110 protein-coding genes and 1 riboswitch (2 of these 111 cut by a window edge) are annotated in these 111,142 nt (G+C 74.7%); of the genes, 48 read left to right on the top strand and 62 right to left on the bottom strand.

The window, feature by feature from the left end:
- The 4 genes from JOE63_RS20395 to JOE63_RS20380 form a co-directional block, all read right to left on the bottom strand.
- On the bottom strand, positions 1-1,189 hold the 5' portion of the coding sequence (locus tag JOE63_RS20395) for a DUF726 domain-containing protein (protein ID WP_087470149.1). Its footprint begins 512 nt before the window's first position; 1,189 of the gene's 1,701 nt are visible here — the first part of the coding sequence; the start codon lies at positions 1,187-1,189; the stop codon falls past the left edge of the window.
- 157 nt (positions 1,190-1,346) lie between these two features.
- Entirely contained in the window at positions 1,347-2,654 is a 1,308-nt protein-coding gene (locus tag JOE63_RS20390; RefSeq protein ID WP_204543272.1) for an FAD-dependent monooxygenase, read from the bottom strand.
- A 96-nt stretch (positions 2,655-2,750) separates the two neighbouring features.
- On the bottom strand, positions 2,751-3,395 hold the full coding sequence (locus JOE63_RS20385; RefSeq protein ID WP_204543271.1) for a response regulator transcription factor: 645 nt from the start codon (positions 3,393-3,395) through the stop codon (positions 2,751-2,753).
- A gap of 54 nt (positions 3,396-3,449) precedes the next feature.
- The gene (locus JOE63_RS20380) at positions 3,450-4,928 is read right to left on the bottom strand and encodes a sensor histidine kinase (RefSeq protein ID WP_204543270.1); all 1,479 of its coding nucleotides are present in this window, start codon (positions 4,926-4,928) and stop codon (positions 3,450-3,452) included.
- A gap of 191 nt (positions 4,929-5,119) precedes the next feature.
- Here JOE63_RS20380 and JOE63_RS20375 point away from each other — a divergent pair, with 191 nt between their 5' ends.
- Both JOE63_RS20375 and JOE63_RS20370 read left to right on the top strand, forming a co-directional pair.
- Entirely contained in the window at positions 5,120-5,950 is an 831-nt protein-coding gene (locus JOE63_RS20375) for a DUF4352 domain-containing protein (RefSeq protein ID WP_204543269.1), read from the top strand.
- A 319-nt stretch (positions 5,951-6,269) separates the two neighbouring features.
- Positions 6,270-8,450 carry a family 43 glycosylhydrolase gene (locus JOE63_RS20370; RefSeq protein ID WP_204543268.1) on the top strand — a complete coding sequence of 727 codons (2,181 nt, stop codon included), beginning with the start codon at positions 6,270-6,272 and terminating at the stop codon, positions 8,448-8,450.
- Between the two features lie 167 nt (positions 8,451-8,617).
- On the opposite strand, the gene JOE63_RS20365 is transcribed toward JOE63_RS20370, so the two are convergent.
- On the bottom strand, positions 8,618-9,400 hold the full coding sequence (locus tag JOE63_RS20365; protein WP_204543267.1) for a hypothetical protein: 783 nt from the start codon (positions 9,398-9,400) through the stop codon (positions 8,618-8,620).
- A gap of 132 nt (positions 9,401-9,532) precedes the next feature.
- Positions 9,533-10,018: a DUF6318 family protein gene (locus JOE63_RS20360; RefSeq protein ID WP_307840335.1), complete on the bottom strand. Its 486-nt coding sequence runs from the start codon at positions 10,016-10,018 to the stop codon at positions 9,533-9,535.
- Between the two features lie 473 nt (positions 10,019-10,491).
- Between JOE63_RS20360 and JOE63_RS20355 the strand changes: the two genes are divergently transcribed.
- From JOE63_RS20355 to JOE63_RS20340, 4 genes are all read left to right on the top strand, one after another.
- The gene (locus JOE63_RS20355; protein ID WP_374059060.1) at positions 10,492-11,484 is read left to right on the top strand and encodes a carbohydrate ABC transporter permease; all 993 of its coding nucleotides are present in this window, start codon (positions 10,492-10,494) and stop codon (positions 11,482-11,484) included.
- On the top strand, positions 11,481-12,389 hold the full coding sequence (locus JOE63_RS20350) for a carbohydrate ABC transporter permease (protein WP_204543264.1): 909 nt from the start codon (positions 11,481-11,483) through the stop codon (positions 12,387-12,389). Before JOE63_RS20355 ends, JOE63_RS20350 begins: the two co-directional genes overlap by 4 nt.
- A gap of 153 nt (positions 12,390-12,542) precedes the next feature.
- The gene (locus JOE63_RS20345) at positions 12,543-13,934 is read left to right on the top strand and encodes an ABC transporter substrate-binding protein (RefSeq protein ID WP_204543263.1); all 1,392 of its coding nucleotides are present in this window, start codon (positions 12,543-12,545) and stop codon (positions 13,932-13,934) included.
- A complete protein-coding gene (locus tag JOE63_RS20340) occupies positions 13,931-14,716 on the top strand; it encodes a glycerophosphodiester phosphodiesterase (RefSeq protein WP_204543262.1) in 786 nt (261 codons plus the stop codon). The genes JOE63_RS20345 and JOE63_RS20340 overlap by 4 nt, the downstream gene beginning before the upstream one ends.
- A 54-nt stretch (positions 14,717-14,770) precedes the next feature.
- Here JOE63_RS20340 and JOE63_RS20335 read toward each other — a convergent pair whose 3' ends face one another.
- Both JOE63_RS20335 and JOE63_RS20330 read right to left on the bottom strand, forming a co-directional pair.
- On the bottom strand, positions 14,771-15,340 hold the full coding sequence (locus JOE63_RS20335; RefSeq protein ID WP_204543261.1) for a dihydrofolate reductase family protein: 570 nt from the start codon (positions 15,338-15,340) through the stop codon (positions 14,771-14,773).
- A 110-nt stretch (positions 15,341-15,450) separates the two neighbouring features.
- On the bottom strand, positions 15,451-16,392 hold the full coding sequence (locus JOE63_RS20330; protein WP_204543260.1) for a ribonuclease Z: 942 nt from the start codon (positions 16,390-16,392) through the stop codon (positions 15,451-15,453).
- Between the two features lie 89 nt (positions 16,393-16,481).
- Between JOE63_RS20330 and JOE63_RS20325 the strand changes: the two genes are divergently transcribed.
- The 7 genes from JOE63_RS20325 to JOE63_RS20295 all read left to right on the top strand — a co-directional run bounded on the left by JOE63_RS20325 (position 16,482) and on the right by JOE63_RS20295 (position 23,995).
- Positions 16,482-17,171: a histidine phosphatase family protein gene (locus JOE63_RS20325; protein ID WP_204543259.1), complete on the top strand. Its 690-nt coding sequence runs from the start codon at positions 16,482-16,484 to the stop codon at positions 17,169-17,171.
- A gap of 59 nt (positions 17,172-17,230) precedes the next feature.
- On the top strand, positions 17,231-18,100 hold the full coding sequence (locus tag JOE63_RS20320; protein WP_204543257.1) for a tryptophan 2,3-dioxygenase: 870 nt from the start codon (positions 17,231-17,233) through the stop codon (positions 18,098-18,100).
- Entirely contained in the window at positions 18,097-19,242 is a 1,146-nt protein-coding gene (locus JOE63_RS20315) for a hypothetical protein (protein WP_204543256.1), read from the top strand. Before JOE63_RS20320 ends, JOE63_RS20315 begins: the two co-directional genes overlap by 4 nt.
- On the top strand, positions 19,239-20,483 hold the full coding sequence (locus JOE63_RS20310; protein WP_087470133.1) for a kynureninase: 1,245 nt from the start codon (positions 19,239-19,241) through the stop codon (positions 20,481-20,483). Before JOE63_RS20315 ends, JOE63_RS20310 begins: the two co-directional genes overlap by 4 nt.
- A complete protein-coding gene (locus JOE63_RS20305; protein ID WP_204543254.1) occupies positions 20,480-21,322 on the top strand; it encodes a PaaX family transcriptional regulator in 843 nt (280 codons plus the stop codon). Before JOE63_RS20310 ends, JOE63_RS20305 begins: the two co-directional genes overlap by 4 nt.
- Positions 21,323-21,341: 19 nt before the next feature.
- Entirely contained in the window at positions 21,342-21,677 is a 336-nt protein-coding gene (locus tag JOE63_RS20300) for a nuclear transport factor 2 family protein (protein ID WP_204543253.1), read from the top strand.
- A 170-nt stretch (positions 21,678-21,847) separates the two neighbouring features.
- The gene (locus JOE63_RS20295) at positions 21,848-23,995 is read left to right on the top strand and encodes a purple acid phosphatase family protein (RefSeq protein WP_204543252.1); all 2,148 of its coding nucleotides are present in this window, start codon (positions 21,848-21,850) and stop codon (positions 23,993-23,995) included.
- 70 nt (positions 23,996-24,065) lie between these two features.
- On the opposite strand, the gene JOE63_RS20290 is transcribed toward JOE63_RS20295, so the two are convergent.
- Positions 24,066-25,436, bottom strand: a complete 1,371-nt coding sequence (locus JOE63_RS20290; RefSeq protein WP_204543251.1) for an ADP-ribosylglycohydrolase family protein — start codon at positions 25,434-25,436, stop codon at positions 24,066-24,068.
- Positions 25,437-25,462: 26 nt separating this feature from the next.
- On the opposite strand from JOE63_RS20290, the gene JOE63_RS20285 reads away from it, so the two are divergent.
- Complete coding sequence (locus tag JOE63_RS20285; RefSeq protein ID WP_204543250.1) at positions 25,463-25,963, top strand: heme-degrading domain-containing protein; 501 nt, start codon at positions 25,463-25,465, stop codon at positions 25,961-25,963.
- 4 nt (positions 25,964-25,967) lie between these two features.
- Here the strand turns inward: JOE63_RS20285 and JOE63_RS21245 are convergent, their stop codons facing one another.
- From JOE63_RS21245 to JOE63_RS20250, 7 genes are all read right to left on the bottom strand, one after another.
- Positions 25,968-26,702 (bottom strand): excalibur calcium-binding domain-containing protein, encoded by a 735-nt coding sequence (locus tag JOE63_RS21245; RefSeq protein ID WP_239576785.1) that lies wholly within the window; start codon positions 26,700-26,702, stop codon positions 25,968-25,970.
- 124 nt (positions 26,703-26,826) lie between these two features.
- Positions 26,827-27,972: an OmpA family protein gene (locus tag JOE63_RS20275; RefSeq protein WP_204543249.1), complete on the bottom strand. Its 1,146-nt coding sequence runs from the start codon at positions 27,970-27,972 to the stop codon at positions 26,827-26,829.
- A gap of 5 nt (positions 27,973-27,977) precedes the next feature.
- On the bottom strand, positions 27,978-28,565 hold the full coding sequence (locus tag JOE63_RS20270; RefSeq protein ID WP_167551014.1) for a hypothetical protein: 588 nt from the start codon (positions 28,563-28,565) through the stop codon (positions 27,978-27,980).
- A 186-nt stretch (positions 28,566-28,751) separates the two neighbouring features.
- A complete protein-coding gene (locus JOE63_RS20265) occupies positions 28,752-29,273 on the bottom strand; it encodes an Hsp20/alpha crystallin family protein (RefSeq protein ID WP_087470127.1) in 522 nt (173 codons plus the stop codon).
- Positions 29,274-29,411: 138 nt separating this feature from the next.
- Positions 29,412-30,725, bottom strand: a complete 1,314-nt coding sequence (locus tag JOE63_RS20260) for a right-handed parallel beta-helix repeat-containing protein (protein WP_204543248.1) — start codon at positions 30,723-30,725, stop codon at positions 29,412-29,414.
- Between the two features lie 150 nt (positions 30,726-30,875).
- Entirely contained in the window at positions 30,876-31,886 is a 1,011-nt protein-coding gene (locus tag JOE63_RS20255) for a hypothetical protein (RefSeq protein WP_204543246.1), read from the bottom strand.
- On the bottom strand, positions 31,883-33,220 hold the full coding sequence (locus tag JOE63_RS20250; protein ID WP_204543245.1) for an exonuclease domain-containing protein: 1,338 nt from the start codon (positions 33,218-33,220) through the stop codon (positions 31,883-31,885). The genes JOE63_RS20255 and JOE63_RS20250 overlap by 4 nt, the downstream gene beginning before the upstream one ends.
- Before the next feature lie 208 nt (positions 33,221-33,428).
- Between JOE63_RS20250 and JOE63_RS20245 the strand changes: the two genes are divergently transcribed.
- On the top strand, positions 33,429-35,210 hold the full coding sequence (locus JOE63_RS20245) for a M20/M25/M40 family metallo-hydrolase (RefSeq protein WP_204543244.1): 1,782 nt from the start codon (positions 33,429-33,431) through the stop codon (positions 35,208-35,210).
- 172 nt (positions 35,211-35,382) lie between these two features.
- Positions 35,383-36,555, top strand: a complete 1,173-nt coding sequence (locus tag JOE63_RS20240) for a hypothetical protein (protein ID WP_204543243.1) — start codon at positions 35,383-35,385, stop codon at positions 36,553-36,555.
- A 3-nt stretch (positions 36,556-36,558) separates the two neighbouring features.
- Here JOE63_RS20240 and JOE63_RS20235 read toward each other — a convergent pair whose 3' ends face one another.
- The 13 genes from JOE63_RS20235 to JOE63_RS20175 form a co-directional block, all read right to left on the bottom strand.
- A complete protein-coding gene (locus tag JOE63_RS20235; RefSeq protein ID WP_204543242.1) occupies positions 36,559-37,242 on the bottom strand; it encodes an SDR family oxidoreductase in 684 nt (227 codons plus the stop codon).
- A gap of 164 nt (positions 37,243-37,406) precedes the next feature.
- Entirely contained in the window at positions 37,407-38,000 is a 594-nt protein-coding gene (locus JOE63_RS21535) for a PASTA domain-containing protein (protein ID WP_204543241.1), read from the bottom strand.
- A gap of 114 nt (positions 38,001-38,114) precedes the next feature.
- Positions 38,115-39,431 (bottom strand): NAD(P)/FAD-dependent oxidoreductase, encoded by a 1,317-nt coding sequence (locus JOE63_RS20225; protein ID WP_244286287.1) that lies wholly within the window; start codon positions 39,429-39,431, stop codon positions 38,115-38,117.
- A gap of 520 nt (positions 39,432-39,951) precedes the next feature.
- On the bottom strand, positions 39,952-41,745 hold the full coding sequence (locus tag JOE63_RS20220; RefSeq protein ID WP_307840266.1) for an AMP-binding protein: 1,794 nt from the start codon (positions 41,743-41,745) through the stop codon (positions 39,952-39,954).
- Positions 41,746-41,797: 52 nt separating this feature from the next.
- A complete protein-coding gene (locus JOE63_RS20215; RefSeq protein WP_204543239.1) occupies positions 41,798-42,865 on the bottom strand; it encodes a hypothetical protein in 1,068 nt (355 codons plus the stop codon).
- A complete protein-coding gene (locus tag JOE63_RS20210; protein ID WP_087470118.1) occupies positions 42,862-43,470 on the bottom strand; it encodes an ABC transporter ATP-binding protein in 609 nt (202 codons plus the stop codon). The genes JOE63_RS20215 and JOE63_RS20210 overlap by 4 nt, the downstream gene beginning before the upstream one ends.
- A complete protein-coding gene (locus JOE63_RS20205; protein ID WP_204543237.1) occupies positions 43,461-44,495 on the bottom strand; it encodes a peptidoglycan-binding domain-containing protein in 1,035 nt (344 codons plus the stop codon). Before JOE63_RS20205 ends, JOE63_RS20210 begins: the two co-directional genes overlap by 10 nt.
- Entirely contained in the window at positions 44,488-45,096 is a 609-nt protein-coding gene (locus JOE63_RS20200; RefSeq protein ID WP_204543235.1) for a hypothetical protein, read from the bottom strand. Before JOE63_RS20200 ends, JOE63_RS20205 begins: the two co-directional genes overlap by 8 nt.
- A gap of 79 nt (positions 45,097-45,175) precedes the next feature.
- A complete protein-coding gene (locus tag JOE63_RS20195; protein ID WP_157759484.1) occupies positions 45,176-45,460 on the bottom strand; it encodes a lactococcin 972 family bacteriocin in 285 nt (94 codons plus the stop codon).
- 126 nt (positions 45,461-45,586) lie between these two features.
- Positions 45,587-46,477: a phosphotransferase gene (locus tag JOE63_RS20190; protein WP_204543233.1), complete on the bottom strand. Its 891-nt coding sequence runs from the start codon at positions 46,475-46,477 to the stop codon at positions 45,587-45,589.
- 43 nt (positions 46,478-46,520) lie between these two features.
- The gene (locus tag JOE63_RS20185; RefSeq protein ID WP_087470113.1) at positions 46,521-48,017 is read right to left on the bottom strand and encodes an amino acid permease; all 1,497 of its coding nucleotides are present in this window, start codon (positions 48,015-48,017) and stop codon (positions 46,521-46,523) included.
- A gap of 103 nt (positions 48,018-48,120) precedes the next feature.
- Positions 48,121-48,408, bottom strand: coding sequence for a hypothetical protein (locus JOE63_RS20180; RefSeq protein WP_087470112.1), 288 nt, complete (start codon positions 48,406-48,408; stop codon positions 48,121-48,123).
- 3 nt (positions 48,409-48,411) lie between these two features.
- Complete coding sequence (locus JOE63_RS20175) at positions 48,412-48,957, bottom strand: hypothetical protein (protein ID WP_204543231.1); 546 nt, start codon at positions 48,955-48,957, stop codon at positions 48,412-48,414.
- 162 nt (positions 48,958-49,119) lie between these two features.
- Here JOE63_RS20175 and JOE63_RS20170 point away from each other — a divergent pair, with 162 nt between their 5' ends.
- Together JOE63_RS20170 and JOE63_RS20165 are read left to right on the top strand one after the other, a co-directional pair.
- A complete protein-coding gene (locus JOE63_RS20170; protein ID WP_204543229.1) occupies positions 49,120-50,196 on the top strand; it encodes a C2 family cysteine protease in 1,077 nt (358 codons plus the stop codon).
- Positions 50,197-50,199: 3 nt separating this feature from the next.
- Entirely contained in the window at positions 50,200-50,475 is a 276-nt protein-coding gene (locus tag JOE63_RS20165; protein ID WP_087470109.1) for a hypothetical protein, read from the top strand.
- A gap of 22 nt (positions 50,476-50,497) precedes the next feature.
- On the opposite strand, the gene JOE63_RS20160 is transcribed toward JOE63_RS20165, so the two are convergent.
- The gene (locus JOE63_RS20160) at positions 50,498-51,118 is read right to left on the bottom strand and encodes a class I SAM-dependent methyltransferase (protein ID WP_204543227.1); all 621 of its coding nucleotides are present in this window, start codon (positions 51,116-51,118) and stop codon (positions 50,498-50,500) included.
- An 89-nt stretch (positions 51,119-51,207) separates the two neighbouring features.
- Here JOE63_RS20160 and JOE63_RS20155 point away from each other — a divergent pair, with 89 nt between their 5' ends.
- Both JOE63_RS20155 and JOE63_RS20150 read left to right on the top strand, forming a co-directional pair.
- Positions 51,208-51,972 (top strand): MOSC domain-containing protein, encoded by a 765-nt coding sequence (locus tag JOE63_RS20155; protein WP_204543225.1) that lies wholly within the window; start codon positions 51,208-51,210, stop codon positions 51,970-51,972.
- Between the two features lie 144 nt (positions 51,973-52,116).
- Positions 52,117-52,419 (top strand): hypothetical protein, encoded by a 303-nt coding sequence (locus tag JOE63_RS20150; RefSeq protein WP_204543223.1) that lies wholly within the window; start codon positions 52,117-52,119, stop codon positions 52,417-52,419.
- Positions 52,420-52,483: 64 nt separating this feature from the next.
- Here the strand turns inward: JOE63_RS20150 and JOE63_RS20145 are convergent, their stop codons facing one another.
- Complete coding sequence (locus JOE63_RS20145) at positions 52,484-53,041, bottom strand: PH domain-containing protein (protein ID WP_204543222.1); 558 nt, start codon at positions 53,039-53,041, stop codon at positions 52,484-52,486.
- Between the two features lie 65 nt (positions 53,042-53,106).
- Complete coding sequence (locus JOE63_RS20140; protein WP_087470104.1) at positions 53,107-53,754, bottom strand: histidine phosphatase family protein; 648 nt, start codon at positions 53,752-53,754, stop codon at positions 53,107-53,109.
- Between the two features lie 305 nt (positions 53,755-54,059).
- Between JOE63_RS20140 and JOE63_RS20135 the strand changes: the two genes are divergently transcribed.
- From JOE63_RS20135 to JOE63_RS20125, 3 genes are all read left to right on the top strand, one after another.
- Positions 54,060-54,686, top strand: coding sequence for a DinB family protein (locus JOE63_RS20135; protein ID WP_087470103.1), 627 nt, complete (start codon positions 54,060-54,062; stop codon positions 54,684-54,686).
- Between the two features lie 50 nt (positions 54,687-54,736).
- Positions 54,737-55,435, top strand: a complete 699-nt coding sequence (locus JOE63_RS20130; RefSeq protein WP_087470102.1) for a DsbA family oxidoreductase — start codon at positions 54,737-54,739, stop codon at positions 55,433-55,435.
- 156 nt (positions 55,436-55,591) lie between these two features.
- Positions 55,592-55,771: a hypothetical protein gene (locus JOE63_RS20125; RefSeq protein WP_204543221.1), complete on the top strand. Its 180-nt coding sequence runs from the start codon at positions 55,592-55,594 to the stop codon at positions 55,769-55,771.
- Positions 55,772-55,848: 77 nt separating this feature from the next.
- Here the strand turns inward: JOE63_RS20125 and JOE63_RS20120 are convergent, their stop codons facing one another.
- Together JOE63_RS20120 and JOE63_RS20115 are read right to left on the bottom strand one after the other, a co-directional pair.
- Positions 55,849-56,859, bottom strand: a complete 1,011-nt coding sequence (locus JOE63_RS20120) for a DNA-3-methyladenine glycosylase family protein (RefSeq protein ID WP_307840264.1) — start codon at positions 56,857-56,859, stop codon at positions 55,849-55,851.
- Between the two features lie 120 nt (positions 56,860-56,979).
- Positions 56,980-57,576, bottom strand: a complete 597-nt coding sequence (locus tag JOE63_RS20115; RefSeq protein ID WP_204543220.1) for a ribonuclease H family protein — start codon at positions 57,574-57,576, stop codon at positions 56,980-56,982.
- Between the two features lie 193 nt (positions 57,577-57,769).
- Between JOE63_RS20115 and JOE63_RS20110 the strand changes: the two genes are divergently transcribed.
- Positions 57,770-58,495 (top strand): DedA family protein, encoded by a 726-nt coding sequence (locus JOE63_RS20110; protein ID WP_204543219.1) that lies wholly within the window; start codon positions 57,770-57,772, stop codon positions 58,493-58,495.
- Between the two features lie 90 nt (positions 58,496-58,585).
- On the opposite strand, the gene JOE63_RS20105 is transcribed toward JOE63_RS20110, so the two are convergent.
- Entirely contained in the window at positions 58,586-58,966 is a 381-nt protein-coding gene (locus tag JOE63_RS20105; RefSeq protein ID WP_087470098.1) for an FKBP-type peptidyl-prolyl cis-trans isomerase, read from the bottom strand.
- 137 nt (positions 58,967-59,103) lie between these two features.
- Here JOE63_RS20105 and JOE63_RS20100 point away from each other — a divergent pair, with 137 nt between their 5' ends.
- From JOE63_RS20100 to JOE63_RS20090, 3 genes are all read left to right on the top strand, one after another.
- Entirely contained in the window at positions 59,104-60,270 is a 1,167-nt protein-coding gene (locus JOE63_RS20100; RefSeq protein ID WP_087470097.1) for a VIT1/CCC1 transporter family protein, read from the top strand.
- A 106-nt stretch (positions 60,271-60,376) separates the two neighbouring features.
- Positions 60,377-61,510, top strand: a complete 1,134-nt coding sequence (locus JOE63_RS20095) for a hypothetical protein (RefSeq protein WP_204543218.1) — start codon at positions 60,377-60,379, stop codon at positions 61,508-61,510.
- A gap of 86 nt (positions 61,511-61,596) precedes the next feature.
- The gene (locus tag JOE63_RS20090; protein WP_204543217.1) at positions 61,597-63,132 is read left to right on the top strand and encodes a hypothetical protein; all 1,536 of its coding nucleotides are present in this window, start codon (positions 61,597-61,599) and stop codon (positions 63,130-63,132) included.
- A gap of 141 nt (positions 63,133-63,273) precedes the next feature.
- Here the strand turns inward: JOE63_RS20090 and JOE63_RS20085 are convergent, their stop codons facing one another.
- Together JOE63_RS20085 and JOE63_RS20080 are read right to left on the bottom strand one after the other, a co-directional pair.
- On the bottom strand, positions 63,274-64,704 hold the full coding sequence (locus tag JOE63_RS20085; protein ID WP_204543215.1) for a GntT/GntP/DsdX family permease: 1,431 nt from the start codon (positions 64,702-64,704) through the stop codon (positions 63,274-63,276).
- A complete protein-coding gene (locus tag JOE63_RS20080) occupies positions 64,701-65,336 on the bottom strand; it encodes a gluconokinase (RefSeq protein WP_204543213.1) in 636 nt (211 codons plus the stop codon). The genes JOE63_RS20085 and JOE63_RS20080 overlap by 4 nt, the downstream gene beginning before the upstream one ends.
- 168 nt (positions 65,337-65,504) lie before the next feature.
- Between JOE63_RS20080 and JOE63_RS20075 the strand changes: the two genes are divergently transcribed.
- A complete protein-coding gene (locus tag JOE63_RS20075) occupies positions 65,505-66,206 on the top strand; it encodes a FadR/GntR family transcriptional regulator (protein WP_204543211.1) in 702 nt (233 codons plus the stop codon).
- A 61-nt stretch (positions 66,207-66,267) separates the two neighbouring features.
- Here the strand turns inward: JOE63_RS20075 and JOE63_RS20070 are convergent, their stop codons facing one another.
- Positions 66,268-66,726, bottom strand: coding sequence for a MarR family winged helix-turn-helix transcriptional regulator (locus tag JOE63_RS20070; protein WP_204543209.1), 459 nt, complete (start codon positions 66,724-66,726; stop codon positions 66,268-66,270).
- A gap of 180 nt (positions 66,727-66,906) precedes the next feature.
- Here JOE63_RS20070 and JOE63_RS20065 point away from each other — a divergent pair, with 180 nt between their 5' ends.
- Entirely contained in the window at positions 66,907-67,725 is an 819-nt protein-coding gene (locus JOE63_RS20065; RefSeq protein WP_204543880.1) for an aldo/keto reductase, read from the top strand.
- A gap of 75 nt (positions 67,726-67,800) precedes the next feature.
- Positions 67,801-69,072: an MFS transporter gene (locus tag JOE63_RS20060; RefSeq protein WP_204543207.1), complete on the top strand. Its 1,272-nt coding sequence runs from the start codon at positions 67,801-67,803 to the stop codon at positions 69,070-69,072.
- Positions 69,073-69,142: 70 nt separating this feature from the next.
- Here the strand turns inward: JOE63_RS20060 and JOE63_RS21760 are convergent, their stop codons facing one another.
- The 3 genes from JOE63_RS21760 to JOE63_RS20045 are packed head-to-tail and all read right to left on the bottom strand — an operon-like array spanning position 69,143 to position 72,652.
- Positions 69,143-71,344: an ABC transporter permease gene (locus JOE63_RS21760; protein WP_204543205.1), complete on the bottom strand. Its 2,202-nt coding sequence runs from the start codon at positions 71,342-71,344 to the stop codon at positions 69,143-69,145.
- A 25-nt stretch (positions 71,345-71,369) separates the two neighbouring features.
- Complete coding sequence (modA, locus tag JOE63_RS20050) at positions 71,370-72,251, bottom strand: molybdate ABC transporter substrate-binding protein (RefSeq protein ID WP_204543203.1); 882 nt, start codon at positions 72,249-72,251, stop codon at positions 71,370-71,372.
- The gene (locus tag JOE63_RS20045; protein WP_087470087.1) at positions 72,248-72,652 is read right to left on the bottom strand and encodes a TOBE domain-containing protein; all 405 of its coding nucleotides are present in this window, start codon (positions 72,650-72,652) and stop codon (positions 72,248-72,250) included. The genes modA and JOE63_RS20045 overlap by 4 nt, the downstream gene beginning before the upstream one ends.
- Positions 72,653-72,835: 183 nt before the next feature.
- Between JOE63_RS20045 and JOE63_RS20040 the strand changes: the two genes are divergently transcribed.
- Positions 72,836-73,324 (top strand): GNAT family N-acetyltransferase, encoded by a 489-nt coding sequence (locus JOE63_RS20040; RefSeq protein WP_307840261.1) that lies wholly within the window; start codon positions 72,836-72,838, stop codon positions 73,322-73,324.
- Between the two features lie 185 nt (positions 73,325-73,509).
- Here the strand turns inward: JOE63_RS20040 and JOE63_RS20035 are convergent, their stop codons facing one another.
- The 5 genes from JOE63_RS20035 to JOE63_RS20015 form a co-directional block, all read right to left on the bottom strand.
- Positions 73,510-74,076, bottom strand: coding sequence for a DoxX family membrane protein (locus tag JOE63_RS20035; RefSeq protein ID WP_204543201.1), 567 nt, complete (start codon positions 74,074-74,076; stop codon positions 73,510-73,512).
- Between the two features lie 186 nt (positions 74,077-74,262).
- Entirely contained in the window at positions 74,263-75,021 is a 759-nt protein-coding gene (gene narI, locus JOE63_RS20030; RefSeq protein WP_204543199.1) for a respiratory nitrate reductase subunit gamma, read from the bottom strand.
- Positions 75,018-75,773, bottom strand: coding sequence for a nitrate reductase molybdenum cofactor assembly chaperone (gene narJ, locus JOE63_RS20025; RefSeq protein ID WP_204543197.1), 756 nt, complete (start codon positions 75,771-75,773; stop codon positions 75,018-75,020). Before narJ ends, narI begins: the two co-directional genes overlap by 4 nt.
- Complete coding sequence (gene narH / locus JOE63_RS20020; protein WP_307840260.1) at positions 75,770-77,614, bottom strand: nitrate reductase subunit beta; 1,845 nt, start codon at positions 77,612-77,614, stop codon at positions 75,770-75,772. The genes narJ and narH overlap by 4 nt, the downstream gene beginning before the upstream one ends.
- An 85-nt stretch (positions 77,615-77,699) precedes the next feature.
- Entirely contained in the window at positions 77,700-81,674 is a 3,975-nt protein-coding gene (locus tag JOE63_RS20015) for a nitrate reductase subunit alpha (protein ID WP_239576783.1), read from the bottom strand.
- Between the two features lie 249 nt (positions 81,675-81,923).
- On the opposite strand from JOE63_RS20015, the gene JOE63_RS20010 reads away from it, so the two are divergent.
- Entirely contained in the window at positions 81,924-82,433 is a 510-nt protein-coding gene (locus tag JOE63_RS20010; RefSeq protein WP_204543195.1) for a MogA/MoaB family molybdenum cofactor biosynthesis protein, read from the top strand.
- Positions 82,434-82,443: 10 nt separating this feature from the next.
- On the opposite strand, the gene JOE63_RS20005 is transcribed toward JOE63_RS20010, so the two are convergent.
- From JOE63_RS20005 to moaC, 4 genes are read right to left on the bottom strand one after another with little or no spacing between them, the layout of a single operon-like run.
- Complete coding sequence (locus JOE63_RS20005; RefSeq protein WP_204543193.1) at positions 82,444-82,680, bottom strand: MoaD/ThiS family protein; 237 nt, start codon at positions 82,678-82,680, stop codon at positions 82,444-82,446.
- A gap of 3 nt (positions 82,681-82,683) precedes the next feature.
- On the bottom strand, positions 82,684-82,977 hold the full coding sequence (locus JOE63_RS20000; protein WP_204543191.1) for a DUF6457 domain-containing protein: 294 nt from the start codon (positions 82,975-82,977) through the stop codon (positions 82,684-82,686).
- A complete protein-coding gene (mobA, locus tag JOE63_RS19995) occupies positions 82,974-83,630 on the bottom strand; it encodes a molybdenum cofactor guanylyltransferase (protein WP_307840258.1) in 657 nt (218 codons plus the stop codon). Before mobA ends, JOE63_RS20000 begins: the two co-directional genes overlap by 4 nt.
- Complete coding sequence (moaC, locus tag JOE63_RS19990) at positions 83,627-84,109, bottom strand: cyclic pyranopterin monophosphate synthase MoaC (RefSeq protein ID WP_204543189.1); 483 nt, start codon at positions 84,107-84,109, stop codon at positions 83,627-83,629. Before moaC ends, mobA begins: the two co-directional genes overlap by 4 nt.
- A gap of 89 nt (positions 84,110-84,198) precedes the next feature.
- Here moaC and JOE63_RS19985 point away from each other — a divergent pair, with 89 nt between their 5' ends.
- Positions 84,199-84,870: an AIM24 family protein gene (locus tag JOE63_RS19985; protein ID WP_204543187.1), complete on the top strand. Its 672-nt coding sequence runs from the start codon at positions 84,199-84,201 to the stop codon at positions 84,868-84,870.
- Between the two features lie 9 nt (positions 84,871-84,879).
- On the opposite strand, the gene JOE63_RS19980 is transcribed toward JOE63_RS19985, so the two are convergent.
- Positions 84,880-86,211, bottom strand: coding sequence for a molybdopterin molybdotransferase MoeA (locus JOE63_RS19980; protein ID WP_204543185.1), 1,332 nt, complete (start codon positions 86,209-86,211; stop codon positions 84,880-84,882).
- A gap of 107 nt (positions 86,212-86,318) precedes the next feature.
- Between JOE63_RS19980 and JOE63_RS19975 the strand changes: the two genes are divergently transcribed.
- The 3 genes from JOE63_RS19975 to JOE63_RS19965 all read left to right on the top strand — a co-directional run bounded on the left by JOE63_RS19975 (position 86,319) and on the right by JOE63_RS19965 (position 89,107).
- Positions 86,319-87,071, top strand: coding sequence for a PAS and ANTAR domain-containing protein (locus JOE63_RS19975; protein WP_204543183.1), 753 nt, complete (start codon positions 86,319-86,321; stop codon positions 87,069-87,071).
- Positions 87,072-87,108: 37 nt separating this feature from the next.
- On the top strand, positions 87,109-87,969 hold the full coding sequence (locus JOE63_RS19970; RefSeq protein ID WP_204543181.1) for an SDR family oxidoreductase: 861 nt from the start codon (positions 87,109-87,111) through the stop codon (positions 87,967-87,969).
- A gap of 322 nt (positions 87,970-88,291) precedes the next feature.
- The gene (locus tag JOE63_RS19965) at positions 88,292-89,107 is read left to right on the top strand and encodes a GAF and ANTAR domain-containing protein (RefSeq protein WP_239576781.1); all 816 of its coding nucleotides are present in this window, start codon (positions 88,292-88,294) and stop codon (positions 89,105-89,107) included.
- Between the two features lie 66 nt (positions 89,108-89,173).
- Here the strand turns inward: JOE63_RS19965 and JOE63_RS19960 are convergent, their stop codons facing one another.
- Entirely contained in the window at positions 89,174-89,908 is a 735-nt protein-coding gene (locus tag JOE63_RS19960) for a PAS and ANTAR domain-containing protein (protein WP_204543180.1), read from the bottom strand.
- A 92-nt stretch (positions 89,909-90,000) separates the two neighbouring features.
- On the opposite strand from JOE63_RS19960, the gene JOE63_RS19955 reads away from it, so the two are divergent.
- Entirely contained in the window at positions 90,001-90,486 is a 486-nt protein-coding gene (locus JOE63_RS19955; RefSeq protein WP_204543179.1) for a DUF6328 family protein, read from the top strand.
- A gap of 64 nt (positions 90,487-90,550) precedes the next feature.
- Here the strand turns inward: JOE63_RS19955 and JOE63_RS19950 are convergent, their stop codons facing one another.
- Positions 90,551-91,795 (bottom strand): MFS transporter, encoded by a 1,245-nt coding sequence (locus JOE63_RS19950; protein ID WP_239576779.1) that lies wholly within the window; start codon positions 91,793-91,795, stop codon positions 90,551-90,553.
- Positions 91,796-91,912: 117 nt separating this feature from the next.
- On the opposite strand from JOE63_RS19950, the gene JOE63_RS19945 reads away from it, so the two are divergent.
- Genes JOE63_RS19945 through JOE63_RS19930 form a run of 4 tightly spaced genes read left to right on the top strand, consistent with a single transcriptional unit; the run spans position 91,913 to position 94,616 of the window.
- Positions 91,913-92,617, top strand: coding sequence for a DUF1361 domain-containing protein (locus JOE63_RS19945; protein ID WP_157759483.1), 705 nt, complete (start codon positions 91,913-91,915; stop codon positions 92,615-92,617).
- A 33-nt stretch (positions 92,618-92,650) separates the two neighbouring features.
- Positions 92,651-93,349, top strand: a complete 699-nt coding sequence (locus tag JOE63_RS19940) for a hypothetical protein (protein ID WP_204543178.1) — start codon at positions 92,651-92,653, stop codon at positions 93,347-93,349.
- The gene (locus JOE63_RS19935; RefSeq protein ID WP_204543177.1) at positions 93,346-94,047 is read left to right on the top strand and encodes a hypothetical protein; all 702 of its coding nucleotides are present in this window, start codon (positions 93,346-93,348) and stop codon (positions 94,045-94,047) included. Before JOE63_RS19940 ends, JOE63_RS19935 begins: the two co-directional genes overlap by 4 nt.
- Positions 94,044-94,616: a hypothetical protein gene (locus JOE63_RS19930; protein ID WP_204543176.1), complete on the top strand. Its 573-nt coding sequence runs from the start codon at positions 94,044-94,046 to the stop codon at positions 94,614-94,616. Before JOE63_RS19935 ends, JOE63_RS19930 begins: the two co-directional genes overlap by 4 nt.
- Here the strand turns inward: JOE63_RS19930 and JOE63_RS19925 are convergent.
- Together JOE63_RS19925 and JOE63_RS19920 are read right to left on the bottom strand one after the other, a co-directional pair.
- Positions 94,592-95,911, bottom strand: coding sequence for a type II toxin-antitoxin system HipA family toxin (locus JOE63_RS19925; RefSeq protein ID WP_204543174.1), 1,320 nt, complete (start codon positions 95,909-95,911; stop codon positions 94,592-94,594). The two genes, JOE63_RS19930 and JOE63_RS19925, sit on opposite strands and share 25 nt — an antisense overlap.
- Entirely contained in the window at positions 95,908-96,171 is a 264-nt protein-coding gene (locus JOE63_RS19920) for a helix-turn-helix domain-containing protein (RefSeq protein WP_087472572.1), read from the bottom strand. The genes JOE63_RS19925 and JOE63_RS19920 overlap by 4 nt, the downstream gene beginning before the upstream one ends.
- A gap of 171 nt (positions 96,172-96,342) precedes the next feature.
- On the opposite strand from JOE63_RS19920, the gene JOE63_RS19915 reads away from it, so the two are divergent.
- Both JOE63_RS19915 and JOE63_RS19910 read left to right on the top strand, forming a co-directional pair.
- Entirely contained in the window at positions 96,343-97,302 is a 960-nt protein-coding gene (locus JOE63_RS19915) for a hypothetical protein (protein WP_204543172.1), read from the top strand.
- Positions 97,299-97,739: a GntR family transcriptional regulator gene (locus JOE63_RS19910; protein ID WP_087470069.1), complete on the top strand. Its 441-nt coding sequence runs from the start codon at positions 97,299-97,301 to the stop codon at positions 97,737-97,739. The genes JOE63_RS19915 and JOE63_RS19910 overlap by 4 nt, the downstream gene beginning before the upstream one ends.
- On the opposite strand, the gene JOE63_RS19905 is transcribed toward JOE63_RS19910, so the two are convergent.
- Together JOE63_RS19905 and JOE63_RS19900 are read right to left on the bottom strand one after the other, a co-directional pair.
- Positions 97,728-99,212, bottom strand: coding sequence for a hypothetical protein (locus tag JOE63_RS19905; protein ID WP_204543170.1), 1,485 nt, complete (start codon positions 99,210-99,212; stop codon positions 97,728-97,730). The two genes, JOE63_RS19910 and JOE63_RS19905, sit on opposite strands and share 12 nt — an antisense overlap.
- A 73-nt stretch (positions 99,213-99,285) precedes the next feature.
- Entirely contained in the window at positions 99,286-99,885 is a 600-nt protein-coding gene (locus JOE63_RS19900) for a TetR/AcrR family transcriptional regulator (protein ID WP_204543168.1), read from the bottom strand.
- An 85-nt stretch (positions 99,886-99,970) separates the two neighbouring features.
- Between JOE63_RS19900 and JOE63_RS19895 the strand changes: the two genes are divergently transcribed.
- A complete protein-coding gene (locus tag JOE63_RS19895) occupies positions 99,971-101,146 on the top strand; it encodes an FAD-dependent oxidoreductase (RefSeq protein ID WP_204543166.1) in 1,176 nt (391 codons plus the stop codon).
- Between the two features lie 97 nt (positions 101,147-101,243).
- On the opposite strand, the gene JOE63_RS19890 is transcribed toward JOE63_RS19895, so the two are convergent.
- From JOE63_RS19890 to JOE63_RS19880, 3 genes are all read right to left on the bottom strand, one after another.
- Positions 101,244-101,522, bottom strand: coding sequence for a DUF4235 domain-containing protein (locus tag JOE63_RS19890; protein WP_204543164.1), 279 nt, complete (start codon positions 101,520-101,522; stop codon positions 101,244-101,246).
- 200 nt (positions 101,523-101,722) lie between these two features.
- Positions 101,723-104,257: an ABC transporter permease gene (locus JOE63_RS19885; RefSeq protein ID WP_307840257.1), complete on the bottom strand. Its 2,535-nt coding sequence runs from the start codon at positions 104,255-104,257 to the stop codon at positions 101,723-101,725.
- Complete coding sequence (locus tag JOE63_RS19880) at positions 104,254-105,144, bottom strand: ABC transporter ATP-binding protein (protein WP_204543162.1); 891 nt, start codon at positions 105,142-105,144, stop codon at positions 104,254-104,256. Before JOE63_RS19880 ends, JOE63_RS19885 begins: the two co-directional genes overlap by 4 nt.
- A 178-nt stretch (positions 105,145-105,322) precedes the next feature.
- Positions 105,323-105,427: riboswitch (TPP riboswitch) on the top strand.
- Between the two features lie 82 nt (positions 105,428-105,509).
- On the opposite strand from JOE63_RS19880, the gene JOE63_RS19875 reads away from it, so the two are divergent.
- From JOE63_RS19875 to JOE63_RS19860, 4 genes are all read left to right on the top strand, one after another.
- Positions 105,510-106,610 (top strand): thiamine ABC transporter substrate-binding protein, encoded by a 1,101-nt coding sequence (locus JOE63_RS19875; protein WP_204543161.1) that lies wholly within the window; start codon positions 105,510-105,512, stop codon positions 106,608-106,610.
- A 109-nt stretch (positions 106,611-106,719) separates the two neighbouring features.
- On the top strand, positions 106,720-108,435 hold the full coding sequence (locus JOE63_RS19870) for an ABC transporter permease (protein ID WP_204543160.1): 1,716 nt from the start codon (positions 106,720-106,722) through the stop codon (positions 108,433-108,435).
- A complete protein-coding gene (locus tag JOE63_RS19865; protein WP_204543159.1) occupies positions 108,435-109,688 on the top strand; it encodes an ABC transporter ATP-binding protein in 1,254 nt (417 codons plus the stop codon). Before JOE63_RS19870 ends, JOE63_RS19865 begins: the two co-directional genes overlap by 1 nt.
- A gap of 68 nt (positions 109,689-109,756) precedes the next feature.
- On the top strand, positions 109,757-110,080 hold the full coding sequence (locus JOE63_RS19860) for a DUF4235 domain-containing protein (RefSeq protein ID WP_087470059.1): 324 nt from the start codon (positions 109,757-109,759) through the stop codon (positions 110,078-110,080).
- A 3-nt stretch (positions 110,081-110,083) separates the two neighbouring features.
- Here JOE63_RS19860 and JOE63_RS19855 read toward each other — a convergent pair whose 3' ends face one another.
- Both JOE63_RS19855 and JOE63_RS19850 read right to left on the bottom strand, forming a co-directional pair.
- Positions 110,084-110,809, bottom strand: coding sequence for a response regulator transcription factor (locus JOE63_RS19855; RefSeq protein WP_307840256.1), 726 nt, complete (start codon positions 110,807-110,809; stop codon positions 110,084-110,086).
- Positions 110,806-111,142: the final stretch of a sensor histidine kinase gene (locus JOE63_RS19850; RefSeq protein ID WP_204543158.1), read on the bottom strand. 914 nt of this gene lie beyond the right edge of the window; 337 of the gene's 1,251 nt are visible here — the last part of the coding sequence; its start codon lies beyond the right edge, outside the window; its stop codon occupies positions 110,806-110,808. Before JOE63_RS19850 ends, JOE63_RS19855 begins: the two co-directional genes overlap by 4 nt.

The raw sequence follows: 111,142 nt of genomic DNA, 5'->3' as shown, positions 1-111,142 counted from the left end.
CAGCACCCTTCACCGCGGCGGAGGCGCTGGTCCTGGCCGCGAGCGCTGCGCCCATCACACCGAAGTCCTTCAGCTCCTTGGCGCCCCAGCGCACCCGGTACACGGGAGAGTCCGGGTACCGCGCGTCGACGATCGTCCGCCAGCCGCCCCACTTCTCCTGATCGCCCTCGGTGAGGAACCCGTTGGCGACGACGACGGGAACGCCTCCCTTGCCGGGGCGCAGCAGCTCGATCCTGAACGACTTGTCCTCCCGTACGTAGGCGTTCGACACGGAAGCGCCGAGCGTGCCGCCCACGGCCGCGCCGACGACGGTGACGACGGCGGTCCCACCGGCCATGCCGAAGCCGCCCGCTGCGAGGGTCCCTCCGCCGAGCAGGGCGAGCCCGTGCGACGACGCCGCGGCGCCCGTGAGACCACCGAACATGCCGAGCGAGCCGATCGCGCCGCCGATCGCCGGCGCTGCGACGAAAGCGATCGGACCTGCCGCAGCAACACCGATGACACCGACTGCCGCGAGCTTCGACACCTTGCTCAGGTTGGGCTTCTCGTACGTGAGGAAGTCCTCGTAGTCGTGCAGCTCACCGAAGCTGCGCTGCGCCGCCTTCTCGAACCCGGGGATGTCGTGCCGGTGCTCGGCACAGTACTGGGGGACACGGAGCGCGCCGCGCTCCCGCACGGCCATGTTCTCGCAGCCGGGGGCGACGCACGGGAGGGTCGGACCTCCGCACCCCTGGCAGACGAACACGGGGAGCTGGCCGGAGGGCCGGTTCGACCTGCGGTGCTCCGTCTTGGCGAAGCACGACGAGCACCAGCCGTTCTTCGGCTCGTACGGGGACACGTCGTCTGCGACGTCGGCGATCCACTGCGCCATCTTCGCGTAGGCGTCGGCACGCTTCTGCGCGGACTTCTTGTTCTCCTCGGCCAGCTTGAGGGCGGCCTTCTGACTCTCCGGGTCGGACGCCCCGAGAGCATCGGTGTACGACGTCGTGCGGGCCTCGTACCAGGACTTGGCGAAGGCCCACATGTTGCTCAGCAGCGCGGGGTTGTCCGCGAGGACGTCGCCGCTCTCGACCGTCGGCTCCACGTCGGTGAGGTCGCCGACGAGCGAGAGCTTCGCGCCCTGGTCCGACACCACCTCGACCTTGAGACGGTTTCCCTCAGCGACGTGAGCGTGAATCGATCCAGGCATGGCCGGATGATGTCACGGTCGAGCCCGCTGTATGGGCCTCGATCGGGTGAAAAGTGCCGACCGTGGGGGCCTTGGGCTGGACGGACGTCCAGCCGGTCCGAAGAGCGCGATCGGAGAACTGGATCGCGTGCCGTTTCGGGTGCCCGGGCGAAGGTCATCATGCCTCGGGTGGCCGCCAGCCGAGCACACTGCGCAATGCCCACGCACCCAGCGCCGCGCTCCACGGTGCGGCGAGGCGAGCCCCGAGGTCGCGGGCCGTCGTCGCGACCGGGGAGACGACGCGCGACATCCCGGCCATCTGCGCCGACATCTGCATGACCTTCCGGACACGCGGCCGCCGCTCGTCGGACCACCGACGCAGCAGCTCCGGCACGGCAGTGACGTTCGCACGGCCGCCCATGCGCACCCCGAGCACGACCGCGTCCTCGAGCGCCTGGCACCCGCCCTGGCCGACGTTCGGCAGCATCGCGTGCGCCGCGTCCCCGACGAGCGCGACGCGTCCTGTCGCGAGCGACGCCGGGGGAGCCCGGAGCTGCCGCAGCTCGTGGCACAGCACGTGGTCGGGGTCGATGGTCGCGAGCAGGTCGGGGATCGGCGCGTGCCAGTCGGCGAGCCGTTCGCGCAGCTCGTGGAACGTCGCGGGCACGCCGGCGACGTCGGCGACGGACACGTAGGAGTACACGCGGCCGTCGGCGAGCGGCACGATCCCGACGACGATCCCGCGGCCCCAGGTCTCGCTCCCGACGGGACCGCCGGGCTCGCCGGGCGGCGCCTCCGCGACGAGCCTCCACGCGGTCGAACCGCCCGAGACGGGCGCGGGCGCGTCCGGCCACCAGCATCGCCGGGTGGTCGAGTCGATGCCGTCCGCCGCGACGACGAGCGCTGCCTCGATCTCCTCGTCGCGCCCGGACGCGCCGCCCGGCGCGCCCACTCCGGCGGGCGGACGGTCGCCGTCGGAGGTTTTCGCGGCGTCCGCTCCGGACCCGGGAACGGGCGCTCGGGCGCGCGACCCGCTGGCCGCCGGCCCGATGCCGGTGCGCATCCGCACGCGCGCGGGCCGCCCCGGGTCGCCGGGGTCCACGACGGCGGCGTCGACCCCGAGCCGGAGCGCGCCGTCGGGCAGGGCGTCGGCGAGCATGTCGACAAGCTCGGCCCGGTGGAGCACGAGCGTCTGGTCGCCGAACCGCTCGCTCGCGGCGTTCGCGTTCCCGCGGACGAGCCAGCGGCCGTCGGGGCGGCGCAGGCCGACCTCGCCCTGGAGCGCCGAGAGGTCGCGGAGCCGGTCGCCGAGGCCGAGCGCGCCGAGCGCGCGCACGGCGTTGGGGGCGACGGCGATCCCCGCGCCGACGGGTTCGAGCGACGGTGCACGCTCCAGCACCGTGACGTCCCATCCGGTCCGAGCGAGCGCGACGCCGGACGCGAGCCCTCCGATCCCGCCGCCTACGACGACGGCCCGCGCGCTCACCGGCTGTCCTTGTCACAGAGGTTCACGGTCGCGACGCTACTGGCAGCAGGTCCAGGAGCACGTCCCCCGGGCGGGGGAGGGCCGCCGCGGACCGCGCTACCCGGCGGCCTGGGCGACGACGATCGCGAGCTGGGTGCGGTTCGCGACGCGAGCCTTGGCGCAGGCGCTGGAGAGGTGCGTCTTGACCGTCGCCTCGCCGAGGTACAGGCGCCCCGCGATCTCGCCGTTGGACAAACCCTCGACGAGGAGACGCGCGACGTCCAGCTCGCGCTCGGTGAGGGAGGCGAGCCGCGCCGCGGCCTCGCGTCGGGTGGCTGCTCCGGGATCGGCGCCGACCTGGGCGATGAGGGTCTTGGCCGCGCGTGGCGAGAGCGCACCTGCTCCGGCGGCGACGTCGCGGACGGCGGAGACGATCTCGGTCGGCTCGGCGTCCTTGGCGAGAAACCCGGAGGCGCCTGCACGGAGGGCGTCGAGGATGACCTGCTCCGTGTCGAACGACGTCATGGCGATGACACCGGGTGGGTCGGGGAGCGTCGTGACGGCGCGGGTCGCGTCGATCCCGTCGAGTCGCGGCATCCGCAGGTCCATGAGCACGACGTCCGGGTGGTGCGCCTGGACGCCTGTGACGACCTCGTCGCCGTCGGTCGCCTCGGCGACGACGTCGACGCCGCCTGCCTGGAGGATGGTCCGCAGCAGTCGCCGGACCATCGCGTCGTCGTCGACGACCATCACCCTGATCACGCGGCGAGCCTAGCGGCGACCACCGACGCGGCTCGTGGGGTGCACCGGGACACGCTACGCCGTCGGGCGCGCCCAGGGCAGGTGGGCCCGCACGACGAACCGTCCGTCGTCGACGCCGGCGTCGAACGTGCCGCCGACGGCCGCGCACCGTTCGCGCATCCCGATGATCCCGGCTCCGCTGCCGGGAACCCCGCTCAGGCCGAGCGTGGCACCGAACGGGGGAGCGGTGTCGGTGGCGAGGTCGCGGGTGAGCGCGTTGCGCACCGTGACGTCGACGCCGTCGCCGGGGCGGGCCCGGACGTCGACCTCGGCGCGTGCGCCGGGCGCGTGCTTCATGACGTTCGTCAGCGACTCCTGCACCACCCGGTAGACGGCGCGCGTGAGTGCGGGCGGGGCGGTGTCGGCGTCGGCCACGAACACGGTCGCGGCGAGGTCGACGCCGGCGGCGCGTGCCTCGTCGAGCAGGCCGGCGAGGTCGCCGAGCGCGGGCGCGGACCCGGTGTACTGCTCGGCCCCGGACCGCAGGGAGGTGATGAGCGCGCGCATCTCGTCGAGCGCGCGGTGCGCGTTGGAGCGCATGCTGCGGGCGGCGTCGACCACCTCGGGGTCGCCCTGCGAGACCTCCAGCGCCGACGCGTGCAGGGACACCATGGAGAGGTTGTGCGCGACGGTGTCGTGCATCTCGCGGGCGATGAGCTCGCGCTCGTCCTGGCGCGACAGCTCGGTCCGGAGCTCGGCCGCCTGCGTGCTGAGGACCTGCGCCCGCCGGTTCTCGGCGGCGGCGACCTCCTGGGCGGCGTCGGCGCGCCCGATCGCGAGACGGAGAAGGCCTGCGCCGATCGACAGGCCGAGGCAGAGCATTCCGAGGACGACGTATCCGACGGGCAGGAGGTAGGAGATCTCGAGGGAGTCCGGGCTCCTGATCGAGAAGATCACAGCCTCTCCCTCGCGCGCGGCGTCCCGCCAGAACGACGCCCCGACGGCGAGCGTCGTCGCCGCGGTGCAGGCGGCGACGACCTTCCTGCGCCCGTCACGGGCGATGACGAACGGCAGGGCGAGGAGCGGCGCGAGGGCGCCCACCGGAGTGAGGATCCCCGCGGCCGCGGAGATCGCGCACACCACGACGGCGTGCCGGTCCCGCCACACGACGAGCGTCGCCAGCCCGGCCGCGAGCAGCCACCACAGCAACGTCAGGCCGACCTGCCATCCCGCCGGCTCCGACCCGATGCCGAGGTTGTCGTAGGTGGAGCTGACGATCCCGACGGCGAGGGTCGCGGCCGCCGCGGCGACGGTGCCCAGGATGGACCCGGCGCGGAACAGCGGGGAGGGCCCAGGGTCGGGCTTCGGGTGCGGGCCGGGGTGGTACGGCGGCGGGTAGGCGTGCGCCGTGGATCGCGGGCCTGGCGTCGCCCACGGACGCCCCGGGGCCGCCCCGCCGTGCGGCCCCGGCACCGGGCGACCCGGCGGCAGGCCGGGAGCACCGTACCGGCCCGCCGGGGGAGGCGGGCCGTACGGCGGCTGCGGGGGGTGCATGGCGCGAGCATACGGGCGGGTGCCGACGCCGTGCGTCCGCCGGACGGGCGCCCCCGGGTCCGCCGTTCGGTGGACCGGGTCGAGCCGTTCGGCGGGTCCGCCGACCCGTGCGCCCCCGGCACGCTCGACCCCGTCAGACCGCGCGCCGGGGGCCGATCCGGTGCCGCCGACCGAGCACCCAGGAGGCCACCATGTCCGCACCCACGCCGCACCCCCAGCAGCCCGGCGGTCCGTCGTCGTTCGGGCCGCCGCAGCAGGGCCACCCGGGCCACCCGGGTCACGCCGGGCAGCCCGCGCAGCCCGGCCCGCCGCCCTACGGTGCGCACGGGGCACCGCAGGTCTACCCGACTGCCGGGTACCCCGCGCCGAACGCGCAGCCGGGCGTGCCTCCGGCGCCCCGGAAGTCGTGGTTCGCCCGTCACAAGATCCTCACCGGGGTGGGCGTCGTCGTGCTGCTCGCGATCATCGGCTCGGTGCTGGGCGGCGGGGGTGAGGACGAGCCGACGCCGCCGGCCGCAGTGGCAGACGCGCCCGCGCAGGAGCCGGTGCCCGACGCGGTGGCCGAGGACCCGGCGGAGTCCGCCCCCGAGGAACCGGCCGCGGAGCCCGCCCCCGAGGCCCCGGCGGCCGCAGGGATCGGGGTCCCCGTGCGGGACGGCAAGTTCGAGTTCACCGTGACCTCGGTGGAGCCGGGCGTGCCGAGCGTCGGTGACCAGTACCTGAGCCAGGAGGCGCAGGGGCAGTACGTGCTCGTGCGGATGACCGTGAAGAACATCGGCGACGAGGCGCAGATGTTCACCGGCGGCAACCAGCAGCTCACCGACACCGAGGGCCGTACGCACGAGAGCGACACCACCGCCGCGATCTATCTCGGCGACGCGAACAGCTTCCTCACCGACATCAACCCGGGCAACGCCGTCGAGGGTGTCGTCGTGTTCGACATCCCCGCCGACGCCGTCCCCGCGACGCTCTCCCTGCACGACTCGATGTTCTCGGGCGGGGTCGAGGTCTCGCTCGGCTGAGACCGGCATGCCGTACGGGTGAGTCGGGGAGGGCTCCGGTCACGGGAGTGTCACAGGCCGTTCCGCGTGGCGCTCCCGACCGGGCTGCAGGGCGGCCCTGCCCTCGGGCCTGAACGGGGAGGAAGGACGAGCGGGCGGCGGCGTGCTGGGTCACCCACGGTCGCGCGCGACCTGGGGTGAGCCGCCCCCGCGGCTGCAGCACCCAGATGTTGAGTATTGCGGGAAGTTGTTGACTTGTGTGGACCGGCCCGGGAGACTGGGAACCCCGAGGTCGCCGCCGTCCCGGGTTCTTGCCCCCTCACCGTCGAGAGGACACCCCATGAAGCTCTCCTTGTCCCGCGCGCGCTCGCGTGCCACCGCTGTCACGAGTGCGCTGGTCGCGCTCGGGCTGGCGGTCTCGGGCGCGGCCGCCGCCACGGCGGCGCCGGCCCCGGCGACTGTGCCCACCGCGGCAGCGGCGGCCACCGCCGAGCCGACGATCTCCCCGGTCGTCGACGCGAACTTCGCCGACCCCGACATCCTGCTCGTCGACGGCGTCTACCACGCCTACGCGACCAACAACCAGGGTCAGAACGTGCAGCACCGCACGTCGACAGACCTGGTCACGTGGAGCGCGCCGTCCGACGTCGCGCCCGACCTCGGCGCGTGGGTCAGCGAGTCGTGCACGTTCTCTCCGGGAGGCGCGACCGACCGCTGCGTGTGGGCCCCGGAGGTGTCCGCGGTCGAGGGCGGCTACGCCCTGTACTACACGGCGCGCGACGCGACGTCGCCGCGCCAGTGCCTCGGCGTCGCGCTGTCCGACACCCCGGACGGTCCGTTCGTCCCCGTCGGCGACGACCCGATCGTCTGCCCCAACGGCGAGGCCGGCACGGAGGACCTGGGCGGCGCGATCGACGCGGCGACGTTCGTCGACGGCGACCAGCTCTACCTGCTGTGGAAGGCCGACGGGAACTGCTGCACGGGCAAGACGGCGATCATCTTCGCCCAGCCGCTGTCGCCCGACGGCGCGACGCTGACGGGCCCGCCCGTCGAGCTCATCCGCGTGGACAAGGCCTACGAGGGCCGCGTCGTCGAGGGCCCAACGCTCCTGGAGCGCGACGGCACGTACTACCTCTTCTACTCCGCGAACGACTTCTACGGCGGCGCGTACCGCACGTCGTACGCGACGGCGTCGAGCCTCGCCGGCCCATGGACCAAGGCCACGACCGAGCTCCTCACGAGCGACCGGTTCCAGGGCGACGTGCGCGGACCGGGCGGGCAGGACGTCGTCACCGCGCCCGACGGCTCGGACGCGCTCGTCTTCCACGGCTGGAACGAGGCGTTCACGTACCGCGCGATGTACGTCGCGGACCTCGAGTGGACGGCCGACGGCGTCCCGTTCGTCCCGCAGGCGTCCGACCGCTACCAGGCGGAGGACGGCGTGGTCATGAACGCGCGCGTCGTGGCCGACGGCGGGGCGTCGGGCGGGGCGAAGGTCGGCGGCCTGGACTTCGCGGACTCGTCCGTGACGGTCGAGGTGCACGCCGACGAGGCAGGCCCGGCCCTCCTGGGCATCCGGTTCGCCAACGGCTCCTTCGACGGCTCGACGCGCGTGCCGTCCACGAGCACGCTCGCCGTCAACGGCACGGTCGCGGAGACCGTCGTCTTCCCGCACACCACGTGGGGCAACTGGCAGACGTCCGAGCACCTCGTGGACCTCGTCGCGGGAACCAACACGATCACCCTGACCCGGACGACGTTCTTCACCGAGCTCGACGCGTTCGACGTCTTCCCGGCGACGCGTGACCCGCGCCCGTCCGCCCCGCCGGTCATCCCGTCCGACGCGACGCGGTACGAGTTCGAGGACGGCGTCATCACGCGCGGCTCGGTGGGGAGCGCGTCGGGGGCGTCGGGCGGGCGGAAGGTCGGCGGGCTCGACTTCCTCGACAGCTCCGTCGCGCTCCAGGTCCACGCCGACGAGGCCGGGGCGTACACGCTCGCAGTCCGGTTCGCGAACGGCTCCGAGCGGGGCGGCTACACGCTCGCCTCGTCGAGCGCCGTCACGGTGGACGGCACCGACGCGGGCGTCGTCACGTTCCCGCACACCACGTGGGGTAACTGGCAGTCGGTCACCCACGAGGTCGAGCTGCAGCAGGGCTGGAACACCGTCGCCCTGACCAAGCTCACCTGGTACACCGAGCTCGACGCGCTCGACGTCTTCCCGGCCGAGGCCCCGCCCGTGGACCCGCAGGTCACCGTCACCACGCAGCCCCGCTGCCTGGGCGGCACCCCGTACCTCGCCGTTCGCGCGACCAACGACGGCGACGAGACCGTCGCGATCACCCTGCGGACGGCGCACGGCGAGCGGTCCTTCGCCCAGGTCGACCCGGGCAAGAACGCCTACCAGTCGTTCAAGGCCAGCGGCGCGCTCGACGCGGGCGAGGCGCTCGTCGTCGTCACCGACGTCTCGGGGACGACGACGGAGGTGACGGCCGCGTACGACGCGCTCACCTGCGCGTAGCGCACCCACCGCCACGCCCGCGGTGCCGCTCGGCCGATGAGCGGCACCGCGGGCGTCGTCGTGCTCCCGAGATTGCCTGGTTGCTCGCGAGATCGACCCGCACGTCGCGAAGTCGACCTCCCGAGGGTCGATCTCGAACGCTGGGGTCGATCTCGCGGACGGTGCCCTCAGTCGGAGAGGTTGTCGGTGACGAGGCGGGAGCGGGCTTCGTAGACGCGCAGGGGGTCGGCCGTGCTGGTGGTGGTCGCGGTGCCGGTGACGTCGGTCCAGGTGGTGGTGCCGGTGATGCGGAACTGCCCGGACCAGGTCGTGGTGAGCGTGATCTGGACCTGCTCGGCCGGTTGGTCGTAGGTGTGCGCGACCGTGTGGTGCGGGTAGGGCGCTCCCGGGTCGGTCGTGGACAGCGGGGCGGTGCCGTCGCCGTAGTCCCACGCGTACGTCCGCGGCGTGGCGCGGATCTGCACGGGGATGCCGAGCAGGGTCGTGTCCAGGACCTGCTCGCCGGGCTGGGTGTAGGTGATGGTGGGGACGTTGACCAGGGTCCACCCGTCCGGGGGCTGCACGATCACCGGGGACGGCGCGATGGTCAGGGTGCGGAACGCGGCCTCGGCCTCGCCGGCCAGGTCGGCCGCGCCCACGCAGGACCCGTCGGCGACGAGCTCCCAGGCCGAGACCGCGGTGCGGGTGCCCTCGTCGGTGGTGGTCCAGGTCTGGCGGAACAACGGCTCCATCGCGACCTGGTCCGGGGTGCACCCGGGGTCGAACCCCGCCGGGCTCTGCCCGTCCGGGCACGCGGGCACGAGCCCGGGCAGCGTCGTGGCGTGGTCACCGTCGTAGCACCGGTACGCCGGCCCCCGCCGGAACGCCTCCGACGCCGGACCACCACCCGCCGCCGCCGCCGGTGCGTACTCCGCGCCGCCCGTCGGTGTTCTGTGCGCCTCGCCGACCACGGACGAGCCCTGAGCATGGCCGTCGAGATCGACCGAACCACTCTTGAGGCTCGGAGAGGCTGCGGCGACGGGTACCGATGGCATGAGCGCGAAAGTCAGGACCAGGAGAAGTGCCGTGCGACGCATCACGCATCAGTCCTTGAGCGTGAGCGCGACGGTCGCCCAGTCGTCTGCCGTGTGGATGACATCGATCTGGAGCTCGCCGCGTCCGCCGTCTCCCTGGTCGACGACGGCGCCCGACCCATCCACTCGTTCGTACGGAGCCTGCTCGTAGGACGCGAGGACCGGAAAGGCACCAGTGAAAGTGTCAAGGTCGGCCACCTCGATGTTCGAGACGAGAATCTCCGAGCCGGTGAACGCGTCACCGGACTCGGCGATCTCGACAGCGTCCGCTCTGACGCTCGCGCAGAACTCGCACGTCTCGACCCACGTCATCGCGTCCCACTCGGCGGTGTCACCCGTCGCGAGGACGTACCCGTACAACGACAGGAAGTACTCCGCCGCCGCTGCGGCACCCTCCGCGTCGTCACGGTCCATCGCCGCGGGACGTTCCGGCTTCGCCGGTCCGGTCTCGGTCGGCGACGGCTCGGACGGCTCCGACTCTGACGGCGACGGCACGACCGGCTCGTCGACCGACGGCGAGGGGCCGGGGCCGCCGCCCCCGGTGCACCCGGCGACCACCCACCCGACCGCGACGACGACGCCCACGGCGAGCGACCGCCGTCGGGCACGGGACAGCACACGAGAACGACGCACGAGACCCCCTGCAGATCGATGCGAACGACACCGCGCGTCACGACCGACGGGACGCACGGGCTGCCCAGCAACCTAGCGAAACTGGGCGTGGGGCGGAACCGCTCGTCCCGCCCTGTGGACGACGGCGCGGCAGGTGTCCACGACGTTGCCGCTCCACAGGCTCAGGTGGCACCCCGGGCACGGGCCGGTGAACGTTGCCCGAAGCCTCCTCCCGCACTCGGACATTCCAGGATCAAACGGGCGTGACGGCTTCCTATGCTCGCCGTGGCCGCCCACCTGTGGAACGGGTGCTGCGCCGGCCGTGACCACGTCCCTCGTCCGAGCGGATCCTTGCTGTGACCACCGTCCTCACCCCGGACTCCCCGGGTTCCTCCGTCATACCTCCCGGCCTCCCGCCGTCCGACCCCGCCGACCGCGAGGTCCAGGCGTTGCACCGCAGCCGCCTGGGCGCGCGCCGCCGTCGGCGGAACCTGCTCTGGGCGCTGCTGCTCGCCGGGCCGAACCTCGTGCTCCTGCTGGTGTTCGTGTACCGGCCGCTGCTGCAGAGCCTCTACCTCTCGACGCTGCAGTGGAACCTCGGGTCGCCGGTCGCGCGGCCGGTCGGGCTGGGCAACTACGTCGAGTGGTTCACCGCCCCGACGACAGGCCGCATCGTCACGACGACGCTCGTCTTCACCCTCGCGACGGTCGGCGGCGCGATGGTCCTCGGGCTGGGCCTGGCGCTGCTGCTGAACCGCCGCCTCCGCGGCCGCGGCGTCGCCCGGACGGTCGCGTTCGCGCCGTACGTGCTGTCGGGCTTCGCGGTCGGGATCCTGTGGCTGTTCATGTTCGACCCGCGCTACGGGCTGGTCCAGGAGCTGCTCGGGTGGGTCGGCGTCGCGTCGCCGCAGTGGTACACGCAGCGCCCGTGGCCGCTCGTGATGATCGTCGTGGTGTACCTGTGGAAGAACCTCGGGTACGTCGCCCTCATCTACCTGGCGGGGCTGCAGTCCGTCCCGCAGGACCTGAAGGACGCGGCCGCGCTCGACGGCGCGTCGCCGACGCGGACGCTGCGCTCGGTCGTGCTGCCGCTGCTCACCCCGACGACGTTCTTCCTCGTCGTGACGATGCTCCTCGCGTCGCTCCAGTCGTTCGACATCATCAAGGCGATGACGCAGGGCGGCCCGCTCGGCTCGACGACGACGCTCATGTACTCGATCTACGAGGAGAGCTTCGTCAACGGCCGGGCCGGGTACGCGTCGGCGGTCGCCACGGTCCTCTTCCTCGTGCTGCTCGCGGTGACCGCGGTGCAGATGCGGTTCGTCCAGCGGAAGGTCCACTACGCATGAGCGCCGTCGCGCCCGCCCGTCCCGAGACGGCGCCCGCCACGCCGGCCGCCCTCGCGCCCCGCTCGCCGGGCGCACCCCGTGCCCGACGCCGGGCGCTCCAGCCGGGCGGCTACCTCGCCCTGGTCCTCGCGACCGTCGTGCTCGGCGCGCCGCTGGTGTGGATGGTCCTCGCAAGCATGAAGACGCCCGCGGAGCTGTACACCGTCCCGCTGCAGTGGCTCCCGGGCAGCGTGAACCTCGACAACTACGCGCAGGCCGCGGACTCGATCCCGCTCGGGCGCCTGCTGGCCAACAGCGTCGGCATCACGGTCGTGGGTGCGGGCCTCAAGGTCGCGCTGGGCCTCATGTGCGCGTACGCGCTGGTGTTCCTCGACTTCCCGTTCAAGAAGGTCGTGTTCGGGCTCGTCATCGCGACGCTCATGATCCCGCCGCAGATCACGATCATCCCCAACTACACGCTCGTCGCGAGCCTCGGGTGGCTCAACACCTACCAGGGCATCCTCGTGCCGGGCCTGGCGAGCGCATTCGGGACGTTCCTGTTCCGCCAGCACTTCCTCACGCTGCCGCGCTCGATCCTCGAGGCCGCCGAGCTCGACGGCGCGGGGCACTGGCGCAGGCTCTGGCGGTTCGTCGTGCCGATGAGCACGCCGACGCTCGCCGCGGTCGCGCTCGTGTCCGTCGTGACGGAGTGGAACGACTACCTGTGGCCGTTCCTCGTCATCGACCGCCCGGACAAGATGACCCTCCCCGTCGGCCTCACGCTGCTGCAGAACACCGACGGCATGACGAACTGGGGCGTGCTGCTCGCCGCCACCGTCGTCGTGACGCTGCCGATCCTGCTCGTCTTCCTCGTCCTCCAGCGCCGCCTCGTCGCGGGCCTCACAGCCGGCGCGGTCACCGGCTGACCCGCCCCCGCGCCGTCGTGCCCGACGACGACGCCCACCCGGGGAGGCCGCGCATCCGCGTGCCCGCCCACCACCGAGCTCCCCGGTCCGCCTGCAGCGGCCCGGGTTCCCCGAAGCGCACCGAGACCCGGTGCACGACCTGAAGGAGCACCTGTGTCCCACCGCACCGCACCCGTCGGCCGGCCCGCGCGCCGCCGTCGGGCCCGCACCGCAGCCACCGCCCTCACGGCGGTCACCGCTCTCGCGCTGACCGCGTGCGCCGGCCCGAGCGTGGCCGGGGCCGACGGCGCCGGCACCGCGGGCGACGACGCGGCGGCCGAGGCCGTCGACTGGTCCGCCGTCGAGCCCGCGTCCGAGATCACGTGGTGGAGCAACCACCCCGGAACGTCGCAGGAGATCGAGCAGGAGCTCATCGACCGGTTCGAGGAGGAGTCCGGCATCATGGTCAACCTCGTGACCGCGGGCGCCAACTACGACGATGTGGCCCAGCGCTTCCAGGCCGCGTCGCAGACCGACGAGCTGCCCGACGTCGTCATCGCGTCCGACGTGTGGTGGTTCCGCTACCACCTCAACGACCAGATCCTGCCGCTCGACGACGTGCTCGAGTTCGTCGAGGCCGACGCGGCCGACTTCCAGCCCGCGCTCTACGCGGACTACGAGTACGACGACCAGCACTGGGCCGTGCCCTACGCGCGCTCGACGCCGCTGTTCTACTACAACAAGGACCTGTGGACGGCGGCGGGCCTGCCCGACCGCGGCCCCGAGACGTGGGCCGAGCTCGAGGAGTGGGACGCGTCGCTCAAGCCGCTCGTCCCGGCCGGCGGCTCGACGTTCGGCCTCTCCACCGGGCCGTCGTGGGGCGCGTGGTGGTTCGAGAACATGATCTGGGGCCAGGGCGGCGCGTACTCCGACGGGTTCGACCTCACGCTCGACTCGGAGGAGTCGGTCGCGGGCGGCCAGTTCCTGCACGAGCTGTTCCACGAGAAGGGCGTCGCGACGCTCTCCGCGGACGACGCGATGGTCGACTTCTCGTCCGGCCTCATCGCCTCGACGATCGGCTCGACGGGCTCGCTCAAGGGCGCGCTCGACGCGGCGTCGTTCGAGGTCGGCACGGCCTACCTGCCCGACGGCCCGGCCGGCGGCGGCACCCCGACGGGCGGGACCGGCCTCGCGATCCCGTCGTCGAGGTCGCCTGAGCAGCAGCTCGCCGCGGCGATGTTCCTCGCGTTCCTCACGGACACCGAGAACACGGCGTACTTCTCGCAGAACACGGGCTACATGCCGGTGCGCACGTCGGCCGTCGAGTCCGACACCATGAAGGCCATCTACGAGGCGACCCCGCAGTTCCGCACCGCCGTCGACCAGCTCGCCGACCGCGCCCGCATCCAGGACGACGTCCGCGTGTTCGTCCCCGGCGCCGACGCGCTGCTCAACGAGGCGATCGAGCAGATCGTCATCGAGGGCGTCGACCCGGCGACCGCGTTCGAGTCCGTGACGCCGCGCATCGAGACGGCGTACACCGAGAACGTGGAGCCCTACCTGTGACGGCGACCGCGCTCGCGCCGACCGGCACAGGGCCTGAGCGGGCCGCGCGCCCGCGAGTCATCGCGCACCGCGGCAACAGCTCCGTCGCCCCGCAGAACACGCTCGCCGCGTTCGAGGCGGCGTGGCGGGCCTGTGCGCACAGCATCGAGATCGACGTGCAGCTCACGGCCGACGGCGAGCCCGTCGTCATCCACGACGACACCGTGGACGCGACGACGTCGGGCAGCGGCACGGTGGCGCGGCTCGACCGTGCGGCGATCCGCGCGCTCGACGCGGGGTCGTGGTTCTCCCCGGCGTTCGGGGGCCAGCGCGTGCCGACGTTCGCCGAGGTGGTCGATCTACTCGTGCGCCGGCCGGGCACGGACCTGCTGCTCGAGCTCAAGGGCTCGTGGACGCCGGAGCAGGTGCGGCGCGTCACCGGGCCGATCCGGTTCGCGGGCATCGCGGACCGGGTCGTCGGGCAGAGCTTCTGGCCCGAGACCGTCGCGGCGCTGCGCGAGGCCGACCCCGGTCTGCGCCGCGGGCTGCTCGTCGCGTCGATCGACGACGACGTGCTCGCGCGGTGCGCCGAGCTCGACGTCGTCACGTGCAACCCGATGGGCCTGCTCCTCCTCGAGGACCCGGGGCTCGTGGAGCGCCTGCACGACGGCGGCCTCGAGGTCGCGGTGTGGACGCTCAACGAGCCGGAGCACTGGGCCGCCGCGGTCGAGCTCGGCGTGGACGCGATCATCACCGACCGTCCCGACCGCCTCGCGGGCTGGCTCGCGGCCCGGGTCGTCTAGGACCCGGCAGGAGGGACCCCGGGTGCGGGTGGGGCGGAGCCGGACGGCCCCGCCTCACCGCCCCGGGGTCGCGGGCCGGTAGCGCATCGCGACCGCCCCCGAGCGGAACTCGCGGCGGTCCACGAGCTCGAGCCGGATCCGCTCACGGAGTCCGGCGAGCAGCGTCGGCCCGTGCCCGGCGAGGACCGGCTGCACGACGAACTCGTACTCGTCGATCAGCCCCAGGTCGGCCAGCGCGAGGGGGAGCGTCACGCCCCCCACCCACAGGCCCTCGCCCGGCTCCTGCTTGAGCCGCTCGACAGCGGGCCCCAGGTCGCCCCGCACCAGCTCCGCGTTCCAGTCGACCCCGCTCAGCGTGCTCGACACGACGTGCTTGCGCGCCCCGTCGATGGCCTCGGCGAACGGGATCTCCCACTCGTCCATCCAGTCGGGCCACGCGCCCGTGGCCGGCCGCCGCCAGGCCGACTCCATCATCTCGTAGGTCACCCGGCCGAACAGGAGGGCGTCTGCGCGCTCCATCTCGGCGGTCCAGTGGCGCATCGACTCCTCGTCCGGCGGCAGCCCTGCCTCGTGGTGGCAGCAGCCGTCGAGCGTGACGTTGATCGAGTAGCGCAGCGGTCTCATCTCGGTCCTCTCCCGTGGTGCGCCCCGGGGCGCCCTGGCGTTCACCCGTCCGTAGTCAGACGCTCGCCCGCCCCGATTCTCATCGGCGACCGCTCCGGCGCCGACGACCGTCAGCCGGGTCGGCGGCGGTGGGGGACGCGCACGCGGTCGAGGTCCTGCGCGACGGTGAGCTCGCCGTCGAACACCTCGCGTGCCTCGCGCCAGAACTCCGTCGGGTCGGGGTAGCGCTGCGAGAAGTGCGTGAGCACGAGCGAGCGCACGCCCGCCTCGGCCGCGACGGTCGCCGCCTGCCGTGCGGTGAGGTGGCCCCAGCGCTCGGCCTGGTCGCGGTCGCGGTCGAGGAACGTCGACTCGATGACGAGCAGGTCGACGCCGTCCGCGAGCCGGTGCACGGCGTCGCACAGGCGCGTGTCCATGACGAACGCGAACGACTGCCCCGGCCGCGGGGCGCTCACCTCGTCGAGGGTGACGGTCCGGCCGTCGGGTGCGGTGACGACCCCGGTCCGTCGCAGCTCGCCGACCGCCGGGCCGGCCAGGCCGCGGTCCGCGAGCAGCGCGGGGTCGAGCGACCGGCCGTCGGGCTCGTCGAGGCGGTAGCCCATCGCCTCCAGGGTGTGGTCCAGCCGCTCGGCGCGCAGCGTGAACCCGGGCGCGGGGCGGCCAGGCACGGGCGGGACGACGCCGTCCGTCGTCAGCGGCTGCAGCTCCAGGTGGCCGCGGCGAAAGTGGGCGCTCGCGTCGAGCAGGTGGTCCACCCACCGCTGGCCCGACGCCGGGTAGGTCACCCCGATCGTGTGGCGCACGCCGTCGCCGCTGATGCGCTGGGAGACGCCCGCCAGACCGAGGCTGTGGTCGCCGTGCAGGTGCGTGATCGCGATGCGCGTGAGGTCGGTCGCGGACACGCCCGCGAACGACATCTGCCGCTGCGTCCCCTCGCCGGGGTCGAAGAGGATCGCCTCGTCGTCCCAGAACAGCACGTAGCCGTTGTGGTTGCGCGTGCGGGTCGGGACCATGCTGGCCGTCCCGAGGACGACGAGCTCACGGCGGGACATGGCCCCAGCCTGCCACGGCGCCTCCCCGCATCGGGTGGCTCGTAGGGTGGCAGGAGACCACGCCGAGAAACCGGAGAACCTGGAGAACCATGCGCCTGCTCCTCGTCCGTCACGGACAGACCTCGTCCAACGTCGCCGGCCTGCTCGACACCGCCCTGCCCGGCCCGGGCCTCACCGCGCTCGGCGTCCGGCAGGCCGCGGCGATCCCGGACGCGCTCGCGGACCGCGTCGTCGAGGGCGTCGCGGTCTCGACGCTCGTCCGGACGCACCTCACGGCCTCGCCGCTGGCCGAACGGCACGCCTACGACCTGCTCGAGCTCGACGGGTTCCGCGAGGTCGACGCGGGCGACCTGGAGATGTCGGCCGCGCACGACGACCACGCGACCTACCTCGAGACCGTGTTCGCCTGGGGCCGCGGCGAGCCCGGCCGGCGCATGCCCGGCGGTCCCGATGGCGCCGAGTTCCTCGGCCGCTACGACGACGCCGTCGCGAGCGTCGCGCGCACGGGGTGGCGCACCGCCGTCGTCGTGTCGCACGGGGCGGCGATCCGCGCGTGGGCGTGCGCGCGCGTCGACGGCGTCGACCTCGACCTGCTCGCCCGGACCCCGCTCGCGAACACCGGGCTCGTCGAGGTGGAGGGGGACCCGGCGTCGGGCTGGCGGCTCGTGGGGCTGAGCGACGGCCCGCTGGGCGGCGCCGCGCTGGCCGACCTCGCGGCGGAGGACCCGACGGGCGAGTCCGTCGCCGAGGAGGAGCGTCGCGCCGCGGCGGAGGACTGACCCCGGAGGTCTATGGCGAAACCCTGGCGCGCGTCACGCTCGCGACATACGCTCGACGGATGGTCGACGCACCGCTGCCCGCGCCGAACGAGCGCGCGCTCGAGTCCGACATCGTCACGGACCTGCGCGAGCAGATGACGTACGGGTCGTACCTGCACCTCGACACGCTGCTCGCGGCGCAGGAGCCGGTCAGCGACCCCGAGCACCACGACGAGATGCTGTTCATCGTCCAGCACCAGACGACGGAGCTCTGGCTCAAGCTCGTGCTGCACGAGCTGCTCTCCGCGCGCGACCTCCTGGCCGCCGACGAGCTCGGCGCCGCGCTCAAGCGCATCGCGCGCGTCAAGCACGTGCAGCGCACGCTCACCGAGCAGTGGTCCGTGCTCGCGACGCTCACCCCGAGCGAGTACGCGCAGTTCCGCGGGTTCCTCGGCCACGCGTCGGGCTTCCAGTCCTGGCAGTACCGCGCGGTCGAGTTCCTCCTCGGCAACAAGAACGCGCGCATGCTCGCGGTGTTCGACGCCGAGCCCGCCGCCCGCGCCGAGCTCGCCCGGCTGCTGGCCGAGCCGAGCGTCTACGACGAGTTCCTGCGCCACCTCGCCCGGCACGGCCACGACGTCCCGCCGCGGGTGCTCGACCGCGACGTCACCGTCGCGCACACGCTCGACGACGACCTCGTCGAGGTCTTCCGTCGCATCTACGACGACCCCGAGGCGCACTGGTCGGCGTACGAGACGTGCGAGGAGCTCGTCGACCTGGAGGACAACTTCCAGCTCTGGCGGTTCCGGCACATGAAGACGGTGCTGCGCATCATCGGGACCAAGCGCGGGACCGGCGGGTCGAGCGGCGTCGGGTTCCTCCAGAAGGCGCTCGACCTCACGTTCTTCCCCGAGCTGTTCGCGGTGCGCACGGAGATCGGACGGTCGTGAGCGGCGAGCGCCTCGGCCGGGCGGGCGACGGCGGCACCTGGCTCCCGCCGTTCGTCGACGCGCACGTGCACCTCGGCCTGGTCGACCCCGTCGCGGTGCGGCGCGGCGGGATCGCCGTCGTGCACGATCTGGGGTGGGTGCCCGACGTCGCGCGCACCTGGCCCGGCACGCCCGGCTTCCCCGAGGTCGCCTACGCGGGTGCGTTCCTCACCGCGCCGGGCGGCTACCCGTCGGACCGGACGTGGGCGCCGCGCGGTGCCGTCGAGGGGGTCGCGAGCCCCGACGAGGCCGTCGCCGCCGTCGACCGTCAGGTCGCCGCGGGCGCGTCGTTCGTCAAGGTCGCCCTGCACTCCGAGGCCGGTCCGGTGCCCGACGACGTCACGCTCGCCGCGCTCGTCGGCCACGCCCACGCGCGGGGCTGGGACGTCGTCGCGCACGTGGAGGGCCGGGGCATGGCGGCGCGCGCGTTCGAGGCGGGCGTCGACCGCTTCGCGCACGCCCCGTTCACGGAGCGCCTGCCCGACGACCTCCTCGCTGCGATGGTCCGCCCTCGCGACGGCCACCCTGGCCCCCACCGGTCGGCCGACGACAGGCTCGCCCCCGAGCACGACTCTGCTCGCGATCGAACACGTGGTTGGCGTCGGTATGAGCTCGATAACGACACCAACGTCGTGTTCGGCAGCTCGGGGATGTCGTGGGTGAGCACGCTCGACGTGCACGGGTGGGGGAGGGCGACCGCCCCGCAGGACGTCGCCATCGACAACGTGCGGCGCTTCGTCGCGCTCGGCGGGACGGTCGTCTACGGCACCGACCTGGGCAACGGGCCGCTGCCGCCCGGCGTCAACGCGCGCGAGCTGCGGGCGCTCGCGGCGGCAGGTCTCGACGCGCACGCGCTGGTCGCGGCCCTCACGCACGACGCCGCGGCCGAGCGCTGCGTTCCCGGCCGAGCGCTGCGTCCCGGGACGCAGCAGTCGAGCGCGAACGCAGCGCCCGCGACCTGGGTACCCGGCGACCCGCCCGACCTCGACGACCCTGACGCCGTCGCCGCGTGGCTCGCGTGCGCCGTCGTCGAGCGCGGCAACGGACGAGACCCGGCCGTCTGCGCGGACCGTGAGACCGCCCCACCGGAAGGACGACCATGACCGAGGACCACGCCGCGCGCTCCGCCGCGCTCGACGCCGCCGACCCGCTCGCGCCGTTCCGCGACGCGTTCGTCGACTCCGACGAGGTCACCGCCTACCTGGACGGGAACTCGCTCGGCCGGCCGACGCACGCGTCCGCCGAGCGGCTGGCACGGTTCGCGACCGAGCGGTGGGGTGCGCGGCTCATCCGCGGCTGGGACGAGGAGTGGTACGACCTGCCGCTCACGCTCGGCGACCGGATCGGCGCGGTCACGCTCGGTGCGGCGCCCGGGCAGACGTTCGTCGGCGACTCCACGACGGTGATCCTCTACAAGCTCGTCCGGGCCGCGCTCTCGGCGCCGCAGGTCGCGGGGCGCGACGAGATCGTGCTCGACGCCGGGAACTTCCCGACCGACCGCTACGTGCTGGAGGGCGTCGCGCGCGAGCACGGCGCGACGCTGCGGTGGATCACGCCCGAGCACGACGCCGGGGTCACGCCCGAGCAGGTCGCCGCGGTGCTCTCCGACCGGACCGCGCTCGTGCTGCTCAGCCACGTCGCGTACCGCTCGGGGTACGTGAGCGACGCCGCGGCCATCACCACGCTCGCGCACGACGCCGGGGCGCTCGTCCTGTGGGACCTGTGCCACTCGGTCGGGGCGCTGCCGGTCGAGCTCGACGCCTGGGGTGTCGACCTCGCGGCCGGCTGCACGTACAAGTACCTGAACGGCGGCCCGGGCGCGCCCGCGTTCGGCTACGTCCGCACCGACCTCCAGGGCGCCCTGACCCAGCCGATCCAGGGGTGGATGGGCAGCGCCGCGCCGTTCGAGATGGGCCCGGCGTACGCCCCGCACGACGGCGTCCGGCGGTTCCTCTCGGGGACGCCCGCGATCGTCGGGATGCTCGCGATGCAGGACATGCTCGACCTCCTGGACGCGGCGGGGATCGCGGCGGTGCGGGCGAAGTCGGTCGCGCTCACGGAGCACGCGACGGCCCTCGTCGACGACCTGCTGCTCCCGCTCGGCGCGCGCTACGCGTCGCCGCGCGACCCGGCCCGCCGCGGGAGCCACGTCACCGTCGACCACGACGCGTTCGAGGCGACGCTCCCGCTGCTGTGGGAGCGCGGCGTGATCCCCGACTTCCGTCGTCCGGACGGCCTGCGTCTCGGCCTGTCGCCGCTCTCGACGAGCTTCGACGAGGTGCGCGTCGGCGTCGAGGCCGTGCGCGACGCGCTGCGGGAAGTCGTCGCGGACGGGGCCGCGTGATCCTCGACGACCTCGACTCCCGCCCGGGGAGCACGACGTCGCTGCTGCGCACGGTCGTCGGGCTGTACCTGCGCGACCTCGGCGGCGTGGTCGCGGTGGCCGACCTCGTCGAGCTGCTGGGGGCGCTCGACGTCCCGTCCGTCGGGGCGCGCGGAGCGATCTCGCGCGTCAAGGCCAAGGGGCTGCTGGTCCCCGAGACGGTCGGCGGACGCGCCGCGTACCGGCTCGCCCCCGAGGCGGGGCGGATGCTCGAGCGCGGCGACCGGCGGATCTTCGCCTACCGGCAGCAGGGCGACGACGACGCGTGGTGCCTCGTGTCGTACTCGCTGCCGGAGGAGCAGCGCGCCGTGCGCCACCAGCTCCGGCGACACCTCGCGTGGATCGGTGCCGGCACCGTCGCGGACGGCCTGTGGATCGCGCCGGGTCACCTCGTGGACGAGGTCGAGGAGATCCTCGCCGGGCTGGGCGTGCGCGAGGCCGCGACGGTCTTCGCGGCCGGGCCGCCCCGCGTCGCCGGGTCGTTCGCCGACTCCGCCGCGCGGTGGTGGGACCTCGACCGGGTCGCCGCGCTGCACCGCCACTTCCTCACCCGGCACGGCGGCTCGCGGCACGACGACGTCCCGGCGGGCGGCGAGGACACCTCGCCCCGTGCCGCGTTCGCCCGGTGGGTGCGGGCGGTCGACGACTGGAGGCCGATCCCTTACGCCGACCCGGGGCTGCCGCTCTCGGCGCTGCCCGCGGGCTGGCCCGGCGCGGCGAGCGTCGCGCTGTTCGACGGCCTCCGCTCGGACCTCGCCGACGCGGCGGCGGACCACGTCCGGGTCGTCGTCGGGCGGTGACGGGGGCACAGTGGAGGGCATGAGCGACACGACGCCCGACCTCCCGCCCGCTCTGCGCACGCTCGTCGACGCGACCAACGCGGGCGACCCCGCGCGGTTCCTCACCGCGTTCACGGACGACGGCTTCCTCGACGACTGGGGACGCCAGTTCCGCGGGCACGACGAGCTCGCGGGCTGGGACCGCACCGACAACATCGGCAGGCGGTCGCACTTCGACGTGACCGGGCTGCGCGACGGCGCGACTCCCGACGAGGTCCTGCTCGACCTCACGGTCTCGGGAGACGGGTACAACGGGCCCGCGACGTTCACGATCCTCCTGCGCGACGGCCTGATCGCGAGCCTCGTCATCTCCTGAGGGGTCGCTCGCCCGCCGTGTTCGCCGGTCGGTCCTCGGGCGTTCACCGGGACGACGGGTGCGCGCCACCCCGGCTCCGTACGGTGACAGCGCTTCCCACCACGGGTCCGGCGCCGCCACGGTGGTCCGACGGTCGTCGCCGCGCGGACCCCTGACCTGCGAAGGAACCCATGAACCCGCACGCCTCCCGGCTGCCCGGCGCGCTGACGCGCGCGGCGGCGTCGGCGCTCGCCGTCTCCCTGGTGGGGACGGTGCTCGTCGCCGCGACCGCCACCTCGACGGTCGCCGCCGACGAGTCCCTGCTCTCGACGGCCGGCACGACCTGGCGCTACCTCGACGACAACACGAACCCGGCGGGGACCGCCGTGGACCAGCGCGTGTGGACCACGACCGCGTTCGACGACTCGGCGTGGAAGGCCGCGACCGGCGCGTTCGGCGCCAAGCGCGGCGCCGCGACGGGCATCGGGGACGCGTTCCCGATCACGACCCTGCTGACCCAGTACATCCCCGGAACGACGACGGACGTCCCCACGTTCTTCTTCCGCACCGACGTGGAGCTCACCGCGGCGGACCTCGACGGCGTCCCGGCGTTCGAGGGCGAGATCGTCTACGACGACGCCGTCATCGTCTACGTGAACGGCGAGGAGGTCGTGCGCCTGGGCGACGACGGCCGCGAGATCACGGAGAACCTGCAGTACCACGGCAACGGCCGCACGGACCCGGTGACGGGCACGTTCGTCGTCCCGTCGGACGCGTTCGAGCCCGGCGAGAACACGATCTCGGTCGCGCTCTACCAGGACGCGCCGACCAGCTCGGACATCTACCTCGACGTCCGCTCGCTCGTCCCGACGCACGGCGAGGTGCGCGACGTGACGCTGGGCGTCGGGGCGGACGAGTCGCAGGCGACCGTCGCGTGGTTCGCGAACCTGCCGGGCGACGGCGAGGTCCGGTGGGCCCGCGCCGAGGACGCGGTGGGCGGCGACCTGCCCGACGACGCGCGCTCGTCGGCGTCCGCGAGCGGTCCGTCCGCCGACGGCGCGACCTACCACCACGCGACGATGACGGGTCTCGAGCCGGACTCGGAGTACGTGTACCGGGTCGGCTCCGCGACGACGGGCTGGTCCGAGCCGGCCGTCTTCGACACCGGCACGTTCGGCGACGAGTACTCGTTCCTCTTCCTCGGCGACATCCAGATCGGCGCGAGCGGCAGCACCGCGCGCGACTCCGCGAGCTGGCTCCAGAACGCGGGCACGATCGACGAGCGCCACCCCGACGCGGCGTTCGTCGTCTCGGCCGGCGACCAGGTGGACTCGTCGGGCAACACCCAGCAGTACACCGGGCTGTTCGCCCCGCGCTCGATGCGCACGCTGCGCTTCGCCCCGGACGTCGGCAACCACGACGCGGGCAGCGCACTGTACGACCAGCACTACGCCCGGCCCAACGCGACCGAGGGTCAGCGCGACTACTGGTACACGTACGGCGGCGTGCTCTTCGTGTCCCTCGACTCCAACGAGTCCTCGCCCGCGGGCATCGCCGAGCGGGAGGCGTACCTGCGCCAGGTCGTCGCGGAGCAGGGCGACGACGCCGAGTGGGTCGTCGTCACGTTCCACCACTCGCTGTACAGCCAGGCGTTCCACACCCGCGACGCCGACGTGGTCCGGCTGCGCGAGGCGCTGTCGCCGGTGTTCTCCGAGCTCGGCGTCGACGTCGTCCTGGCCGGGCACGACCACATCTACACGCGGTCGTACCTCATGGAGGGCACGACGCCGGTCGTGCCCGCGACGGCTCCGGCGCCGGGCGACGTCCTGACGCCGGCCGACGGCCAGGTGCTGTACGTGACGGGCAACTCCTCGACGGGGTCGAAATACTACGCGTACGACGGCCAGAAGCCGTGGACGGCGGTCTGGGACCAGTCGCAGGTGCCCACGTACGCCGAGGTCGACGTCACGCCGACGTCGTTCACCGTCACCACCTACGTCACCGACACCGAGCGCGTGATCGACGAGGTCACGGTCGAGCACCCGGCCGCCACCGGCCCGGTGCTCGACGTCGAGACCAGCGCGCGCTGCCTCGCCGGCACGGCGTACGTCGCGGTCCGCGCGACGAACACGGGGGACGTTCCTGCCGACGTCACGCTCGCGACGCCGTTCGGCACGCGGACGTTCGCGGCGATCGCGCCGGGCAAGGCCGCGTACCAGTCGTTCTCGACGCGGTCCGTCGCGGCCGAGGCCGGCTCCGTCACGGTGTCGGGCGCTCTCTCCGACGGCGTCGGCTCCTCCGCGCAGGACGTCACCTACCCGGCGGTCTCCTGCGGCTGAGCCCGCCGCCGAACCCGGGGTCGTTCCCCAGCGCACGCTCGCGCTGGGGAACGACCCCGGGTTCGGCGCGTCAGGACGACGGCTCGTCCAGGGGCTCGACGACGATCCCGCCGAAGCGGGCGTCGCGCGCCTGGTGCTCGACGCCGCCGATCCAGACGCGCCCGCTCCGCACCGCGTCGGACGCGGGGGAGCGGTCGAGGTAGTGCGCCTGGTAGCCGCCGCCGAAGTCCACGTTGGTCAGCGACACCGCTCGACCCGCCTCGTCGGTGACGTCGGCCTGGCACCACGCGCACACGTGCCGCGGGTAGCGGGGGTTCCAGCCGACGAGCGTCCCGCACAGCGGGCAGAACTGCGTGCGCACCGGCTCGGCGTCGGCCGGCGCGAGCGCGCCCGCGCGGACGAGGCCGCCCTGCGCGGTGTGCCGGGCGAGCGCGGTGAGCTGGCGCCGCGCGATCCCGGGCCAGCCGTGGACGGCCCGCGCCCACTCGTACGGCACGGCCCGGGCTCCGTAGCACGCACCGAGCAGGGCGCCGGCGATGGCGGCGACCGTGTCGGTGTCGCCACCGATCGAGACGGCGGCCTGGAGCGCCGCCGCGAGGTGGTCGCGGTGGGCGAACGTCGAACCCTGCGGCGCCGAGGTCGTCGCGATGGCGTGCCACGCCGCCTGGAGCGCGGTGACGGTGAAGCCGTTCTGCCGCAGGTCGGCCGTGGGCCGCGCGAGCTCGGCGTCGGCGATCCACGCGGACCAGCGCGCCGCCGCGCTCGGGTCGAGGAGGTCGAGGCCCGCGCGCACGTCGAGCCGCTGCTCGGTCACCGCGACGCGCACCGCCTCCGACCAGAGCACGCACGACTCGGCGGCGAGCGGGTCGGTGTGCGTGATCTCCGCGACGGCCCGGGCCGCGCGGGCGGTCGCGTCCCGGTCGTCGAGGGCCACCAGCCCGACGACGCCCGTGCGCATGAGCGCGCCGTTCCCGGCCGTGCGACCGGTCGCCGCGTGCAGCGCGGCGGACGCCTCGCGCAGGCGTGTCGCCGCCGGTCCCCGGCGGGCGGCGGCGTCGCGCAGCACGGCGGCGGTCTGCGCCCCGACGTCGGTCGCGCCCCCGGTGCGCCACGCCTCGAACGCGGCCGCGACAGCGTCGAGCGGCGTCGCGCCGAACGCGTCCGGGACGGGGGAGAGCACGTCGTGGGCGGCCGTGACCCGCGCGACGCACACGGACATCTGCGTGTCGTCGCTCCATTCGCCCGGCGCGTACGGGCCGAGGCCGCCGCCACGCATGACCGCTGCCGCCTCCGGCTGCCCCGGGCCGGGCGGCTGCGCGAACTCGTACGGCACCCCGAGCGCGTCGCCCGCCGCCTGGGCGAGCAGCACGCCCGACGCGCGGTCGAGGAGGGAGAAGCCGAGCGGGTCGAGGGGTTCGCGGGCAGGGGGCGTCGTCGTCACGGCGTGATCGTGCCACGATGAGCGGCATGACGACGACGCCCGACGACCTCGCCGCCCTCATCGCCTCCGTCGAGGCGGACGAGCGTGACCTCGTGCTCCGCGCCTTCACGCACGACGACGCCTGGCGGCTCGGCTGCCTCCTCGTCGAGCTCGCCGACGAGCGCGACCTGCCCGTGACGATCGACGTCCGCAAGGGCCCGCAGCAGGTGTTCCACGCCGCGCGCGAGGGCACGACCCCGGACAACGACTCCTGGGTCGAGCGCAAGGTGCGGGTCGTCGAGCGGTTCGGGGCGTCGTCGTACCTCGTGGGCCTGCGCGCCCGTGCCAAGGGGACGACGTTCGCCGACCAGCACCAGCTCCCGCTGCAGGAGTTCGCCGCCCACGGCGGAGCCTTCCCGGTGCGCGTCGAGGGCGTCGGGATCGTCGGCGTCGTGACCGTGTCGGGGCTCGCCCAGGGCGACGACCACGCGCTGGTCACCGAGGCCCTGCGGTCCTTCCTGGGCCGTGCCGGCTCGGACGAGGGCTGAGGGTCTACTCGCAGGCGATCCCGTCGCCGTCGCGGTCGAGCTTGGGTGCGTACCCGGGATCTCCGCGGTGCAGCGGGGCCGCGCCCGCGGCGCGGACGGCGTCGCAGTTCTGGTAGTAGGTGGACGTGCTCGTCCCGGTGTCGGCGATCCCCGCGGGAGGGCTCGACTGGTTCTGCGACCGGCTCGCGGCTGCGTTGGATGCCTCTGCCTGCGCGACGGCGGTCTCACGGCCCTCCACGTCCGACAGGCGTGCGGCGAGGTCGGCCTCGAGCGTGGCGACGGCTCCTTCGCGAGTGGTGACGTCCGCCTCCGACGTCTGCAACGCGGTCGCCCTTTCGTCCAGCGCGGTCTGCGTCGCCTCGGCCGCGGCGAGCTGGTCCTCCAGCGCGGTGCGCTCCGTCTCGAGCTGCATGCGCTCGTCGTCGACCGCGTCGCGCTCGTCGGTGGCCTGCGCGACGAGCGTCCTCGCCTCGTCCAGCGTCCGGCCGGCGTTCCCCTGCCCGATCAGCAGCCCGACGACGAACAGCGCCACACCGGCGGCGGTGAGGAGCGCCGCTCGGCGTCCCCGCCGCGGCCCGGTCGTCGGTGCAGAGACCGGCAGCGCGACGGTCTCGTCGACCCAGAACGTCCAGCCCTCCGGAGCGGAGGGCCATGTCGGGTCCGGGGTCCAGCCGGTGTCGGGACGCCACTCCTCAGGTGCTGTCGGCCAGCCGGGCGGAGGGTTGAATCTCAGGGCCATGCGTCGTCCTCGTCTCGCGGCCGCCACGTCGACGTCGACGGATCGGGCCGGGCCCCTGCGGGCGTGGTGTGAACGGTAACCACCCCGAACCCGTTACGGGAGAGCCCTGACGGGTGAAAGGACCTCAGTCCCGGATGAGCGGGACGTCCTCGAACGTCGGCCACGTCGGCGCGACGTTCACGTAGAGCGACGTCAGCGAGTCGTCGAGCGGCCGCGGCAGGTACACCTCGTACCGCGCGGTCTGCCCGACCGCGGTCCGCACGAAGATCGGGTCGCTCTCCAGCTCGCGCGCGCCGCTGCCGCGCACGGGCTCGTAGGAGACGAGCGCGTACGGGTCGACGGCGGAGGGGTGCAGCTCGCCCCGGCCCGTGAGGTCGTACACGGAGATCCGGTCCGTCTCCCCGTCGACCGGGTCGAGCGGCGTGAGCTGGACGCGGAGCCGCATCACCGGGCCGCGCACGACGATCGGCTCGACCGCCACGCGCACGCGCTCCTCGCGGCCCTCGTCGTTCGGCACGACGACGGTCTTCTCCACGACCGTCTCACCGTCCTCGACGAGGTCGATCCGGGGCCCGTCGGCGGGGACGTGGTCGGCGTCGACGGGGGTGAGCTCGTGCTCCTCGATCTCGATCCCGCCCTCGCCGGGTGTGGTGCCCGAGTAGCGCAGCTCGACCCGCCGGTTCTGGGCGCGGTCGTCGGCCACGTCGTCGCCGCCCTCCTCGACCTTGAGCTGCGACTCCCCGTGGCCCACCGCGTCGAACGCGACGTCGGGGCGCACCGCTGCGGCGGCCGCGGCGACCGCCTGCGCCCGGCGCTGCGACAGGTCGAGGTTGTCCGCCTCCTCGCCGACGGAGTCGGTGTGGCCCGCGACGCTCGCGGTCACGCCGTCGGGCAGGTCGGCGGCGACCTCCTGGACGCGCTGCACCGCCGCGTCGGACAGCTCGGCGGAGCCGACGTCGAACAGCACGTCCGTCTCGAGCGTGACGACGACCTCGTCCTCCTCGACCTCGACGTACTCGAAGGACGTGACGGCGCCCGCGGTCTCGAAGGTCGTGGCGACGCCGGGGTCGAAGTGCCGGACGGCCTTGTCGAGCGACTCGCGGCTGGGAGGCCCGCCGAGGTCGTCGAGGGTGAGCGCGTCGATCCCGGGGACGTCGGGCGTCGGGTCGGTGCCGGGATCGTCCTCCGCGGACGCCGGGGTCGCGGCGGCCGCGAGCAGGGTCGTCGTCACGACGACCGCGGCGAGCGACGCGACGGCGGCGTGGCGCACGCGGCTCACTCCTCGACCTCGTACGTCACCGGGACGTCCTCGAACGGAGGCCACGACTCGTGGAGCCGCACGTCGACGGCGACCGGGTCCCCCGCGGGGCGCGGGAACCAGGCCTGGTACAGGAGCGGGCGCCCGTTCACGGTCTTCGCCGCGACCACGTCGGTCGCGAGGTCGGTCCCGCCGGTCGAGATGAGGTCGTACTCGGTGAGCGCGTCCACGTCGACGATCGTCGGGTTGTGGTCGTGCCCGAGCATGTCGTACGCCGAGTGCTCCTCGGGCTTCTCCGCGTCGGGGTCGGCGAAGCGCGGCGTCATGAGGACGCGCAGCTCGACCGTGGAACCCTCGGCGACGAGCGACACCAGCCCGAGCGAGACCTCGTCCTCGGCGGACCCGGGGACGGGGAGCCGCGCCTCGAGGACCGGCTGGTACTCCTCCGCCCCGACGGCGACCGGCGTCGGCCCGTCCCCACCCGTGTCGCCGGAGCACGCGGCGAGCGCGAGCGCGAGGGCCACCGCGGTGGCGGCGCTCCGGAGCGCACGGGGGCCGGGGGCGGGCGGGGGCACGGGCTGGCCCGGAGGCGTGATGCTCGGCATGGCGGGAAGGCTAGCCGACCGATACGCCCCTGATTCGGCCCATCCGTGGGGAGATGTCCCCATGGGCAGACGGACGGGGCCGGCACCGTCGGGCGCCGGCCCCGTCCGTGGTCCGGTCGCGCAGGGGCGGGCGCGACCGGGGTCAGGGCGCCGGCGCGACGTCGTGCTTCGCGCCGGCGGTGCGCGTCACGCCGCGCGCGTGACCTCGATGCGCTGCGGGGCGCGTCCGGCGAACACGCCGGCCACGGTCACGGTGAGCACGCCCGCGTCGTAGGACGCGCGGACGGCGTCGGCCTCCGCGGTCTTCGGCAGGGTGACGGTGCGGCGGAACTCGCCGAACCGCACCTCGCGGACGCGCCGCCCGGCCGGGGCAGCCTCGGCCGCCTCGTCGGTGCCCGCCTCGGGCTGTTCGCCCTCGGCAGCCTCGTCCGCGGCCTCGGCCGCGGGGGCCTCGACGACGCGCTGGTCGCGACGCTCGCCGCGGACGACGAGACGGCGACCTTCGAGCTCGACGGTCACGTCGCGCTCCGGGTCGACGCCCGGCAGGTCGAAGCGGGCGACGAGGTCGTCGTCCTCGCGGTAGACGTCCGCGGCGGGCGCGTACCCCGTCCGCGCGACGGGCGCACCCGCGGGCCGCGTCCAGAGCTGGCGCACGACGCGCTCGGTGGGCAGCGGGCGGAACGGTGCCACGGTGTAGGTGCTGATCATGGTGGTCCTCCAGGTCTTCGTGCCACGGTCGGCCCGTGGCGTCCTGAACTGTCCAACCTTGAGCGTGCCCGGCTCAGTCCCGCGTTCGCGCACGACGAACGGCGTGGTGCCCGACCCCCTCCGCCCGACCCGCGGTCGTCAGCAGAGCGCGACGTGCTGCCACGGCCCCCACGCGGCGGACGACGGCGCGTCGCCCCGCGTCCACCAGCGCGCCTGCCACAGGCTCCCGCCGTGCAGCACCCGGTCGCCGCCGACGTAGACCGTCGTCGCGGACCACGCGGCGAGCGCCGCGTCGTCGCACTCCGCGGGGTGCTCGGGCTCCGGCGTCGGGGTGTCCGTCGGCTCGGGGTCCGGCTCCGGATCGGGGTCCGGGTCGGGCGTCGGGGTGCCGCCCGCGGTCACCACGGGGACGCCGGGGTTCACGAGCCCGTCGCCGCCGACGACCGTGTTGTCGTCCGTCACCGTGACCGGGCAGGTCACGGGGTCGTGCACCGTCACCTCGATCGCGTACCGGCCGCTGCCCGCCGCGCCGGTGAGGTCGGCGTGGTTGCCGCGGAACACCGTCCCGCAGCCCCACCCGGGAGACTGCTGGTGCGTCTGGAAGCCGGACTTCGTCGTGGCCGACCCCACGTTGTGCTCGACGACGTAGTCGTTCCCCTTCACGTCGACCCACGAGTCGTCGTAGTTCGCACCCGTGAGCCCGTCGCCGACGAACGTGTTGCCGGCGATCCGGCCACCCGTGGTCCCCTCCTTGACGTCGACGTTCTCCCCGCGCACGAGCGGACCGATGGTGTTGTCGAGGATCTGCACGTGGTCCGACCGGTCGGAGTAGTCGTTCGCCGAGCCGACGTAGACCCCCTCGCCCATGCCGCGCAGGTTCTGGCCGGTGTCGTGGATCGTCGAGCCGCGCACGACCCCGTACGAGCTCGACGACCGGAAGTGGATGCCCTCCATGTCGAGGTCGTGCACCGTGACGGCGTCGATCGTCACGTGGTCGGACGAGTCGACCATGATGCCCTTCTGCGCGTGCTGGACGGTGATGCCCCGCACGGTCCAGTGGTCGGCGTCGGTGAGGTGCAGGACGTTCCCGCCGCCGCTCGACGTCCGCAGCACGGCCGCGGCGCTCCCGCGCAGCACGACGGGGGCGCTCGCCGTCCCGGCCCGTCCCGTGACCTTGAAGTTGCCGACGTACGTCCCGTCGGCCAGCTCGATCGTCTGGCCCGGCGCGGCGGCGGCCAGCGCCGTCCGCAGCTCGTTCGCGGTGGCGACGTGCACGACGGCGTCGCTCGCCGCCGCGCTCGCGGCGCCGGCGGACGTCCCCGCCAGCCCGGCGGCGGCCACGACGACCATCCCGACGAGCACCGCGAGGTGGCGGCGACGGGGCCGGGGCGAGGTCGAGGGCGGGGCCGGGACTGAGCGGGCGGCGTCGCTGCCGCGTGCGGTGGTGGGCATGGGCCGACGGTGCCGCCGCACCCGCCGCAGGTCAACGGTCAGCGGCCGATCGTGTGGTTCTCCCGCACCGGCGTACGGGGATTCCCTACCGCTCCCAGCGCGCCGGTCGGCGTGGCACGCACGCGGCGGACGCCGGGACGGCCGGGCGGCTCAACCGCGGCGTGCGGTGCGCCGGGCCTTGCGGGCGGCCGCGGCGCGTCCCTCCGCCTCGTCGAGCCGCGCGTCGGCGCCGTCGAGCGACTCCTGGGCCGCGGCCGCGGCGTCGCGCGCCTCGGCGAGCCGCGCGCGCAGGTCCTCGCGCTCGTCGGCGAGCCGGGCCAGCTCGTCCTCGACGCGCCCGAGCTCGTCCTCCACCTGCCCGACGACGTCGCTCGCCGCTCGCACGCGCGCGTCCGCCTCGTCGCGCTCGGCCTCGAGGCGGTCGACCTCGGCCGCCGTCTCCTCGACCTCCCGCTCGGCGGCCGCCGCGGCGTCCTCCTCGGGAGGCGCGTCGTCGTCCGGGCGGGAGGCCCGCGCGGACCGGGCGCCACGCCCGCCGCGCGTCGCGCCCGTCCCCGGGTCTGCGGCTCCTGGCCTGCCCGCGGTGCCGCCGGTCCGCGCCCGGAGCTCGACGACGTCGGCGGGCTCGCCGCCCTCGTCGACGATCCCGAACCCGACGTGCTGGAGGGCCTGCGAGAGCCGACCGGCGCGGACGAGCGCGCCCGCGTCCGGGTCCATGACCGCGGCGGTGAGCGTCTCGGCGAGCCGGTCGAGCGCCGTCGCGGACACCGCCCGGCCGGCGACCTCGCCCGCGTCGCGCAGCTCGCCCACGACGCGCTCCACGCGCTCGCGCCGCAGCCGGTCGAGGGTGCGGATGCGCGTGCGGTCGCGGTCCGTCGTCGCGTCGCGCAGCTCGTCGCCCAGGCTGACGAGCGCCGCGACGTCGTCGGGCCGCTCGCGCGCGACCTGGTTGACGACCCACGCCGCCACGGTCGGCTTCGCGAGCCGCGCCACGCGCTCCGCACCGACGGCGTCCCCCGACGCCTTGATCTCCTTCGCCGCCGCGGTGCGGGCGACGACGAACTGCTCGAGCGGCAGCGCGAAGAGCCCGTCGACGAGCGCGTCGACGTCGGTTCCGTCCCCGACCGGAGCATCGGCGCCGCGCGGGGCCTTCGGACTCATGACGCCCAGCGTCGCACCCCGGTGCCGGACGTGCGCCCGCTCGCCGGGTCCCGGGCGGCGAGCAGCGCCGCGAAGGCCGCCTCGGTGACGACGGGGATGCCGTACCGGCGGGCCGTGCGGGCCTTCGTCGAGAGCGAGTCCGGGTCGGCGGCGACGACGAGCCGGCTCCGGCGCGTCACGTAGGGCCAGGGGGAGAGGCCGGCGGCGCGCACGTCGCGCTCCCAGGCCTCGCGCGTGCGCGACATCGACCCGGTGAGCACGACCTCGTCGCCGTCCGCGAGCACGAACGCCGGGCGCGGTGCGACGGCCAGCTCCGCGGCGAGCCGAGCTCCGAGCGCCGCCTCGACGGCTCCGGCGACGTCGTCGGCGTCGAGGCCGAGCTGGCCCGCGACCTCGTGCAGGGCGGGGTCGTCGCGGACGGAGCTGCCGTCGTCGCGGTCGCCCGCGGAGGTCGCGCCGTCGAGGGCGTCGAGCTCCGCCCGGGCGAGGGCGGTCAGGTAGTCGCGGTGCACGCTCTCGACCGTGGCCCGGTCGAGCCCGGCCCGCCGCGCCTCGGCGAGGAGCGCCGCACGCTCCGAGTGCGAGACGTAGCGGTCGAGGAGCGCGGCGTCGAGCAGGCGCAGGTAGGTCCCGGTGTCGGCGTCCGGGCGCTCGGTCCGTGCGCGCGCGGCACCCGTGCGGGCGCCCGGCGCCGAGTCGAGCCCGGCGAGCCAGTGCCCGTGGGCGCGGCTCGCGCCCCGCAGGACCGGCTCCACGTCGGGGCTCGCGGCGGACAGCGACCACCGCACCCCGTCGGCCGCGGCGCGTGCCACGTCCCAGCACTCGTCGTCGGCCGCCACGTCGAGGTAGTGCCCGAGCAGCCCCGCGGTGGCGCGTGCGTCGCCCAGGGCCGAGTGGACGTCGTCGTGCACGACCCCCACCGCCGCGCAGCACGCGGCCAGTGCGCGCGAGCCCGTGAGGTAGCGGCTCGCGAGCTGCTGCGTGCACAGGCACGCGACGGGGTCGATCGCGGCCGCGATGCCCGCGCGCCCGATCTCCGCCCGCAGGAACCGCGTGTCGAAGGCCGCGTTGTGCGCCACGAGGACGCGACCGGAGAGCAGGCGCAGGAGCGCGGGGGCCACGCGGTCGAACGTCGGGGCGAGCGCGACGTCGGCCGCCGCGATGCCGTGCACGTGCTGAGGCCCGAGGTCGCGCTCGGGGTTGACCAGGGTGGACCACTCGTCCTCGACGCGGCCCGCGTCGTCGACCAGGACCACCGCGACCTCGGCCACCCGGTCGCCGAGGCGAGGGGAGAACCCCGTGGTCTCGAGGTCGACGACGGCGAATCCGGGCACGGGCACAGTCTGCCCGACGCCGCCCACGCCTCGTCACCACCGGGCGGACCGCGCGGCGACCCGTGCACGCGCAGGGGTTTCGCACCGGGCCCCGTGGGCCTACGCTCGCGAGCACACGAGCCTTCGCAGCGTCGCGTCTCGTGTGCGACTCGGCCGGACCCCGACACGACCGGGGTCGGTCGGCGGGGGCCACTGTCGAGGAGGATGCGTGAGACCACGAACGATCGTCCCGTCTGCCGCCGCCGCGAGCCTCGTGCTCGCGGCACTGACCGCTGTACCCGTCGGCGCCCAGCCGCTCGACGCCGCACCCGCAGGCGGCCTGCGTGCCGCCGACGGACCGCCCCCGCTCGAGGACCTCGTCACCGGCGACGCGGTCATGCAGCGGCTCCAGGACTTCCAGGACATCGCGGACGCCAACGGCGGCAACCGCGCGATGGAGACGCCCGGCTACGAGGCGAGCGCCGTCTACGTCGAGGACGCCCTGCGGGCCGCGGGCTACGAGCCCGAGCGCCAGTACTTCACGTTCGAGGACCTGGTCACCGACGACCTGTCCCTCACCGCGGCCGGCGTCGCGGTGACGTCGGACGTGTACCCCGCCGAGTTCGCTCCCGACACCCCGGACGACGGCGTCACGGGCCCGATCGTCCAGCCCGCCGACGCGCTGGTCCAGGGCTGCACCGCCGACACCTGGGACGGGGTCGCCGTGGAGGGCGCCGTCGCGCTGATCAGCCGCGGCTCGTGCCCGTTCGCGGACAAGGCGCTGCACGCCGCGCAGGCCGGCGCCGCCGCCGTGATCCTCTACAACAACACCGACGGGGCACTGAACCCGACCCTCGGCGCGGCGAGCGACGAGTGGGCCCCGACCGTCGGCATCACGCAGGCGGCCGGGCAGGAGATCCTCGCGGCGATCGCGGGCGGTGCCGAGCCGGTCGCGACCTACGACCTGCAGACGCACGTCGAGGAGTTCGAGACGTTCAACGTGCTCGCGCAGACCCCGGGCGGTCGTGACCACAACGTCGTCATGGTCGGCGCGCACCTCGACGGCGTCGAGGACGGGCCGGGCATCAACGACAACGGCTCCGGGTCGGCCGCGATCCTCGAGGTCGCGGTCCAGCTCGCCTCGGCGACCGACGGCGGCCAGGACCTCGAGAACGCGGTCCGGTTCGCGTGGTGGGGCGCGGAGGAGGTCGGGCTGCGCGGCTCGACGCACTACGTGAGCGACCTCGTCGAGAACGACCCCGCGGCGCTCGACGACATCGCGACGTACCTCAACTTCGACATGGTCGGCTCGCCGAACTACATCATCGGCGTGTACGACGCGAACGAGTCGACGTACCCCGCGCCCGTCGAGGTGCCGCCGGGCTCGGCCGAGACCGAGGCGGTGTTCACCGACTACTTCGACGGCATCGACCAGGCGTGGGTCGACACCGAGTTCTCGGGCCGCTCCGACTACCAGGCGTTCATCGAGAACGGGATCCCGGCATCGGGCCTGTTCACGGGGGCGGACGGCTCGAAGACGGCCGAGGAGGTCGCGCTGTTCGGCGGCACCGAGGGCATCTTCTACGACCCGAACTACCACTCGCCGGCGGACACGATCGACAACGTCGACGCGACCGCGCTCGACATCATGTCGCGCGCGATCGGGCACGCCGTCGCGGCGCTGTCCGAGGACACGTTCGCGATCAACGGCGTCGGCAACCCGCGCGTCGACGCGATCGAGGCGGAGGCGCGCTGCCTGAACGGCACCGCGTACGTCGCCGTCCGTGCGACCAACGGGGAGGAGGAGCCCGTGTCGCTGCGCCTCGTCACGCCGTTCGGCCAGCGGGCGTTCGGCCAGGTGGCTCCCGACGCGAACGCGTACCAGTCGTTCTCCACCCGGTCGGCGTCGGTCGACGCCGGCACCGTGAGCGTCGTCGCGCGTCTCGCGGGCGGCGGCGAGAACCACTCGCAGACGTACGACGTCGCGTACGACGCGATCGCCTGCGGCTGACGTAGCGCGCGTCGCACGACGGGCGGGGTCGTCCTCCACGGGAGGGCGGCCCCGTCCGCGTCCGCGTCCGCGGTCGCGCGGCGTGCGCCGCGACGGGTCGGCGCGGTGGGCCCCGCCAGGTCTACGCTGGCCCGCGGTGCGCCGTCGGGAGGCGCGACGGACAGGGGGTCACGTGGCGAAGGAACCGTTCCTCTCGACGACGGACGACGAGCCGGGCGACGGGCCCGACCTGCCGGGCATGACGTCGGGCGACGAGCGCAGCACGCTCGCGCGGCTGCTCGGCGAGAAGCGTCTCCTGCGCGTGCCCAGCCTCCCCGCGGTGCCGCGACCCACGCTCCCGCGGCCGTCGTTCTCGCTGCCCGTCTCGCTCCCCGGCCGTCGTGCGCGGCGCGGCGACGTCGACCCGGCGCCCGAGGCGGCTCCCGAACCTGACCTCGACACCGCGCTCGAGGACGCGCTCGTCGAGGCGCTCGCGGACGACGGTGCCGTGGTCGACGGCGCGGTCGACGGTCCGCTCGACGACGCCGCGGACGACGCAGCGGACGGCGGCGCGTTCGACGAGGTCGTCGCGGAGTGGGTGCGGCGTGCGATCGCCGCCTATCCCCGGCCGTCGTACCCCCTCGAGCGGGAGTGGGACGTGTCGGTCCAGGGGGTCGTGCGGCTCGTCCCGTACGTGCCGCGGTTCGCGACGGCGCCGCTCGCGCTGCTCGACCGGTTCGGCGCCGTGACGATCGGGCCCCGGCGGGTGGGCCTCGACGGCAAGGACGTGGACTGGGACCGGGTCGTCGAGGTCCGCACCGCGCCCGCGTGGACGTGCCTCTCGGCCGAGGCGCTGGAGGTGAACCTCGCGCAGTACGTCGTGGCGCTTCCCCCGCTGCCCGGCCGCGCGTGGGTGCTGCGCAAGATCAGCGAGCTGCTGCTCTCGCTCTACCTCGCCGTGCTGCCGCCGGACGCGGACGGCGACGACGTCGTCGTCGACGCGCACGCGCTCTTCGGCGTGACCGGCGCCGAGGGAGGTGACGCGGACCAGCCCGACGGCGACGCGGACGCGGCCGACGCGGACGCGCGGCCGGACCCGATGTTCGACCGGGTGGTGACGCAGGTCGTCTACCGGCGGCGGTTCGGGACGGGCGAGGCGCAGGCGAGCACGACGTCCGTCCTGCTCCAGCTCGCGCTGCGCGGCGCGACGGACACGATCGTCCGCACGGCCGCGGAGCGCGGGGTCGAGGTCGTGCACGTGCGGGCGGAGGACACGAGCGTCGGGTCGGTCGTGGCGCGCGCGGCGACGTGGCGCCGCACGGCGCTCGACCTGCGTGCGCGCGTGGACCGGCGCCTCGGGCGCTGACGGCTACCGGTCGAGCGCCTCGAGGATCGGCGTGTGGCCCGCGGTGAAGCGGACGAAGCGGCCGACCGTCGCGGGGGTGCGCACGGCCTGCGCGACGACCATCGCGACGTCCGCGCGCGAGACCTGCGAGGCCGCGCCGCTCGGGACGTCGTCGGCGCCGTCGAGCCCGTCGGCACCGTCCCCGACGACGCGGATCGCGCCGGTCGGGTCGTCGTCGGTGAGCGTGCCGGGCCCGAGGATGGTCCAGTCGAGGTCGGTGCCGCGCAGGTGGTCGTCGGCGGCGAGCTTGGCGTCCGCGTAGGCGAAGAAGCTCGAGTCGGGGTCGACGCCGTGGTCGGGCACGGACCCGATCCACGACACCATGACGTATCGACCCGCCCCGGCGGCCGCGGCGGCGTCCATCGAGCGGCCCGCGGCGTCGCGGTCGACGGCGTAGGTGCGCTCCGGGCTCCCGCCGCCCGCTCCGGCGGACCACACGACGGCGTCGAACCCGCCGAGCGCGGCGGTGAGCTCGTCGACGGAGGAGTGCTCGACGTCGAGCAGGAGCGGCTCGCCGCCCAGGCGGCGGACGAGCGGGAGCTGTTCCTCGGCGCGCACGATCCCGGTCACGTCGGCGCCGTGGTCGACGAGGATCGGGACGAGCAGCCGGCCCACCTTGCCGTGGGCACCGACGAGGGCGATCTTCATGCGGCGGACTCCTGTCTGCTGGCGTCGAGATCGGCCCGAGCGGGCGAGATCGACCCCCGGGAGGCCGACCTCGAGACGGTCAGGCCGATCTCGCGGTGAGGATCCCACCGTGCTCTCCCGAGGCCGACGCCGCCACCCGGGACGGCGTCAGGGCGCGGGAAGCGTCAGGGGCACTGCCGCGCGTGGGGCGCCGCGGCGAGCGTCACGGTCGCCGACCCCCGGAGGAGGTCTCCGCCCGCAGGATCCTGGGCGCACACCGTCCAGCCGTTCGACGCACCCGGCAGGGTGCCCGCGCCCGGGTCGCGCGCATCGACCACGACGACGCTCGCGGCGCCGCGCTTCTCGAGGTCCGCGCGTGCCTGCTTGAGCCTGGTCTCCACGAGGTTCGGCATCGGGAACGCGGGCTCGATCTCGACCGAGACCTCGACACCGTCGGACCCGCCGGGCGGGACCGGGGCTCCCGGCCCGGTGGTCGGGGAGCCGGTGGGCTCGTCGGTGGGCTCGGTCGTGGGGCCGGTGGTGGGCGTCGCGGTCGGGATCGCGGTGGGCGACGGCGTCGGCGTCCCGGGACCGCCGGGCAGGGCCTCGGCGCGGCACCCGGCCAGCGCCGCCACGGCCACGGCGGCGAGCACGACGGCGCGCGCGCGTCGCGGCACCGCCAGGCCCGAGCGAGCCTCGCGATGCGCTCCGCGCTGCTGCGAGATGTCCTTCTGCGTCCGGCCCGTCGTCGTCGACGGTGCCGTCGTTCGTCCTGCCACCACACGTGCCCCCGGTTGCCCCTGCGAACTTCCCTGCGTCTTCGAGGGTACGTGACGGTCGTGGAGGCTGCGGCCGGGGGAGGCGTCGAGGGCGGGTGATCCCTGGAGCGGGCCTCAGCCGCGACCCGGAGCGGTGCGCTTGGGCGGCCGGACGGTCGGGACGTCGCCGACGATGGGGATCGGGCGGCGGTGGAACGGGAACCCGTAGCGCGTGACCAGACCGGCGAGCGTCGTCAGCCGGTTGCGCGGCCCGATGAGCCCCATGATGTGGACGAACAGCCACGCGAGCCACGCGACGCCGCGCGTGAGCCGCAGCCTGCCCACGACCTCGGCGATGGCCGCACGCCGCCCGATGACCGCCATGGTGCCCTTGTCGAAGTACCGCAGGGACGTCGTCGGGCGCCCGGCGAGCAGCGCCTCGATGTTGCGCGCGACCTGCGCACCCGCCTGGATCGCGGGCTGCGCGAGCTGCGGCAGCCCGGCCGGGGAGACCGCGATGTCACCGGCCGCGAACACGCCCGGCAGGCCCTCGACCTGCAGGTCGTCGCCGACGACGACGCGCCCGCCCTCGCCGCGCGGCAGACCCCAGTCGTCGACCTCCTCGTGCGGGTGGACGCCCGCCGACCAGACCGTGAGGTCGGAGCGGATGCGCGTGCCGTCGGTGAGCACGACGGCGTCCGGCAGCACCTCGGCGACCCCGGCCCCCAGGTGCAGACCGACGCCGCGGCGGCGCAGCTCGTCGGCCGCGTACCGGCGCAGCTTCGGGTGGAAGGACTTGAGCACCTCGCCGCCGCGCTGGACGATCTTCACCTCGAACGCGTCGCCGTGGATCTCCGGGTAGGCGGGGCGCAGGCCCGCGGTGCGCAGCTCGGCGAGCGCCCCCGCGACCTCGACGCCCGTCGCGCCGCCGCCCACGACGACGACGCGCAGCCCCTCGTCGGTCCCGGGGTTCGCCGCCGCCTTCTCGAGCCGGATGAACAGGGTGTCGCGGATCTTCATCGCCTGGGACCGCGAGTACATGGGGAACGAGTTCTCCTTGGCGCCCGGGGTGCCGAAGAAGTTGGCCGTGACGCCGTTCGCGACGACGAGGTAGTCGTAGTCGACCCACTCGTCGTTGAGCAGGCGGATGCGCCGACCCTCGTGGTCGATGCCGACGAGGTGCTCGTGCACGACCCGCACGTTCTTCTGCTGGAGCCGCAGCCCGCGCAGGAAGTAGGTGACGTCGCCCGGGTTCAGGCCGCCCGTCGCGACCTGGTAGAGCAGCGGCTGGAACGTGTTGTAGACGCGCCGGTCCACGAGCGTCACACGCACGGGTGCTTTCGCGAGCCCCTTGACGACGGCGAGACCGGCGAACCCGGCGCCGACCACCACGACGTGCGGCAGCGGGTCGGGGTCCGCCGGACCAGGCGCAGCGGTGACGGGCTCGGGCACGGGGCCTCCTCGGGGCGACGGGGTGGGAGAGCGCCGGTGCCCGCCCGCCTGCGTCGCGGACGTCGCCGACGACGTCTGCCAGGTTACGGCGAACCCCGCCCCCGCGCCGAACGGCCGGCCGTGGTCCCCGAGGTAGAGCCGTGGTCTGCCGAGGTAGAGCCGTGGTTGCGCGAGGTAGAGCCGTGGTTGCGCGAGGTAGAGCCGTGGTTGCGCGAGGTAGAGCCGTGGTTGCGCGAGGTAGAGCCGTGGTTCCTGTGCCCGACGGCGTGTGGTCGCCCTGGGTGGTCGGGGTGGGTGGTGGTGCCGCGTCTTCCATCCGCCGCTCGTTCCTCGCGGCTCCCGCCAGGCCCGCCACGACGCGGCACCACCACCCACCCCGCCCGACGTCGTCTCACCCTGGTCCTTACTCACCCGGGCACCCGCAGGCCCCGCACGACCTGGGTTCTCCTTCGGCGGACCACGGCTCTACTCCGGCCGACCAGGGTTCTCCCTCGGCAGTTGCCGGGTCGGGGCGGGGGTGTCAGGCGCGGTGGTGCTCGACGTCGTCGCGGCCCAGGAGGTCCTCGCGGACGACGCGGCGCAGGACCTTGCCGATCTGGGAGCGCGGCAGCTCCGGCACGACGGCGAGCGTGCGGGGCAGGGCGTAGCGGGCCAGGCGCTTCTCGCCCCACTCGCGCACGGCGGCGAGGTCGACGCGCGGAGGCGAGGCCGCGTCCGCGTCGTCGAGCACGACGACGGCGGCGACGTGCTCGTCGGAGCCGTTGCCGGGGACGCCGACGACCGCGACGTCCCGGACGCCGGGCATCCCGCGCAGGTGGTCCTCCACCTGGGAGGGGTACACCTTGAACCCGCCGGTGACGATCATCTCCTTGATGCGGTCGACGAGCGTGACGAGGCCGGCGTCGGGGCCGTCGAGCGCGACCCGGACGACGTCGCCGGTGCGCAGCCAGCCGTCGTCGAGGAGCTGGTGCGCGGTCTCCTCGGGGCGGTTCCAGTAGCCGCGGAACACCTGCGGGCCGCGGACGAGCAGCTCGCCGCGCACGGTGCGCGGCGCGGCGGGGTCGTCGGTGGGCTCGGGGTCGGCGTCGCGCAGGTTCCCGGCGTCGAGCGCGTCGGCGTCGACCACGCGGATCTCGGTGCTGGGGAAGGGGAGGCCGAGCGTGCCGGGGCGGCGGTCGTCCGAGCAGGGGTTGCCGAGCGAGATCGGGGAGGTCTCGGTCATGCCGTAGCCCTCGATGAGCAGCCCGCCCGTCGCGTCCTCCCACCGCCGCGCGGTCTCGGCGGTGATCGGCATGGCGCCCGCGAACGCGAGGCGGATCGAGGTGAGGTCGCCGCCCGCGCCCGGCGCCGCGCCCGCCGCGATGACGATGCGGTCGAACATGGGCGCGACGCCCGGCAGGAACGTCGCGGGGCGGCGCGCCTGCGCGGCGACGAACGCCTGGGGGTCGAACTTGGGGAACGCGACGAGCGTCGCGCCGATGCGCGCGGGCAGGGTGAGGCAGAACGTCAGCCCGAACGCGTGGAAGAAGGGCAGCACGCCGTAGACGGTCTCGGCGCCCTCCTCGAACGTCGCCCACGCCTGGCCCTGCTCGACGTTCGCGACGAGGTTGCGGTGCGTGAGCACCGCGCCCTTGGGGGTGCCCGTGGTGCCGCCGGTGTACTGGAGGAGCGCGACGTCGTCGGCGCCCGGGTGGGGGAGCGCCGGCGGGAGAGCACGTGCCCGGCGCACGAGGTCGTGCCAGTCGGGGACGCCGGCGGGCACGGGGCCGCGCAGCGCGTCGCGCTGGGCCCGGGCGCGGGCGACGGGCAGGCGCAGCGCGAGGCGGCTCCCGCGGGGCAGGTCGCGCGCGATGTCGAGGCCGACGACCGTGCGCAGGCCCGGCGTGTGCGCGCGGGCCTCGAGCACGGCAGGGACGGTCTTGGTCCACACGACGGCGACGCTCGCCCCGGAGTCGGCGAGCTGGTGGGCGAGCTCGTCGGCGGTGTAGGTGGGGTTGTGCTCGACGACGACGGCACCGAGACGCTGGACGGCGTAGAACGCGACGACGTGCGACGTGCCGTTGGGCAGCACGAGCGCGACGCGGTCGCCGTGGCGCACCCCGAGGTCGTGCAGGGCGCTCGCGGCGCGCTCGACCTGCGCGACGAGCCGGGCGTAGGTCGTGGTCGCGCCGAAGAAGTCGACCGCGACGCGGTCGGGCCAGCGCTCGGCCGCGCGGTAGAGGGCGGCCGTGACCGGCTCGTCGGGGACCTCGACGTCCGTCGGGACGCCGGGGGCGTAGCGGTCGGTCCACGGCCTCGTCGCCAGAGTGTTCACTACGCCACCGTAACCTACGGTTGCGTAGGTTGTGTGTGCGGCCCGGGAGCGGTCATCGGTCCTTCGCGTAGGCGAACAGGTGCCTCTCGCGCGTCGTCGCCAGCGCGACGACAACGCCTGTCGCGCCACCGACCAGCACGGACAGGACCACGCGCGTGCCGAGTACCGCTCCGACCAGCAGGTCACCGTCGCGGCCGAACCAGGCGAGCGAGAGCGCCATCCCGACCGCCGTCGCCGGAGCCGTCCAGAACGTCGACTCCAGCGCCACGATCGTCCACAGGTCGCGTCGTCGCATCCCGTCGTGGAGCGCCGTGGCGAGCTCCACCCGCCGAGCACGGACGGCGACGAACGCGACCACGGCGGCGACCAGGCCGACGAGGAGCCCTCCGAACCGGGTGACGCGCTCTCGGTACAGGCCGGCACCGTCGAACTCGGCACCCAGGGTGGGGTTGAGCTGCTGCACCTGGGGGACGTCGTCGGCGTCACCGCCGGGCCGGAGCACCGTGAAGAGCAGGGGGTTCAGGTCCGTGGTCAGCGGCCACGCCTCGACCCAGCACTCGTCGAACGGTGCGTCGGTCCCGGTGACGCCGACGGCGAGGTACCCGTAGCCGTCGCGTCGTCCGTCGCGCGGGTAGACGTAGGTGCCCGCCAGGCGGGACGCCCCGGTCGTCGTCGCGAGGCGGTCGCCGACGGTGGTGCCGAGCGTCGTGGCGGCGTCGGCGGCCAGGATCAGCCCCGGTCCACCGTCGGTCGTGGCGCCGACCACGGACGCGAACCCCGGGCTCGCGTCCGCGACCGGCATGGGCGCACCCGGCAGCGCGACGGCGGCGACGGACTCGCCGGGCCGGAGGGTGAGCGCACCGGCAGCGTGCACGCCGGGCAGGTCGCGCAGCGACTCGCACCGCGCGCCGTCGACCCGGCCCGGCGCCGAGATGGTGAGGACCGAGGCGCCAGCGGCCCGGAAGGCCGCGGCCTGCCGCTCGAGCGCCGCCACGGTCGAGATCTCGGCGCTCGACGCGATCACCACCAGGCCGGTCAGCACCAGCGCCAGGGTGACGGACCTCGCCGTCCCGGTGGAGGTGTTGCGCCACGTCTCGCGGAGGATCGAGCGCAGCCTCATGCGGCGGCGTGGAGCGTCAGGTCGACGTGGTCCGAGCACGAGTCCCGGGTCGCGACGTCGTGGGTCGCGACGACGATGATCGTCCCGGGCGAGCGCAGGGCGCCGAGCGACTCGTTGACGGTGCGGGCGGTCGGCAGGTCGAGCTGCGCGGTCGGTTCGTCGACGAGCAGGAGCCCGGGTTCGGACGCGATGGCTCGTGCCAGCATCAGACGCTGTGCCTCGCCTCCCGAGAGGCGGCGGAACTGTTGCTGCGCGACGCCCTCCAGCCCGAACCTGCCCAGGAGCTCGACGGATCGACGCTCAGCCTCCTGCGGGCGCAGGCCGCGCACGAGCAGGGGGAGGACGACGTGATCGAGCGCCGTGCGCCGAGGCGTCCCGTGAGGGTTCTGGAACACCCAGCCGGTGCGCCCGACGCCGTCTCGGTGGACGGCACCCGCGCGGGGAGTCTCCCACCCGGCGAGCAGGCCGAGCAGGGTGCTCTTGCCCGACCCCGACGGGCCGGTGAGCGCGTACGTGCGACCTGGCCGCAGGTCGAGCTCGAGCCCGCGGAAGAGCCATGGTCGCCCGGGGAAGTGGTGCCCGAGGCCGGTCGCCGTCACGCGCACGGGGCGTCCCGTCGGGGCGAGGTGTCCACGGCGGGAGGCGGCGCGTCGTCGAACAGGACGAACGTCTGCCCGAGCTCGGACCCCACGACTCGCAGCGGGTGGGGCACGGCGTCCGTGGTCACGCACGTCGTGCCGTCCGGCGCCGTGAGCACCGCTGAGGGTGGGACGACCGACACGTCGACCGGTTGCGCCAACCGCAGCTGGCCGACGGGGGCCTCGTCCCCCGTGCCGACCTGTTGGAGCGAGGGTGCCGCGTCGAGCTGGGAGAGGAGTCCCGGGTCGGTGATCGGGCTCTGCGGCTCGATCGCGACGTCGATCCCGTCGACCCGGAGCGTGCGCGCGCCGGCGACGAGGTCGGACGGTGCGTCGTCACGGAGGGCGACGCTCGTGAGCGTGCCGGGCGTGGTGACGATCTCGGCACCCGCCTCGAGCGGACCGCCCGTCGAGACCGAGCATCCCGCCACGACGACCGAGGGCGCGGGGATCCAGAGGAAGCGCTCGCGCGAGACGGACGTGAGGGACGTGGGATCGCCGAGGCCGTCGAGGAGGTCCTCGACGGCCCGCAGCGTCTTCGTGCCGAGCGTGCCGGTCACCTCGACCGTGTGCCCCAGGCGCGTCAGCTCCTCCTGGAGCGCTCGCACGTCGTTGCCCTGCGCGCCCACGGGAAGGTCTCGCCACAGGGGAAGGGTGGTCGCGAGCACGACGACGGGCGCGTCGTCGAGCCAGAGGGGCGCGGTGCCGGACTCGAGCGTCGTACCGGGGCGGCAGTCGAAGCGGGTGACGAGGCCGGAACCGGGAGACGTCAGGGCGGACTCCTCGCCGCGGGAGACCTCGAGCCGGACGGAGCGCACGTCGTCGAAGGTCGCGCTCTGGACCGGGAAGCTCGTGACCGGGCTCGGCGACCGGAGCGGTACCGGGACGGCCGGGGACGTCCACGCGGCACCGAGAGCGGTCCCGACGGCGACGAGCGTCAGGGCGCCGACCGCCCACAGGCCTGCCTTGGCAGGGCTGGGGCGCTCACTCACCGGCCAGGCCGAGCGGGTCGCTCGAGCACGTCGTCAGTGCGTCCCGGACCTCGGTCGTCAGAGCAGCGAGGTCCGAGAACCGGCCCTCCATGTCGGCGAGGTAGTCGTCCGCCGAGTAGCCGGCGGGCGCGACCCCCTTGCCGACCAGGCACTCGGCCATGATCGTGGGGACGTCGAGGTTCTGCGGGTTCTGCGCCATGATGTCGTGCAGGGCTCCGACGGTGTCGGCGCCCGACTCCCGCTCGCAGGTCTTCACGACCTCGTACGGGTCGCCGCCACCGGGGAGGGGCGAGGCCTCGTACGAGCCGTCGGGCTCGAAGCCGGAGAACGTCACGCCCTCGCCCTCGAGGCACGTGCGGAACTTCTGCTCCATCTCCGCGTACTCCGCGTCCGTGATCTCTTCGTCGGCGATCGCCTGACGGGCGAACTCGGACTGGCTGTCGGCGTAGAACGCGGCGAACTCGGCCGCGTACGGCCCGTCGAACGGCGGGACGTCGACGGCGTCCCCCGACGACCCGGTCGGGCCGCAGCCCGCGACGAGGAGCGACGTCACGGCGACGAGGGCGGTGACCGAGAGACGGACGAACGGGTGCGGAGTCAAGGTTCTCCTCGGGCGTGGTGCGGTGAGCGGTGACGGGCCAGGGTGCCGTCGACGGCGGCCGACGGCACCCGGCCGGGTGCTACGCGACGTCGTAGTACGCCTTGTTCCCGAACAGTCGGACCTCGTCCCACTGGTAGGACGTGGTGTTCGCCCGGTGCCAGCCCGAGCTGCGCAGGCCGTTCTGCCCGTAGGTCGAGGACTTGTGGATCAGGCTGGGGTGGTAGTAGTGCGACCAGACGTCCTTGGTGTCCGCACCGTGGTCCCACCGGCCCCCGACGGACGGGTAGCTGATCGCCGCGCCCGCAGGGCCGGCTGCTCCGAGCGTGACGCCCAGGACGAGCGTCGCGGACAGGACCGTGGTCATGATCTTTCTCATCAAATCCCCCAAAACGGTTGGTTGGTCAGGAGGTGTCTAGCGTTCCGCCAAGGCGCTCGCCGACGTGTCCGTGATCCGAGACGCTGGGGTCCGCCGCCGGTCTGCTCGTGCTCGTCAGCCTGCCAGGGCGCGGTCGAGCGCCGCACGCCCCGCGGGCCCCCAGTGGGCCTTGCCGCCGGGCAGGCCGCGGTCCCCGTTCTGCCCCATGAGCAGGAGGAAGAGGGCCTTGAGCGCCGCCAGCCCGCGGGCGCGCAGGACCGTCGCCTCGTCCGCTCGCGCGTACGAGTCGAAGAACCGCGCGGCGGTGCCGGCGGGCAGCAGCACCCAGGCGGCGGCGAGGTCCCACGCCGGGTCGCCCGCGAACAGGTCGCCGAAGTCCACGACCCCCGCGAGCGTCCCGTCCGCGACGACGACGTTCGCGGGGTGCAGGTCCCCGTGCACCCACACGGGCGGTCCTGCCCACGCGGGGGCCGCGACGGCGTCGTCCCAGACGGACCGGACGGCGGCGGCGTCGTCGGGGGCGACGGCGCGCAGGAACCCCTCGAAGCCGTCCGTGGCGTCGCGGGGGTGGGCGCCCCGGTCCGTGGGCGTCGGCGCGTCGGCGGGCGCCGGGACGTGCAGGGCGCGGAGGAAGCCCGCCAGAGCGTCGGCGGCGTCCGCGCCCCGGGTGATCGTGCCGTGGTCCAGCGGCTCGCCGGGGACCCAGGTCATCACGGTCCAGTGCCGGGGGAGGCGCGCGGACGGCTCGCCGTGCCGCACCGGGACGGGCACGGGGAGCGGGAGGCGCGGGGCGAGGACGGGCAGCCACCGTCGTTCCTTGAGCTGGGGCTCCGGCGTCGGGTCCCTGCGCTGCACGCGCACGGCCAGGTCGTCGCCGAGCCGCCACATCTGGTTCCCCCAGCCGCCCGCGACCTCGCGGAGCGGCAGCCCGGCGAGGTCCGGGTGCTGCGCCGCCAGAGCCGCGCGGACGAGGTCGGCGGTGATCGCGGTCTCCGTGGCGCTCATGCGCGCCCACGGTACCTCGGGGGCGACACCGACGCGGCGGCACCTACGCGGCGACGTCGCCCTTCAGGGAGTCGCGCCCCGCGACGGAGTGCCGGTAGCCGTAGAACGCGTAGATCACCAGGCCCACGACGACCCAGCCGAGGAAGCGGAGCCACGTGAGCGTCGTGAGGTTGGCCATGAGCCACAGGCACGCGACGCCGGACACGATCGGCAGCACGGGCGACCACGGCACCTTGAACGAGCGCTGCAGGTCGGGGCGCGAGCGGCGCAGGATCGGGATGCCGAAGCTCACGAGGACGAACGCCGAGAGCGTCCCGATGTTGATCATCTCCTCGAGCAGCTCCACCTGGGACAGCCCGGCGATGAGCGCCACGACGATCCCCACGCCCACCTGCAGGCGGATCGGCGTGTGGTACCGGTGCGAGGTCCGGGAGATGCCGCGAGGGAGCAGGCCGTCGCGGCTCATCGCGAAGACGACGCGCGTGAGCCCGAGCAGCAGCACCATGATCACCGTCGTCAGCCCGATGAGGATGCCGACGGAGATGACCCGTCCGGCCCAGTCGGCGCCCACGAGGATGAACGCCGTCGTCAACGAGGGCGCGTCGGACTCCGCCAGCTCGGTGTACGACACCATGCCGGTCACGACGAGCGTCACGAGGATGTACAGGACCGTGACGATCGCGAGGCCGCCGAGGATGCCGCGCGGGAGCGTGCGCTGCGGGTCCTTGGCCTCCTCGGCCGTGGTCGCGACGACGTCGAACCCGATGAACGCGAAGAACACGAGCGCGGCGCCTGCGAGCAGGCCCATGACGCCGTACGTCGTGGGCTCGAGCCCCGTGAGGAAGCCGACGAGCGGCTGCTCGAGCGCCGACTGCTCCGGCGCGGGCTGGGCGGGCGGCACGAACGGCGAGTAGTTCGACGCGTCGACGAAGAAGAACCCGACGACGATGACGAACAGCGTGATGCCGACCTTGATGACCGTGAACACGCTGTTGACGCGCGTGCTGAGCTTGGTGCCGATCGCGAGCAGCGTGGTGAACACCGCGACGATGAACACCGGCCCCCACTCGAGGTCGACGGGGCCGATCGGGATCGTCAGCGGGAGGTCGATGCCGAACAGCCCGAACGCGTCGCCCAGGTACACGCCCCAGAACTTCGCGATCACCGCCGACGCGAGCAGCATCTCGAGGATGAGGTCCCACCCGATGATCCACGCGACGAGCTCGCCCATGGTCGCGTAGGAGAACGTGTACGCCGACCCGGCGACGGGGATCGCGGACGCGAACTCGGCGTAGCACATGACGGCGAGCGCGCACACGATCGACGCGATGACGAACGAGACGATGACGCTCGGTCCCGCGTAGTTCGCGGCGGCCGTCGCGCCGACGGAGAAGATCCCTGCGCCCACCGCGACCGCGACCCCCAGGACCGCGAGGTCCCAGGTCGTCAGGCTGCGCTTGAGCGACCGCTCCGGGTCGTCGATCGCCGCGAGCGAGTCCTCGACGGACTTGCGGCGGAACAGGCCGGTCCTCGTGGCCACGGGTGCGCCTCCCCGGCGTCGGTGACAGGTCCGTCCATTGAACCGGTCCCGCGCCCACGTCGCGCGGCGGGCGGCCCGGCCTCCCGCCCGGGTCCTGCGACCGTCAGGCCGGGTGCCAGCGTGCTCCCCACCGGCGGGTCAGGCGGCCGCCCGACGTCGCGGCGTGCGCGCGCACCCCGGCCTCGACCGCGTCGGCCACGTCGTGCGCGGCCGCGTCGGTGTCGGCGAGGAAGCGGACGGTCACGCGGGCCTCGCCGCGCACGACGCCGACGTCGTACGCCTCGACCGTGGTCAGGTCGCGCGCCGCGGCCGCGGCGGCGGGCAGCACGGCCTCGGGGTCGGCGCCCGGGCGCAGCAGGCCCACGGCGAGGGTCACGCGGTACGACGGCACGACTCAGCCGAGCTCCGGCAGCCCGGCCTCGTCGCACGGGTCGAGGTCGACCGGGCCGGACACGTCGAGGCGGACCAGGTCGCCGTCGGCGGTGACGCGGACCGACCATCCCGCCGGGTCCTCGGCCTCGACGGAGGCGGACCCGCCGTGCTCCGCCTCGACGACGTCGGACGGCTCGCCGAACCCGTGCTCGTCGAGCACCGGGGCGAGCGCGTCGGCGACGTCGGCGAGCCGGTCGTAGCCCTCGCCGCCCGCGCGCGTGGTGCTCGCGTCGGGGAGGAAGACGACGCAGCGGCCGTCGTCCTGCGCCGTCGCCGAGGCGCTGCCGTCGTCGGCCCAGCCGTCCGCGCCGTAGACGTCCTCGACGGCGGCGAGGACGTCCTGCCGGGTCTGTTCGTATCCCGTGACGGCGTCCGGGGCGGGCGGCGGCTCCGCCGGCTCGGCGTCGCCGCCGCACGCGGAGAGCACGGCGAGCGCGCCCAGCGCGAGCACCGCCCCCGCGGTCCGCGTCGTCGCGCCCCGGCGCCGTGTCGTGGCCTGCTCCATCATGCTCCCCCTCGGTCGTCGCGTGCGTCGTCCGCGGGGGACGCTACCAGCGCGCACCGACGCGAGGTCAGAGGTGCGGCCCGCGCGGGGATGGGGAGCGCGCACCATGGACCGGCGTGGGCGGACGGCGGTACCGTCTCGGCGACCTGCGGGCGAGGGGGAGACATGAGCGGGATGTACGGGGCGGACGTCGCACAGCTGCGACAGCTCGGACAGCGGTTGTCCGAGGCCGCCGACAGGTTGACGACGCTGCGCGGCGAGCTCGACGCGCTGGTGACGTCCAGCCCCTGGGAGGGGCCGGACGGCGACGCCCTGCGCGGCGAGTGGTCCACGTCGCACGCACCGGCCGTCGCGGCGGTCGGGGCGGTCCTCGGCGACGCCGCGACCGCCGTCGTGCGCCAGGCGGACCAGCAGGAGAGCGCCAGCACCGACGGCGCCGGCGGATCCGGCGCCGGCGGATCCGGTGGAGGCTCCGGCGGGTACGGCGGCGACCGTGGCACGCCGGGGGAGGACGGCGACCGGCCCGGCGACCCGGACCTCACCGACGACCTCGGCGACTACGAGGACGTCCCGCCGATCGACCTCGAGAACGAGGACTTCTCGATCGACGACATCAACCAGGGCCAGGTCGGGGACTGCTGGTTCCTCGCCGGCCTGGGCGCCGTCGCGACGACCGACCCGGAGTTCCTGCGCGAGCACATCAGGCTCAACGACGACGGCACGTACACCGTGACGATGTACAAGGACGGCGAGCCGGTCGAGATCGTCGTGGAGCCGACGGTGCCGGAGAACGGCGTCGGCGGTCAGAACGGCGAGCCGAACTGGGTGTCGATCTACGAGAAGGCGGCGGCAGAGTACTTCGGCGGCGACTACGAGGACATCGACGGCGGGCACTCCGACGACGCGTTCGAGGCCATCACGGGCCGTCCGGCCGAGCGGTCGGGCGAGCTCAGCCTGTCCGACATCCAGGACCGGCTGAAGGACGGACCGGTCGCGGTGGGCACCGAGGACGACGACGCGTTCTGGTGGTGGGAGGACGAGGTCGACGACAGCCGCATCGTCCCCAACCACGCGTACGTCGTCACCGAGGTCAAGGAGGTCGACGGCGAGATGAGGATCCACGTCGTCAACCCGTGGGGGCCCGGGGGCGGCATGCTGGACGGCGAGCAGAAGGTCGGCGACCTCTGGCTCACCGAGCAGGAGTACAAGGAGAACTTCGACTCCGTCTACTCGGGAGGCTGACGCATGGCAGGCAACGACGAGGTGCGCCGGGCGCGCGTGCCCCAGGGAGCGCAGGCGGAGTTCGCCGACGTGCGGGTGGGCGTCATGCGCGTCGGGGTCGGCGCCGGGCGCGCGCTCGCGCAGCTCGCGGTTCGCTCGCCGCGCGGCGAGGACGTCCTGCGGGCGGACCTCGGGGACGCGATCGACCTGCACGGCGCGGGCATGCTCCACGTCGACGACGTGGAGGGCGAGCCGGGGAGCTCGGGCGGGGCCGTGACGTTCACGTTCACGCCCGCCTGAGCCGCGCCGTCGGCCCGGGCGCTCAGCCCGCCGCGCCGGCGGCGAGCACGGCGACGAGGAAGTCGGCGTCCGGGGTCCACGGGCGCAGGTCCCACGTCGCGAGGGCGACGTCGAGGTGCAGCCCCGCCTCCGCGGCGTCGGCGAGGAACCGCTCGGGCGGGTAGCCGCGCCCGGTGCCGAAGCCGACGACGGCGCGACCGTCCGGGGCGAGGTGCGCCCGGAAGCGGCGCAGGACCTCGACCTCGGTGCCCGGCGCGAGGAACGTCACGACGTTGCCCGCGCACACGATCACGTCGAACGGCTCGGCGACGCCCTCGGCGGGCAGGTCGAGCTCGGCCAGGTCGCCCACGCGCCAGTCGGGCCCCGGGTGGTCGGCGCGCGCGGCCTCGACCAGCACCGGGTCGACGTCGACCCCGACGACCGTGTGGCCGCGCGCGAACAGCTCCGCGCCGACCCGCCCCGGCCCGCACCCCGCGTCGAGCACCCGCGAGCCCCGGGGCAGCATGGCGTCGACCAGCCGGGCCTCGCCCGCGAGGTCGGCGCCGCGCGCGGCCATCGCCCGGAAGCGTTCGACGTACCAGGTGGAGTGCGACGGGTCGGCGGCGGTCTTCTGCTCCCAGCGCGAGGGACGGGTGGCGCTCATGCCACCGACGCTACCCGTGCGGGGTGAGACCGGTCCCGTGACCTTGGTCCCCGGTGTCCTGGGCCACCTCGCGCTGAGAGAATCGAGGGATGTCTCCCGCTGCACCGTCCGCCTCGCCGACCGACCTCCCCGCGTCTCACGGCACCGCGCCCGTGACCGCCCTCGCCTCCAGCGCCCCGACGGGCGAGGTCCTCGCGGTGTGCCGCGTGCACGCCCTCCTGCCCGACGCCGGCCCGGTCGGCGTGACGGCGATCGACAAGCGGCCCGTCGACGGGCCGGTGAAGGTGCGACGCCTCGGTCTCTACGCCGACCTCCAGGCCGACCGTGCGAACCACGGCGGTGAGGAGCAGGCCGTCTACGCGTACGGGCAGGACGACACCGACTGGTGGGTCGGGCAGCTCGAGCGCGAGATCCCGCCGGGCCTGTTCGGAGAGAACCTGCGCGTGCGGGGCATCCCCGTGAGCGGGGCGGTCGTGGGGGAGCGCTGGTCCGTGGGCTCTGCGCTGCTGGAGGTGACCCTGCCCCGCACGCCGTGCTCGACGTTCGCGCGGCGGCTCGGCGAGGACAAGTGGGTCAAGCGGTTCACCGCCGCGAACCGGACGGGTGCGTACCTGCGGGTCGTGCGCAACGGCGAGCTGCGGGCGGGGGACGCGGTGACGGTCTGCTACCGGCCCGAGCACGGCGTGACCCTCGCCGACTGGTTCGGGGCGTGGAACGCGCGCGGCGCGGACCCGGAGCGCGCGGCGGGGATCGCGCGCCGGCTCCTCGTCGCGCACCTCGAGGGCGACATCCGGCTGTCCGACGAGCTGCGTGCCCGCGCCGAGATCGCCGCCGGGCGGCGCATCGAGGACTGAGCAGGCGCGCGTCCCACCTGCGGCGACGCCGGAGGGAGCGTCGTGGCGGCGAATTCATGCGGGCCGCTGACAAACTGGCGCTGCTCCACTACGCTCCTGCTGAGCGCTCACTCGTATCAATGTCGATCAAGCAGGGAGCACGACATGAAGAAGTTCCTCAGCGCCGCCCTCGTGGCAGGTCTTCTCGCGACCGGAGCCGTCGCCGTCACGGCGCCGGCCGCGTCCGCCGCGGTCGTCGGCTGCCGCGTCAACGGCCCCACCATGAACGGGGCGACGGCGAGCGTCACGAACCTCAGCTGCACGAGGGCGCGCGTCGTCGTGAAGTACGTCTCCAACGGTCAGGTCAAGGTGGCGTACGGCGCCTGGGCGACCAAGGGCGGCGTCTCGCGCGCGAGCGCGCCGTCGGTCAGCTCGATCGTCTCCGTCTCCGCGGACGGCGGTCTCTGACCTCTCGCGGCAGTACGTGCGGCCCGCCGACGACCACCCTCCCGGGAGTCGGCGGGCCGTGCTGTCAGCGCTCCGCGCGCGGGATGCGGGGGGCGCGCGGGCCGCGCGGCGGCTCGTTCGGCGGCCACTCGCCGTCGTCGGAGCCGTCGTCGGCCGTGAAGAGCAGGTCGTGCAGGCGGACCTGCACGTTCTCGACGTCGGGGACGTCGTGCAGGTTCAGGCCCGGCTTGTCGGTCGCGTCGGAGATGACGAGCGTCCCGCAGCCGAAGATCCGGTCGATCGGGCCCTTCTCGTAGTTCACGTCGTTGATCCGGTACAGCGGGATGTCCCGCCCGGTGCGCGTGATGATGCCCGAGCGCATCGCGATGCGCTTGTTCGTCACGGTGTACTCCGTGGTCCGCCAGCGCAGCCACGGCACGAACACCCAGACGACCGCAGCGACGAGGGCGAGGCCCGCGACGACCCAGCGGACGACGTCGTTCGGGACGAGCACGACCGTCACGACGACCGCCGCGACGAGGACGAGGAGCAGCACGAACGGCCAGAACAGGGCCTTCGCGTGCTCCTTGAGCTCCATGACGACGTGCTCGCCCTCGGTGAGGTGCTTCTCGCTCAGACCCATGGGCAGCATCGTGCCACCTCGCGGTCCGCACGGGGAGGGTCGTCCCGCCGGTCGGCCGGCCGGGTTCAGCCCTGTGCCGAGAGGTTCCAGCCCTCGACCGTGCGCAGCCCGTGCCCGTAGCCCAGCAGGCAGATCGCGGCCGTGCCGAGCTCGAACCGCGCGCCCAGCGCCGGGTCGACCCCGAGCCACACGGTCGCGAGGACGCGGAGCAGGTGCCCGTGCGCGAACAGGACGACGTCGTCGCCGCCCTGCAGGACCGGCTCGACGCGTCCGAGCACGCGCCCCGCCCGGGCGGCGACGTCGGCGAGCTCCTCGCCACGGTGCCCGTTCGCGGCGGCGAGCACGTTCACGCCGTCGCGGAAGATCAGCCACTCGTGGCCCAGCTGCTCGCCGACCGCGACCGCGGTCCGGCCCTCGACGGGCCCGTAGTCCCACTCGGCGAGGTCGTCGTCGGTCTCGGCGTCGGGGAACCCGGCCAGGTCCGCGGTGCGCCGGGCGCGCTGGCGCGGGCTCGAGAGCACGACGGCGGGGCGTCGTCCCCGGCGGTCCGCCCACCGTTGCAGCCACACGCCCGCCGCGACCGCCTGCTGCTCTCCCGCGACCGTGAGCGGGATGTCCGACCGGCCGGTGTGCCGACCGCTCGCGCTCCACTCCGTCTCGCCGTGGCGCACGAGGACGAGCTGCGGGTCGGGCGTGGTGTCGGTCGCGGTCACGGGTCGGCCTTCCTGCGGGGGTCCTCCAGCAGGATCACCCGGCGGGGCCCGGAGCGCGCGTCGGGCGGGTCAGCCGGGGACGCCGTCGACCCCGTTGATCGCGAGGAACACGACGAGGGCGCCGAGCAGGACGACGGCGATCCCGGTGGCGACGAGCAGGACGGTACGGGGGCGGACGCGCACGAGGACTCCGGGGGACGGGGACGGGTCGATCCCATTCTCGCGCGCAGGCGTCGGTGGGTCCGGCTAGCGTCGGGCGGACACTGACGGACGGGCGGCGACGGCGCCGCGGGGAGGGGAGCGAGATGGTGCACGAGACGGCGGACGGGGAGATCGCGTACGGGAGCCCCGAGTTCGACTGGACGATCCTCACGGTCCCGACGACGCTCGCGGTCGTGCGGGGCCAGCTCGGGTTCTCGTGGCTCGAGGTCGCGGAACGGCTCGCGACGCTGACCCAGGCCGAGCTCGAGTGGGAGCCGGGGCCGGACGCGCTGCGCGTCGTGCGCCGTGGCACCGAGCGCACGTCGCGCACGCTCGGCGTCGGCGACTGGGTGATGGAGTGGCCGGACGGTCCGGACTCGCCGCAGCCGCGGACGATCGCGTGGCTCGTCGCGCACCTGACCGAGGCGTTCTTCGAGCGCTGGGAGTGGACGTTCGGGCCGCACGAGCGCCGCCGCGACTCCGTGACGTTCTCGGGCGAGGTCGGACCGGCGGTCGCGGGGTTGCGGCGCGAGGTGGACCGGTGGCGGGCCGGGGTGGACGCGCTGCCGGACGAGGGGGCGTTCACGGTCGGGCTGAGCCAGGCGACGGAGATCGACGCGCAGGCGCCGTTCGTCCACCTCGTCGCGCACATGAACCGCGAGCTGATCCATCACGGCGCGGAGATCATGGTGCTGCAGGACCTCTACCGTGCGGCGAACGTCACGCCCTGACGTCGGCCCGCGAGGGAATCGTGCGGTCGTCCAGGCGGTTGCACGGTCACATGACCACGAACAGCCCCGTCGCGACGGACGCGTCGGCTCCCACGGTGAAGATCGACATCTGGTCCGACGTCGCGTGCCCCTGGTGCTACGTCGGCAAGCGACGTCTCGAGACGGCGCTCGGCCGGCTCGCCGAGGCCGGTGACGGCCCGCAGGTCGACATCGAGTACCACTCGTTCGAGCTGGCGCCGGACACTCCCGTCGACTTCGACGGCACCGAGGTGGACTTCCTCGCGGGGCACAAGGGCATGCCCCGCGCGCAGGTCGAGCAGATGCTCGGGCAGATGACGCAGCTCGCCGCGGCCGAGGGCCTGGCCTACGACTTCGACGCGCTCCAGCACACCAAGACGCTCACCGCCCACGAGCTGCTGCACCACGCGAAGGCGCACGGCAAGCAGGTCGAGATGAAGGAGCGCCTCCTCAAGGCGTACTTCGAGGAGGGCCGCCACGTGGGCCGTGTCCAGGAGCTCGCGGACCTCGCGGCGGAGGTCGGGCTCGACCGCGCCGAGGTCGTCGCCGCGCTCGAGGACGGCCGCTACGCCGAGGACGTCCAGGCGGACATCGACCAGGCACGTGCCTACGGGATCAACGGGGTGCCGTTCTTCGTCGTCGACGGCCGGTACGGCGTCTCGGGGGCGCAGGACCCGGCGGTCTTCGTCCAGGTGCTGCAGCAGGCCGTCGCGGAGCGCGACGCCGCCTGACCTGTCCGATCTGCGAGACGAGGTACGGAGAGCGACGTATCTCACACCCCGGTGCGGTGGACCTGCGACTCGGTATCACCGAGACTGGGACGCAGCCCGCACCGACGCCGGCTCCACACGTGCACCGGCGCCCGTGATCCCACGAGGAGGCCCCAGATGACCGACACCACGACGAACCTCTACCACTCCATCGCGAACCCGCGCCGCACCACGCTCATGAGCGTGAGCGCCGCGGACGCGGCCGCCCCGCACCGCGAGACCGCACCCGCGCTCACGCTCGTGGGCGCGGACGACGCCGCGGCCTGCGTCGACGGGGTGTGCGCGCTCCCCGAGTAACTGTGAGTGCATGAATTAGTCGCCGGAACGTGCCGTTCCGGCGACTAATTCATGCACTCAGCGGGGCGCGTGCGCCGTCAGTTCGCGCGGTGGTCCTGGATCGAGAGGCGTGGGCCGCGCCGCGGGGCCTGCGCCCTGCCGGAGAGCTCCAGGAGCCGGACCACGCGGTAGCGGTGCGGGGAGTACGGCGCGAGGAGCTCGAGCATGCGGTCGTCGTCGACGCGCTCGCCGACGAGCGCCCAGCCGACCGCCTTGGCGAGGTGGTAGTCGCCTACCGACACGGCGTCGGCGTCGCCGAGCGCGCGCTGCGCCACCTCGGCCGCGGTCCACACGCCCACGCCCGGGACCGCCTGGAGCCGGGCGTGGGCGGCGACCGCCCCCTGGGCGTCGAGCAGCGCGCCGCACTCCTCGAGCCGGCGGGCGACGCGTGCCGCCGCGACGACCGTCCGCGCGCGACCCGGGTCGACGTTCGCCCGGTGCCAGTCCCACGACGGGACGCGTGCCCACGTGGCGGCGTCGGGCACGACGAGCATCCCGGCGTCGCCCGCGGGACCGGGTGCGCGCTCCCCGTACCGGCGCAGGAGCCAGCCCCACGACCGCCACGCGGCGACCGTCTGGACGCGCTGCTCGAGGATCGCGGGGACGAGCGCCTCCAGCACGCGACCGGTGCGGGGGATGCGCAGCCCGGTGCTGCGACGGTGCGCGTCGCGCAGGGGCGCGGGCGGGACGAAGCCGGTGTCGTCGTCGTGCTCGCCCAGCAGGTGGGGGAGGGCGTCGAGCGCCTCCTGGGCGCCGGGTCCCCACGCGTGCCCGACGACGTCGCGCGGCCCCGTCTGGGCGAGGCGGCAGGTCGCGGGGCCGGCAGGCATCCGCGTCGTGCGCCAGACGTCCCCGGACGGCATGCGGCGGAACGTCGGGTCGTACGGCCCCCGGGAGAGCCGGGCGAGCGTGAGGTGCAGGTCGAGGGGACGCTCCGACCGGAGGCGCCGGACGAGCGGCTCGCCGACCACGTGGTGCGCGACCGCGCCCGGAGGGTCGCCGACCGCGTGCTCGGTGGGCCCGGGGCCCGTGCGCGGCAGGACGGTCACCGGACCATCGTCGCACCCGCCGCCGACGGTCGAGCTCGACGTTGCGCGGCGTCGAGCACGACGTTGATGGCGCTATCCGCTCGATAACGACACCAAGGTCGTGTTCGGCGGGTGGGGGCGTCAGTCGAACAGGGTGTCCATGTCCCACGCAGGCTCCGAGGTCGGCTGTCTCGGTGCCGGGACGTGCGAGGCGGCGGTCGGGACGGGCGCGGTGGCCGGCGCACGGCCGACCGGTCGCGTGGGGTCGCCGAGCTCGGGGACGAGCGTGCCGTCGAGATCACCCCGACCGGCGGCCCAGTCCTGGGCGGCGAGGCCCGCGAGCTGGTCGGCGCGCTCGTTGAACGGGTCGCCGACGTGGCCGCGCACCCAGCGGAACCGGACGGGCCCCGCGCGCTCGGTGATGACCCGGTCGATCGCCTGGACGAGCTCGAGGTTCTTCACCGGCTGCCCGCCCGCGGTGCGCCACCCCTTGCGCTTCCAGGCGACGACCCACTCGGACGCGCACTTGATCGCGTACTGCGAGTCGGACTCGATGAGCAGCGGCTCCGCCCCGGGGTGCGCACGGACCGCCTGGAGCAGCGCGGTCAGCTCGGCGACCTGGTTGGTCCCGCTCACGGCGCCGCCGGAGTCGAACGTGCCGTCGTGGTTGATCCACGCCCACCCGATGGCGCCGCCCGGGTTGCTCAGGCACGAGCCGTCGGTGCTGACAGTGATCACAGCGCTCCTCGATCACGGACGTCCCCGCCCGCCGGCTGCGGCGCGGGGAGGCGAATGCGTCGAGCCACATTGTCCCCCGGACCGGAGGGTCGTGGGACCACGTGTCCGCGGGCGCCCGGTCGGGGTCGCCTCAGGGGAGAACCGGGGGGATACCCCATGGTGCCGGGCGGCCGCGCGGTCGAGGCTGGGACGCATGGTCGCGTGGGTCGTGGAGCTGTGGGGACAGGTCGAGGCGTGGCTGCTCGCGCTCGTCGACTCGGTGTGGGCGCTGCCGACGCTGTTCGCGACGACCGCGGGCGACGGGTTCTTCCCGCCGATCCCCGGCGAGACCGTGATCGTCATGCTCGCCGTCGGAGCGCAGTCCGGCGGGGGTGTCGCCTGGGGGCTCGTCCTGCTCGTCGCGGCGCTCGGCGCCTGGTGCGGCGACCAGCTCGCCTACGCGCTCGGCCGGGCGGTCGGCACGCGCGCGCTGCCGGTGCTGCGCGGCCCGCGCGGTCAGCGCGCCGTCGCGTGGGCGACGCGCTCGCTCGACCGGCGCGGCGCGTCCGTCGTCCTGGGCGCGCGGTTCGTGCCCGTCGGGCGGACGGCGGTCAACGTGACCGCGGGGGCCGTGGGCTTCTCGCGCCGCCGCTTCATGGCGCTCTCCGCCGTCGCGTCGGTCGTGTGGGCCACCTACTCGGTCCTCATCGGCACGCTCGCCGCCGCCTGGGTCGGCGACAGCCCGCTCCTCGCCGTCGTGGTGGGCGTCGTCGGCGGGATCCTCCTCGGTGTCCTCGTCGACACGGTGGTCCGCCTCCGGGCGGCCCGCCGGGAGCGAGGCACCGCTCCGGTGCCGGGACCCGTCGCGAGCACGGCGTCCGGCGCGCTCGCCCCGGAGACGGACGCGGCGCTGGTCACGTGCCCCGGCCCCGCGCGGTAGGGCCCGGTCGCACGACGGCGACGCCCGGCAGGGCAGACAGCGAGAGGGCCCCGGTCGACGACCAGGGCCCTCTCGCGCGTCAGCGGTCGGTCAGGACACGCCGAGCAGGTCGATGACGAAGATCAGCGTCTTGCCGGACAGGCGGTGGCCGCCGCCCGCGGGGCCGTAGGCGAGCTCCGGCGGCACGACGAGCTTGCGGCGCCCGCCCACCTTCATGCCGGGGATGCCCTGCTGCCAGCCCGCGATGAGGCTGCGCAGCGGGAAGTTGATCGACTGCCCGCGGTTCCACGAGGCGTCGAACTCCTCGCCCGTCTCGTACTCGACGCCGAGGTAGTGCACGTTCACGGTCGCGCCCGGCGTGGCCTCGGGGCCGTCGCCGACGGTGATGTCCTCGACGACGAGCTCCGTGGGGGCGGGCCCCTCCGGCGCGTCGACCTCGGGGCGGGACAGCTCGTTCTCTCCAGTGGTCATGCTCCGATCCAACCACGACGCCGGGCCACGGGTCGGGTACGAGGTTGGGGACGCCCGGAACGCGGGTCGGGGGGACCCGCCGGACCTCGTTCGGCCGCGCGCAACACGGCGAGGCCGGACATCGCCATCATGGACGCATGCCCACGACACCCGCGCCGCAGCCCGGCACGCCGTCCGAACGCCCGGTGGGGGACCGGACCAGGGAGGCGTCGCCCCCCGGCCCGCCGACCGCCGTCGGGCACGCGCCGACCCCGCAGGAGATCCGCCGGTGGCGCCGGTTCCTCGCCGACGAGCGCGCCGAGGCCGCCGTCTACCGGGACCTCGCGAGCCGGCGGAGCGGGGAGGAGCGCGACATCCTGCTGGCGCTCGCGGACGCGGAGAGGCGGCACGAGCAGCACTGGCTCGACCTGCTCGGCGACGACGTCGGCAAGCCCCTGCGCGGCGACTGGCGCACCCGGACGCTCGGCTGGCTCGCGCGCCGCTTCGGCGGCGTGTTCGTGCTCGCGCTCGCCCAGCGCGCCGAGGCGCGCTCGACGTACGAGACCGACGCCGACGCCACGCCGAGGATGGCCGCCGACGAGCGGATCCACGAGGAGGTCGTGCGCGGGCTCGCGACGCGCGGGCGCAACCGCATGTCGGGCACGTTCCGCGCCGCGGTGTTCGGCGCGAACGACGGGCTCGTCTCCAACCTCGCGCTGATCCTGGGCATCGGGGCGTCCGGGGCGTCGAACAGCACCGTCCTCCTCTCGGGGCTCGCCGGGCTGCTCGCGGGCGCGCTGTCGATGGGTGCGGGGGAGTACGTGTCGGTGCGCTCGCAGCGCGAGCTGCTCGACGCCTCGACGCCCAGCCCGCAGGCGTCCGCGGCGCTGCCCGACCTCGACGTCGACGCGAACGAGCTCGCGCTGGTCTACCGGGCGCGCGGCATGGCGCCCGCCGAGGCCGAGGACCACGCCGCCGACGTCCTCGCGACGTACACGCAGCAGACCGTGATCGCCCCGCCGCCCAGCGCGGACGAGCACGAGACGCACGGCACGGCCATGGGGGCGGCGGTGTCGTCGTTCCTGTTCTTCGCGTCCGGCGCGCTCATCCCGGTGCTGCCCTACCTCTTCGGTCTCACGGGGTTCGTCGCCGTGGGTGTCGCGACGCTCCTCGTGGGGATCGCGCTCCTGGCGACCGGTGCGACGGTCGGCCTGCTCTCGGGGACCTCGCCCCTGACGCGGGCGCTGCGGCAGATCGGCATCGGCTTCGGTGCGGCTGCCGCCACCTACCTGCTCGGCCTGGTGTTCGGGGCAACCGTCGGGTGAAATCGGACGCTCCCGGTGGTGGGCGTCACAGGGACGTGCCTACCGTGAGCCCGGACGGGCCTGCCGGCCCGCCCCTTCGCTGCACCGACGACCCCCGGGGCGCACGATGGACGCGACGCACGACGCGCAGGGCAGGCGCGCACCAGCCGCCCGCCGCTGGCTCGTGCGCGCTCTCGTGGCCGGCGGCGGCCTCGGTGCGGGCCTCGCGTTCGCCGTGGTGACCGCGGGTGGCGCGTCCGCCGCGGACGACCCGCTCGGACTCGGCAAGGCACTGTCACCGGTGACCTCGACGGTCCAGGCCGTCGTCGACCCGGTCGTGCAGGACGCCGTCCAGCCTGTCGTGCGCGACGTCGTCGCCCCCGTCGTCCAGCCGGTCGCCCCGGTGGTCGAGAGGGTCGTGACCCCGGCCGCGCCCGTGGTCGAGGAGGCCGTGCGGCCTGTCGCACCGGTCGTCGAGCAGGTGGTCGAGCCGGTCGCTCCCGTGGTCGAGCAGGTCGTCGCGCCCGTGGCGCCCGTCGTGCAGCCCGTGACCGACGCCGTCGCCCCCGTGACCACGCCCGTCCTCGACGTGGTCGTGCCGGCCGTGACGCCGGTCGTTGGTGCGGTCGCCCCCGTGGTGAACCCCGTCCTCGGGGCGGTGTCGCCCGCACTCGACCCGGTGACACCCGTCCTGGAGGCGCTGACCCCGGTCCTCGACGTCCTGGCGCCGGTCACCGACCCGGTCCTCGGCCCGGTGACCGGGCCGCTCGCGCCGCTGGACCCGCTCGCGCCCGTGCTCCCCGAGGCACCCGCGACCGGCCCGGAGGCGCCGGGCCCTGCCGGTCCGACGGGGCCGGGATGGACAGGCCCTGCTGAGGTCGAACCCGCCGTGCCGTCCGTGCCGCTGCTGGGCGGCGAGCTGCCGCCCGCGCCACCGCCCGACGCGGACCGCGCAGGCCCTCCGACCTCCCTCGTCAGCGCTCCCCGGGGTGGGAGCCTCCTCGACGCTGCCGGCGCTCCGCCCGGCGCGGCCCTGCCCTCCGGCGGTCCCGCGGCCCCCGGCGGCGTCCCGTCCGACGGCGGCCTCGGCACCGCTCCCGCGCCCTCCGGCAGCGCCCAGCGCGCCGGGTCGGGCGGCGACCCCGCGGCGCTCGGCCACGGTGCCGACGCCCCTGCGCTCTCGTCCTGGACCGCCGTCGTCGACGACGCGCGGTCGAACCACCCCTCGACGTTCTTCGAGGTCCCCGTCTCTCCTGCCTGACGTGGCTCGCGTCGCGCCCCGAGCGCGGCAGACGCGACCCGGCGCCGTCGTGCGCCAGCCACTTCTGAGCAGGAGAGAGAACGATCATGCACACCTTCGTTCGACGCGCGCTGCGCACAGCGCTCGTCACAGGCGGCCTCGTGGTCGTCGGGGCCGGAGCGGCCCACGCAGCCGAGGGCGACCTCCTCGGCGACCTCGGGCTGGACCTGTCGGTCGAGGCTCCGCTGAGCCAGGTGACCGAGGTCCTTCCCGACGTGTCGGTGGACGTCCCGGTGAACGTCCCCGTGACCGTGTCCGACGTCGCGGTGGGGGTGCTCGGAGACGCCTCCGTGATCCCCGCCCCGGCGGCCGAGCCGGCCCCCGCACCGGCACCCGAGCCCGTCGCGGCGGACCCGGCGGACGTGGCCGTGGACGTCCCGGTCACGATCCCGGTGGACGTGTCCGGCGTGGCGGTCGGCGTCCTGGGCGACGCCGCCGTCGCACCCGCCCCGGCGGCCGAGCCCGCTCCCGCGCCGGAGCCCGCCCCGGCACCCGAGCCCGCTCCGGCGGGTCCGGCCGACGTGGGCATCGACGTGCCGGTGACGATCCCCGTGGACGTGTCCGGCGTGGCCGTCGGCGTCCTGGGCGACGCCTCGGTGGCACCGGTCGCAGAACCGGCCGCTCCGGCGCCCGGCACCGGCGGCGACGACGGCACGACTGCGGGCGAGGGCTCCGGCATCGACGTCGACGCCCCGATCACCGTCCCGGTCGACGTCTCCGGCGTGGCCGTCGGCATCGGCGGCGACGCGACCGTCGGTGGCGGCACCGCCGGAGAGGGCCCCGGCGACGGGGCCGGGCCGGACGGTGACCCGGGCACGGGCCTGCTCGACGGCGTGCTGGGCGACGGCGGTCTGGTGGACGACCTGCTCGGCGACGGGCTCCTCGGCGACGACGTGCTCGGCGGGGACGACGGCCTCCTGGACGGCGTGCTCGGTGAGGACGGTCTCGTCGACGACCTGCTCGGCGACGGTTCGGGCGACGGTCTGCTCGACGGGGTGCTCGGGGAGGACGGCCTGCTGGGCGACGGGCTCCTCGACGGGGGCCTGCTCGGGGAGGACGGCGTCCTCGGGGCGCTGCCCGACCTCGGCGTCGACCTGCCGGTGACGGTCCCCGTGACCGTCTGCGGCGTGGGTGTCGGCCTGCTGGGTGACGCCTCAGCCGCGTGCCCCACGGCCGCCGTCGTGCCCACGGACCCGACCGACCCGACGGACCCGACGGACCCGACCGACCCGACGGACCCGACGGACCCGACGGACCCGACCGACCCGACCGACCCGACCGACCCGACCGACCCGACGGATCCTGCTGACCCGGGGTCGACGGACGGTACGGACGGCACGGTGGTTCGCGTGCTGCACCCGATCGGCACCGGCGCCGGCACCATGGCCACCACGGCCGCCGGGACGACCGTCGCCGCGTCGGGCCCGACGGCCCTCGCGACGACGGGTGCGGGTGGTGACCTGGGGCTGCTCGTGATGGCCGGGCTGCTCACGCTCCTCGGCCTGACGCTCCAGCGCTTCCGCCGGAAGTCCTGGGTCGCGGACCCGGACGCCTACACCCCGGTCTTCACCGACCGGAGCTGACGTCCGTCACGACGGGACCGCCCGGGCCGAGCGCCCGGGCGGTCCTCGCGGCGCGGTCGTGCCGGACCTGGCCAGGGAGCACCCGGCGTGACCGTGCCGGGGCGGCGCCGTGCGTTCGCGCGGCGCCGCCCGCCCGTGCCGCTAGACGACCAGGCTCAGCAGGAGGACCACGAGGAGCGCGACGACGGACAGGACGCACTCCATGAGCGACCACGTCTTGAACGTCTGCCCGACGGTCATGCCGAAGTACTCCTTGACGAGCCAGAACCCGGCGTCGTTGACGTGGGACAGGAACACGGACCCGGCGCCGATGGAGAGCACGAGCAGCGCGGCGTGCGTGGGCGGGAGGGTCGCGGCGATGGGCGCCATGATGCCCGCGGCGGTGATGGTCGCGACGGTCGCGGAGCCGGTGGCGACGCGGATGAGGACGGCGACGAGCCAGCCCGCGAGCAGCGGCGTGATGTTCGCGTCGGAGATCCCCTTCGCGACCACGTCGCCGACGCCCGAGTCGACGAGCGTCTGCTTGAAGCCGCCGCCGGCGCCGACGATGAGGAGGATGCCCGCGATCGGCGCGAACGACGAGTCGACGAGCTTGCTCACCTGGTCGCGCGTGCGACCGAGCGCGGAGCCGAGCACGACGAGCGAGACGAGCGCGGTGATGAGGAGCGCGACGAGCGGCGTGCCGATGAACTCGAAGACGCGGCCCCAGCCGGTGTCGATGGACCCGCTGACCTCGACGAGGGTGCGCGCGAGCATGAGGATCACGGGCAGCAGGACGACGCCGACGGAGACGGCGAAGCTCGGGCGCGGCGCGTCCTCGTCGCGCTCGGAGACACCGAGCACGGACGTGGGCGGCGGGAGCGGCACCCAGCGTGCGAGGGGCTTGGCCAGCAGCGGGCCGGACACGATCACGGTGGGGATCGCGACGAGCAGGCCGAGGCCGAGCGTCAGGCCGAGGTCGGCGCCGAGCGCGTCGATGGCGAGCAGCGGACCGGGGTGCGGCGGCACGAGGCCGTGCAGCGCGGACAGGCCCGCGAGCGCGGGGATGCCGACGAGGATCGGGTTGGTCCGGACGCGCTTGGCCACGAGCATGACCACGGGCACGAGGAGGACGACGCCCACCTCGAAGAACAGCGGGATCCCGATGACGAACGCGATGAGCGCCATGGCCCACGGCAGGCGCTGCGGCGTCGTCTTCCCGAGGATCGTGTCGACGATCTGGTCGGCGCCGCCGGAGTCGATGAGCAGCTTGCCGATGATCGCGCCGAGCGCGATGAGGACGCCGACCCCGGCGACGGTCGAGCCGAGCCCCACGGAGAAGCTGGTGAACGCGTCGACGAAGTCGATGCCGGCCACGACCGCGAGCACGGCCGAGCCGATCATGAGCGCGAGGAACGGGTGCAGCTTGAGCCACACGATGAGGACGACGATCGTCGCGATGCCGACGACGGCGGCGAGGATGAGCTGGGCCGTCCCGGCGTCGGTCGCGGGCGTGTCCTCCGCGGCGCGCGCGACGGCCGCGACGGCGGACGGGGCGAACGTCGTGGCGTGCTGGGTGAGCGTGCCGATCATCGCTCGGCCCCCGTCCCGGTCGCCGTGCCGGTGGCGGAGCCCGTGCCGGCCGCGCCGCAGCCGGCGCGCCGGTCGAGCACGAGGTCGGCGATCTCCTCGGGCGTGCGGGTGACGTCGACCGTGAAGCCGGGCTCGTCGTCGTCCAGGGGCTCGAGCGTGGCGAGCTGGGAGGGCAGGAGCGACGTGGGCATGAAGTGGCCGCTGCGGTGCTCCATGCGCTCCGCGAGGAGCTCGGGGCTGCCGTCGAGGTGGACGAAGCAGACGCGGCCGCGCGCGGTGCGCAGCAGGTCGCGGTAGGAGCGCTTGAGCGCGGAGCAGGTCACGACGCCGGAGCGACCGGCCTCGGCCTCGGCGCTCAGCCAGTCCCGGATCGCCTCGAGCCACGGCCAGCGGTCCTCGTCGGTGAGCGGGGTGCCCGCGCTCATCTTCTCGATGTTGGCCTGCGGGTGGAACTGGTCGGCCTCGGCGTACTCGGTCCCGAGGCGCTGCGCGAGCAGCGTGGCGACCGTCGTCTTGCCCGAGCCCGCGACGCCCATGACGACGAGGTGCTGGGGCCGCTCCGTGGGCTCTGCGGGGTCCTGGGCGGTCGCGGCGCTCTCGGCGTGGACCGTGGTGCTGACGTCCGTGTCCATGTGTCGACTTCCGTGTCGGGCGGGGCGTCCGGTGCGGGTGCCGTCTCGTGCGCGGCCCCCGTCCCGGGTGGCGACCGTCGTGGTCCCCACTGCCGACCACTGTGCGGCATTGGTAGCACCTTTGGCAAGTGATTGATATCACCAATGAGCGCCACTAGGCTGCTGCCCATGGCGACGACGGTCCTGCACACCACCGTGCTCGACGCTCTCGGACGTCGTATCACCAGCGGAGACGTCGCTCCGGGCGCGCCGCTCACGCTCGAGTCGATCGGGTCCGAGTTCGGGGTCTCGCGCACCGTCGCGCGCGAGGTCATGCGCCTCCTCGAAGGGCTCGGCCTCGTGCGGTCGAGGCGTCGCGTCGGGCTCGTCGTCCTCGGCATCGAGGAGTGGAACGTGCTCGACCCGCGCGTCATCCGCTGGCGCCTCGAAGGCCCGGGCCGCGACCCCCAGCTCCGCACGCTCACCGAGCTGCGGCACGCCGTCGAGCCGCTCGCGGCCGCAGGAGCGGCGGTCCACGCGACGGACGACGAGCGCGCCGAGCTCGTGGCGGCGGCCGCGCGCATGCGGAGGCTCGGCGAGGCGGGTGACCTCGAGGAGTTCCTCGCGCTCGACGTGCGCTTCCACGAGCTCCTGCTGCGCGCGAGCGGCAACGAGATGTTCGGTGCGCTCGCGGGGGTCGTCGCCGCGGTGCTCAGCGGCCGGACGCACCTGGGTCTCATGCCCGCGTCCCCCGTGCCCGAGGCGCTGGACCAGCACGAGGCCGTCGCGCGCGCCGTGGCGGACGGCGACCCGCGCGCCGCCGAGGCGGCGATGGCGGCGATCGTCGGCGAGGTCCGCGCCGCGCTCGGCGGGGTCGACCCGCCGGCCTGACCGGTCGCGCGACCCCTGCCGGGCTCCGCGCGCCGGGTCGGGCGACGCCCCGCCGGTCGGGCTACGCCGCGTCGGCGGGGGCCGGGAGCGCGTGCAGCGCGTCGACGAGCGGCGCGAGCTCGGGGGCCTGGGTCGCGTCGTGCAGGGCCGCCTCGAGCGTCGCGTCGTGGGTGGGCCGTGCGGCGAGCAGGAGGGCCTCGCCCGCGGGCGTGAGCTCGGTGTAGATCCCGCGGCGGTCGTCCTGGCACAGGATGCGCGTGAGGAGCCCACGGTCCTCGAGCCGGTTGACGAGCCGGGTCGTCGCGCTGGGGGAGAGCGCGGCGGCGCGCGCGAGCTGCTGCATGCGCATGTGCCAGCCGTCCTGCCGGGAGAGCGCGTCGAGCACGGTGTACTCGACGACGGAGAGGTCGTGCTCCGCCTGCAGGGCGCGCTCGAGCGCGGCGTCGATGAGCCCGTGCAGCGCGGCGAGCGTGCGCCAGCCCTGCGCGCGGATCTCGACGGCGTCGTCGGCGATGCCCATGGGGTCCTCCTCGGTGCGTGCGTGCGGTCACAACTATAGCGCTTGTGCAACTAATCGGCGTGTGCAACTATCGATAGCGCGCGTCTGCAACAAGTGCAGACGCCGGGTGAACGCGTACGCAACGCGATCCCTTCCCGCTCGTCCCCCAGGAGCCCCTTCGTGTCCTCGACCACCACGTCCATGCCCCGCACGACCCTGCGCGGCGGCACCTCGATCCCGCAGGTCGGCTTCGGCGTCTTCCAGGTGCCCGACGCCGAGACCACCCGCGCCGTGAGCCTCGCCCTCGAGGCGGGGTACCGGAGCGTCGACACCGCGGCGATCTACGGCAACGAGGCGGGCGTGGGCCGCGCGCTCGCCGAGTCCGGCCTCGCGCGCGACGACGTCTTCGTCACGAGCAAGCTGTGGATCGACTCCCTCGCGCGCGACGCCGTCCGCCCCGCGCTCGAAGCGTCGCTCGAGCGGCTCGGCCTCGACCGGCTGGACCTCTACCTGATCCACTGGCCGTCGCCCGCCCGCGGCCGGTACGTCGAGGCGTGGGAGGGCCTCGTCGCCGCCCGCGACGCGGGCCTCGTCCGCGAGGTCGGCGTCTCCAACTTCGAGCCCGCGCACCTGCGCGCGGTCATCGCGGCGACGGGTGAGACGCCCGCCGTCAACCAGGTCGAGCTGCACCCCGCGCTCCAGCAGCGCGCGCTGCGCGACGTCCACGCCGAGCTCGGGATCGTCACCGAGGCCTGGAGCCCGCTGGGTCAGGGCACGGTCCTCGACGACCCGGCGGTCGTCCGCGTCGCCGCCGCCCACGACGTCACGCCCGCCCAGGTCGTCCTGCGCTGGCACCTGCAGCAGGGCACGGTCGTCATCCCCAAGTCCGTGACCCCCGCGCGGATCGCGTCGAACGTCGACGTCCTCGGCTTCGCGCTCACGGCCGACGAGGTCGCCGCGATCGACGCCCTCGACGCCGCCGGCCGCATCGGACCGCACCCCGACACCTTCGAGGGCTGACCCGACGGCGCGCGCCCCGGCCCGCGCCGCACCTCGCCCGCGAGTCCCGCACCTTCCCGGAACCAGGAGATCGTCATGCCAGTCGCCCTCTGGGCCCTCGCCATCGGGGGCTTCGGCATCGGGCTCACCGAGTTCGTCATCATGGGCCTGCTGCCCGAGGTGGCCGCCGACTTCGGCGTCACCGAGACCGTCGCCGGCTACCTCATCTCGGGCTACGCGCTGTCCGTCGCCGTCGGCGCGATCGGCCTCACCGCGGCCCTCACGCGCGTCGACCGCAAGAAGGCCCTGCTCGGCCTCATGGTCCTGTTCATCGCGGGCAACCTGCTGTCCGCCGTCGCGCCGACGTACGAGGTCATGCTCCTCGGCCGCGTCGTCGCGGCGCTGTGCCACGGCGCGTTCTTCGGGATCGGCGCCGTCGTGGCGGCCGACCTCGTCGCGCCCGAGAAGCGCGCCGGCGCCATCTCGATCATGTTCGCCGGGCTGACCATCGCGAACGTGCTCGGCGTCCCGTTCGGCACGTTCCTCGGCCAGGCCGCCGGGTGGCGCGCGACGTTCTGGGCCATCACCGCCATCGGCGTCGTCGCGCTCGCCGGGATCGCCTTGCTCGTCCCGTCGCGGGTGGGGTCGCCCGACGGCGCCCCCGCACCCGGCGCGGCCACCGCGCCCGGGGCGGACCGCGCGTCCGGCCCTACGGGCCTGCGCGGCGAGCTCGCCGCGTTCCGCAGCGCGCAGGTGTGGTTCTCGATCGCCATCACCGTGCTCGGGTTCGGCGGGATGTTCGGCGCGTTCACGTACATCGCGTTCACGCTCACCGAGGTGGGCGGGTTCACGACGGCGTCGGTCCCGTGGCTGCTCGTGCTGTTCGGGGGCGGGCTGTTCGTCGGCAACCTCGTCGGCGGGCGCGCGGCCGACCGCCGGCTCGGCACGACGCTCGTCGTGCTCTTCGCGGCGCTCACCGTGGTGCTGGGCGTCTTCGCGCTCACGGCGACGAGCCAGGTCATGACGGTCGTCAGCCTCGTCCTCATGGGCGCCTTCGGCTTCGCGACGGTCCCCGGGCTCCAGATGCGCGTCATGTCCTTCGCGCAGGGTGCGCCGACCCTCGCGTCGGGCGCGAACATCGCCGCCTTCAACGTCGGCAACGCGCTCGGCGCCTGGATCGGCGGCCTGACCATCGCCGCCGGGCTCGGCTTCACGTCGCCCCCGTGGGCGGGCGCCGCGATGACGGCCGTCGGGCTCGTCGTCCTGCTCTTCGCGGTCCGCGCCCGAGGCGGCGAGTGGTCGCGCGCCGTGCGTCCCCCGCACGACACGGTGCCCGCCCCCGCGCCGGAGGCACGGGCCGCCGTCTGACACCCGTGCCGAACCCGGGGTCCTTCCTCACGACCGGCGCGTCGTGGGGAACGACCCCGGGTTCGGCGTGTCAGTGGGGGTGGATGCGCACCTCGGCCGCCTTGACCACGAACCAGACGCGCTCGCCCGGGGTCAGGCGCAGCTCGGCGACGGCGCGCGGCGTGAGGTCGGCGGCGAGGTGCGGGGCGTCGTGCCCGACGGCGGTCGTCGTCACCGCGGCCTGGCCGCCCCGGTCCTCGCCCGCCACGCGGCCCCACACGCGCAGCAGCGGCCCGTGCGGCTCCACGCTCGTCACGACGACCCGGTACGCGTTGCGGGGACTGCCCTCGGGCGTCGCCCGGTGGACGGCGACCGTGCGCGGCTCGAACACCGCGACGGCCCCGTCCCCGGCGGCGAGCGGCTCGCCCGCCGTCCCGCGCACACGGACCTCCGTGCCGTCGACGACGAGCGTCGCCTCGCGTGCGGCGGCCTCCGCGTCCGGCGCCGCGTCGGTCGGGGCGAGAGCAGCGTCCGCCCCGTCGACGCCGGGCCCGCCCGACTCCGTCCCGAGGCTCCCCACCGTGACGGGCTCCGGCACGGCGACGTGCACGACGCTCCCCGCGAGCAGGTTGACGCCCGCGAGGCGGGCCGCGAACCGGGACCGCGGCCGTGTGAGGACCTGGTCCACCGGCCCGTCCTCGACGACGTGGCCGTCCTCCAGCACGACGACGCGGTCGGCCAGCAGCAGCACGTCGAGCAGGTCGTGGGTCACGAGGAGCGTCGTGCGGGGCCGCTCGCGCTGCGCGTGGTGCAGCACCGACCGCACGTGCTGCGCGACGCCGACGTCGAGCGAGGCGAGCGGCTCGTCGAGCAGGAGCACGCGCGGGTCGGTGACGAGCGCCCGGGCGATCGCGACACGCTGCGCCTGCCCGCCCGAGAGGTCGGTCGCGCGCCGGGGCGCGAGGTCGGCGGCGCCGACGTGCCCGAGCGCGGCCCGGGCCTCGCACCGGGCCCGGGTGCGTGGGACGCCCCGCGCCCGGAGGCCGAACGCGACGTTGTCCTCGACCGACAGGTTCTCGAAGAGCAGCGGCCGCTGGCTCAGCCACGCGAGCCGGCGACGTCGCGGCGCGACGCGCGTGACGTCGTCGTCACCGACGGCGACCCGGGCGTCGTGCACGTCGCCGGGCGGGAGGAGGCCCGCGACGACCTGCACGAGCGTCGACTTGCCCGCCCCGTTGGCGCCGAGCACCGCGACGACCTCGCCCGGCGCGAGGGCAAGGTCGACGTCGAGGCCGCGGTCGGGGACGACGGCGCGTACGGCGAGCGCGGCGGGGGCCCCGCCGGTGCGGGAGGTCGGGTCCGCGGCGGCTGCCGTCGCCCGGGCGTCGCTGCTCCTGGGCGAGACGTCCTCCCGGACGAGCCGACCGCCGTCGGGCAGCGTGCCCGACGCGCGCGCGTCCCGGCTCCCTCGCCGCGGACGGGCCGTGCGCGCGTCCGGGCCGCCGAGGACGCGCGGGCCGTGGACGGCCGCCGTGATGAGCACCGCGACCACGACGAGCACGAACGACAGCGCGACGGCGGCGTCCGGGTCGGCGCTGCGCTGGAGGTAGATCTCGAGCGGCAGGGTCTGCGTGACGCCCTGGAGCGCGCCCGCGAACGTGATGGTCGCGCCGAACTCGCCGAGCGCTCGCGCGAACGCGAGCACCGCGCCCGACAGCAGCCCCGGCAGGACGCGGGGGAGGGTCACGCGGCGCAGCACCGTCGTCGGGCGGGCGCCGAGCGTCGCGGCGACGTCCTCGAGGCGCGTGTCCTGCGTGCGCAGCGCGCCCTCCAGGCTCAGGACGAGGAACGGCAGCGCGACGAACGTCTGTGCCAGCACGACCGCGGTCGTGGTGAACGCGATCTCGATCCCCAGCACCTCGAGGTGCTGGCCGATCAGCCCGCGGCGCCCGAACGTGTGGAGCAGCGCGATGCCGCCGACCACGGGCGGCAGGACGAGCGGGAGCAGCACGAGGGCCCGCGCGACGCGCTGCCCGGGGAACGTCGTGCGCGCGAGGACGAGCGCCATGGGCGTGCCGAGCAGGACGCAGCACAGCGTCGCGACGAGCGCGGTGCGCAGCGACAGCCCGAGCGCGTCGAGCGCGGTCGGGGACGTCACGAGGGCCCAGAAGCCGCCGGTCCCGTCCGGCCCCGGCGCCAGCTCGACGCGCGCGACCATCGCCGCCACGGGGACGACGACGAACAGCGCGCCGAGCAGCGCCGGGACGAGGACCCAGCGGGGGAGCCCGCGCATCAGGACCTGCGGGACGGTGCGGACGTCACGGCGCCGCCGCGTCCGGGGCGCCGAAGCCCGCCGCGGCGAGCGCGGCCTGCCCGGCGTCGCCGGTGACGAGGTCGATCCAGGCCTGCGCGAGCTCGACCTGCCCGGGGCCGGCCTCCTCGGCGGCCGCGACGAGCGCGATCGGGTAGACGTTGAGCGCGGCGTCGGTCTCGGGCACGTCGACCACGTCGACGTCGTCGCCCGCGAGGGTCGCGTCCGTGACGTACACGAGGCCCGCGTCGGCCTCGCCCGACGTCACCTTGGCGAGGACGTCCGTGACGTTGGCCTCCTCGCTCACGCGGTGGACGGTGACGCCCGCGGCCTCGGCGACCGTGTCGGTCGCGCCGCCGCACGGGACCTCCGGCGCGCAGACGACGACCTTGACGTCCTCGCGCGCGAGGTCGGCGAACGTCTCGACGCCGGCGGGGTTCCCGGGCGGGGTGACGATCGTCAGCGTGTTCGTCGCGAACGCGACGGGGTCGGACGCGTCGCCCGCGTCGACGACCCGGGTCATGTTGCGCTCGTCCGCGGAGGCGAAGACGTCGGCCGGTGCCCCGGCGAGGATCTGGTCGCCCAGGTCGGACGACCCGGCGAACGACAGCGCCACGGTGACGCCCTCGTGCTCGGCCTCGAAGTCGGCCGCGAGATCGGTGAACACGTCGCGCAGCGACGCCGCGGCGAGGACCGTGAGCGTGCGCTCCTCGGCCGGCGTGCTCGCGGCGTCCGTGGCGGCGTCCGACGACGCGGCGTCGTCCCCGGCGTCCGCGCCGGTGCCGCACGCGGCGAGCGCGGCGACGAGGGCCGCCGTCCCGAGCGCGGCGAGGGCTCCTCGGGCGCGGCGGCGCGAGGTTGTCGTGCGGGGGCGTGCGGACGCGCTCACGCGGTTCCTCCAGGGGTCTCGACGATGACGGTCGTCGCCTTGACGACCGCGACGGCCAGGCTTCCGGGCTCGAGGCGCAGCTCGCGCACGGCCTCGGTGCTCATGAGGGAGACCACGCGCTGGCCCCCGCAGAGCATCTCGACCTGGGACATGACCGTGTCGCTCACGACGCCCGTCACGATCCCGACGAACCGGTTGCGTGCCGAGCGTGCGACGCCCGAGGGGTCGGGCGTCGGGTGCGACTGCGCGACGGCGAAGCGTGCGAGCTCCGCGCCGTCGACGACCTTGCGCCCGGCGTCGTCGACGCTCGCGGCGAGGTCGCCGGCGTCGACCCAGCGGCGGACGGTGTCGTCGCTGACTCCGAGCAGGGTCGCGGCGTCACGAATCCGAAAATGCGGCATGGTCGCGACGATAGACCCGCATCTGCGGAGTGTCACGCCGCGGGACCGTGGGAAACCCCGCGCGACGACGTCACGCGCCGGAGTGCGCGCCGAGTGGTGCACGTGCGCTCGATGGGCGCACCTTGACGTGCACCGCTCGTACGTCCGTGCATCGCTCGACCGGTGGTGTGGCAGGCTCGGCGGGTGAACGAGACGACGACCCGGGCGGACGTGCGCGTCGCCGTCGAGGACCCGACGGTCGAGGACGTGCTGGCGCTGCTGCAGGAGCACCTGGACGAAATGTACGCGACGTCGCCGCCGGAGAGCGTGCACGCGCTGGACGTCGAGCGGCTGCGCGCGCCGGACATCACGTTCGTCACCGCGCGGTCCACGGACGGCGGACTCCTCGGGTGCGGCGCGCTCAAGCAGCACGACGCGACGCTAGGCGAGCTCAAGTCCATGCGCACGACGGCGGCCGCGCGGGGCCGGGGCGTCGCCGCGACGGTCCTCGTGCACCTGCTCGACGTCGCGCGCGACCGCGGCCTCGACCGCGTGAGCCTGGAGACCGGCGCGGAGGACTACTTCGCCCCGGCGCGCCGTCTGTACGTGCGCCACGGGTTCGTCCCGTGCGCCCCGTTCGCCGACTACACAGACGACCCGAACAGCGTGTACCTGACGCTCGCGCTCGCCTGACGCAGCCGTCTCCCCCTGAGGTAGAACCTCCGGTCGTGAGAGAGAGCTCGCCGTGTTCTACGTCGCGACCGGAGGCTCTACCTCGCGACGGCGTGGTCGGCGCCCCGACAGACAGGACCCCGTGACCGGTGCCGGTCACGGGGTCCTGTTCGTCGGGTCAGGGGAGGCGTGGGAGCGCCTGGGTGTCATGCGTCGAGCTTCAGCCGGGCACCGAGGGCGACGGCCGCCACGACGGCAGCGCCGGCGACGAGGACGACGTCCTTGAGCACGTACTGGCCCAGGAGGGTCATGCCGTGGCCGAAGAGCTCGTCGGCGAACAGCACGATCGGCGACAGGATGCCGGCCATCGCGACGGCGAGGGCGAGCAGCCCGGCCCGCAGGAGGCGGCCGGTGAGGAGGGTCAGCCCGATGAACGTCTCCAGGACGGCGGTGAAGATCACGGCCGCCGTCCCGCCGACGAGGCCGAGCGTGAGCGTCTCGACGGTCCGTGCCGCGATCGACTCCGCCGGGCTCGCGCCGGGGAAGAACTTCAGGACGCCGAACCCGAGGAACACGAGGCCGAGGGCGACGCGCAGCGCGGGGACGGACCAGCGCGTGAGGAAGCGCGCGGTGGCGGCGACGGCGGCGTCGACGCGGCCGGCCAGGCGCGCGGGCAGGACGGCGACGCGGCGGCGGGCGACGGGGGTGGTCGAGGACGCTGACGGGCGGACGGCGCGGGGACGACCAGCGGTCGTCGGGGCGGTGGTGGACATGCTCGAAACCTCTTCCGGGTGACGGTCACGGTCGGGGTGACCGCCCCTGGAAGGAGGGCGCGCCGACGCTTCCCGTGGTCACCGTCGTCGCGTTTTCACCCGGTGGCGCTCGGCGGGTCCTGCGCGCGACGAGGTGGTTTCTCGCCGCTGACCTGGCGCTTCCTGGTCCGGCTGCGCCGCCGGGGCTCACCGCCCGCGCGGGCGCTCCGAGGGGTCCCAGCCGGGCCGCGGGGCGCGCGCGGCGACCGACGCCTCGCGCGACCGGTACACGACGTACGGGCGGAACAGGTAGGGCACGGGCGCGGAGAACGCGTGCACGAGCCGCGTGAACGGCCAGAGGATGAACAGCAGGTTGGCGGCGACGATGTGGAGCTGGAAGGCCGCGGGCACGCCCTCCATGAGCGCGGGCTGCGGCTGGAGGTACCAGAGCGACCGGAACCAGGGGGAGATCGTCTCCCGGTAGTCGTACCCGTGGCCGCCGGCGAGGAGCTGCGTCTGCACGGTCGCCCACGACCCGAGCAGGATCGACGCCGCGAGGAACACGTACATGGTCTTGTCCATGCGCGTCGTCGCGCGGAACACGGGACCCGTGGTGCGGCGCCGGTAGATGAGGATGAGCAGCCCGGCGACGAGCGCGACGGCCGCGATCGACCCCATGTAGGTCGCGACGAAGTGGTAGGCGACCTCCTTGATGCCCACCGCCTCCGTCCACGACTTGGGGATGACGAGCCCCATGAGGTGCCCGAGGATCACGAACAGCAGCCCGAAGTGGAACAGCGGCGACCCGAGCCGCAGCAGCCGCTTCTCGTAGAGCTCGCTCGACCGCGTGGTCCACCCGAACTTGTCGTACCGGTACCGCCAGACGGACCCCACGACGAACACCGCGAACGTCACGTACGGGAACACGACCCACAGCAGGATCTCGCCCGTGCTCACCCCGCTCATCGCACCGCACCTCCGGTTCGGCCGGCCCCGGTGCCGTACGGCTCCAGCGCGAAGGGCTCCATCCCCACGAGCTCGGCGGGCGGTCCCGCCGTCACGAGCTCGACGTACCGCTGCTGCGTGCGCTCGTCGAGCGGCGGGAGCGTGAGGCACACGGCCTCGACGAGGCCGGTCCACGGGCTCGCCATGCTCTCGAGCGCGGTCCGCAGCACCTCGATCCCGTCCCGGTGCGAGGCGAGCAGCCCCGCCGCGATCGTCGCGTCGTCGCCCTCGGTGCGCGCCGAGAACTCGAGCACCGTCGGCAGGTAGTCGGGCAGCTCCGAGCCCGTGACCTCCCAGCCCGCGGCCCGGTAGGCCTCGACGAACGCGACGAGCGCCGTCCCGCGCCGCCGGGTGTCGCCCGCGGCGTAGTACGACAGGTACATCGAGCACTTGCGCTTGAGGTCGAACGTCGCGACGTAGCGGGCCTGGAGCTCGCGCAGGCCCTGCGCGTCCGCGGGCGCCGGCAGCGCGTCGCAGAACGCGTCGAGGCGCTCGCGGACGGGCGCGGGCAGCCCCGGCGCCGACGCCCGGACGGCGAGCGCCGCGTCGAGCACCTCCGCGTCGGGGTAGGCGAGCAGCACGGACGCCGCCATGTGGGTCGTGCGGCGCTGGGTGCCCGACGCCGCCACGGGGGCCAGGTGGTCGGGCTGTGGGCCGCGGGCGCGCGCCCCGGGCCGCAGCGCCGGGGTGGGGAGCAGCGAGCGCGTCCTCATCGGGTGTCCCCGTCGGGCTCCGTGCCGGTTCCGCTCCCCGGCGCCCCGCCTGCCGGCCGACCGGGCGCCGACGGGCCGGGGATCGTGTCGTGCCGCGCGTCCTGGCGACCGCCGGGCAGCGAGCCGGGGGCGCCGGGCGTGACGCCGCCGGTCCCCGTGCCCGCGCCGGTGCCGCCGGTCGTCGCGTCCTCGCCGGGCGGGAAGAGTCCCGGCGGACGGCCGTTGCCGTCCCAGTTGAGCAGGTTCACGCGGCCGGGCGTCGAGGGCCCGTACGCGGAGTCCGCCGTCTGGCGGGACTGGAGCACGTGGAAGTTCTCGACCGCGACGGGCACCGGGCTCCCCGACGTCTCGCCGAACGGCCCGCCGCCGGTGAGCCCCATCCCACCCATGCCGGGTCCGCCGTCGTAGTCGAGGGAGCAGGACAGCTCGTCGAGCTCGCGGGCGATCTCGGTGTGGGCGGTGGGGATGACGTAGCGGTCTTCGTACTTGGCGATGGCCAGGAGGCGGTACATGTCTTGGACCTGGGTGCCGGTCATCCCGACGGCGGCGGCGGTGCGTTCGTCGGGTTCGCGGTCGAGGTTGATGTCGCGCATGTAGGAGCGCATGGCGGCCAGGCGGCGTAGGACGCGTTCGACGGGGGCGGTGTCGCCGGCGGTGAAGAGTCCGGCGAGGTATTCCAGGGGGATGCGTAGCTGGGAGATGGCGGCGAACAGGGTGCGCCCGTCTTCGCCGTCGTTGCCCGACGCGGTGATGACGTCGACGACGGGGGACAGGGGTGGGATGTACCAGACCATGGGCAGGGTGCGGTACTCGGGGTGCAGGGGCAGGGCGACCTCGTACTTGGTGATGAGGTCCCAGATGGGGGAGCGTTGGGCGGCGGTGATCCAGTCTTCGGGGATGCCCTCTTGTCGTGCGGCGGCGATGACTTGGGGGTCGTGGGGGTCGAGGAAGACGGCGCGTTGGGAGGCGAGGAGTTCGTGCTCGTCCTGGACGCTGGCGGCCTGGGTGACCTTGTCCGCGTCGTACAGGACGAGGCCGAGGTAGCGCAGGCGTCCGACGCAGGTCTCGGAGCAGACGGTGGGTAGGCCGACCTCGATGCGGGGGTAGCACAGTGTGCACTTCTCGGCCTTGCCGGTCTTGTGGTTGAAGTAGACCTTCTTGTAGGGGCAGCCGGTGACGCACATGCGCCAGCCGCGGCACTGGTCCTGGTCCACCAGGACGATGCCGTCCTCGGCCCGCTTGTACATGGCTCCGGAGGGGCAGGACGCGACGCAGGCGGGGTTGAGGCAGTGTTCGCAGATGCGGGGCAGGTAGAACATGAACGTCTTGTCGAGCTCGGTCGCGACGTGCTCGGACATGTGTTGCAGGATCGGGTCCTGGTCCATGGTCGCGGTGGAGCCGGCGAGATCGTCGTCCCAGTTCGCCGACCAGGAGATGTTCATGTCCTTGCCCGTGAGCAGCGACTTCGGGCGTGCGACGGGGGTGTGGGCGCCTTGGGGGGCTGAGAGGAGCATGTCGTACTCGTAGGTCCACGGTTCGTAGTAGTCGTGGATGGAGGGCAGGACGGGGTTGGAGAAGATCGTGGCGAGCTTCTTCAGGCGCCCGCCGGCGCGGAGCTTGAGCTTGCCCTTCTTGGTGCGGACCCACCCGCCCTGCCAGCGGTCCTGGTCCTGGTAGGTGCGGGGGTACCCGAGGCCGGGGCGGGTCTCGACGTTGTTGAACCACACGTACTCGACCCCGGTGCGGTTGGTCCAGGCCTGCTTGCACGTGACCGAGCACGTATGACACCCGATGCACTTGTCCAGGTTCATCACCATCGACATCTGCGCCATCACCCGCACGACGCCACCCCCTCCCACGCCGACGACTGCCTGCCCGCCGCCGGGCCCCGCGCTGTTCCGGTCCGGGTCACGAGTGTCACGAGCGTCACGAGTACCGCACCTCCTGGCTGCGTCGGCGGATGACGGTCATCTCGTCGCGCTGGTTCCCCGTGGGCCCCAGGTAGTTGAACGCGTAGGAGAGCTGGGCGTAGCCGCCCGCGAGGTGCGTCGGCTTGAGGAGGATGCGCGTGAGCGAGTTGTGGATGCCGCCGCGCAGCCCGGACGTCTCGGCGAGCGGGACGTCGATCGTGCGGTCGGTCGCGTGGTGCATGTAGACGGTGCCCTCCGGCATCCGGTGGCTCACCACCGCCCTCGCCACGACCACGCCGTTGCGGTTGTACGCCTCGATCCACTCGTTGTCCGCGACCCCGATCTTGGCGGCGTCGGCGGGAGACATCCAGACGTTCGGGCCGCCCCGGGACAGGGACAGCATGAAGAGGTTGTCCTGGTACTCGGAGTGGATCGACCACTTGTTGTGCGGCGTCAGGTACCGCACCGCGACCTCGGCATGACCGCCCGACGCGGGGTAGCCCGACGGCGACGTGTCGCCCACCACCGGGGAGTCGCCGAACAGGCGGTGCATGTCGAGCGGTGGCCGGAAGATCGGCATGTGCTCGCCGAGCTCGATCATCCAGTCGTGGTCGAGGTAGAGGTGCTGGCGCCCGGTCAGGGTGTGCCACGGCTTGAGCCGCTCCACGTTGACGACGAACGCCGAGTACCGGCGGCCGCCGTGCTCCGAGCCGGACCACTCGGGAGAGGTGATGACCGGCGTCGGGCGCGACTGCACGTCCGGGAAGGTCACGCGCTTGCCCTGCTCGTCCAGGGCGAGGTCGGCGAGGCGCGTGCCCGTGCGCTGCTCGACGTGCTCGAACCCCTGCACCGCGAGCCGCCCGTTCGTCGTCCCCGACAGCGCGAGGATCATCTCGCACGCGTGCGTGTCCCGGTCCAGGCGCGGGCGCCCCGCCGTCGGGCCGTCCTGGACGAGGCCGTTGCGGCGGCCGAGGTCGGCGACCTCGGGCGCGGGCGAGAAGTGCACGCCCTTGGTGACCATGCCCGCCTTCTCCGTGAGCGGACCGAGCGACGCCATCCGGGCGGCGAACGCCGGGTAGTCCCGCTCGACCACCACGAGCTTGGGCATCGTCACGCCGGGCACGAGCTCGCGCTCCGTCACCGGGAGCCCCGAGTCGGTGAGCGCGCCGTGCGGGACCGCCATCTCGTCCGGGGTGTCGTGCGCGAGCGGCGCGGCGACGAGGTCCTCCCGGACCCCGAGGTGCGTCACCGCGAGCTCGGACACCTTCCCCGCGATCGTGTGGAAGATGTCGAAGTCGGTGCGCGTCTGCCACGGCGGGCTGATCGCGGGGTTGAACGAGTGCACGAACGGGTGCATGTCCGTGGAGGACAGGTCGTGCTTCTCGTACCACGTCGCCGCCGGCAGCACGACGTCCGAGAACAGCGTCGTCGACGTCATGCGGAAGTCGAGCGTGACGAGCAGGTCGAGCTTGCCCTGCGGGGCCTCGTCCCGCCAGGTCATCGACCGCGGGCGGCGCTCGGGGCTCGACTCCGCCGCGTTGACCGCGGCGTCGGTCCCCAGCAGGTGCTTGAGGAAGTACTCGTTGCCCTTGCCCGACGACCCGAGGATGTTCGCGCGCCACACCGTCACGACGCGCGGGAAGTTCGCCGGGTCGTCCGGGTCCTCGCACGCGAACCGCAGGGTCCCGGCCGTGAGCTCGTCGACCACGTGCTGTGCGGGTTCCTTGCCCGCCGCGCGCGCCTCGTCCACGAGGTCGAGGGGGTTGCGGTCGAACGTCGGGAAGCTCGGCATCCAGCCGCGCTGCGCCGACTCGACGAGCGTGTCCGCCGTCGTGCGACCCGAGAACTGGCCCTGCGCGAGCGGTGACGCGAGCGCGTCGGCGGGCAGCCCGTCGTACCGCCACTGGTCCGTCGCGAGGTACCAGAACGCCGTGCCGATCATCTGCCGCGGCGGGCGCGACCAGTCCAGGCCGCCCGCGTACTGCGCCCACCCGGTCACCGGGCGGCACTTCTCCTGCCCCACGTAGTGCGCCCACCCGCCGCCGTTCACACCCTGGCAGCCGGTGAGCGTCGTCAGCGCGAGCATCGCCCGGTAGATGGTGTCGGAGTGGAACCAGTGGTTGGTCCCCGCGCCCATGATGATCATCGAGCGACCGCCCGAGTCCAGCGCGTTCTGCGCGAACTCGCGCCCGATCCGCTCGGCCGCCGCGGCGGGCACCCCGGTGAACCGCTCCTGCCACGCGGGCGTCGCGGGCGACGCGTCGTCGTCGTAGCCCGCGGGCCACTCGCCGGGTAGCCCCAGCTCCGGGCGGTTCACCCCGTACTGCGCGAGCAGCAGGTCCAGCACCGTCGTGACGAGCCGACCGCCGACCCGCCGGGCCGGGACCCCGCGCACGACGACGCCCGCGCCGCCCAGGTGCGCGCCCGCCTCGTCACCGGGCGCCGGGTCGAGGTCGAACCGCGGCAGCGCGACCGCGACCGTCTCGTAGGTGGCCCCCACTGCCTCTGCAGCCGTCTCGCCTCTCGCCGAGGACCCCTGGTCCGCCGAGGTAGAGCCTTGGTCCGCCGAGGTAGAGCTCTGGTCGGCCGACGGCGGGCGCTCGGGGACGGTGTCGCGGGTGGGGGCGGTCTGCGGGGCGCCCCAGAAGACGCCGTGCGGGTCCGCGACGGAGAGCAGGGGATCGATGTCGCCGAGGTCGAGGTTCCAGCGGCCCGCGTCGGCCTCGCCGTAGCGGTGGCCGAGGCTGCCGTTCGGGACGCGCGGCGTGCCGTCGGCGTCGAGCACGACGGTCTTGAAGCGGGCGTTCGAGGAGGCGGCGTCGTCGTCGCCGGGGCGCCCGACGCCGTCGGGCAGGTCCGCCGCGGTGAGGAACTTCCCCGGGACGAACGTGGCGACCGGCCGGTCGTCGGGGTTCCCGTACCCGTCGCCGTGCTCGTCGAGGACGACGAGGTTCGGGAGGTCGGTGAAGCGCGCCGCGTACTCGGCGAACTGCGGCGTCCGGCGCCGCGCGTAGTGCTCGGTGAGGATGACGTGGCCCATGGCCTGGGCGAGGGCGCCGTCCGTCCCCGGGTGCGGGGCGAGCCACTCGTCGGCGAACTTGGTGTTGTCGGCGTAGTCGGGGGAGACGACGATCACCTTCTGGCCGCGGTAGCGGGCCTCGGTCATGAAGTGGGCGTCGGGGGTGCGGGTGACCGGGACGTTGGAGCCCCACATGATGCAGTAGGTGGAGTTCCACCAGTCGGCGGACTCGGGGACGTCGGTCTGGTCGCCGAACACCTGCGGGGAGGCGACCGGGAGGTCGGCGTACCAGTCGTAGAACGAGAGCATGGTGCCGCCGAGCATCTGCACGAAGCGCGCGCCGACGCCGTGGGACACCATCGACATCGCAGGGATGGGGGAGAACCCGGCGACGCGGTCGGGTCCGTAGGTCTTGATGGTGTGCACGTGGGCGGCGGCGACGATCTCGGCGGCTTCGTCCCACGACGCGCGCACGAGCCCGCCCTTGCCGCGGGCGGACTTGTAGCGCCGCGCGCTCTCGGGGTCGGTGGTGAGTCGCTCCCAGGCCAGCACGGGGTCGCCGGTGGCGGCGCGGGCGGCGCGGTAGACGTCCAGGAGGGTGCCGCGGACGTAGGGGTAGCGCACGCGGGTGGGGGAGTAGGTGTACCAGGAGAACGCGGCGCCGCGGGGGCAGCCGCGGGGTTCGTACTCGGGGGAGTCGGGGCCGACGGAGGGGTAGTCGGTCTGCTGGGTCTCCCAGGTGATGATGCCGTCCTTGACGTAGACCTTCCAGGAGCAGGACCCGGTGCAGTTCACGCCGTGGGTGGAGCGCACGACCTTGTCGTGCGACCAGCGGTCGCGGTAGAACACGTCGCCCTGGCGCCCGCCGGTCAGGAACACCTGCCGCAGGTCGTCCGACACCTTCCCGCGCCGCAGGTGCTTGCCGAGCCGCAGCAGCGCGTCCTCGACGGGACCGTCCGACGTCGTCGTCATGCCGCGCTCCTGCCGCCGGTGGCCGTGGAGGGCCGGGCACGGAGCGGCCGCGAGGGTCCGCGCACCGGCGACGCTGACGGCACGGACACGTACGACATGCGGGCCTCCTGGGGCGAGCAGGGACGGCGGGGGTCGGTCCACAGCCACTATGCCCAGAACGGGCGGATCGCGCGCGCCGAGCGCGCCCCCGTCCGACGCCCCGTCCGACGCCGCGCCCGACCCGGCCACGCGGGTCGCTACCGTGGCGCCATGAGCGCACCCACCGGACGGGCCGCGGACGCGACCGTCGCCGTCGTCACCGTGTCCGACCGCTGCGCGCGCGGCGCGGCGGAGGACCGCTCGGGCCCGCTCCTCGCGGGGTTCCTCGGGGCCGCGGGGTGGGCGGTCGTGACGGACCTCGTGCCCGACGGCGTCGCCTCCGTGCGCGACGCCGTCGCCCGCGCCGTGGCCGGGGGAGTGCGCGTCGTGCTCACGACCGGAGGGACCGGCGTCGGCCCGCGCGACCTCACGCCCGAGGGGACGCGCGAGATCGTGGAGCAGGAGGTTCCCGGGATAGCCGAGGAGCTGCGCCGGCGCGGCGCCGCGCACGTCCCGGCGGCCGTGCTGTCGCGGGGCCTCGCGGGGATCGCGTCAGGACCGCAGGGCCGGGTGCTCGTCGTGAACCTGCCCGGCTCGACGGGCGGCGTGCGGGACGGATGGGTGGTCCTCGAACCGCTCCTGCCGCACGTGCTCGCGCAGCTCGACGGCGGCGACCACTGACGAGCGGGCGTCAGCCCCCCGCGAAGGGCGGCAGCACGTCGACCGTCTGGTCCGCGCCGACCGGGGTGTCGTCGCTCGACGCGCGCACGCCGCCCACGAGGAGCGAGCAGCGGGGGAGCACGTCCGCCAGGGCGGCGTGCCGCGCGACGAGCGCGGCGTGCAGCTCGCCGACCGTCGTCGCGTCGACGCTCTCCGTCTCGGTGCCGGCGGCCTCGCGCGCCCCGGCGAAGTAGCGGACGGTCGCCATCTCTCAGTCCTGCGTCTCGGCCTGTGCCGCGGTGCCGGGCAGCTCGGGCTCCGGTGTCCACGCGAGCGCGAGCGCGCCGGCGCGGTCGAGGACGTCCTGCACGGTGCGGCCCGACCCGTCGTGCGCGGCGAGGCCGGCGACGTAGCCCGCGACGAACGTCGTGAGGGGTGCGGCGGGACGCTCGATGCCGTGCGCGGCGTCGCGCGCGAGGTCGAGGATCGCGCCGATGTCGACCACCTGGGGGTCGAGGTCGAGGTCGCTCGCCAGCGCGTCGACCCAGCGCTCGAGGTTCGTCATCGTGGCCTCCTGCTGTCGTCCGGGGTGTCGTCGGGCTCCGGTGCCGCACCCGCGCCCAGGCGGCGGTCCTGCTCGCGGGCATCCTCCCACGTGTCGACGTCGTCGGTGGCGCCGTCCTCGTCGGGGACGGCGAGCGCGGGCAGCCCGGCGACCAGGCGGCGCACCGACGCGCCGTGCACCGCGGGCAGAGCGCCGAGCGCGCCCTGGAGCGCCGCGCGCTCGTAGAGCCCCACGAGCCACTGGTCGCGCCCGTCGCGCACGCCGTGCACGGCCACCTCGTGGGTCCGGTGGCGCGCGGCGGCGAGCAGCGCGGGCACCGCCTCCGCGGCCCGGGGGACGTCGCACGCGAGGACGAGCACCCAGGGCGCGCCGCCGTCGTCGGGCCCGGGCAGAGCGCCCAGCCCGGCTGCGATGCCGGCGACGGGACCGCCGAACGGCGGGTCCTCGCGCGTCAGGGAGTAGCGGCCGGGGTCGGCGAGCTCGTCCGGCCCGACGACGACCGTCCGCCCCGCGCCGGCGGTCGCCGCGAGCGCGTGCTCCAGCAGCGGTCGGCCCCCGACGACGACGCCCGGCTTGGGCGTCCCGAGGCGCTCGGCACGGCCCCCGGCCAGCACGACGGCGTCGAAGACGAACGCCGGGCGGGTCTCCGTCACGGCTCGCGGTGCCAGTCGCCGGACTTGCCCCCGGTCTTGGCGACGAGGCGCACGTCCGTGAGCTCGACGGACTTGTCGAGGCCCTTGACCATGTCGACGACCGCGAGCCCCGCGACCGCCACGGCGGTCAGCGCCTCCATCTCGACGCCCGTGCGGTCGGCGGTGCGCACGGTCGCGGTGACGTCGACGCCGTGGTCGCCCACGACGAGGTCGACGACCGCGCCGTGCACCCCGATGACGTGCGCGAGCGGCAGCAGCTCGGCGGTCCGCTTGGCGCCCGCGATGCCCGCGATGCGCGCGACGGCGAGCACGTCGCCCTTGGGGATGGTGCCGTCGCGCAGCGCCGCGACGATCTCCGGCGAGCACCGCACGACGCCGGTCGCCGTCGCGGAGCGGACGGTGGGTTGCTTGGCGGTGACGTCGACCATGCGCGCGTGCCCGCGCTCGTCCAGGTGCGTGAAGTCGTGCGTGGCGCTCATGGCGCCACTCTCGCACGCGCGACCCGCCGCGCGGACGGGCCGGAGGACCTTCGCGTGCGACGGTCGCCTCCACCCGCGAGGATCGGTGCATGCGCAGCTCACTCCTCGACCATGCCGAGCGCTCCGTCGAGCCCGGCTCCTTCCAGCTCCAGAACGACCGCATGCTCAAGGTGGACCTCCGCGGCACGGGCGGGTTCTTCTTCGCCAAGCAGGGCTCGATGGTCGCCTACCAGGGCGACGTCGACTTCGCGTACGAGGGCAGCGGCGGCCTCGGCAAGATGTTCAAGAAGGCCTTCACGGGCGAGGGCATGTCGCTCATGAAGGTGTCCGGGACCGGCGACGTCTTCCTCGCGCAGGAGGCGGACCAGGTGTTCGTGCTCCACCTGGAGGACGAGGGCGTGACGGTCAACGGCGCGAACGTGCTGGCGTTCGAGAGCTCGCTGACCTGGGACATCAACCGCGTCGAGGGCGCCTCGATGCTCAGCGGCGGCCTGTTCAACACGACGTTCACCGGCACCGGCGCGCTCGCCGTGACGGCCTTCGGCACGCCCGTCGTGCTCGACGTCGACGTCCCGACATACGTCGACATGCAGGCCGCCGTCCTGTGGTCCACGTCGCTGCAGTCGTCGATCCGCAAGACGGCGAAGCTCGCCGCCGCGATCGGTCGCGGGTCCGGGGAGGCGTACCAGCTCGCGCTCACGGGGCAGGGGATCGTCGTCGTGCAGGCGTCGGAGGGCCACCCGCCGCCCGCGCAGAAGTGACCCCGGCGGTCAGTCCAGGAGCAGGACCCGGACGGCGTCGCCGGGCTCGACCGACGTGATGTCGGCGCCGACGACGGCGAGCGCGTCGGCGTGCGCGAGCGCGCTCACGCGGTGCGAGCCGGACCCCCGCGCCTCCGCGGGGTCCGCCCCGCGGTCGCGGTGCCGGCCTGCCGGGACGACGTGCGCGCTGTCGGGCTCGGTGTGGCGCACGAGCACGAGCTGCTCGCGCCCCGCCGGCGAGGACCAGCCCTCGGCGGCGACGCGCGCGACGAGGGCGCGCCCCGACCCGGGGACGCCGCGCAGGCGGTCCAGCACCGGACGCACGAACAGCTCGAACGACACGAACGCGCTCACCGGGTTGCCGGGCAGCGCCAGCCACGGGACGCCGCGCCACCGCGCGAGGCCCTGCGGCTTGCCGGGCTGCATCCCGACGGCGACGAGCCGCGCGTCGTCGACCGCGCCCGCCCAGGGCGTCCCGCGCCGGGTCCCGGGGTCCAGGACCTCGCGCACGACGTCGAACGCGCCCGCGCTCACGCCGCCCGTGCTGACGAGGAGGTCGGGCGGGGCGCCGTCGAACGCGCCCAGCAGGTCGTCGAGGGCCGCGACGAGCGCGGCGGCCGTGTCGCCGACCGCGCCCCGCCGCACGACGCGCGCCCCGGCCGCGCGCGCCGACGCGGCGAGCAGGACCGAGTTGGAGTCGGGGATCCGACCCGGGCCCGGCGCGGTCCCCGGCGCGACGAGCTCGCTCCCCGTGGAGAGCACGGCGACGCGCGGCGCGCGGTGCACCCGCACGGTCGCGTGCCCCGCGGACGCCGCGACCGAGACGTGCCGCGCCGTCAGCACGGCCCCCGCCCCGACGACCACGTCGCCGCGGCGCACGTCCTCTCCCCGCGCCCGCACGTTGCTGCGCGACGCGTCGTGGACCTCGACGGTCGCGGGGCCGCTTCCCGGTGCCCCGGGCGTGAACCGCCCGGTCGACGTGCGCTCGACCGGGACCACGACGTCGGCGCCGCGGGGCACCGGTGCCCCGGTCATGATCCGGACCGCCTCGCCGGCCCCGAGGAGGGCGTCGAGCCCCGGCGCCCCGGCCGCGACGTCGCCGACCACGCGCAGCGCGACGGGCGAGCCGGTCGTGGCCCCGGCCACGTCGGCCGACCGCACCGCGTACCCGTCCATCGCGGACGCGTCGAACGCGGGCGCGTCGAGCGTCGAGACGACGTCGGCGGCGAGGACCGCCCCGACCGCGTCCTCGAGCGGGACGTCCGTCGACGGCGTCGGGCGGACGAGCGCGAGCGCGTCGTCGGCGTGCTGGGCGATCGTCCGGCGCGGCTCGCGGGTCATGCCCCGCACCGTAGCCGAGCCCGGGTGCCGTCCGCCGGTGGGTGGGCTAGGTTGGGGACCGGAGTCATGAAGCGGCCCGCAGCCCCCCGAAACTTGGGAGGACAACCATGGCCTCGATCTCCGCGACCACCACCCCCAGCCCGGAGCAGACCGCGCCCGTACGACCCGCAGCCCTCGCCGAGGTGCTCGCCGTCGGCACGCACCTCCTCGTGGGTCAGTACCGCGTCGAGCTGGGCTCCGGGTCCTGGTGGTGGTCGGACGAGGTGTACACCATGCACGGCTGGACGCCGGGCGACGTCGAGCCGAGCCTGGACGCCCTGCGCTCGCGCAAGCACCCCGACGACCGCGCCCGCGTCGTCCGCGCCGCGACGGAGGCGATCCGCTCCGGCCGACCGTTCTCCTGCGCCCACCGCATCGTCGACGGGCACGGCAAGGCCCGGTCCGTCGTCGTGACGGGGCAGGGGCGCCGGGACGCCCGGGGCCGCGTCGTCGAGATCGCCGGGTACGTCGTCGACGTCAGCCCGACCCACAAGGAAGCGCTCGAGCGTGAGTCGCAGCGCGCCGTGACGCGCGCGTTCGTCAGCCAGGCCGCGGTCGAGCAGGTCAAGGGCGTGCTCATGGCCGTGCACGGCGTCGGCGACGTCGCGGCCGGCCAGCTCCTCGCCGAGGCCGCGGGCGAGGCCGGCGTCCCGGTCCAGGAGACCGCTACGCAGGTCATGCGCGCGCTGAGCAAGGCCGGCGGGGTGGGCCCGACGGCCGAGGCGACGGTCGCGGGGGCGCTCGCCGCCGTGCGCCCGGTTGCCCGGCCCCGCGCGCACGACGCCCAGCTCGCCCGACGTCGCGAGCCCGCACGCTCGTGAGCAGAAGGACCCCACCTCGACGGTACGGAGGCACGACATGACGGACGAGACCGCCTTCCCGGCCCAGCAGCAGGATCCGCCCGGCCTCACGAGGCCGATGGACCCGGCGCCCGACCACGGCGAGGAGTCCTACCGGGGGAGCGGGCGGCTCGAGGGCCTGCGCGCGCTCGTGACCGGCGGCGACTCGGGCATCGGCCGCGCCGTCGCGATCGCCTACGCGCGCGAGGGCGCGGACGTCGCCATCGGTTACCTGCCCGAGGAGCAGGAGGACGCCGAGGAGACCGCGCGCTGGGTTCGCGAGGCAGGCCGCACGTGCGCGCTCCTGCCCGGCGACCTGACCGACGAGGCGACCGCCCGCGGCCTGCCCTGGCGCGCCGTCGAGGAGCTCGGCGGGCTCGACGTCCTCGTCAACAACGCCGGGTTCCAGATGGCGCGGCGCGAGTCGATCGAGGACGTCACGACCGAGGAGATCGACCGCGTCCTCAAGACGAACCTCTACGCGCTGCTCTGGATCACCCAGTCGGCGCTCGAGCACCTGGGGGAGGGGTCGGCGATCGTCAACAACTCGTCCATCCAGGCCTACCAGCCCTCGACGTCGCTGCTCGACTACGCGTCGACCAAGGCCGCGATCAACAACCTCACGGTGAACCTCGCCGCCGAGCTCGGGCCGCGGGGCATCCGGGTCAACGCGGTCGCGCCGGGTCCCATCTGGACCCCGCTCCAGCCGGCCACCCAGCCGGAGGAGAAGATCGAGAAGTTCGGTCAGGACACGCCGCTGGGGCGGGCCGGGCAGCCCGCGGAGGTCGCGCCGGCGTTCGTCTTCCTCGCCTCGCCGACGGACGCGAGCTACGTCTCCGGCACCGTCCTCGGGGTGACGGGAGGCAAGCCCGTGTTCTAGGGCCTGAAGAGACCTCCCCGCGCGGGCCACGGACGGATCGGCCGAGGGCCGCGACCCGCCCGGGAGGGTCGGAGGGCGGGCGTTCGCGCCCGCCCGGGGGCGGGTCCGTCGCGAGAGCGACGGTGCCCGTGGGACACCAGCCGCCACGCCCTGTGCGGGCGAGACGGCCACCGCCCCCGACCCGCCCGGGCTCCCTGCCCGGGCGGGGCCTCCGGCACGACCGGCGAGGCGGGCCGCGCACTGCGTCGCGGCCCGCCTCGCCGGATACCGGTCGCCTCGTGCGCGAACTACGCTGGGGCCGGGAGCCGTGAGGGAGGCCGGGATGACGAGCATCGAGCAGAGCGTCGAGCAGGGCACGGTCGGAATGCCCGCGGGCCCCGGTGCCACCGTTCCCACCCCGCAGGCGGAGACGGTCGCCGGCGTCCCGGAGATCGTGGGCGGCGCCGACGAGCAGAGCGTCGCCGGGCTCGTGGCCGACGCCGCGCGGGCCCTGGCCGACGAGCCGACCCTCCAGCAGACGCTCGACCGCGTCGTCGAGCTCGCCGTCTCGATGGTGGACGGGTGCGAGTCCGCGGGCATCTCGCTCGTCACGCGGGGGCGCATCGAGAGCCCCGCCGTGTCGGACCCTCTCGTCGCGCGCGGCGACGCGCTCCAGTACGAGCTCCGCGAGGGACCCTGCCTGGACGCGGTGCACGACCACGCGCTCGTCGAGTCGGGCGACATCGAGACCGACGCGCGGTGGCCGCTGTGGGCGCCGACCGTCGCGCGCGAGCTCGGGGTCCGGTCGATGCTGTGCGTGCAGCTCTACACGTCGGAGAACGCGCACGGCGCGCTCAACATGTACTCGACGTCGCCCGACGCGTTCGGAGCCGACGACCACCACCTCGCGTCCACGTTCGCCGCCGTCGCGGCGGCCGCGATCTCGGCCGCGCGGACCGAGGAGCAGCTCCAGTCCGCCGTCCAGACGCGCACCCTCATCGGGCAGGCGCAGGGCATCATCATGGAGCGCTACTCGCTCACGGCCGGGCGCGCGTTCGCGGTGATGAGCCGGGTGTCCCAGGACGCGAACATCCGGCTCGTCGACATCGCGCGCCAGATCGTCGAGACGAGGCGCATCCCCGGGGTCGGGACGGACTGAGGCGGGTCGCTCGCGTCCCGGCGCCGACGGTTCGCGCCCGGCCCGGCGTCGGACGGGCCGGCCCGGTCAACCGAGAGGTGACCGGGGCCGGGCGTCGTCCACGTCGCCGAGGAGCCGGTCGACGCGGCGCCGAGTCGCCTCGTCCGCGGCTCCGTGCCCGGTGGCCGCGCCGTCGACGACACCCGCGACGAGCCGCCGGGCGAGCTCGCGCACCGGTACGTTCGCGTCGTTCGAGCGGCGGCGCAGCACCTCGAACGCGTCGTCCGGCCCGATCGCGAGCGTCGTCATGAGGACGCCCTTCGCCTGCTCGATGACCGAGCGGGACGCGTCCGCCGCGCGGATCGACGCCGTCGCCTCCCGACGCGCCGCCTCCTGGTGCGCGGTCGTCAGGTCGACGAAGTACCCGACGACGGCCGACCACGTGACCCCGCCGTCGAGGCGGCGACCCTGCGCGGCGACGGCGAGCGTGCGAGTCCGCCCCGTCGCGTCCACGATGCGGTGCATGGACCCGAACGGCTCGCCGGTGCGCGCCGCCTGCGCGAGCTCGCTCGCGACGCGCTCACGGTCCTCGGGGTGCTTGTGGGACAGGACGAGGGCCGTCGTCGGGACGACCTCGCCGGGCGCGAAGCCGTGCATCTCGTACACCTCGTCCGACCACCACCACGTGTCCGTGGCGACGTCGACGCGGAAGCGTCCGACCGGCTGGGGGTCACCCGGGCCGAGCGCGGCGAGAAGGTCGGCGAGAGCCGGAGGGACGACGTCGTCGGGTTCCGCGACGTCGGAGGGCAGGGCAGCGTCCATCGATGGGGGTCCCCGGAGATCGATCAGGACGGAGCCGATTCCTGACCCCAGCAGGAGGAAGATTATCCCAGCGGCGACGACAGGGAGGACTCATGACCCCGCAGGTCAGCGACGGGCGTGACGAGTCGGCCGACGAACGGTCGGACCGGAACTGGGCCGAGCTGCTCCAGGAGCTGCGCGTCATGCAGATGGGCGTGCAGATCCTCACGGGGTTCCTGCTCACGCTGCCGTTCCAGCAGCGCTTCGGCGACCTCGACACGTTCCAGACCGGCGTCTACCTCACCCTGGTGGCGCTCGCCGTCCTGTCCACCGGCCTCTTCGTCACGCCCGTGAGCCTGCACCGCGCGCTGTTCCGCAAGCACCGCAAGACGGCGCTCGTCACCCTGAGCGACCGCATCGCCCGGGTCGGCGTGCTCGTCCTCGCGTTCGTCGTCACCGGGACGGTCCTGCTCGTCGTCGACGTCGTCGTGAACCGCGCGGCGGCCCTGTGGTCGAGCGGCTGCGCGCTCGTCCTGCTCGTCGGCCTCTGGTTCGTCCTCCCGCGCCTCGTCGCCCGCCGGTCCGGGACCACCGTGTGACGGCTGGGCGGGAAGCAGGGTTCTACCCCGCGCGACCGGGGGTTCTCCTTCCAGGGCCGGCGGCTCAGGTCGAGGCGGCGGCGCGGGCCTGGACGCCGCGACGGACGGGGCCCAGGGTGAACAGCAGGGTGACGAGGGCGGTCAGGGCGAGGAGCGCGAAGCCGAGGCCGTAGGTGCCGTTGAGCTGGTAGACGACGCCCATGAGCAGCGGCGGGATGAAGCCGCCGAGGCCGCCCGCCGCGCCGACGAGGCCGGTGACGGCGCCGACCTTCTCGACCGGCGCGACCTTCGAGACGAGCGCGAACGTCGCGCCCGACGACGCGCCGAGCGCGGCGGCGAGGCCGAGGAACGCGACGGTCCCCACCGGCACGAGCGACGGCTGGAACGCGACGACCGCGGCGAGCACCGTCACGACGGCGAAGCACACCACCGAGACGGGGACCCCGCCGAACCGGTCGGAGAGGGCGCCGCCGACGGGCCGCATGAGGACCGCGAGGACCACGAACCCGGCGGTCCGGGCGGCGGCGTCGGAGGCAGTGAGGTCGTAGGCGTTGACGAGGAACGTGGGCAGGTAGACGGAGAACGCGACGAACCCGCCGAACCCGACGGCGTACAGCCAGGAGAGCTGGAGGGTGGCGGGGAGGCGGAACGTCGCCCAGGTGCGGGACCAGAACCCCCCGGCGGGGGCGGTCGCGCGGCCGGGCGGGACGCGCAGCAGGAGCCACGACACGACGGCGAACACGGCGAGGACGGCGGCGACGAGGAGGAACGGCGCGGCGTCGCCCCACGCGTCGCGGATGCGCACCGTGGTGAACGCGGAGATCGCGGTGCCGCCCATGCCCATGCCGAAGATCCCGACGGCGGTGCCGCGGCGGGCGGGCGGGTACCAGGCGTTGACGAACGGCACCCCGACGGCGAACGCGGTCCCGCCGAGGCCGAGGAAGAAGCCGCCGACGAGCAGCGCGACGAAGCTGTCCGCGACGAGCCCGACGAAGAGGACCGGAAGGATGGTCAGCGCGCTGACCAGGGGGAACATGACGCGCGCGCCGTAGCGGTCGGTGAGCGCGCCCACGGGGATGCGCCCGAGGGACCCGACGACGACCGGCACGGCGACGAGGACGGACACCTGGACGTCGGTGAGGTGGTAGAGCTGCCCGTACGCCGCGCCCAGCGGGCTGATGAGCGCCCACGCCCAGAAGTTCACGGCGAACCCGATCGTCGCGAGGACGAGCATGAGGGTCGGGGAGGGGGACGGAGACGTCGTCGTCGGGGCGGGGGCGGCGGCCCCGCTCGCGTCCTGCTGCGCCATGGCGACTCCTGGTGGGAGGTGCCCGCCGGCGGGCACGGGGAGGTCGTTGCGTCGAGCGACTCCACGCTAACGACGCTCGCCGCGCCCCGCGCGGCGAACCACCCGTACCGTGGGGGCGTGCTCGACTGGCTCTTCGGGGGCGTGGCCCTGCTCAACGTGTACGCGCTCGCCCTCGTGGTGCTGCGCGCCCCGCTGTACCGCACGCGTCTGTACCGGCCCATGCTGCTCAACATCGGGCTGTCGATCGCGCCGGTCCTGGTGCTGGGTCTGGTCGTCCTCGTGGACGCCGTGCTCATCGCGGGCGGCGCCCCGCCGTGGGTGATCCTCACGGTCGCCGTGGCCGGCTTCCTCGTGTGGCTGCTGCTCCTGCCCAACGCCGGGTACCTCGTCACGGAGCTCAACTACAGCCACCGGCAGGAGGGCGAGGACGTCCCGCTCTGGTACGACATCGTCGCCGTGCTCACGCTTGCGATGTCGGGCGTCATGAACACGGTCGTGAACGTCTTCCTCGCGCAGGCGCTGTTCGTCATCGTGCTGTACCCGAACGACGACGACCCGTTCCACCGGCCGGCCTCGTGGATCGCCGTGCTCGTCGTCCTCGCCCTGGTGTCGGTGGGGATCTACCTGGGCCGGTACGTGCGCTTCAACAGCTGGGACCTGGCCCACCCCGTCGAGTTCGTGCGCAAGCTCGTCGCGCACCTCCGGGCCCGGGGCGCGGTGCGCAACGCCCTCCTGTTCGTGCTGCTGCACACGCTGTTCTTCGCGTTCATGTACGCGATCGTCATGGGTCCCGTGACGACCCTCCTGGTCCGTGGGGCCTGACGAGGGCGTCGTCCGCCCCGTAAGATGCGCGCCGTGACGTCGACCGCGCCGAGGGCCGCCCGCAGCGTCCCGCTGCTCCGCGCGGTCGTCGGGACGTGGCCGCGCCGCATCGCGCTGGCGGTCGTGCTCGGCCTCGTGGCCGGGACGGCGGCGGCCGGCGGGTTCGCCCAGCACGTCGCCGCCGAGGCCGGACCGGCCCACGCCGCCGCGGGGGAGCCGGTCCCGACCGGACCGTTCGACCTGACGGTGCGATCGTGGTCCGTGACGGACGCCGTGCAGGTCTCCACGCTCGAGGACTCCGGCGCCGACGCGTGGCTCGTCGTGGTCGTGGGCGCGCTCGACACCGACCGCGAGTCCCGCCGTCTGGACCGCACCGCCGTGACGCTCCCGGCCGAGCTTCCTGGCGGCCTGGCCCTCGCGGGCGACGCGGAGCCCGACCGCCCGGACCCGACGCTGCTCGTGCGCGACGCCTCGGTCTACCCCGTCCTCCAACCGGGCCTGCCGGAGGACGTCGCGCTGCTGTGGCCGGTGACGGTCCCGGAGGGCGGGGCCACGTCCGCCGCCCCGGACGAGCCGCTCACCGTCATCGTCCCGACGTTCCGCTACCGGGACATGACGGTCGGCGGCGGACGCCGGTGGGCCGAGACGGGCACGGTGGTGCTCGTGGACGTCCCGCCCGGCGCCGTCCCGCCGGAGATCGTGGACCCGCCCGAGGACGAGGAGGCGTGGTGACCGAGCCGACCGGGGCGACGACGTCCGAGGCGACCGCCACGGCGTCCGCCGACGATGCCGCGACCGCCGGCGACCCCGCCGCGACTGCCGGTGACCCCGCCGCGACCGCGCGCCCGCGACGTGCGGACGTCGTCGTGACCGTCGTCCTGCTCCTCCTCGCCGTGGGCGTCGGGGCCGCCGTGGCGCGTGTCGACGCGTGGTGGCCCACGCTCACGTCGACGACGACGCGCGGCGACGTGGGCGAGGTCGTCACCGCCGGCCCGCTGCGCGTCCGCGTCGACGACGTGCGCACGGGCACGGTGCTCGAGGACGGGTTCGACACCCTGACGACCGACGGCGTCTGGGTCGCCGTGGACCTCGCGGTGTCCGGCACCACGAAGGAGGCGGGGATCGAGGCGCTCGAGCTGCGCGACGCCGAGGGGCGCGACCACGAGGCGTCGCACCGCGTGAGCAACTCGATGATGAGCACGTTCGTGGACCCCGACGTCCCCGAAGCCGGGACGGTCGTCGTCGAGGTACCGGCGCGGGCGCTCGACGGGGACGTCGTGCTGCGCGTGCTCACGGAGCACGACGACGCGGACATCGACCGCCCGCAGGCGGTCGCCGAGATCGACCTCGGTCGTCTCGACGTCCCGGCGGCGGACGCGGTCGTCGAGGTGCTGTCGCCCGCGCTCGTCCCCGGGGGGTGGGAAGGATGAGCGGGGGGTCTGGCGGGGGATCGAGCGTGGGGTGGTGGCGCGCGAACCGGTGGTGGCTGGTCGTGCTGGCGGGAGCGCTCGCGGCGCTCGGCACGCTCACCTGGCGTTCGGACGCCGTGCAGGGCTGGTGGGCGTCGGAGCCGCACCGCGCGCACACGGCCGATGCCGAGGGCTGGGCGCAGGTCGGCGACGTCCGGGCGCGTCTCGCCGGGCTCGAGGAGGTCGACTGGCTCGACGACGGGTACGGGGACCGCATCGAGGCGCCGGAGGGCTACACGCTCTGGGCCGCCGACGTGTCGCTGCGGTCGGACGCGCCCGACGCCCCGGCCAGCGAGGAGGAGACGTACTCGTCGTGCGAGGTCGTGCTGCTCGACGCCGCCGGGCGCGAGTTCACGGCGGGGGCGTCCGCGCTCCCGGGCATGCCGTTCCCCGAGGCGCCGGTGTGCACGGGCGCCGTCTCGAGCCGCAGCACGCAGTACTTCCTCACGCCCGACGACGCCGTGCCCGCCGAGGTGCGTCTCGTCGAGCCGGAGCTGCTCCCCGCCTACTGGTCGCTGCCCGCGTCGTGACCGGGTGCCCGGCCCTGCCGGGCCCGCTGACCTCGCAGGACCTTGCAGGAACGGGCGATCGGGCCGAGCATCCGAGCCCGTAGCTCGCCGACCTCGGGCTCGCCACGCTCGGCCTCGGCGACGAACGCGTCTGTCATCGCGTCGGGGAGCCGCTCGGCGAGGTCGAGGACCCTGCCGGTCACGGCGTCGGGCTCGAGGCCCGCCTCCCGGGCGAAACGGCTCCATCGGTCGAGGCCGATCTGCACGAACTCGCGCCGACCGCCCACGGCCATCGCCGAGGTGCGCAGGCCGGTCTGACCCGCGGAGTCGTATGGTGCACCGGAGGCGACGTCGTACAGCGGGGCCAGCCTGACGGCGCTCTCAGCGAGGAGGACCGAGTAGTTCTTGGCGTGCGCGTCGGGCGCCTGGATCAAGACGTTGAAGGCCAGCGCATCGACGAACGCGTCCAGGTTGGACTGGCGGAAGCGGCGCGTGCTCTGGGTCCGCAGCAGGTCGACGATCTGCACCGCCCGGGGGCCCCCGTCGGACTCGTACTTGTCCGCCGGGTAGGTGCCCGTGGCCTGACAGAGGTCCTCCTGGTGCAATCGCCCGAGGGTCCCGGCGTCGTCACGTCGGCGGTCGTAGCGCTCGACGATCAGCGCCGTCTCGCCGCGGAACCGCTCGAAGCGCGAGAGGGCCGCCGGCAGGCCGGCGCGCCGCGCGGTCTGCAGACAGATGTGCTCGTTGAGCGCCTGGGAGCGGAAGCCGTCCACACCGGGTTTGACGATGTGGGTGGTCGCCTCGGCGCCGGTGGCCTCATACCAGGCGTCTCCTTCGCGTCGCAGCGCGAACTTGGCTTGTGCCCCGGCCAAGGACCATCGCTCGCGTGGGGCGAGCCAGCTGGCGCCGGGGTTGGTCCGCAGCTCGGACAACCGCTCCTCGATGTCGTCGTCGCTGAGCGCGACGAGGGTGCCTCGGCGGGCCAGGACGTCCGCTACCTCGTCCTCGGCGCAGAACTGCACGGCACCGGCGCAGTCCAGCCCCATGTGGGCCAGGAGTGCGAACGGGTTGCGGGCAGACACGTCGAACTCGCGCGACATGGCCTCTCGGGCGGCCTGGCGCTCCGGCAGGAGCCCGTCGAGGAACGGATCGACGACCCGCTGGGCGAAGGGTCCGCCTGCGAGGGGCATCGTCAGGGAGATCGGCGTCGCCCCCGGGTCCGAGCGATAGTTCAGCAGGTGTTGTCCGCCCCGGGTCTGCTCCAGGTCGGCGACGTGCCGCCCGTAGAGCAGCACGGCCAGGTGTCGGCTGCTCACAGGTCCTCCAGGAGGTCCGCGAGACGGCTCGTCGCGCGTGGCGTCGTGGTCACGGTGAGGTCGAGCCCGAGCGTGTCGAGCGTGTCGAGAACCTTCCCGAGCTCGGCACGCTCCGAGTGCCCGCTCTCGAGTGCGATCAACCATCGGCGGCTGACTCCGGCGCGCTCGGCCAGCTGTTGCTGGGTCAGGCCTGCGCGCCTCCGGGCGCTGCGGATCGCTGCGCCGACCTGGGCGGGGGTGGTGAGCGCGATACCAGCCATCGTGTGATGGTACGTGCACATTGGGCTCAAGTGCAAGAACGGTGACACCGCGCAGATGTGCACGATCAGTAACATGACGCGCCCGGAGGTCGGGCGCTGAACGTCAGCCGCTTGACGGCGCAGAGGATTATGATCATAGTTCATGATCAATACTCTCTGACGGAGGTGGACATGAGCTGGGTGTCGTGGATGCTGGGGAACCCGTTGCCGTTCCCGGTCGCCCTCGCGGTCGACCTCGCGCTGCTGGCTGCGGTCGTCGTCGCGGCGCTGCTGTGGTGGGACGGGCGGCGTGCCGTCGTCCCGAGCTCGGCGGGGCGGCGCGCGGTGCGGCACGCGGCGGGGACGAGCGCCGGCGCGGGGATGCTCGTCGCCACGGGGATCCTGCTGCCGCCCTTGTACCTCTACCTCGGGCTCGTCCCGCTCGGAGCGAGGACGACGGCGGTGCTGCCGCTCGTCGCGCTCTCCGGCGCCCTGGCCGTCCACGCTGTGGGCGAGCTCACGTGGCCGCGCCCGACGCACCGCCAGCGCGAGGCGCGGCTCGTCGCGCGCTCGACGGCCGACGTCGTCCCGACGCTCACCCGCCGCCTCGCGTGGACCTGGGCCGGGGGCGTCGCCGTCGCGAGCGTGGCGTTCGGCCTCCTGTCCGACGGCCCGCGCTCGATCTCCCGCGTCGTCGGCCGGTACGAGGCGTACACGGTCGCCCCCTTCCCCGGGTGGCTGTGGACGGTGCCGCTCCTGGTCGCGACCGTCGTCGTCGTCGTGGCCTCGGAGGTGGTGCTGCGCCTCGTCGCGTCGCGACCGGCGGTCGAGGACGTGGACGAGGAGTGGGACATGTGGCTCCGCCGCCGGGTCGCTCGTCGCGTCGAGCGCGCCACCCAGGTCGTCCTGGGCCTGACGCTCGGCGGGCTCGTCGCGCTGGGCGGGCTCTCGCTGCGGTGGTTGGGGCTGGGGAGCGGCGACGGGGTCAGGATGGGTCCCGGGCTCAGCCCGGGCTACGTCCAGGCCGGTCACGCCCTCGTGCTCGTGGCGCTGGCCGTCGTGGTCGTGGCGGTCGTGGTCCTGGTCTGGCCGGCCCGCGACCCCGCGCCGACGGCAGCGCCGGTGCGCGAGCCCGAGGGGGCGGTCGCGTGAGCCTCGCCGTCCGCATCGACCTGGACTCCCCGACGCCGCACTACGAGCAGCTCCGCGCCCAGCTCGCGGCCCTCGTCACGGCGGGCGACCTCGCCGACGGGCAGCGCCTGCCCACGGTGCGTGCCCTCGCGAACGACCTGGGGATCGCGCCGGGCACGGTCGCGCGGACGTACCGCGACCTGGAGGCTGCGGGGCTCGTGACGACCCGGCGCCGGGTCGGGACCCTCGTGACGGCGCCGGCCGCGACGCTGTCGCGCGCGGCGGTGACGGACGCGGCGGCGCGCTTCGTGCGCCTGGCCCGGGACCATGCGCTGACGGACACCGAGATCCGTGACGTCGTCGCAGCGGCTCTGCTCGTCGACAGACGGCCGGGCGGCGAGCAGCCGGGCGACGACCGGTCCGGCGACGACCGGTCCGCGACGGTCTCAGCCGGCTGACGCGCCGTCCGCCGTCGTGCCGGCCCCGGTGCTGACCTCCGCGCCGGCCTCGGTCCCGACCGCTGTGCCGACCGCTGTGCCGGCCTCTGTGCCGGCCTCTGTGCCGACCGCTGTCCGCGACCGGGCCACGCGCCGGGTGCGCAGCGCCGACGGCAGGCCGAGGCTCGCGAGCAGCGCGTCCGCCGCGGCGGCGAGCAACACGGTCGTGAGCACCTGCACCACGACGGTCGCGACGATCTCGAGCGGGCCGACGAGCGCGCGCCAGGCGACGATCCCGGGTTGGCCGACGACGGCCTGCGCGGCCGTGTAGACGACCTGCTCGCCGAGCGTCAGGAGCGCGAACGCGACGCAGAAGAGCAGCACGGCGCTCCACCTGCTGCGCCACAGCATGCCGACGGCGCCCACGAGCCCGCCGAACCGTCGGCCGGGGTCGAGCATGAGCTCCCAGGCCTTGCGCGCGCCGCTCTCCCCGAGCGTCCGGTTGAACCGGTCGACGACGCGCGTCGCGCGACCCGTGGGCTCGTCGCCACCCTGCGCGGCGTGCGCGGGGTCGACGACGTCGATCGCCTCGACGCCGTAGACGATCGTGCCGAGGGTGAGCCACGCGAGCGGCACGACGAGGCCGGTGACGACGCCCGCGAGGAGGAGGGACGTCGTCGGGCCCAGGGCGTCGACGATCGGCTTGAGCACGTCGACGCGCGCGACGACGCCGTCCCACCAGGTCGTGGTCTCGACGACGACCACGCGCGAGGTCCACCACTCGCGCACGCGACCGACGACGGCGGTGACGGTGAACGCGCCGACGACGATCCACACGACCTCGCAGTAGCCCGCCGCGATGCGGACGGCGGCGGAGCGTGTGCTGCGCTGGGTGTCGCCGCCCGCCGCGGAGATGCCGCGGTCGACGCGCTTGGCGAGGCGCTCGAGCAGCGTGCGGGCGAGCAGGGCGCCCGCGACGACGAGCACGACGGTGAGCCCGAAGCCCTCGGGGATGGGGCTCGCCGTCTCGATCCCGGACCCGGCCGCGAACGCGTGGTCGAGCGCCGCGGAGTCGATGTACGACTGCCAGTCGGAGGACAGGCCGCCGTAGAACTCGTAGATGACGAGGTAGGGGACGAGGACCGACGCGATCGAGCCGAGCAGCGCCCGGACCTCGAGCCGGTCGCGCGCGGTCCGCGGCTCGCGGCGCAGGACGTGCAGCATCACGACGATCCCGACGACCGTCGCGAGCGGCGAGAAGCACAGCACGAGGAGGCCGAGCACGCCCGACGACGGCGCGACGGCGAGCGCGGCGCGCAGCGCGAGCTCGTGGACGACCTCGGCGAGCAGCGCGACCGCGACGAGCGCGGGCCAGTGCCGGGTCAGCAGGCGGCCGGCGTCGGCGAGGACGCGCGCGCCGGAGCGCAGGACCGGGTCCTGGGGGACCGTCGTCCCGCTCGCTGGGCTCTCAGGGGTCGCCGGTGGGGCCGTCACGCGCGCCAGGGTACCGGGGCGGGCGTGACGGGTGCCGCCGGTTCGCGAGCGCCGCGCCCGGGGTCGGCGGTGCTCACGCCGGTGGGGCGGCAGCGTGAGCCGCCGACGTCCCCCGCACGATCGCGCGCGCGAGGTGGCGGACTGTCGTGCGGTCGACGTCCCCCGGGGCGTTGACCAGGGAGAACAGCACACCCCCGTAGAGCGTGACGAGCGTGGGGATCGCGTCGGGCGGGACGTCGAGCCCGAGCTCGGCGTGCTCGTCGGCGGTGAACGCGGTCGCGACCGAGCCGAGCCGCGCGAGCGCCGCGCCGAGCGCCGGGCGGCGGCGTGCCTCGAGCTGGAGCTCGAAGATCGCGAGGTACCGCGCGCGCGACGTCGTGACGGCGTCCTCGAGGGAGGTGGCGAGGAGCTCGGTCAGCGGCTCGGGGGAGCCGGAGACGTCGAGCGTCCGGTCGATCCGTCGCATGGCTGCGAGGTGCAGCTCGACGACGCGCTCGGCGGCGGCGACGAGCAGCTCCTCCCTGCTGCGGACGTAGTTGGCCGCGGTCCCCGCCGGGAGCCCCGCGGCGCGCTCGACGGTGCGGTGGGTGAGCCCGTGCACGCCGTCCGCGGCGAGGAGGGCGACGGCGGCGTCCGCGAGCGCGGCCCGCCGCTCGGGGTTGGTCCGCGGCATGGCTGCCAGTATGGCAACATCAGTACCACAGCGCCCGTAGTGGTATCCCGACGAGCGGACCACCTGTCGACCTGGGAGCGCCACCATGACCCCTTCCGCGATCGTCGTCGGGGCCGGCGTCGCCGGCCTCGCGTCCGCGATCTCGCTCGCCCGGACGGGATGGGGCGTCACCGTCCTCGAGCGTTCGCCCGCGCTCGGCGAGGTCGGTGCGGGCTTCGCGATGTCGCGGAACGCGGTCGCGGCGTTCCGCGGGCTCGGGTTCGACGACGACGACGTCGCCCGGCTCGGGTACGCGACCTGGGCGGGCGGGACGTGGGACCTCCACGGCGACCCGATCCTCACGCTGCCGGACACTCCCCAGGTGCGCGCGTCCGTCGGGCTGATCGGCGTCCACCGGCGTCGGCTCCACGAGGCGCTGCACCGCCGGTCGGTCGACCTGGGCGTCGAGGTCGTCACGGGGACCCCGGTCACGACCCTCGAGCCCGGGGACGCCGAGGGCGCGCCGGCCGTCGTCGCCGGCCGCGAGGCGGACCTCGTGGTCGCCGCGGACGGGATGCGCAGCGCCGTCCGCGCGGCCCTGTTCCCCGCGAACGTGCCGGTGTACAGCGGCTACTCGAGCTGGCGCGCGATCACGCCCGGCGCCTGGGGCGCCGAGGCGCTCACGCAGTACTGGGGGGCGAACGCGGAGTTCGGCCTGCTGCGCACGACCTCCGACGAGACCTACTGGTACGGCTACGTCGCGATGCCCGAGCGCACGCGGCTCGACGACGAGCTCGGCGCGGCGCGTCGGCGGTTCGCCGGGTGGGCGCCGCCCGTGCAGGAGGTCCTCGACGCGACCGCGCCGGACGCCGTCCTGCGCCACGACGTGCACCACCTGCCCGGCGGCCTCCCGCGCTACGCGACGGGCCGTGTCGTCATGGTCGGCGACGCCGCGCACGGCACGCTCCCGACGATGGGGCAGGGTGCGGCGACGGCGCTGGAGGACGGGCTGTGCGTCGGGCTGCTGGTCGGGTCGCCCGTCGCGGCAGGTGGCCGGCTCGCCCCGGCGCTCGCGGGGTACGACGCCGCGCGTCGGCCCCGGTGCCGGGGGCTGGCTCGCGCCTCGGTCGCGACGGGTCGCTTCGGCTCGCACCTGGGCGGCGGGTGGCGGCAGACGGTGCGGAACAGGCTCATGGGCCTGACCCCGGCCTCCGCGATCGCGCGCGGCTCGCAGGCCGCGATGGGCTGGACCCCTCCCGAGCCCGCGGCCCCGGTGCGCTGACGGCGGCGCGGACGCCCGCCGTCGGGTGCGCCGAACCCGGGGTCCCTCCCCACGTCGTGACGATCGCGAGGAACGACCCCGGGTTCGGGCGGTGGGCCTACGACGCGCGCGACGCGAGGCGGGCGACGACGCGCTTGGCCTCCTTGCCGGCGAACCGGCGCGCGAGGACGCCGACGCCTGCGGCGACGGCCGCGAAGGTGACGGCGGAGACGATGCCGACCTCCTCGTCGTCGAGGTCCTTCGGGGCGTCGTGACCGGTGACCTTGGCCCAGATGAACGTGACCAGCTTCTGCGCGGCCCAGCCCGCGGCGAAGGTGAGGGCGACGGTCCCGACCTTCACGGCCAGGGTCTGCTCGGTCTCGGTCGTGTCGGCCACGAGGGTCCTCCGTGAGTCGGGGAGCGCCGGTCGGCGCGGGCGTGCTCCCACCGTAGTGCGAACCGTCGGCGCCCGCGTCGCCCGGCGCGCGCACGCGACCCACGGCCCGACGTCGCGAGAGGCGAGAAGTGGCCCTCCGGACGCCACCGTGGAGGGCCACTTCTCGCCTCTCGTCACCGACTTCGCGTCGTCACTCCGGGCTACTCCTGGCTCACCGCGTCGAGCACGGGCAGCCGGGCCGCGCGCGTCGCGGGCCAGACCGCCGCCACGACCCCGACGACGGCGGCGAGCGCGAGCATCGCCCCGAGCTGCGCCCACGGCACGGCGAGGGTCGTGAAGCCCTCGTCCGCGAGCACCGAGGGCAGCGCGGCGGCGAGGCCCGTACCCACGACCAGCCCGACGGCCGTCCCGAAGACCGCGACCAGCACGGACTCGATGACGATCGTCGTGGCGAGCTGGGCGCGTCCCAGCCCGACGGCGCGCAGGAGCCCGATCTCGCGTGTCCGCTCGACGACGGACAGGGCTAGCGTGTTGACGATCCCGAGCACCGCGACGAGCACGGACAGGCCGAGCAAGGCGTAGACGATCGCGAGGATCGACTCGACCTGGGACGCGACCTCGCCGGCGAACTCGTCGTCGTCGAGCACGCTCGCCACGACGTACGGCGCGACGGCGTCCGTCACCCCGTCGCGGACGGCCGCGACGTCGGCACCGGGCTCGACGTCGAGGAACAGCATCTCGGGGGTCGTCGCGCCCACCGCGGCGGCGACGTCCGGCGGCAGGAGCATGTCGACGGAGAACGCGTGGGAGTCGATCACCGCGCCGATGCGGACGTCGTGCGCCGGGAGGTCCGGCCGGGTGGGGTCGGCGATCGTCACGACGTCGCCGAGGGCCCAGCCGTGCTCGTCGAGCGCGTCCTCCATCACGGCGGCCTCCCCGCGGGCGTACGCGTCGAGGTCGCCCTCGACCGCCGTCGTGCGGACGGAGCGGCCGAAGCCCTCCGCGGGGAACCCGACGACGAGCTGCGGCTCGTCGTCGACGACCACCTGGCCGTACGTCGTGAGGTCGGCGGACGCGACGCCGGGCACCGCGAGGACGTCGGCCGCGACGCCCTCGGGCAGGTATGGGGTCGCGGACCGGACGACGAGGTCGGCGGCCGTCTCCTCGTCGACGATGCCGGTCACGGACTCGCGCGCCGAGAGCGCGAGGACGGACGTCGTCGACACGAGCGCCATCCCCACGACGAGCGCCCCGGCGGTCGCGGCCGTGCGGCGCGGCTGGCGCGTCACGTTGCCGCGCGCGAGCCCGCCGAGCGGCCGGACCAGCGCGACGAACGGCGCGGCGAGGACCCCGAGCACGGGGCCGACCGCGAGCGGGGAGAGCAGCAGCACGCCCGCGATCACCCCGACCGCGCCGAGGCCGAGGAGCGGTGCCCCGCCGCTCCCGACCGCCGCGGCGCCCACCACGAGCCCGGTGCCGGCGAGCAGGGTCAGCGTCCCCGCGACCACCCGGGCGACGCCCGGACCGGCGGGCCGCACGACGTCGGCCCGCATCGCCTCCACGGGCCGGACGAGCGCCGCGTGCCGCGCGGGCAGGGCCGCCGCGACGACGGACACCACGACCCCGACGACGAGCGGGACCACGATCCCGACGGTCGTCACGGGCAGCGACCCGGCGAGCTCCATGCCCACCGCGCCGAGCCCGGCCCGCGCGAGCTCGGCGAGCCCGAACCCGGCCGCGACGCCCAGCACCGCGCCGACGACCCCGACGACCGCAGCCTGCCCCAGCACCGAGGCGAACACCTGGGCGGGCGACGTCCCGACGGCGCGCAGGAGCGCGAGCTCGCGCGTGCGGCGGCGCACGTGCATCGCGAACGTGTTGGTGATGATGAACGTGCCGACGAACAGCGCGAGCGCGGCGAACACGAGCAGGAACGTCGAGACGAAGCCGAGCTGGTCGGCGATGGCGCTGCTCGTCTCGTCGCGCAGGTCGGCACCCGTCACGCCCTCGGCGCCGTCGGGGAGCGCCGTCGCGACGGCGTCGCGCAGCGCCTCGGGCGAGACGCCGTCGGCGGCGTACAGGGCGATCGACGGCACCATGCCGTCCGGCGCGTAGGTCGCGGCGGCGGTCGCCGCGTCGAGCAGGACGATCGTCGCACCCGCCATGGGCGCGGACAGCGAGAGCTCGCCGACCACGCGCACGGGGTGCACCGCGTCGCCGAGCACGACGTCGGTCGTGTCGCCCACGGCGAGCCCGGACGCCTCGAGCGTCGCGGACTCGAGCGCGACCTCGCCGCCGTCCTCCGGCGCCCGGCCGTCGACCACGCGCGGCCCGGGGTCGCGCGGGTCGTACCCGATCGCCATGCTCGGCGCCTGCGTGCTGAGCACGGCGGTGCCGTCGGCGCCCACGAGGACGGCGGGGCCGCTCACCTCCGCGAGCGCGAGGTCGACGTCGTCCCGCTCGTCGAGCGTGCCGGCCAGGTCGGCCGGGACGAGGCTCCGGGAGCCGCCGAGCTGCGCCGGGTCCTCGAGCGCGGACCCGGCGGCGGACGCGCCGCGCACGTACGCGTCGGCCTGGATCGACGACGCGACGATGCCGTCGAACGTCGACGCGAGCATCGCGCGCAGCGCGAACGTGCCCGTGACGAACGCGACGCCGATCGTCACCGCGAGCACGGACAGCACGAGCTGCGCGCCGTGCGCGCGCACGCCGCGCAGCGCGATCCGGCCCATCATCGGACGGCCGCCGGTTCGGACGCGGCCGGGGCGGCGTGCGCGCCCGTCGGCGCCGCCGGCGTGAGGGCGCCGAGCGTGTCGAGGACGGCCTGCGGCGTCGGGTCGCGCAGCTCGGTCACGAGGCGCCCGTCCGCGAGGAACAGCACGCGGTGCGCGTACGACGCCGCCGTCGGGTCGTGCGTGACCATGGCGACGGACTGGCCGAGGTCGTCCACCGAGGCGCGCAGGAAGCCCAGCACCTCGGCGGCGGCGCGCGAGTCGAGGTTGCCCGTCGGCTCGTCCGCGAACACGACCGCCGGCCGGGACACGAGCGCCCGCGCGCACGCGACGCGCTGCTGCTGCCCGCCCGAGAGCTCCGCCGGGCGGTGCCCGAGCCGCGGGCGCAGGCCGACGGCGTCGACCACGCGGTCGAACCACTCCCGGTCCACGGGCCGGCGCGCGACGGCGAGCGGGAGCACGATGTTCTCCTCCGCCGTGAGCGTCGGCACGAGGTTGAACGACTGGAAGACGAACCCGATGCGCGTGCGCCGCAGCCGCGTCAGGCGCCGCTCGCTCATCGCCGAGACCGTCTCGCCGTCCACGACGACGGTCCCCGCCGTGGGGGAGTCCAGCCCGGCGAGGCAGTGCATGAGGGTCGACTTGCCCGACCCGGACGGGCCCATGATCGCGGTCAGACGTCCCCGCTCGAGGTCGACGTCGACGTCGTCCAGGGCGCGGACCGCGGCCTCGCCGCGCCCGTAGGTCTTCACGAGGCCCCGCGCCGTGGCGATCACGGGACGCTCCGGCGTGGTCCCGGCGGGTCCTGAGGCTGCCGCGGCGTTCTCGGCGTCCTCGGCGGACGCGGCGACGGTCGTCGTCGCACCCGCCGTCCCAGGTCTGCTGCTCATCGGTCCTTCCTCCTCCTGCGTCGTCGGCCGGGTGTCCCGGTCCGGTCGCCACGACCCTCCCGCGGGGGCACGCCCCCGGGCATCGGGGACCCGCCCGGACCCTTCCCTGGATGCCGCGGAGCCGCTCTCAGGGTTCTCTCAGGGGGAATCCCCCAGGGGCGGCCCGGTGTAGGCTCGACCTGAACGACAGGGGAGCTCCTGGAGGAGCTGAGAGTGCGGACCACCGCAGACCCTCGAACCTGATCCGGTTAGCACCGGTGGAGGAAGTCGGGAATCTCGATCACCTGCTCGTGCGGTCTCCCGCGCTCGCCCGAGCACGGGCCGCACGGGCCGGTGGACCCCTCCTGAACGTCCTGGGAGGACACATGCAGCGCACGACCGCCCGCACCCGCCGGGCCCGGTCCCTCGTCACCGGCGCGGGGACGACCCTCGCCCTCCTCGCCCTCGCCGCGTGCGGCGGCGACGACGCGACGTCAGGCTCGGGAGGCGACGACGCGTCGTCGGGCACCGGGGGCACGGTCACCCTGGTCACCCACGACTCCTTCGCCGTGAGCGACGAGGTGCTCGCCGCGTTCGAGGAGCAGAGCGGGCTCACCGTCGAGCAGGTCGCTCCCGGCGACGGCGGCGCGCTCGTCAACCAGCTGATCCTCACGAAGGACTCCCCGCTGGGCGACGTCGTGTTCGGGATCGACAACACGTTCGCGTCGCGCGCGATCGACGAGGGCGTGCTCGCGCCCTACACGCCGGACGGCCTGTCCGACTCCGCGGCGCGGTACGCGGTAGGGGACGGGGGAGAGCTGACGCCCGTCGACCTCGGCGACGTCTGCGTCAACGTCGACCACACGTGGTTCGCCGACGCGGGCATCCCCGAGCCGGTCTCGCTCGAGGACCTCGCGAAGCCGGAGTACGCGGACCTCCTGGTCGTGACCAACCCGGCGACGTCGTCGCCCGGGCTCGCGTTCCTCCTCGCGACCGTCGGCGCGTTCGGCGAGGACGGCTGGGAGGACTACTGGGCCGATCTCCGCGCCAACGGCGTCAAGGTCGTGGACGGGTGGTCGGACGCGTACTACGTCGACTTCTCCGGCTCCGAGGGCGCCGGACCGCGCCCGCTCGTGCTGTCGTACTCGACGTCGCCCGCGTTCACGCTCACCGAGGACGGCTCCGCGTCCACGACCGGTGCCCTGCTCGACACGTGCTTCCGCCAGGTCGAGTACGCCGGCGTGCTCGCGAACGCGAAGAACCCCGAGGGCGCGCAGCAGCTCGTGGACTTCCTCGTGAGCGAGGCGTTCCAGGCCGACGTGCCCGGCCAGATGTACATGTACCCCGCCGACGACTCCGTCGCGCTCCCCGACGGCTGGGCCGAGTTCGCCCCGCTCGCCGACGAGCCCTTCGAGGTCGCCCCCGCCGACATCTCGGCGCACCGTGACGAGTGGATCAAGGCATGGACGGCGACGGTCGTCGACTGACCCCCGTGTCGCGAACGACCAGGGTTCTCCTCCGCGAGGGAGAGCCCTGGTCGGCCGAGGCAGAGCCCTGGTCTGCCGAGGTTGAGCCGTGGTTGCGCGAGGTAGAGCCGTGGTGAGGGGCCGCGCGGTCTGGCGGGGCGGCGTCGGGCGCGGGGTGCTGTGGGGGATCGCGGCGGCGGTGCCGCTGCTGTTCCTCGGGGTGTTCTTCGCGTGGCCGGTCGTCACGCTCGTGGCGCGCGGGTTCGTCGGGGACGACGGCGGTCTCGACCTGTCCGGGTTCGCGGAGGTGTTCTCCCAGCCGCGGACGTGGCGCATCCTCGGGCTGACGCTGTGGCAGGCCGTGCTCGGCACGGCGTTCTCCGTGCTGCTCGGCGTGCCCGGCGCGTACGTGCTGTACCGGTGCCGGTTCCCCGGGCGGAGGGTCGTGCGCGCGCTCGTCACCGTGCCGTTCGTGCTGCCGACCGTCGTCGTCGGCGTCGCGTTCCGGTCGCTGCTCGTGCAGGGCGGTCCGCTCGGGTTCCTGCGGCTCGACGAGACGTTCGCGGCGATCGTCGTCGCGCTCGTGTTCTTCAACTACTCGGTCGTCGTGCGCACGGTCGGCGGGTTGTGGGAGCACCTCGACCCGCGCGCCGAGCAGGCGGCGCGGGCGCTCGGCGCGACGCCGTGGCGCGCGTTCCGTACCGTGACCCTCCCGGCGCTGACTCCCGCGATCGCGAGCGCCGCGTCGATCGTCTTCCTCTTCTGCGCGACAGCCTTCGGCGTCGTCCTCGTCCTCGGCGGCATCCGCTACGGGACCATCGAGACGGAGATCTGGATCCAGACCACCCAGTTCCTCGACCTGCGCACCGCGGCGGTGCTGTCGGTCGTGCAGCTCGTCGTCGTCGCGGCGGCGCTCACCGTCGCGAACCGCACGCGGGCGCGGCGCGAGCGGGCCCTGAACCTGTCCTCGTCGGCGTCGTCGGCGCACCCGCTGCGGCTGTGGCGCGACGGCCGCCCGACCGGCGACCTCGCGCCCGCGGCGCTCACCGCGGCCGTGGTCGTCGTGCTCGTCGGACTGCCGCTCGGCACGCTCGTCGTGCGCTCGTTCCGCGTCCCGGGTGGCGGCTGGGGGCTCGACAACTATGCGAGCCTCGGCACGACGGGCGGGCGCAACGCGCTGTCGGTCACGGTGTGGGAGGCGGCGGGCAACTCGCTGCGCACGGCGGCGCTCGCGACCGTCCTGGCGGTGGTGATCGGCGGGCTCGTGGCGCTCGTCGTGTCCCGGCGCCCGCGCTCGCGCGGGGGCCGTCGCGCGATCTCCGTGCTGGACTCGGTCTTCATGCTGCCGCTGGGGGTGTCCGCGGTGACCGTCGGCTTCGGGTTCCTCCTCACGCTCGACCGGCCGCTCGGCCTCGACGTCGACCTGCGCACGTCGGGCCTGCTCGTGCCGATCGCACAGGCGGTGGTTGCGATCCCGCTCGTCGTGCGGACGGTCCTGCCGACGCTGCGCGCGATCGACCCGCGTCTGCGCGAGGCCGCCGCGACGCTCGGCGCCGCCCCCGGCCGCGTGTTCCGCACGGTCGACGGGCCGATCGCCGCACGGTCGCTCGGCCTCGCGGTCGGGTTCGCGTTCGCCGTCTCGCTCGGGGAGTTCGGCGCGACGTCGTTCCTCGCCCGTCCGGACAGCGCCACGCTGCCCGTCGTGATCTTCCGGCTCATCGGGCGTCCCGGGGCCGAGAACTACGGCATGGCGCTCGCGGCGAGCGTCGTGCTCGCGCTGCTCACCGCGACCGTGATGCTGCTCGCCGAGCGGTTGCGCGGCGACCGACCCGGAGGAGAGTTCTGATGGTGCAGGCCGAACCCGCCCCGGCGCGCGCGGGCGCGCCGGAGCCGTCGCGCACCGACGCGGCGTCCGACACCGCGCCCGCCTCGGTGCCCGCCCCAGTGCCAGCCTCCGTGCCCGACCCCGTGCCCGCGGAGGGCGCCGGTCTCGCGGTGCGCGACGTCGTCGTGCGCTACGACGGGGGCACACGCACGGACCCCGGCACGACGGCGGTCGCGGGCGTCACGCTCGACGTCGCGCCCGGCGAGGTGCTCGCCCTGCTCGGGCCGAGCGGGTGCGGCAAGTCGAGCCTGCTGCGCGCGGTCGCGGGGCTCGAGCCGGTCGCGTCGGGGTCCGTGGCGTGGGACGGCCGCGACCTCACGGGCGTCCCCGTGCACCGCCGCGGGTTCGGGCTCATGTTCCAGGAGGGCCAGCTCTTCCCGCACCGCGACGTCGCGGGGAACGTCGCCTACGGCATCGCGGGCCTGACCCGCGCCGAGCGCGACGCGCGCGTGACCGAGCTGCTCGACGTCGTCGGGCTCGCCGGGTACGGGCGGCGCGCCGTCGCGACGCTCAGCGGGGGAGAGCGCCAGCGCGTCGCGCTCGCGCGGTCGCTCGCGCCGCGGCCGCGGCTGCTGCTGCTCGACGAGCCGCTGTCCGCGCTCGACCGCGGGCTGCGCGAGCGCCTCGCGCTCGACCTGCGCGAGGCGCTGCGGGCCACCGGCACGACGGCCGTCTTCGTCACCCACGACCACGACGAGGCGTTCACCGTCGCCGACCGCGTCGCCGTCATGGACGCCGGCCGGCTCCTCCAGGTCGCACCGCCCGAGGACCTGTGGCGCACGCCGGCCTCGCGCCGTGTCGCGGAGTTCCTCGGCTACCAGGCGTTCGTCCCCACCGAGCCGTCAGCAGCAGGTCGCTCCCTGGACCGACGAGGCGCTGACGACTCTGCGCACGACGGCTCGGAGGACCTGCTCGCGATCGGGCCGCGCGGGCTGCGCGTGGTCGGCACGTCGGGTGCGTCCGACGCCCAGGGCGGCTCGGCGTCGTCGGGCCCCGGCACCTGGGTCGCGACGGTCGTGGGCAGCGTGTTCCGGCGGGGTGCGGCCGAGATCACTGTCGACGTCGTCCTCCCCGGCGCCGACCCCGGCGCGCCGGCCCGCCTCGTGGCGCTCGCCGGCACCGGCGGTCCGGGCGGCGTCGACGAGGGGCCCGAGCCCGGTGCCCGGGTGCACGTCGCGCCCGACCCGGCGGGCTGCGCCGTCGTCCCGGGCTGACGCCCTCGCGGACGGCGCTCGCCGTCGTGCGACGGGCGAGAGAGCGGCAGCCGTCCTAGCGTCGTGTGATGAGCGACGACGTGACGGCGGGGACGCACCCCCCGGAGAAGTCCGGCGGCAAGGCCGCGAAGATCCTCTACCGCCCCGTGGGGCTCGCCAGCTCGATCGTGGGCGGGCTCGTGGCGGGGCAGGTGTTCAAGCAGGTCTACAAGCGCGTGACCCCGGGGCACCGGAGCGACGCGCCCAAGCCGCTCGAGTCCGAGTACCGGCTCCGCGAGATCCTCGTCGCGGCGCTGATCCAGGGCGCGATCTTCGCCGCGGTGAAGGCGCTCATCGACCGCGGCGGTGCCCGGGCGTTCGAGCGGTGGACGGGGGAGTGGCCGGGCGACTGACCGTCAGTCGAGGCCGGCGGCGTGGACGAGCAGCGCGACCTGCGTCCGGTTCTCCAGGCCGAGCTTGAGCAGCACGTTCGACACGTGGGCCTTGACCGTCGGGACGCTGAGGAACAGCGCGGCGGCGATCTCGGCGTTCGCCGCGCCGCGGCCCAGCTCGACGGCGACGTCCCGCTCGCGGCCGGTGAGCGCGTCGAGCGCCGCCCGCGCGCGGTCGCGCTCGCCGCCCGCGTCCGCGACCGAGCTCATGAGGCGCCGCGCGATCTCCGGCGAGAGCACCGGCTCGCCCGCCGCCGCCGCGCGGACCGCTGCCACGATCCGCTCGGGCGGCATGTCCTTGAGCAGGTAGCCCGACGCCCCGGCGTGCAGGGCCCCGACGACCTCCTCGTCGCTGTCGAACGTCGTGAGCACGACGACGGCGGGTGCGCCCGCCCGCGCCCGTACCCGCCGCGTGGCCTCGATCCCGTCGACCCGGGGCATCCGCAGGTCCATGAGCACGACGTCGGTCGGGTGCGCGTCGAGCACGGCCGTGACCTCGGCCCCGTCCGCGGCCTCGCCGACCACCTCGATGCCGTGGGCGCCGTCGAGCATGAGCCGCAGGCCGGCGCGGACGAGCGCGTCGTCGTCGACGATCACGAGCCGGGTCCGTGGCACGCCGCGCGCGTCCCCTCCGTCGTCGTGCTGCCCGTTCCCGCGCGCACCGGCGGCGCGTCCACCCTGGTCGCTCACGCGTCCCACGGTAGCCGGACATCGAGGACGAACCCGTCGTCCCGCGCGCCGGCGTCGAGGGTCCCGCCGAGCAGGTCGACACGCTCGCGCAGCCCGACGAGCCCGGTTCCGGTCCCCTCTTCGACGGCCCCTCCCACTGCCCCTCCCACGGCGCCGCCGACCGCGACGAGGCGCGGGCCGCCGTCGGACACCGTGACGCGCACCTCGCCCGCCCGGGCCGCGACCCGCAGGGCGACGGGGCTGCCCGGCGCGTGCCGGCGGGCGTTCGTCAGCCCCTCCTGCGCGACGCGGTAGGCCGCGACCTCGACGGTCCGCGGCACGTCCACGGACCCC

This window comes from Cellulosimicrobium cellulans (assembly GCF_016907755.1).
Classification (GTDB): Bacteria; Actinomycetota; Actinomycetes; order Actinomycetales; family Cellulomonadaceae; genus Cellulosimicrobium; species Cellulosimicrobium cellulans_D.
Note: the sequence above shows the minus strand (reverse complement) of the source record. Positions and strands in the feature narration are given on the sequence as shown.

Excerpts from the sequence above, each read along its gene's own strand:
- JOE63_RS20380 (WP_204543270.1), bottom strand. The coding sequence starts at position 4,928 with ATGCACCCCCCGCAGCCGCCGTACGGCCCGCCTCCCCCGGCGGGCCGG.
- JOE63_RS20375 (WP_204543269.1), top strand. The coding sequence starts at position 5,120 with ATGTCCGCACCCACGCCGCACCCCCAGCAGCCCGGCGGTCCGTCGTCG.
- JOE63_RS20370 (WP_204543268.1), top strand. The coding sequence starts at position 6,270 with ATGAAGCTCTCCTTGTCCCGCGCGCGCTCGCGTGCCACCGCTGTCACG.
- JOE63_RS20350 (WP_204543264.1), top strand. The coding sequence starts at position 11,481 with ATGAGCGCCGTCGCGCCCGCCCGTCCCGAGACGGCGCCCGCCACGCCG.
- JOE63_RS20335 (WP_204543261.1), bottom strand. The coding sequence starts at position 15,340 with ATGAGACCGCTGCGCTACTCGATCAACGTCACGCTCGACGGCTGCTGC.
- JOE63_RS20330 (WP_204543260.1), bottom strand. The coding sequence starts at position 16,392 with ATGTCCCGCCGTGAGCTCGTCGTCCTCGGGACGGCCAGCATGGTCCCG.
- JOE63_RS20325 (WP_204543259.1), top strand. The coding sequence starts at position 16,482 with ATGCGCCTGCTCCTCGTCCGTCACGGACAGACCTCGTCCAACGTCGCC.
- JOE63_RS20320 (WP_204543257.1), top strand. The coding sequence starts at position 17,231 with ATGGTCGACGCACCGCTGCCCGCGCCGAACGAGCGCGCGCTCGAGTCC.
- JOE63_RS20310 (WP_087470133.1), top strand. The coding sequence starts at position 19,239 with ATGACCGAGGACCACGCCGCGCGCTCCGCCGCGCTCGACGCCGCCGAC.
- JOE63_RS20300 (WP_204543253.1), top strand. The coding sequence starts at position 21,342 with ATGAGCGACACGACGCCCGACCTCCCGCCCGCTCTGCGCACGCTCGTC.
- JOE63_RS20295 (WP_204543252.1), top strand. The coding sequence starts at position 21,848 with ATGAACCCGCACGCCTCCCGGCTGCCCGGCGCGCTGACGCGCGCGGCG.
- JOE63_RS20285 (WP_204543250.1), top strand. The coding sequence starts at position 25,463 with ATGACGACGACGCCCGACGACCTCGCCGCCCTCATCGCCTCCGTCGAG.
- JOE63_RS21245 (WP_239576785.1), bottom strand. The coding sequence starts at position 26,702 with ATGGCCCTGAGATTCAACCCTCCGCCCGGCTGGCCGACAGCACCTGAG.
- JOE63_RS20270 (WP_167551014.1), bottom strand. The coding sequence starts at position 28,565 with ATGCCGAGCATCACGCCTCCGGGCCAGCCCGTGCCCCCGCCCGCCCCC.
- JOE63_RS20265 (WP_087470127.1), bottom strand. The coding sequence starts at position 29,273 with ATGATCAGCACCTACACCGTGGCACCGTTCCGCCCGCTGCCCACCGAG.
- JOE63_RS20260 (WP_204543248.1), bottom strand. The coding sequence starts at position 30,725 with ATGCCCACCACCGCACGCGGCAGCGACGCCGCCCGCTCAGTCCCGGCC.
- JOE63_RS20255 (WP_204543246.1), bottom strand. The coding sequence starts at position 31,886 with ATGAGTCCGAAGGCCCCGCGCGGCGCCGATGCTCCGGTCGGGGACGGA.
- JOE63_RS20235 (WP_204543242.1), bottom strand. The coding sequence starts at position 37,242 with ATGAAGATCGCCCTCGTCGGTGCCCACGGCAAGGTGGGCCGGCTGCTC.
- JOE63_RS20215 (WP_204543239.1), bottom strand. The coding sequence starts at position 42,865 with ATGAGGCTGCGCTCGATCCTCCGCGAGACGTGGCGCAACACCTCCACC.
- JOE63_RS20195 (WP_157759484.1), bottom strand. The coding sequence starts at position 45,460 with ATGACCACGGTCCTGTCCGCGACGCTCGTCCTGGGCGTCACGCTCGGA.
- JOE63_RS20190 (WP_204543233.1), bottom strand. The coding sequence starts at position 46,477 with ATGAGCGCCACGGAGACCGCGATCACCGCCGACCTCGTCCGCGCGGCT.
- JOE63_RS20175 (WP_204543231.1), bottom strand. The coding sequence starts at position 48,957 with ATGATGGAGCAGGCCACGACACGGCGCCGGGGCGCGACGACGCGGACC.
- JOE63_RS20170 (WP_204543229.1), top strand. The coding sequence starts at position 49,120 with ATGAGCGGGATGTACGGGGCGGACGTCGCACAGCTGCGACAGCTCGGA.
- JOE63_RS20165 (WP_087470109.1), top strand. The coding sequence starts at position 50,200 with ATGGCAGGCAACGACGAGGTGCGCCGGGCGCGCGTGCCCCAGGGAGCG.
- JOE63_RS20160 (WP_204543227.1), bottom strand. The coding sequence starts at position 51,118 with ATGAGCGCCACCCGTCCCTCGCGCTGGGAGCAGAAGACCGCCGCCGAC.
- JOE63_RS20155 (WP_204543225.1), top strand. The coding sequence starts at position 51,208 with ATGTCTCCCGCTGCACCGTCCGCCTCGCCGACCGACCTCCCCGCGTCT.
- JOE63_RS20150 (WP_204543223.1), top strand. The coding sequence starts at position 52,117 with ATGAAGAAGTTCCTCAGCGCCGCCCTCGTGGCAGGTCTTCTCGCGACC.
- JOE63_RS20145 (WP_204543222.1), bottom strand. The coding sequence starts at position 53,041 with ATGGGTCTGAGCGAGAAGCACCTCACCGAGGGCGAGCACGTCGTCATG.
- JOE63_RS20135 (WP_087470103.1), top strand. The coding sequence starts at position 54,060 with ATGGTGCACGAGACGGCGGACGGGGAGATCGCGTACGGGAGCCCCGAG.
- JOE63_RS20130 (WP_087470102.1), top strand. The coding sequence starts at position 54,737 with ATGACCACGAACAGCCCCGTCGCGACGGACGCGTCGGCTCCCACGGTG.
- JOE63_RS20125 (WP_204543221.1), top strand. The coding sequence starts at position 55,592 with ATGACCGACACCACGACGAACCTCTACCACTCCATCGCGAACCCGCGC.
- JOE63_RS20110 (WP_204543219.1), top strand. The coding sequence starts at position 57,770 with ATGGTCGCGTGGGTCGTGGAGCTGTGGGGACAGGTCGAGGCGTGGCTG.
- JOE63_RS20105 (WP_087470098.1), bottom strand. The coding sequence starts at position 58,966 with ATGACCACTGGAGAGAACGAGCTGTCCCGCCCCGAGGTCGACGCGCCG.
- JOE63_RS20100 (WP_087470097.1), top strand. The coding sequence starts at position 59,104 with ATGCCCACGACACCCGCGCCGCAGCCCGGCACGCCGTCCGAACGCCCG.
- JOE63_RS20095 (WP_204543218.1), top strand. The coding sequence starts at position 60,377 with ATGGACGCGACGCACGACGCGCAGGGCAGGCGCGCACCAGCCGCCCGC.
- JOE63_RS20090 (WP_204543217.1), top strand. The coding sequence starts at position 61,597 with ATGCACACCTTCGTTCGACGCGCGCTGCGCACAGCGCTCGTCACAGGC.
- JOE63_RS20085 (WP_204543215.1), bottom strand. The coding sequence starts at position 64,704 with ATGATCGGCACGCTCACCCAGCACGCCACGACGTTCGCCCCGTCCGCC.
- JOE63_RS20080 (WP_204543213.1), bottom strand. The coding sequence starts at position 65,336 with ATGGACACGGACGTCAGCACCACGGTCCACGCCGAGAGCGCCGCGACC.
- JOE63_RS20075 (WP_204543211.1), top strand. The coding sequence starts at position 65,505 with ATGGCGACGACGGTCCTGCACACCACCGTGCTCGACGCTCTCGGACGT.
- JOE63_RS20070 (WP_204543209.1), bottom strand. The coding sequence starts at position 66,726 with ATGGGCATCGCCGACGACGCCGTCGAGATCCGCGCGCAGGGCTGGCGC.
- JOE63_RS20065 (WP_204543880.1), top strand. The coding sequence starts at position 66,907 with ATGCCCCGCACGACCCTGCGCGGCGGCACCTCGATCCCGCAGGTCGGC.
- JOE63_RS20060 (WP_204543207.1), top strand. The coding sequence starts at position 67,801 with ATGCCAGTCGCCCTCTGGGCCCTCGCCATCGGGGGCTTCGGCATCGGG.
- JOE63_RS21760 (WP_204543205.1), bottom strand. The coding sequence starts at position 71,344 with ATGCGCGGGCTCCCCCGCTGGGTCCTCGTCCCGGCGCTGCTCGGCGCG.
- JOE63_RS20045 (WP_087470087.1), bottom strand. The coding sequence starts at position 72,652 with ATGCCGCATTTTCGGATTCGTGACGCCGCGACCCTGCTCGGAGTCAGC.
- JOE63_RS20035 (WP_204543201.1), bottom strand. The coding sequence starts at position 74,076 with ATGTCCACCACCGCCCCGACGACCGCTGGTCGTCCCCGCGCCGTCCGC.
- narI (WP_204543199.1), bottom strand. The coding sequence starts at position 75,021 with ATGAGCGGGGTGAGCACGGGCGAGATCCTGCTGTGGGTCGTGTTCCCG.
- narJ (WP_204543197.1), bottom strand. The coding sequence starts at position 75,773 with ATGAGGACGCGCTCGCTGCTCCCCACCCCGGCGCTGCGGCCCGGGGCG.
- JOE63_RS20015 (WP_239576783.1), bottom strand. The coding sequence starts at position 81,674 with ATGACGACGACGTCGGACGGTCCCGTCGAGGACGCGCTGCTGCGGCTC.
- JOE63_RS20010 (WP_204543195.1), top strand. The coding sequence starts at position 81,924 with ATGAGCGCACCCACCGGACGGGCCGCGGACGCGACCGTCGCCGTCGTC.
- JOE63_RS20005 (WP_204543193.1), bottom strand. The coding sequence starts at position 82,680 with ATGGCGACCGTCCGCTACTTCGCCGGGGCGCGCGAGGCCGCCGGCACC.
- JOE63_RS20000 (WP_204543191.1), bottom strand. The coding sequence starts at position 82,977 with ATGACGAACCTCGAGCGCTGGGTCGACGCGCTGGCGAGCGACCTCGAC.
- moaC (WP_204543189.1), bottom strand. The coding sequence starts at position 84,109 with ATGAGCGCCACGCACGACTTCACGCACCTGGACGAGCGCGGGCACGCG.
- JOE63_RS19985 (WP_204543187.1), top strand. The coding sequence starts at position 84,199 with ATGCGCAGCTCACTCCTCGACCATGCCGAGCGCTCCGTCGAGCCCGGC.
- JOE63_RS19980 (WP_204543185.1), bottom strand. The coding sequence starts at position 86,211 with ATGACCCGCGAGCCGCGCCGGACGATCGCCCAGCACGCCGACGACGCG.
- JOE63_RS19975 (WP_204543183.1), top strand. The coding sequence starts at position 86,319 with ATGGCCTCGATCTCCGCGACCACCACCCCCAGCCCGGAGCAGACCGCG.
- JOE63_RS19970 (WP_204543181.1), top strand. The coding sequence starts at position 87,109 with ATGACGGACGAGACCGCCTTCCCGGCCCAGCAGCAGGATCCGCCCGGC.
- JOE63_RS19965 (WP_239576781.1), top strand. The coding sequence starts at position 88,292 with ATGACGAGCATCGAGCAGAGCGTCGAGCAGGGCACGGTCGGAATGCCC.
- JOE63_RS19960 (WP_204543180.1), bottom strand. The coding sequence starts at position 89,908 with ATGGACGCTGCCCTGCCCTCCGACGTCGCGGAACCCGACGACGTCGTC.
- JOE63_RS19955 (WP_204543179.1), top strand. The coding sequence starts at position 90,001 with ATGACCCCGCAGGTCAGCGACGGGCGTGACGAGTCGGCCGACGAACGG.
- JOE63_RS19950 (WP_239576779.1), bottom strand. The coding sequence starts at position 91,795 with ATGGCGCAGCAGGACGCGAGCGGGGCCGCCGCCCCCGCCCCGACGACG.
- JOE63_RS19930 (WP_204543176.1), top strand. The coding sequence starts at position 94,044 with ATGAGCGGGGGGTCTGGCGGGGGATCGAGCGTGGGGTGGTGGCGCGCG.
- JOE63_RS19920 (WP_087472572.1), bottom strand. The coding sequence starts at position 96,171 with ATGGCTGGTATCGCGCTCACCACCCCCGCCCAGGTCGGCGCAGCGATC.
- JOE63_RS19915 (WP_204543172.1), top strand. The coding sequence starts at position 96,343 with ATGAGCTGGGTGTCGTGGATGCTGGGGAACCCGTTGCCGTTCCCGGTC.
- JOE63_RS19900 (WP_204543168.1), bottom strand. The coding sequence starts at position 99,885 with ATGCCGCGGACCAACCCCGAGCGGCGGGCCGCGCTCGCGGACGCCGCC.
- JOE63_RS19895 (WP_204543166.1), top strand. The coding sequence starts at position 99,971 with ATGACCCCTTCCGCGATCGTCGTCGGGGCCGGCGTCGCCGGCCTCGCG.
- JOE63_RS19885 (WP_307840257.1), bottom strand. The coding sequence starts at position 104,257 with ATGATGGGCCGGATCGCGCTGCGCGGCGTGCGCGCGCACGGCGCGCAG.
- JOE63_RS19880 (WP_204543162.1), bottom strand. The coding sequence starts at position 105,144 with ATGAGCAGCAGACCTGGGACGGCGGGTGCGACGACGACCGTCGCCGCG.
- JOE63_RS19875 (WP_204543161.1), top strand. The coding sequence starts at position 105,510 with ATGCAGCGCACGACCGCCCGCACCCGCCGGGCCCGGTCCCTCGTCACC.
- JOE63_RS19865 (WP_204543159.1), top strand. The coding sequence starts at position 108,435 with ATGGTGCAGGCCGAACCCGCCCCGGCGCGCGCGGGCGCGCCGGAGCCG.
- JOE63_RS19860 (WP_087470059.1), top strand. The coding sequence starts at position 109,757 with ATGAGCGACGACGTGACGGCGGGGACGCACCCCCCGGAGAAGTCCGGC.